At 61.0% G+C, this 112,270-nt stretch carries 111 protein-coding genes, 1 tRNA gene and 1 pseudogene (1 of these 113 running past the window's edge); 56 read left to right on the forward strand and 57 right to left on the reverse strand.

All coding sequences use genetic code 11. The features are described 5' to 3' along the window. Nucleotides 1-1,864: bifunctional diguanylate cyclase/phosphodiesterase (locus tag QN219_RS02230; protein ID WP_283997625.1), on the forward strand; the 1,864-nt coding region annotated here is incomplete at its 5' end. 286 nt (nt 1,865-2,150) lie between these two features. After that, entirely contained in the window at nt 2,151-2,939 is a 789-nt protein-coding gene (locus QN219_RS02235) for a L,D-transpeptidase family protein (RefSeq protein ID WP_283997627.1), read from the forward strand. Between the two features lie 45 nt (nt 2,940-2,984). Here the strand turns inward: QN219_RS02235 and QN219_RS02240 are convergent, their stop codons facing one another. Further along, nucleotides 2,985-3,461, reverse strand: coding sequence for a MarR family transcriptional regulator (locus tag QN219_RS02240; protein WP_283997629.1), 477 nt, complete (start codon nt 3,459-3,461; stop codon nt 2,985-2,987). A gap of 114 nt (nt 3,462-3,575) precedes the next feature. On the opposite strand from QN219_RS02240, the gene QN219_RS02245 reads away from it, so the two are divergent. Further along, the gene (locus tag QN219_RS02245) at nt 3,576-3,998 is read left to right on the forward strand and encodes an organic hydroperoxide resistance protein (protein WP_283997631.1); all 423 of its coding nucleotides are present in this window, start codon (nt 3,576-3,578) and stop codon (nt 3,996-3,998) included. 77 nt (nt 3,999-4,075) lie between these two features. Here the strand turns inward: QN219_RS02245 and QN219_RS02250 are convergent, their stop codons facing one another. Further along, entirely contained in the window at nt 4,076-4,288 is a 213-nt protein-coding gene (locus QN219_RS02250; RefSeq protein WP_283997632.1) for an alkylphosphonate utilization protein, read from the reverse strand. A gap of 89 nt (nt 4,289-4,377) precedes the next feature. Then, entirely contained in the window at nt 4,378-5,940 is a 1,563-nt protein-coding gene (locus QN219_RS02255) for a DUF853 domain-containing protein (RefSeq protein WP_283997634.1), read from the reverse strand. Nucleotides 5,941-6,231: 291 nt separating this feature from the next. Here QN219_RS02255 and QN219_RS02260 point away from each other — a divergent pair, with 291 nt between their 5' ends. Continuing rightward, nucleotides 6,232-6,624 carry a hypothetical protein gene (locus QN219_RS02260; protein WP_280659751.1) on the forward strand — a complete coding sequence of 131 codons (393 nt, stop codon included), beginning with the start codon at nt 6,232-6,234 and terminating at the stop codon, nt 6,622-6,624. A gap of 93 nt (nt 6,625-6,717) precedes the next feature. Here the strand turns inward: QN219_RS02260 and QN219_RS02265 are convergent, their stop codons facing one another. After that, nucleotides 6,718-7,551: an aldo/keto reductase gene (locus tag QN219_RS02265; RefSeq protein WP_283997636.1), complete on the reverse strand. Its 834-nt coding sequence runs from the start codon at nt 7,549-7,551 to the stop codon at nt 6,718-6,720. An 82-nt stretch (nt 7,552-7,633) separates the two neighbouring features. Further along, nucleotides 7,634-8,814 (reverse strand): annotated as a pseudogene (locus QN219_RS02270) (MFS transporter). 156 nt (nt 8,815-8,970) lie between these two features. On the opposite strand from QN219_RS02270, the gene QN219_RS02275 reads away from it, so the two are divergent. Beyond that, nucleotides 8,971-9,864, forward strand: a complete 894-nt coding sequence (locus QN219_RS02275; protein ID WP_283997640.1) for a LysR family transcriptional regulator — start codon at nt 8,971-8,973, stop codon at nt 9,862-9,864. A gap of 47 nt (nt 9,865-9,911) precedes the next feature. On the opposite strand, the gene tam is transcribed toward QN219_RS02275, so the two are convergent. From tam to QN219_RS02295, 4 genes are all read right to left on the reverse strand, one after another. Further along, a complete protein-coding gene (gene tam, locus QN219_RS02280; RefSeq protein WP_283997642.1) occupies nt 9,912-10,685 on the reverse strand; it encodes a trans-aconitate 2-methyltransferase in 774 nt (257 codons plus the stop codon). A gap of 13 nt (nt 10,686-10,698) precedes the next feature. Continuing rightward, nucleotides 10,699-11,361, reverse strand: coding sequence for a haloacid dehalogenase type II (locus tag QN219_RS02285; protein WP_283997643.1), 663 nt, complete (start codon nt 11,359-11,361; stop codon nt 10,699-10,701). Nucleotides 11,362-11,559: 198 nt separating this feature from the next. Then, nucleotides 11,560-12,111: a phosphatase gene (locus QN219_RS02290; protein ID WP_283997644.1), complete on the reverse strand. Its 552-nt coding sequence runs from the start codon at nt 12,109-12,111 to the stop codon at nt 11,560-11,562. A gap of 72 nt (nt 12,112-12,183) precedes the next feature. After that, entirely contained in the window at nt 12,184-13,224 is a 1,041-nt protein-coding gene (locus QN219_RS02295) for a zinc-dependent alcohol dehydrogenase family protein (protein ID WP_283997645.1), read from the reverse strand. A gap of 255 nt (nt 13,225-13,479) precedes the next feature. Here QN219_RS02295 and QN219_RS02300 point away from each other — a divergent pair, with 255 nt between their 5' ends. Then, a complete protein-coding gene (locus tag QN219_RS02300) occupies nt 13,480-14,361 on the forward strand; it encodes a branched-chain amino acid aminotransferase (RefSeq protein ID WP_283997646.1) in 882 nt (293 codons plus the stop codon). Between the two features lie 71 nt (nt 14,362-14,432). On the opposite strand, the gene QN219_RS02305 is transcribed toward QN219_RS02300, so the two are convergent. From QN219_RS02305 to QN219_RS02315, 3 genes are all read right to left on the reverse strand, one after another. Next, complete coding sequence (locus QN219_RS02305; RefSeq protein ID WP_309486522.1) at nt 14,433-14,690, reverse strand: YdeI/OmpD-associated family protein; 258 nt, start codon at nt 14,688-14,690, stop codon at nt 14,433-14,435. Then, nucleotides 14,687-15,103, reverse strand: a complete 417-nt coding sequence (locus QN219_RS02310; RefSeq protein ID WP_283997648.1) for a VOC family protein — start codon at nt 15,101-15,103, stop codon at nt 14,687-14,689. The genes QN219_RS02305 and QN219_RS02310 overlap by 4 nt, the downstream gene beginning before the upstream one ends. Nucleotides 15,104-15,313: 210 nt before the next feature. Then, the gene (locus QN219_RS02315) at nt 15,314-15,640 is read right to left on the reverse strand and encodes a hypothetical protein (protein WP_283997649.1); all 327 of its coding nucleotides are present in this window, start codon (nt 15,638-15,640) and stop codon (nt 15,314-15,316) included. A 219-nt stretch (nt 15,641-15,859) separates the two neighbouring features. On the opposite strand from QN219_RS02315, the gene QN219_RS02320 reads away from it, so the two are divergent. Further along, nucleotides 15,860-16,462: a superoxide dismutase gene (locus QN219_RS02320; RefSeq protein ID WP_173510524.1), complete on the forward strand. Its 603-nt coding sequence runs from the start codon at nt 15,860-15,862 to the stop codon at nt 16,460-16,462. Nucleotides 16,463-16,668: 206 nt separating this feature from the next. Here QN219_RS02320 and QN219_RS02325 read toward each other — a convergent pair whose 3' ends face one another. After that, nucleotides 16,669-17,382, reverse strand: a complete 714-nt coding sequence (locus QN219_RS02325; RefSeq protein ID WP_283997651.1) for a YafY family protein — start codon at nt 17,380-17,382, stop codon at nt 16,669-16,671. A gap of 131 nt (nt 17,383-17,513) precedes the next feature. On the opposite strand from QN219_RS02325, the gene QN219_RS02330 reads away from it, so the two are divergent. From QN219_RS02330 to QN219_RS02340, 3 genes are all read left to right on the forward strand, one after another. Beyond that, a complete protein-coding gene (locus QN219_RS02330; RefSeq protein WP_283997653.1) occupies nt 17,514-18,152 on the forward strand; it encodes a LysE family translocator in 639 nt (212 codons plus the stop codon). A 224-nt stretch (nt 18,153-18,376) separates the two neighbouring features. After that, nucleotides 18,377-18,823, forward strand: a complete 447-nt coding sequence (locus QN219_RS02335) for a cytochrome c (protein WP_283998241.1) — start codon at nt 18,377-18,379, stop codon at nt 18,821-18,823. Nucleotides 18,824-18,907: 84 nt separating this feature from the next. Continuing rightward, a complete protein-coding gene (locus QN219_RS02340; RefSeq protein WP_283997654.1) occupies nt 18,908-19,822 on the forward strand; it encodes a cytochrome c in 915 nt (304 codons plus the stop codon). Between the two features lie 16 nt (nt 19,823-19,838). Here the strand turns inward: QN219_RS02340 and QN219_RS02345 are convergent, their stop codons facing one another. From QN219_RS02345 to QN219_RS02360, 4 genes are all read right to left on the reverse strand, one after another. Continuing rightward, nucleotides 19,839-20,420, reverse strand: a complete 582-nt coding sequence (locus tag QN219_RS02345; protein WP_283997656.1) for a DJ-1/PfpI family protein — start codon at nt 20,418-20,420, stop codon at nt 19,839-19,841. Between the two features lie 12 nt (nt 20,421-20,432). Then, a complete protein-coding gene (locus tag QN219_RS02350) occupies nt 20,433-20,936 on the reverse strand; it encodes a GNAT family N-acetyltransferase (RefSeq protein WP_283997658.1) in 504 nt (167 codons plus the stop codon). Nucleotides 20,937-21,142: 206 nt separating this feature from the next. Further along, a complete protein-coding gene (locus QN219_RS02355) occupies nt 21,143-21,556 on the reverse strand; it encodes a helix-turn-helix domain-containing protein (RefSeq protein WP_283997660.1) in 414 nt (137 codons plus the stop codon). Nucleotides 21,557-21,640: 84 nt separating this feature from the next. Beyond that, on the reverse strand, nt 21,641-22,087 hold the full coding sequence (locus QN219_RS02360; RefSeq protein ID WP_283997662.1) for an alpha/beta hydrolase: 447 nt from the start codon (nt 22,085-22,087) through the stop codon (nt 21,641-21,643). A gap of 128 nt (nt 22,088-22,215) precedes the next feature. Here QN219_RS02360 and bla point away from each other — a divergent pair, with 128 nt between their 5' ends. Then, nucleotides 22,216-23,106 (forward strand): class A beta-lactamase, encoded by an 891-nt coding sequence (gene bla / locus QN219_RS02365; RefSeq protein WP_283997663.1) that lies wholly within the window; start codon nt 22,216-22,218, stop codon nt 23,104-23,106. A gap of 84 nt (nt 23,107-23,190) precedes the next feature. Here bla and QN219_RS02370 read toward each other — a convergent pair whose 3' ends face one another. The 4 genes from QN219_RS02370 to QN219_RS02385 all read right to left on the reverse strand — a co-directional run bounded on the left by QN219_RS02370 (nt 23,191) and on the right by QN219_RS02385 (nt 29,101). Then, entirely contained in the window at nt 23,191-23,652 is a 462-nt protein-coding gene (locus QN219_RS02370; RefSeq protein WP_283997665.1) for a hypothetical protein, read from the reverse strand. Between the two features lie 81 nt (nt 23,653-23,733). Continuing rightward, nucleotides 23,734-26,070: a glucose/quinate/shikimate family membrane-bound PQQ-dependent dehydrogenase gene (locus QN219_RS02375; RefSeq protein ID WP_283997667.1), complete on the reverse strand. Its 2,337-nt coding sequence runs from the start codon at nt 26,068-26,070 to the stop codon at nt 23,734-23,736. 414 nt (nt 26,071-26,484) lie between these two features. After that, complete coding sequence (locus tag QN219_RS02380; protein ID WP_283998243.1) at nt 26,485-27,990, reverse strand: protein adenylyltransferase SelO family protein; 1,506 nt, start codon at nt 27,988-27,990, stop codon at nt 26,485-26,487. A 154-nt stretch (nt 27,991-28,144) separates the two neighbouring features. Next, nucleotides 28,145-29,101, reverse strand: a complete 957-nt coding sequence (locus tag QN219_RS02385) for a homocysteine S-methyltransferase family protein (RefSeq protein WP_283997669.1) — start codon at nt 29,099-29,101, stop codon at nt 28,145-28,147. A gap of 231 nt (nt 29,102-29,332) precedes the next feature. Between QN219_RS02385 and QN219_RS02390 the strand changes: the two genes are divergently transcribed. Next, entirely contained in the window at nt 29,333-29,953 is a 621-nt protein-coding gene (locus QN219_RS02390) for a TetR/AcrR family transcriptional regulator (protein ID WP_283997671.1), read from the forward strand. A 6-nt stretch (nt 29,954-29,959) separates the two neighbouring features. On the opposite strand, the gene QN219_RS02395 is transcribed toward QN219_RS02390, so the two are convergent. The 4 genes from QN219_RS02395 to QN219_RS02410 all read right to left on the reverse strand — a co-directional run bounded on the left by QN219_RS02395 (nt 29,960) and on the right by QN219_RS02410 (nt 34,644). Then, nucleotides 29,960-30,487, reverse strand: coding sequence for a DUF1697 domain-containing protein (locus QN219_RS02395; RefSeq protein ID WP_283997673.1), 528 nt, complete (start codon nt 30,485-30,487; stop codon nt 29,960-29,962). A gap of 18 nt (nt 30,488-30,505) precedes the next feature. Then, the gene (locus QN219_RS02400) at nt 30,506-32,614 is read right to left on the reverse strand and encodes a S9 family peptidase (protein WP_283997675.1); all 2,109 of its coding nucleotides are present in this window, start codon (nt 32,612-32,614) and stop codon (nt 30,506-30,508) included. A gap of 148 nt (nt 32,615-32,762) precedes the next feature. Next, nucleotides 32,763-33,602: an SDR family oxidoreductase gene (locus QN219_RS02405; protein WP_283997676.1), complete on the reverse strand. Its 840-nt coding sequence runs from the start codon at nt 33,600-33,602 to the stop codon at nt 32,763-32,765. Nucleotides 33,603-33,753: 151 nt separating this feature from the next. Next, complete coding sequence (locus QN219_RS02410) at nt 33,754-34,644, reverse strand: VOC family protein (RefSeq protein WP_283997678.1); 891 nt, start codon at nt 34,642-34,644, stop codon at nt 33,754-33,756. 449 nt (nt 34,645-35,093) lie between these two features. Here QN219_RS02410 and QN219_RS02415 point away from each other — a divergent pair, with 449 nt between their 5' ends. The 3 genes from QN219_RS02415 (at nt 35,094) to QN219_RS02425 (ending at nt 37,121) form a co-directional block, all read left to right on the forward strand. Beyond that, a complete protein-coding gene (locus QN219_RS02415; RefSeq protein WP_283975747.1) occupies nt 35,094-35,516 on the forward strand; it encodes a universal stress protein in 423 nt (140 codons plus the stop codon). Nucleotides 35,517-35,570: 54 nt separating this feature from the next. Further along, a complete protein-coding gene (locus QN219_RS02420; protein ID WP_283997680.1) occupies nt 35,571-35,912 on the forward strand; it encodes a TraR/DksA family transcriptional regulator in 342 nt (113 codons plus the stop codon). Nucleotides 35,913-36,458: 546 nt separating this feature from the next. Next, a complete protein-coding gene (locus QN219_RS02425) occupies nt 36,459-37,121 on the forward strand; it encodes a hemolysin III family protein (protein WP_283997682.1) in 663 nt (220 codons plus the stop codon). Between the two features lie 119 nt (nt 37,122-37,240). Here the strand turns inward: QN219_RS02425 and QN219_RS02430 are convergent, their stop codons facing one another. Together QN219_RS02430 and msrB are read right to left on the reverse strand one after the other, a co-directional pair. After that, entirely contained in the window at nt 37,241-37,741 is a 501-nt protein-coding gene (locus QN219_RS02430) for a hypothetical protein (RefSeq protein WP_283997683.1), read from the reverse strand. Nucleotides 37,742-37,896: 155 nt separating this feature from the next. Next, complete coding sequence (msrB, locus tag QN219_RS02435; RefSeq protein ID WP_283997685.1) at nt 37,897-38,307, reverse strand: peptide-methionine (R)-S-oxide reductase MsrB; 411 nt, start codon at nt 38,305-38,307, stop codon at nt 37,897-37,899. 231 nt (nt 38,308-38,538) lie between these two features. Between msrB and QN219_RS02440 the strand changes: the two genes are divergently transcribed. The 8 genes from QN219_RS02440 to mucR all read left to right on the forward strand — a co-directional run bounded on the left by QN219_RS02440 (nt 38,539) and on the right by mucR (nt 45,301). After that, nucleotides 38,539-40,896: a putative monovalent cation/H+ antiporter subunit A gene (locus tag QN219_RS02440; RefSeq protein WP_283998246.1), complete on the forward strand. Its 2,358-nt coding sequence runs from the start codon at nt 38,539-38,541 to the stop codon at nt 40,894-40,896. Next, the gene (locus QN219_RS02445) at nt 40,893-41,312 is read left to right on the forward strand and encodes a Na(+)/H(+) antiporter subunit B (protein WP_283997687.1); all 420 of its coding nucleotides are present in this window, start codon (nt 40,893-40,895) and stop codon (nt 41,310-41,312) included. Before QN219_RS02440 ends, QN219_RS02445 begins: the two co-directional genes overlap by 4 nt. Beyond that, entirely contained in the window at nt 41,312-41,689 is a 378-nt protein-coding gene (locus tag QN219_RS02450) for a Na+/H+ antiporter subunit C (RefSeq protein ID WP_283997688.1), read from the forward strand. Before QN219_RS02445 ends, QN219_RS02450 begins: the two co-directional genes overlap by 1 nt. A gap of 8 nt (nt 41,690-41,697) precedes the next feature. Next, the gene (locus tag QN219_RS02455; RefSeq protein ID WP_283997689.1) at nt 41,698-43,257 is read left to right on the forward strand and encodes a Na+/H+ antiporter subunit D; all 1,560 of its coding nucleotides are present in this window, start codon (nt 41,698-41,700) and stop codon (nt 43,255-43,257) included. Further along, a complete protein-coding gene (locus QN219_RS02460; RefSeq protein ID WP_283997690.1) occupies nt 43,254-43,730 on the forward strand; it encodes a Na+/H+ antiporter subunit E in 477 nt (158 codons plus the stop codon). The genes QN219_RS02455 and QN219_RS02460 overlap by 4 nt, the downstream gene beginning before the upstream one ends. Continuing rightward, nucleotides 43,727-44,104: a cation:proton antiporter gene (locus QN219_RS02465; RefSeq protein ID WP_283998248.1), complete on the forward strand. Its 378-nt coding sequence runs from the start codon at nt 43,727-43,729 to the stop codon at nt 44,102-44,104. Before QN219_RS02460 ends, QN219_RS02465 begins: the two co-directional genes overlap by 4 nt. Beyond that, nucleotides 44,104-44,463, forward strand: a complete 360-nt coding sequence (gene mnhG / locus QN219_RS02470; protein WP_173510498.1) for a monovalent cation/H(+) antiporter subunit G — start codon at nt 44,104-44,106, stop codon at nt 44,461-44,463. Before QN219_RS02465 ends, mnhG begins: the two co-directional genes overlap by 1 nt. Before the next feature lie 406 nt (nt 44,464-44,869). Next, on the forward strand, nt 44,870-45,301 hold the full coding sequence (mucR, locus tag QN219_RS02475) for an exopolysaccharide biosynthesis transcriptional regulator MucR (RefSeq protein ID WP_153442114.1): 432 nt from the start codon (nt 44,870-44,872) through the stop codon (nt 45,299-45,301). Nucleotides 45,302-45,535: 234 nt separating this feature from the next. Here the strand turns inward: mucR and QN219_RS02480 are convergent, their stop codons facing one another. Continuing rightward, nucleotides 45,536-45,958: a SufE family protein gene (locus QN219_RS02480; RefSeq protein ID WP_283997692.1), complete on the reverse strand. Its 423-nt coding sequence runs from the start codon at nt 45,956-45,958 to the stop codon at nt 45,536-45,538. A 357-nt stretch (nt 45,959-46,315) separates the two neighbouring features. After that, on the reverse strand, nt 46,316-46,747 hold the full coding sequence (locus QN219_RS02485) for a DUF5330 domain-containing protein (RefSeq protein WP_283997694.1): 432 nt from the start codon (nt 46,745-46,747) through the stop codon (nt 46,316-46,318). Between the two features lie 629 nt (nt 46,748-47,376). Between QN219_RS02485 and QN219_RS02490 the strand changes: the two genes are divergently transcribed. The 3 genes from QN219_RS02490 to QN219_RS02500 all read left to right on the forward strand — a co-directional run bounded on the left by QN219_RS02490 (nt 47,377) and on the right by QN219_RS02500 (nt 50,286). Then, a complete protein-coding gene (locus QN219_RS02490; protein WP_283998250.1) occupies nt 47,377-48,927 on the forward strand; it encodes a HAMP domain-containing sensor histidine kinase in 1,551 nt (516 codons plus the stop codon). Continuing rightward, nucleotides 48,899-49,834, forward strand: coding sequence for a peptidoglycan-binding domain-containing protein (locus QN219_RS02495; protein ID WP_283997695.1), 936 nt, complete (start codon nt 48,899-48,901; stop codon nt 49,832-49,834). The genes QN219_RS02490 and QN219_RS02495 overlap by 29 nt, the downstream gene beginning before the upstream one ends. A gap of 92 nt (nt 49,835-49,926) precedes the next feature. Further along, nucleotides 49,927-50,286 carry a DUF1491 family protein gene (locus QN219_RS02500; RefSeq protein WP_283997697.1) on the forward strand — a complete coding sequence of 120 codons (360 nt, stop codon included), beginning with the start codon at nt 49,927-49,929 and terminating at the stop codon, nt 50,284-50,286. Nucleotides 50,287-50,316: 30 nt separating this feature from the next. On the opposite strand, the gene QN219_RS02505 is transcribed toward QN219_RS02500, so the two are convergent. Beyond that, on the reverse strand, nt 50,317-51,393 hold the full coding sequence (locus QN219_RS02505) for a DUF2336 domain-containing protein (protein WP_283998252.1): 1,077 nt from the start codon (nt 51,391-51,393) through the stop codon (nt 50,317-50,319). Between the two features lie 270 nt (nt 51,394-51,663). Here QN219_RS02505 and QN219_RS02510 point away from each other — a divergent pair, with 270 nt between their 5' ends. The 3 genes from QN219_RS02510 (at nt 51,664) to QN219_RS02520 (ending at nt 53,314) form a co-directional block, all read left to right on the forward strand. Beyond that, nucleotides 51,664-52,329 (forward strand): SH3 domain-containing protein, encoded by a 666-nt coding sequence (locus tag QN219_RS02510; RefSeq protein WP_283997698.1) that lies wholly within the window; start codon nt 51,664-51,666, stop codon nt 52,327-52,329. Nucleotides 52,330-52,532: 203 nt separating this feature from the next. Then, the gene (locus QN219_RS02515; RefSeq protein WP_283997699.1) at nt 52,533-52,817 is read left to right on the forward strand and encodes a hypothetical protein; all 285 of its coding nucleotides are present in this window, start codon (nt 52,533-52,535) and stop codon (nt 52,815-52,817) included. A gap of 326 nt (nt 52,818-53,143) precedes the next feature. Continuing rightward, complete coding sequence (locus QN219_RS02520; RefSeq protein ID WP_173510491.1) at nt 53,144-53,314, forward strand: hypothetical protein; 171 nt, start codon at nt 53,144-53,146, stop codon at nt 53,312-53,314. 248 nt (nt 53,315-53,562) lie between these two features. On the opposite strand, the gene QN219_RS02525 is transcribed toward QN219_RS02520, so the two are convergent. The 3 genes from QN219_RS02525 to QN219_RS02535 all read right to left on the reverse strand — a co-directional run bounded on the left by QN219_RS02525 (nt 53,563) and on the right by QN219_RS02535 (nt 57,050). Then, complete coding sequence (locus QN219_RS02525; RefSeq protein ID WP_283997701.1) at nt 53,563-54,108, reverse strand: DUF1254 domain-containing protein; 546 nt, start codon at nt 54,106-54,108, stop codon at nt 53,563-53,565. Then, a complete protein-coding gene (locus QN219_RS02530) occupies nt 54,101-54,688 on the reverse strand; it encodes a DUF1214 domain-containing protein (RefSeq protein WP_283997702.1) in 588 nt (195 codons plus the stop codon). The genes QN219_RS02525 and QN219_RS02530 overlap by 8 nt, the downstream gene beginning before the upstream one ends. A gap of 82 nt (nt 54,689-54,770) precedes the next feature. After that, nucleotides 54,771-57,050 (reverse strand): transglycosylase domain-containing protein, encoded by a 2,280-nt coding sequence (locus QN219_RS02535; protein ID WP_283997703.1) that lies wholly within the window; start codon nt 57,048-57,050, stop codon nt 54,771-54,773. A gap of 81 nt (nt 57,051-57,131) precedes the next feature. Here QN219_RS02535 and QN219_RS02540 point away from each other — a divergent pair, with 81 nt between their 5' ends. Continuing rightward, entirely contained in the window at nt 57,132-57,599 is a 468-nt protein-coding gene (locus tag QN219_RS02540; protein WP_173511483.1) for a YcgN family cysteine cluster protein, read from the forward strand. Between the two features lie 101 nt (nt 57,600-57,700). Here QN219_RS02540 and QN219_RS02545 read toward each other — a convergent pair whose 3' ends face one another. Next, nucleotides 57,701-58,036, reverse strand: coding sequence for an MmcQ/YjbR family DNA-binding protein (locus tag QN219_RS02545; protein WP_283997704.1), 336 nt, complete (start codon nt 58,034-58,036; stop codon nt 57,701-57,703). Between the two features lie 929 nt (nt 58,037-58,965). Between QN219_RS02545 and feuN the strand changes: the two genes are divergently transcribed. From feuN to QN219_RS02605, 12 genes are all read left to right on the forward strand, one after another. After that, the gene (feuN, locus tag QN219_RS02550) at nt 58,966-59,217 is read left to right on the forward strand and encodes a two-component system FeuPQ modulator FeuN (protein ID WP_173510485.1); all 252 of its coding nucleotides are present in this window, start codon (nt 58,966-58,968) and stop codon (nt 59,215-59,217) included. A 41-nt stretch (nt 59,218-59,258) separates the two neighbouring features. Beyond that, a complete protein-coding gene (gene feuP, locus QN219_RS02555; RefSeq protein WP_173510484.1) occupies nt 59,259-59,930 on the forward strand; it encodes a two-component system response regulator FeuP in 672 nt (223 codons plus the stop codon). Continuing rightward, nucleotides 59,920-61,305, forward strand: a complete 1,386-nt coding sequence (locus tag QN219_RS02560; RefSeq protein ID WP_283997705.1) for a HAMP domain-containing sensor histidine kinase — start codon at nt 59,920-59,922, stop codon at nt 61,303-61,305. The genes feuP and QN219_RS02560 overlap by 11 nt, the downstream gene beginning before the upstream one ends. A 172-nt stretch (nt 61,306-61,477) precedes the next feature. Then, a complete protein-coding gene (locus tag QN219_RS02565; protein ID WP_283997706.1) occupies nt 61,478-61,924 on the forward strand; it encodes a hypothetical protein in 447 nt (148 codons plus the stop codon). Between the two features lie 150 nt (nt 61,925-62,074). Continuing rightward, nucleotides 62,075-63,220 (forward strand): c-type cytochrome biogenesis protein CcmI, encoded by a 1,146-nt coding sequence (gene ccmI, locus QN219_RS02570; protein WP_283997708.1) that lies wholly within the window; start codon nt 62,075-62,077, stop codon nt 63,218-63,220. After that, nucleotides 63,217-63,669: a cytochrome c maturation protein CcmE gene (gene ccmE, locus QN219_RS02575; RefSeq protein ID WP_283997709.1), complete on the forward strand. Its 453-nt coding sequence runs from the start codon at nt 63,217-63,219 to the stop codon at nt 63,667-63,669. The genes ccmI and ccmE overlap by 4 nt, the downstream gene beginning before the upstream one ends. Further along, entirely contained in the window at nt 63,666-65,654 is a 1,989-nt protein-coding gene (locus QN219_RS02580) for a heme lyase CcmF/NrfE family subunit (RefSeq protein ID WP_283997711.1), read from the forward strand. The genes ccmE and QN219_RS02580 overlap by 4 nt, the downstream gene beginning before the upstream one ends. After that, nucleotides 65,651-66,106, forward strand: a complete 456-nt coding sequence (locus QN219_RS02585) for a cytochrome c-type biogenesis protein CcmH (RefSeq protein ID WP_283997713.1) — start codon at nt 65,651-65,653, stop codon at nt 66,104-66,106. Before QN219_RS02580 ends, QN219_RS02585 begins: the two co-directional genes overlap by 4 nt. Nucleotides 66,107-66,391: 285 nt before the next feature. Continuing rightward, nucleotides 66,392-67,954, forward strand: a complete 1,563-nt coding sequence (locus QN219_RS02590) for a Do family serine endopeptidase (RefSeq protein WP_283997714.1) — start codon at nt 66,392-66,394, stop codon at nt 67,952-67,954. 345 nt (nt 67,955-68,299) lie between these two features. Further along, nucleotides 68,300-68,998 carry a response regulator transcription factor gene (locus tag QN219_RS02595; protein WP_173510476.1) on the forward strand — a complete coding sequence of 233 codons (699 nt, stop codon included), beginning with the start codon at nt 68,300-68,302 and terminating at the stop codon, nt 68,996-68,998. After that, nucleotides 68,995-70,401: a HAMP domain-containing sensor histidine kinase gene (locus QN219_RS02600; protein ID WP_283997715.1), complete on the forward strand. Its 1,407-nt coding sequence runs from the start codon at nt 68,995-68,997 to the stop codon at nt 70,399-70,401. The genes QN219_RS02595 and QN219_RS02600 overlap by 4 nt, the downstream gene beginning before the upstream one ends. A gap of 26 nt (nt 70,402-70,427) precedes the next feature. Then, the gene (locus tag QN219_RS02605) at nt 70,428-73,385 is read left to right on the forward strand and encodes a bifunctional [glutamine synthetase] adenylyltransferase/[glutamine synthetase]-adenylyl-L-tyrosine phosphorylase (RefSeq protein WP_283997717.1); all 2,958 of its coding nucleotides are present in this window, start codon (nt 70,428-70,430) and stop codon (nt 73,383-73,385) included. Between the two features lie 55 nt (nt 73,386-73,440). Here the strand turns inward: QN219_RS02605 and QN219_RS02610 are convergent, their stop codons facing one another. Then, a complete protein-coding gene (locus QN219_RS02610) occupies nt 73,441-75,774 on the reverse strand; it encodes an ATP-binding protein (protein WP_283997718.1) in 2,334 nt (777 codons plus the stop codon). Between the two features lie 454 nt (nt 75,775-76,228). Beyond that, a complete protein-coding gene (gene pepN / locus QN219_RS02615) occupies nt 76,229-78,877 on the reverse strand; it encodes an aminopeptidase N (RefSeq protein WP_283997719.1) in 2,649 nt (882 codons plus the stop codon). Between the two features lie 421 nt (nt 78,878-79,298). Here pepN and QN219_RS02620 point away from each other — a divergent pair, with 421 nt between their 5' ends. Further along, complete coding sequence (locus QN219_RS02620; protein WP_283997721.1) at nt 79,299-80,237, forward strand: DMT family transporter; 939 nt, start codon at nt 79,299-79,301, stop codon at nt 80,235-80,237. An 18-nt stretch (nt 80,238-80,255) separates the two neighbouring features. On the opposite strand, the gene QN219_RS02625 is transcribed toward QN219_RS02620, so the two are convergent. From QN219_RS02625 to QN219_RS02645, 5 genes are all read right to left on the reverse strand, one after another. Beyond that, the gene (locus QN219_RS02625) at nt 80,256-81,548 is read right to left on the reverse strand and encodes an MFS transporter (protein ID WP_283997723.1); all 1,293 of its coding nucleotides are present in this window, start codon (nt 81,546-81,548) and stop codon (nt 80,256-80,258) included. Between the two features lie 186 nt (nt 81,549-81,734). Then, nucleotides 81,735-81,890 carry a hypothetical protein gene (locus QN219_RS02630; protein WP_283997724.1) on the reverse strand — a complete coding sequence of 52 codons (156 nt, stop codon included), beginning with the start codon at nt 81,888-81,890 and terminating at the stop codon, nt 81,735-81,737. A 149-nt stretch (nt 81,891-82,039) separates the two neighbouring features. Next, entirely contained in the window at nt 82,040-82,216 is a 177-nt protein-coding gene (locus QN219_RS02635; RefSeq protein WP_283997725.1) for a hypothetical protein, read from the reverse strand. A 142-nt stretch (nt 82,217-82,358) separates the two neighbouring features. Further along, complete coding sequence (locus QN219_RS02640; protein ID WP_283998255.1) at nt 82,359-83,243, reverse strand: uracil-DNA glycosylase; 885 nt, start codon at nt 83,241-83,243, stop codon at nt 82,359-82,361. A gap of 40 nt (nt 83,244-83,283) precedes the next feature. After that, entirely contained in the window at nt 83,284-84,588 is a 1,305-nt protein-coding gene (locus QN219_RS02645) for an Hsp70 family protein (RefSeq protein ID WP_283997727.1), read from the reverse strand. 325 nt (nt 84,589-84,913) lie between these two features. On the opposite strand from QN219_RS02645, the gene QN219_RS02650 reads away from it, so the two are divergent. The 3 genes from QN219_RS02650 to QN219_RS02660 all read left to right on the forward strand — a co-directional run bounded on the left by QN219_RS02650 (nt 84,914) and on the right by QN219_RS02660 (nt 89,109). Further along, nucleotides 84,914-86,578, forward strand: coding sequence for an electron transfer flavoprotein-ubiquinone oxidoreductase (locus QN219_RS02650; protein ID WP_283997728.1), 1,665 nt, complete (start codon nt 84,914-84,916; stop codon nt 86,576-86,578). A 449-nt stretch (nt 86,579-87,027) separates the two neighbouring features. Then, nucleotides 87,028-88,026, forward strand: a complete 999-nt coding sequence (locus tag QN219_RS02655) for an ABC transporter substrate-binding protein (RefSeq protein WP_283997729.1) — start codon at nt 87,028-87,030, stop codon at nt 88,024-88,026. A 195-nt stretch (nt 88,027-88,221) separates the two neighbouring features. Continuing rightward, entirely contained in the window at nt 88,222-89,109 is an 888-nt protein-coding gene (locus QN219_RS02660) for a proline/glycine betaine ABC transporter permease (protein WP_283997731.1), read from the forward strand. Between the two features lie 46 nt (nt 89,110-89,155). On the opposite strand, the gene QN219_RS02665 is transcribed toward QN219_RS02660, so the two are convergent. Continuing rightward, the gene (locus QN219_RS02665; RefSeq protein WP_283997733.1) at nt 89,156-90,064 is read right to left on the reverse strand and encodes a DMT family transporter; all 909 of its coding nucleotides are present in this window, start codon (nt 90,062-90,064) and stop codon (nt 89,156-89,158) included. A 144-nt stretch (nt 90,065-90,208) separates the two neighbouring features. On the opposite strand from QN219_RS02665, the gene QN219_RS02670 reads away from it, so the two are divergent. After that, nucleotides 90,209-90,679, forward strand: a complete 471-nt coding sequence (locus QN219_RS02670; protein ID WP_173510462.1) for an Lrp/AsnC family transcriptional regulator — start codon at nt 90,209-90,211, stop codon at nt 90,677-90,679. A gap of 63 nt (nt 90,680-90,742) precedes the next feature. Here QN219_RS02670 and QN219_RS02675 read toward each other — a convergent pair whose 3' ends face one another. Further along, nucleotides 90,743-91,756, reverse strand: coding sequence for a zinc-binding alcohol dehydrogenase family protein (locus tag QN219_RS02675; RefSeq protein ID WP_283997734.1), 1,014 nt, complete (start codon nt 91,754-91,756; stop codon nt 90,743-90,745). 102 nt (nt 91,757-91,858) lie between these two features. On the opposite strand from QN219_RS02675, the gene QN219_RS02680 reads away from it, so the two are divergent. Then, a complete protein-coding gene (locus tag QN219_RS02680; RefSeq protein WP_283997736.1) occupies nt 91,859-92,266 on the forward strand; it encodes a helix-turn-helix domain-containing protein in 408 nt (135 codons plus the stop codon). A gap of 81 nt (nt 92,267-92,347) precedes the next feature. After that, the gene (locus QN219_RS02685) at nt 92,348-93,247 is read left to right on the forward strand and encodes a diacylglycerol kinase family lipid kinase (protein WP_283997738.1); all 900 of its coding nucleotides are present in this window, start codon (nt 92,348-92,350) and stop codon (nt 93,245-93,247) included. A gap of 74 nt (nt 93,248-93,321) precedes the next feature. Here QN219_RS02685 and QN219_RS02690 read toward each other — a convergent pair whose 3' ends face one another. Continuing rightward, on the reverse strand, nt 93,322-94,830 hold the full coding sequence (locus tag QN219_RS02690) for a glycosyltransferase family 39 protein (RefSeq protein ID WP_283997740.1): 1,509 nt from the start codon (nt 94,828-94,830) through the stop codon (nt 93,322-93,324). Further along, nucleotides 94,823-95,842 (reverse strand): glycosyltransferase family 2 protein, encoded by a 1,020-nt coding sequence (locus QN219_RS02695; RefSeq protein ID WP_283997742.1) that lies wholly within the window; start codon nt 95,840-95,842, stop codon nt 94,823-94,825. The genes QN219_RS02690 and QN219_RS02695 overlap by 8 nt, the downstream gene beginning before the upstream one ends. A gap of 96 nt (nt 95,843-95,938) precedes the next feature. Here QN219_RS02695 and QN219_RS02700 point away from each other — a divergent pair, with 96 nt between their 5' ends. After that, a complete protein-coding gene (locus tag QN219_RS02700) occupies nt 95,939-96,895 on the forward strand; it encodes a lysylphosphatidylglycerol synthase domain-containing protein (protein ID WP_283997743.1) in 957 nt (318 codons plus the stop codon). A 1-nt stretch (nt 96,896) separates the two neighbouring features. On the opposite strand, the gene QN219_RS02705 is transcribed toward QN219_RS02700, so the two are convergent. The 4 genes from QN219_RS02705 to QN219_RS02720 form a co-directional block, all read right to left on the reverse strand. Continuing rightward, nucleotides 96,897-98,399, reverse strand: a complete 1,503-nt coding sequence (locus QN219_RS02705; RefSeq protein ID WP_283997746.1) for an AMP nucleosidase — start codon at nt 98,397-98,399, stop codon at nt 96,897-96,899. Nucleotides 98,400-98,556: 157 nt separating this feature from the next. After that, nucleotides 98,557-98,919, reverse strand: a complete 363-nt coding sequence (locus QN219_RS02710) for a YnfA family protein (RefSeq protein ID WP_283998256.1) — start codon at nt 98,917-98,919, stop codon at nt 98,557-98,559. Between the two features lie 35 nt (nt 98,920-98,954). Then, nucleotides 98,955-99,125 (reverse strand): hypothetical protein, encoded by a 171-nt coding sequence (locus QN219_RS02715; RefSeq protein ID WP_283997747.1) that lies wholly within the window; start codon nt 99,123-99,125, stop codon nt 98,955-98,957. 75 nt (nt 99,126-99,200) lie between these two features. Beyond that, entirely contained in the window at nt 99,201-99,374 is a 174-nt protein-coding gene (locus QN219_RS02720) for a hypothetical protein (RefSeq protein ID WP_269277003.1), read from the reverse strand. Between the two features lie 277 nt (nt 99,375-99,651). On the opposite strand from QN219_RS02720, the gene QN219_RS02725 reads away from it, so the two are divergent. Next, nucleotides 99,652-100,353: a glutathione S-transferase N-terminal domain-containing protein gene (locus tag QN219_RS02725; protein WP_283997750.1), complete on the forward strand. Its 702-nt coding sequence runs from the start codon at nt 99,652-99,654 to the stop codon at nt 100,351-100,353. 51 nt (nt 100,354-100,404) lie between these two features. On the opposite strand, the gene QN219_RS02730 is transcribed toward QN219_RS02725, so the two are convergent. Then, a complete protein-coding gene (locus tag QN219_RS02730) occupies nt 100,405-100,746 on the reverse strand; it encodes a DUF2147 domain-containing protein (protein WP_283997752.1) in 342 nt (113 codons plus the stop codon). Between the two features lie 605 nt (nt 100,747-101,351). On the opposite strand from QN219_RS02730, the gene QN219_RS02735 reads away from it, so the two are divergent. Continuing rightward, complete coding sequence (locus tag QN219_RS02735) at nt 101,352-101,618, forward strand: sel1 repeat family protein (protein WP_283997754.1); 267 nt, start codon at nt 101,352-101,354, stop codon at nt 101,616-101,618. A gap of 86 nt (nt 101,619-101,704) precedes the next feature. On the opposite strand, the gene QN219_RS02740 is transcribed toward QN219_RS02735, so the two are convergent. The 3 genes from QN219_RS02740 to QN219_RS02750 all read right to left on the reverse strand — a co-directional run bounded on the left by QN219_RS02740 (nt 101,705) and on the right by QN219_RS02750 (nt 103,945). After that, nucleotides 101,705-102,829, reverse strand: coding sequence for a pyridoxal phosphate-dependent aminotransferase (locus tag QN219_RS02740; RefSeq protein WP_283997756.1), 1,125 nt, complete (start codon nt 102,827-102,829; stop codon nt 101,705-101,707). 113 nt (nt 102,830-102,942) lie between these two features. Next, the gene (locus tag QN219_RS02745) at nt 102,943-103,368 is read right to left on the reverse strand and encodes a PilZ domain-containing protein (RefSeq protein WP_283997758.1); all 426 of its coding nucleotides are present in this window, start codon (nt 103,366-103,368) and stop codon (nt 102,943-102,945) included. Between the two features lie 220 nt (nt 103,369-103,588). Beyond that, nucleotides 103,589-103,945 (reverse strand): PilZ domain-containing protein, encoded by a 357-nt coding sequence (locus tag QN219_RS02750; protein WP_283975788.1) that lies wholly within the window; start codon nt 103,943-103,945, stop codon nt 103,589-103,591. 458 nt (nt 103,946-104,403) lie between these two features. Here QN219_RS02750 and QN219_RS02755 point away from each other — a divergent pair. Together QN219_RS02755 and QN219_RS02760 are read left to right on the forward strand one after the other, a co-directional pair. Then, nucleotides 104,404-104,493: transfer RNA gene (locus QN219_RS02755), tRNA-Ser, on the forward strand. 654 nt (nt 104,494-105,147) lie between these two features. Continuing rightward, complete coding sequence (locus QN219_RS02760; protein ID WP_283997760.1) at nt 105,148-106,197, forward strand: porin; 1,050 nt, start codon at nt 105,148-105,150, stop codon at nt 106,195-106,197. Between the two features lie 111 nt (nt 106,198-106,308). Here the strand turns inward: QN219_RS02760 and QN219_RS02765 are convergent, their stop codons facing one another. From QN219_RS02765 to QN219_RS02775, 3 genes are all read right to left on the reverse strand, one after another. Next, nucleotides 106,309-107,190, reverse strand: coding sequence for an alpha/beta fold hydrolase (locus QN219_RS02765; protein ID WP_283997762.1), 882 nt, complete (start codon nt 107,188-107,190; stop codon nt 106,309-106,311). A gap of 288 nt (nt 107,191-107,478) precedes the next feature. Beyond that, nucleotides 107,479-107,958, reverse strand: coding sequence for a BA14K family protein (locus QN219_RS02770; protein WP_283997764.1), 480 nt, complete (start codon nt 107,956-107,958; stop codon nt 107,479-107,481). Between the two features lie 159 nt (nt 107,959-108,117). After that, nucleotides 108,118-110,181, reverse strand: coding sequence for a lytic transglycosylase domain-containing protein (locus QN219_RS02775; RefSeq protein ID WP_283997766.1), 2,064 nt, complete (start codon nt 110,179-110,181; stop codon nt 108,118-108,120). Between the two features lie 292 nt (nt 110,182-110,473). On the opposite strand from QN219_RS02775, the gene dapA reads away from it, so the two are divergent. Next, complete coding sequence (gene dapA, locus QN219_RS02780) at nt 110,474-111,358, forward strand: 4-hydroxy-tetrahydrodipicolinate synthase (RefSeq protein ID WP_283997768.1); 885 nt, start codon at nt 110,474-110,476, stop codon at nt 111,356-111,358. Next, nucleotides 111,358-111,837: an SsrA-binding protein SmpB gene (gene smpB, locus QN219_RS02785; protein ID WP_173510442.1), complete on the forward strand. Its 480-nt coding sequence runs from the start codon at nt 111,358-111,360 to the stop codon at nt 111,835-111,837. The genes dapA and smpB overlap by 1 nt, the downstream gene beginning before the upstream one ends. A gap of 83 nt (nt 111,838-111,920) precedes the next feature. Here smpB and QN219_RS02790 read toward each other — a convergent pair whose 3' ends face one another. Then, nucleotides 111,921-112,270 carry the 3' portion of an NYN domain-containing protein gene (locus tag QN219_RS02790; protein ID WP_173510441.1) on the reverse strand. It continues 229 nt past the right edge of the window, so the window shows 350 of its 579 coding nt (coding positions 230-579); its start codon lies off the right edge, out of view; it ends in the stop codon at nt 111,921-111,923.

The following is a 112,270-nucleotide window of genomic DNA, read 5'->3' on the forward strand; positions in this document are numbered from 1 at the left end:
CGTCGGCATTTCGCGCGATATCACCGACCGAAAAGCGGCAGAACGTTTGCTCGAAGGGCAGGCGCGACTGCTGGAGATGATAGCGAAGAGCGAGCCGCTCGATCAGTTCTTCACCGATCTCATCCTGCTGATCGAGTTGCTGTTGCCTGGCGTCAAGGGTTCCATCCTGCTCCTCTCCGAGGACGGTCGGCATCTTATGCATGGCGCTGCCCCAAGCCTGGACGAGGTATTTTGCGCCACGATCGACGGCGTCGAAATCGGTCCAGCAGTCGGTTCGTGCGGAACGGCGGCGTGGCGCGGTGAACAGGTCATCGTCTCGGACGTGTATTCTGATTCCTTGTGGGCGGGCTATGCAGATCTCGTGAAGCCTCATGGCTTTCGTTCCTGCTGGTCGACGCCGATTCATTCTCACGAAAGCAGGGTGCTTGGGACGTTCGCGCTCTACTCGCAGGAGGTCGGCGTTCCGAGCGAGCAGCAGAAGGAACTGATCGCCATGGCGACGCATCTCGCCGGGATCGCGATCGAACGCAAGCGAGCCGAAGACAGAATAAGCTTCATGGCGCACCACGATGCGCTGACGGGCCTTCCCAATCGCGTTCTGTTCGAGGCGCAGGTGGCGGGTGTGCTCGAGGCAATTCGCGGCCGCGATCAGTGGGCCGTGCTGGCCTTTCTGGATCTCGACAATTTCAAGCTCATCAATGACAGTCTCGGGCATACGGCCGGCGACGACCTGCTGAAGGCTGTTGCCGAACGTATGCGCGCCGCAGTGCGCAAGTCGGACATGGTCGTGCGCGTCGGCGGCGACGAGTTCATTCTTCTCTTGAACGGCCTTCCGACCGAGCGGGACATCGTCTTGTCCCGTCTAGAGGACATCCGGGCGGCCATTGCCGCGCCGGTTCAGCTCAACGGCCGCAGCCTGCAGGTGACCTGCAGCATGGGTGTCGCCTGCTTTCCCAATCAGGGCCGAACAGTCAGCGAATTGCTTGCAAATGCCGACGCGGCGATGTACCGCGCAAAGGAACTCGGTCGCAACAACCTCCAGGTCTTTACCGAAGAGATGGCCGCCAAGGCCCACGAGAAGCTCTTGCGGCACGAGGAACTGCGCGAAGCGATCGCCCGCAGTGAATTCCTCCTGCTTTTTCAGCCGCAGATGAACCTTGTGACCGGTCGTGTCTTCGCCGCAGAGGCGTTGTTGCGCTGGCAGCACCCGGTGCACGGTGTGATGTCGCCCGGTGCCTTCATCCCGCTGGCGGAGGAGACCGGCCTGATCGTGCCGATTGGCGATTGGGTGCTGAAAGCCGCATGCCGTCAGTGCAAGGCCTGGCAGGAAGCCGGTCTGCCGCCGTTGATTGTCAGTGTCAATGTTTCCGCTCGGCAGTTCCTCGAACGCAACTGGGCGGCCCGCGTGGCGGCCGTGCTCGCCGAAACCGGATTGGAGGCAGGTTACCTTGAACTCGAACTGACCGAGAGCCTGATCATGCAGGACGTGCCGGGCGCAATAGCGACAATGCGTGAACTGGAGGCGATCGGCGTACATCTCGCGATCGACGACTTCGGAACCGGCTATTCGAGCCTCAGCGCGCTTAAACGATTCCCCGTGCAACGGCTGAAGATCGACCGCTCCTTTGTCGAGGACATTCCTTCCGATGTCGATGACAAGGCGATCACGTCGGCGATCATCTCGCTTGCGCAGAATCTCGGACTTCGCGTCATCGCCGAAGGCGTTGAAACGGAGGCGCAGGTCGATTTCCTGCGGCAGAGCGGTTGCGATGAGATTCAGGGCTATTTCTTCAGTCCGCCACTGGTCGCCAAGGATTTCGAGGCGCTGCTCCGCCAGTCCGGGCTCCACGCTGAGGGCATCTGAGCTGTGTACCGGTGGTTGCAGAGCGCCGGTGCCATGATTGTGATAGGAAGTTTGCTGACATCAGCTTCGTTCCAGCCGTAGATGCATAGCCCGCCACTCGAGAGGGCGAGGACAAGCATTAACACCGTTCAGTTCGCAACCCGACTTGAGAACCGATCACGATGATTTTGGATTGATTTAATGCGAAATCATCGTGATCTTCCTGACCAGAGCGGAGAGGCGCGAATCGCCGATTGAGGTCGCGCCATCCCCTTCCGCTTGCTGCACTCAAACCCGTTAGAGTTCGATGCCAACGCTGTCCAATTTTTCCCGCCGCCAGTTTCTCCGCACATCCGGACTAGCAGTCGTCTCCGCCGGGCTTGCGAGTTGCACGTCGTCAATGAACACGGACCGCTTTCGGCAACAAACCGCGCCGGTTTTCCGCAATCCCGCGCTGGAGGGACGCTGGATCGATCCACGTACCGGAGCGTTCTTGGAAGGGCCTGTTGACGAGGGGTCGCTGCCGACCGGCCTGCCGCCGCAAGACCCCTACTACTCGGCAATTTACGCTGCGGTAGACGATGGCGGCTACCAGGTTCCGGCGGTGCCTTATCAGGAGATCGACGCTCGATTTTATCGCCAGGAAGTCGATGATCCATTTGGCGAGCAGCCGGGCACGATCGTGGTCGACACCGCCGATCGCTTTCTCTATCTGGTTCAGCCGGGCGGAAGGGCCATGCGTTACGGCGTAGGGCTCGGCCGTGAAGGCTTTGCCTGGTCGGGACGCGGGGTCATTCAGTGGAAGCAGAGGTGGCCGAAATGGACGCCGCCGGGTACGATGATCGAACGCCAGCCAGAGCTCGCGCGCTATTCGGAAAGCGCCGGTGGCATGCCGCCTGGCTTGAACAACCCGCTCGGCTCACGCGCGCTCTATATCTTCCAGAACGGCCAGGACACCTTGTACCGCGTACACGGTACGCCGGAGTGGCAATCTATCGGCAAGGCTGTTTCTTCCGGCTGCGTGCGCATGCTCAACCAGGACGTGATGGACCTCTACGATCGCGTCCGCGGCAAGGCCCCGATCCTCGTCATCTAGGCGCCGGAGCGTCGTCATTCGGTTGAGAGGCGGGCGCGAGCCCGATCAGCTTTCCTGATGGCTACTGCCCAGTCGTTGGGTCAAGCGATGCAGCGCCTCGCGCAACTCGCGGACTTCCTCCAAAGTGCATCCGCTTGCCTTGCCGATCTCGGCGAGGATGCCAAAGGCTTCGGCCTTCAGATCCTGGCCCTTTTCGGTGAGACTGACGATTACCTGTCGCTCGTCGCCGGGATCGCGCAATCGACTTACATAACCCGCCGCCTCCAATCGCTTTAACAAGGGCGAAAGCGTGCCGGAATCGAGCCCCATTTCCTCGCCGATCCGTTTCACCGTCATGCGATCCTGCTGCCATAGAGCGAGCAGGACGAGATACTGCGGATAGGTGAGGCCAAAACGGTCAAGCAGCGGCTTGTAGGTGCGGTTGAAAGCGTGCCCCGCCGAATAGACTGCGAAGCAGAGCTGCTGGCCAAGCGTCAGCGCCTCATCGGGTATTGCCTCAAATTTTGCCGCCTTGGTAGTCATGATTGCATTGTCGCAAATTCAAGGCGGTAATGCAATTTGCAAAATTAATTTGCGCGCAATTTAATTTTACGATATGCAATGACCATCAGCAACGACCACACGAAGGAGACTGCCATGCCTATCCTCTATCGCACCACCGCCTCGGCAACCGGCGGCCGCGCCGGCCAGGCCAAGAGCGCCGACGGTATCCTTGACGTTACTCTCACTGTCCCGAAGGAGCTTGGCGGCGACGGCGCCCGTGGCACCAACCCGGAACAGCTCTTTGCAGCCGGCTATTCCGCCTGCTTCCTCGGCGCGTTGAAATTCGTTGCCGGCAAGGAAAAGGTAAAGCTTCCGGAAGACACGAAAGTGACGGGTACGGTCGGAATCGGCCCGCGTGAAGACGGCACGGGTTTCGGCATTGATGCAGCGCTCGAAATTTCTTCGCCCGGCGTCGACAAGGCCGTGCTCGAGGATCTGGTCCAGAAGGCGCACGTGGTCTGCCCTTACAGCCATGCGACCAAGGGAAATATCGATGTAAAGCTGACGGTGGCTTGAAACGAAACGCGCTTGCAGTTTTCGTCTTGAAGCCCGGGGAGATACTCCGGGCTTCAGATGTAAGACGGCGGGTCGCCTCAAGCCTTCTTGAGGAATTCGGTGCGCAGCACCAGTCCCTTTATCTTTTCGACCCGGCATTCCACTTCGTCCGGATCGCCGGTCAGGCGGATGCCCTTCACCAGCGTGCCACGTTTCAGCGTGGTGGAGGTTCCTTTCACCTTCAGATCCTTGATCAGCGTGACATTGTCGCCGTCCTTGAGGATGGCGCCGTTCGAATCCTTGGCTTCCACAGTCAATCCTTTCTGGGCCGCAGGATGCGGTCTGGGCAATGCGTTGGGAAATCGCGAGCCGGGGGCGCTCGCATCGTTGGCGTGCCGCTCTATCGCTTTAGGCTGCCGAGAATGCCACGCACCAGGGCGCGGCCGACCTGTGTCGCGACCGTGCGGGCAACGGATTTCATCGCCGCCTCGACGATCGTTTCGCGCTGATAGCCGGAGGAGCGCGGCCGTGCCTGCTTGCCGGAGGGCTCCTTTGGCTCGTCGTCGCCGAAACCGGGCAGGGTCCAGCGTCCGCCGCCGGACGTCTCTTCCGCAGACCGTTCCTCCGCTTGCCGCGCGGCTTCGGCCTGCTCGGCGGCTTTCGCCGCGCGTTTAGCTAGCAGCTCGTAAGCCGATTCCCGATCGAAATTCTCGTCATAGAGTCCGCGCACCGGGCTGACATCGATCACCTTTTGCCGTTCGGCCTCCGTCAGCGGACCGAGTCGCGATGCCGGCGGGCGAATCAGGGTCCTTTCGACCATGGACGGCGAGCCCTTGCCTTCGAGCGTCGAAATGAGCGCTTCGCCGGTGCCGAGATTGGTGATCACCTCGGCGCAGTTGAACTCCGGATTGGGGCGGAAGGTATCTGCGGCGGTCTTCACCGCCTTCTGTTCGCGCGGTGAATAGGCGCGCAACGCATGCTGGACACGATTGCCGAGCTGCGCCAGCACCGTTTCCGGAACATCGAGTGGGTTCTGCGTCACGAAGTATACGCCGACGCCCTTGGAACGGATCAGGCGCACCACCTGTTCGACGCGCTCGACGAGCACCTTCGGTGCGTCGTTGAAGAGCAGATGCGCTTCGTCGAAGAAGAACACCAGCTTCGGCTTGTCCGGATCGCCGACTTCCGGCAGTTCCTCGAAAAGTTCGGAGAGGAGCCAAAGCAGGAAGGTCGCGTAGAGCCTCGGGTTCATCATCAGTTTGTCGGCGGCAAGCACCGAGATCGCACCGCGCCCGTCATTGGTGGTCCGCATGATGTCGGTGATCTTCAGCGCCGGTTCGCCGAAGAAATGCTCCGCGCCCTGCTGCTCGAGAATCAGTAGCTCGCGCTGGATCGAACCGACCGACGACTTGGAAATGAAGCCGAACTGGTTGGAAAGCTCGCTTGCATTCTCGCCCATGTAGTTGAGCAGGGCCTGGAGGTCCTTGAGGTCAAGGAGCGGCAGCCCCCCCTCGTCGGCGATCTTGAAGGCGATGTTCAGCACACCTTCCTGAGCGTCGCTGGCGTTCATCAAGCGAGACAGGAGCAGCGGTCCCATCTCGGAGATGGTCGTGCGTACCCTGTGACCCTTCTCGCCGTAGAGGTCCCAGAAGATCACCGGAAATTCCTGGAAGTCGTAAGGTGAAAGGCCAATCTGCTCGGCGCGCTTGACAAGGAAATCCTTCGGTTCGCCCATCGCGCCGATGCCGGAAAGATCGCCCTTGACGTCGGCGCAGAAGACCGGGACGCCGGCACTGGAAAATCCTTCCGCCAGGATCTGCAGCGTCACGGTCTTGCCGGTGCCGGTCGCACCGGTGATCAGCCCGTGGCGGTTGCCGAATTTCAGCTCCAGATATTCGCCCTTGTTGATCGAATCGTCCGGCTTGCGGCTGGTTCCGATATAGAGCTTGCCGTCTTGCAGCATGTGGGCCTGATCTCCGTTTTGCCTATGAAAGCGGGCATTTCGTTGCGCTGCGTCGTCACTGAAATAGCGCTCATTTCTGTTATAGGCGGTGCAATCAGGCGCGGCAACCGTTGCTCGATCGAGTGCGTTGCCAAGGGCGACGGTCCGTGAAACGATACGCTTGGGTGCGCGCCTCCTCTCGACTAGGGTGATGGCCGCAGCCTCGTCATGAGTTGTTCATCGTCGCTTGTTATTTCGGAGGCGATCATTTACCTTGACGTCAACGTCAAAAAAACAATCGAGGAGATTTCCATGAGTGAGCTGGTCACCCGCGTGGCGGAGAATGTCGGTATCGAGCCTGCAACGGCCGAGAAGGCAGTTGGTATGATTCTCGGCTTCCTGCAGCGCGAGGCGGCGGAAGGTCCGGTTGCCAAGATGATCGAAGCGATCCCGGGCGCGCCGGAACTGGTCGCCCAATACAACGGTGAAGGCAGCAACGGCGGCGGTCTGCTCGGTGGTCTGATGTCGGCGATCGGTGGCGGCGGTGTCATGGCGCTCGGCCAGCAGTTGATGAGCCAGGGCCTCGGCATGGGCGAAATCACCTCGCTCGCCAAGGAAACGATCGCTTTCGCCAAGGAAAAGGCCGGCGACGAGGTTGTCGATGAGGTCGTCGCCTCGGTTCCGGGTCTCAGCCAGTTCGTCTGATCGATTCGGCCCCCATAAAACAGCCAGCACCCGCCGGAGTGACCCGACGGGTGCTTTTTATTGTCTGGTCGTAAGCCTCACCGATGCCGTCACCTAGGCCGCTTTGTCCCATTCGGGGGCCAAGCCCGCGGGGCTGACGATCCGGCCGTCGGGACGCGCAAGCTTGCGGATCTCAGCCATTTCCTCCGGTGTCAGTGCGAAATCGAAGATCGCGAAATTTTCCTTGAGCCGGGCCTCCGTCGCCGTCTTCGACAGCGCGACCACATCCTTCTGCTGCACGAGCCAGCGCAAGGCCACTTGTGCCGCCGTCTTGCCGTGGCGCGCGCCGATGTCCCTGAGGAGCGGATCGGAGGGTATCTTGCCGTTGGCCATGGCATAGTAGGCGGTCAGTGACATGCCTAGCCGGCGCGCGGCTTGCAGGACCTTCGTCTGGTCGAGATAGGGGTGATATTCCACCTGATTCGTTGCGATCGGCGCATCGCTCAACAGGACGGCTTCCTCCATCTGGGCGATGTTGAAGTTGCTGACGCCGATATGGCGTACCTTGCCGGCCTTCTGCACTTCGTTGAGCGCGCCGATGCGCTCGGCCATTGGCACGTCGCTGCCCGGCCAGTGGAGGAGGAGAAGATCCACGTAGTCTGTCTTCAGCTTTTTCAGGCTCTCGTCCACGGAGGCGAGGAACGCGTCGTGGCGATAATTGTCGACCCACACCTTCGTCGTCAGAAAAATATCCGCGCGCCGAACGCCCGATTGGTGGATGGCCTCGCCGACTTCGGCCTCGTTGCCGTAGATCTGCGCCGTGTCGACATGGTGGAAGCCGAGCTTGAGCGCTCCCGGCAGGATGCGGAGGACATCGGCGCCTGGCATGCGGAAGGTACCGAAACCGAGGGCGGGAATATTGGCGCCGTTGGAATTGACTGCATGCATGGAAAAGCTCCTTGGTTTGGAGAGGCCCGGCAAGATGCCGGGCGAATTCGACATTCTATACTTGTGGTGGCAGAACGAAGGTTCAAGCCGGCTGCCCGACTGGAACCGCGCGCCGGTCGAGCACGCCGCTCCACAACGTCAGGATCAGGGCGGCGACAACCAGGATCGCTCCGACGAACGGCGTCGAAGCGAGGCCCAGCGGCGAGGAGACCACAAGGCCACCGAGCCAGGCGCCAACCGCAATGCCGAGGTTGAACGCGGCGATGTTGAGGGCCGAGGCGACGTCGACGGCGCCGGGACGGTACTGCTTGGCAAGCTGGACGACGTAGAGCTGCAGTCCGGGCACATTGGCGAAGGAAAGGAAACCGAGCGCCGCCAGCGTGACCAGCGTCAGTGCCGGAGAGGGGGCCGTGAAGGCGAAGAGCACGAGCACGGCTGCCTGGGCGACAAAGAGCCCGATCAGCGCCTTTACCGGATCGCGGTTGGCGATCTTTCCCCCGATAACATTACCGATCGCGATGGCGATGCCATAAAGCACCAGGATGAGGCTGACGCTGCCTTCGGAGAAACCGGTGATTTCCTGCAGGATTGGCGCCAGGAACGTGAAGGCGACGAAGGTGCCGCCATAGCCGAGCGCCGTCATGGCAAAGACGATCAGCAAGCGGCCGGATCCAAGCACACGAACCTGATCGACGAGACGTGCCGCGGCGGCCTTGCTCAGCGTATTCGGCAGCAAGGCTGCGATGCCGATGAAGGCGATGGCGCCGAGCGCGGTGACCGCCCAGAAAGTGGCCCGCCAACCGAAGGTCTGGCCGATATAGGTACCGAGCGGCACGCCGGTGACGATTGCGACCGTCAGCCCCATGAACATCATGGCAATCGCCGAGGCGCGGCGATCTTCGGGCACGAGATCGGCGGCAATTGTCGAGCCGACGGAGAAAAAGACCCCGTGCGCGAACGCCGACAGGACCCGTGCGACGAGCAGTAACTCGTAGGTTGGCGAAAGCGCCGCGGCGGCATTGCCGATGATGAAGAGAGCCATCAGGCCGAGGAGCAGGGGCTTGCGCTCGATCCCACCGGTAAGCGCCGTCAGCACCGGCGCGCCGAAAGTGACGCCGAGGGCATAAACGCTGACGATGAGGCCGGCGAGCGGCAGGGAGATGTGAAGGTCGGAGGCGACCGTCGGAAGGAGGCCGACGATCACGAATTCCGTTGTTCCGATCGCATAGGCCGCGATCGTCAAGGCAAGAGAGCGATGGGCATAAGTAGACCTTCCCGCCCGCACGCGATGCGGGCTGAGTTTTGCGGCCGTGCCGCGGTTTGCTTGATTGATGACCGGGAATATGGATCGATCGGGCTTGCGCGATAATCCGGAGGAATGGATAAATGCCTGTGAACTGAATTCAAAGGTTAAGGCAAATGGACAACCGCGCCGGCGAAATGGAAGTCTTTGTTGCAGCGGCCGAACTGCGCAGCTTTTCCGCCGCCGGTCGGCGGCTCAAACTGTCGCCCTCCGCCGTCAGCAAGCTTGTCTCGCGTATCGAGGACAGGCTCGGGACACGGCTCGTCATGCGCTCCACCCGCATGCTGCAACTGACGCCGGAGGGAGAAATCTACCTTCAGCGCGCGCAGCGCATCCTGGCGGCGATTGCCGAAACGGAACAGGTGGTCGCCGGCGGCGGTCGGGCGCTGCCGCGTGGCCCGCTACGGGTGAACGCGTCTGTCGGCTTCGGCGAGCGCTACATTCTGCCGCTTGCTGCCGAATTCCTCGCGCGTTATCCCGACGTGCAGCTGGATCTCTCCTTGAACGACGGTATCATTGATCTGATCGAGGAACGGACCGACGTCGCCATCCGGTCCGGTCCGATGCGCGATTCCAGCCTGAAGGCACGCAAGTTGCTCGATAGCCGGCAGGTGATTGTTGCCGCACCGCGCTATCTTGAGGCTCATGGCGTACCGCGGACGCCGGATGACCTCGCCCAACACAATTGCTTCACCTTCAATTTCCGCCGGAGCCTCGACGGCTGGCCGTTCCGCGATCCGGGCTCGTCAAATGTGTATGTGCGCCCGGTCACCGGTAATATGCAGGCAAACAGCGGCGCAATCGTTCGCAATCTCTGCCTTTCGGGTCTCGGCCTCGGCCGCGTCGGGCAGTTCCACGTACAGCCGGATATCGATGCGGATCGGTTGGTGCCGGTGCTGGAAGACTACAATCCGGAAGACATGGAACGGGTGCACGCAGTCTACGCCGGGCATGAGCACCTTGCCGCCCGCATCCGCGCTTTCATCGATTTCCTGGTCGAAAATATTTAGGACAGAAAGCGATGTCGCTTGCATTGCGCGAGCGGCGCCAGCGTCATCTACCGGTCCTTGGTTGCGATGATGAAGAAGCGCGGGAAACGCAGAAGAACCCGGCCGTCGGCCATCGGCGGATAGGCCGTTCGGATCTTTTCCGCGTAGGCGGCGAGGTAGTCTGCGCGCCGATCCTCTGGCAGAGCGTCGAGATAAGGCCGCAAGCCGGTGCCCTTCACCCATTCGACGATCGCCTCGGCGCTGGCGAGCTGATGATGATAGATCGTGTGCCAGGCATCGACGCGCACCGCTTTCGCTGCGAGCCGTTCGACATAGGTCGACGGCGGCGGTGGCGGCGCCCGCCGAAGCTTGCGGCCGCCATATGCTTGCGCAAAGAGCGGGGCCTCCGCCGTCTCCTGCATCAGCCTGTGCGTCGGCTCGTCGAGATTATCCGGCATCTGCACGGCAAGCGTTCCGCCGGGCGCAAGCGCCTCGATCAGCCGATCGAAGATCTCGATGTGCTCCGGCAGCCACTGGAACACCGCGTTAGCGAAGAAGAGCGTGGTTTCCGCCGGCGGCACCCAGGTCGCAAGATCGGCCTTCTCGAAGCGCAGAGCCGGAAGCCGCTTGCGCGCGGCGGCCAGCATGTCCTCGTCGCTATCAACGCCGACGACAGCGGAATTCGGAAATCGCTCGAGGATCAACTCGGTCGAGTTGCCCGGCCCGCAGCCGAGGTCGAAGGCCGGACCGGCGGGGAGATCCGGCACCTGCGCCAGGAGGTCGCGCGCAGGCCGTGTCCGCTCGTCCTCGAATTTCACATACTGCGCTGCCGACCAGGCCATGAGGCGACTTTCTTCAGATGCCGAACTGCAGGCTCTCGAGCGAGGGGAGGATGAGTGCAGGACCATAGTCCCTGTATTCGTCCGGCATGTCGGAGCGGTTGATCCAGACGGTGCGGAAGCCGAATTTTGTCGCTCCCGCAATATCCCAGCGGTTCGACGACTGGAAGGAAACCGCGTGCGGATAGAGCCGGTACTGCGTCGTCACCAGGTCATAGACGGCGGGCGCCGTCTTGAACGCCTTGACCGCATCGACCGAGAACACGTCGTCGATCACGATGTCGAGCGCGGCGTTTTTCACCGCCGATGCGAGCATGGCCGGGGACCCGTTGGAAAGAATAGCGATGCGGGCGCCGCGCTCCTTCAGTCCTCTCAGCACGGCCGGCACCTCGGGATAGCAGTCGAGCGTCCAATAGGCGTCGAGCAGCCGTTTCTTGAGTTTCGGATCGGCCGAGGGGAAGCGCTGAAAGGCGTAATCGAGCGATTGCTCGGTCAGCTGCCAGAAGTCGACATAGGCGCCCATCAGCGAGCGCACCCAGGAATATTCAAGCTGTTTGGCCCGCCAGAGTTCGGAAAAGGCCTGGCCATCAGGACCGATTGCTTCGGCATGGCGCCGCACGGCCGCATGCACATCGAAAAGCGTGCCATAGGCATCAAAGACATAGGCCGCCAGAGACATCGAACCCTCCCGTCATGACCATTCAGCGGCGCACAAAGGTCGCTTTATCTCTTTGAATTCACGCAACGTGCTCGCTGAAAATCGGTTCCGATTTCGGGCCCGGTGCGGTAGGCGCAACGCTTCGTCAGTTCTTCCCGGGGATCATGTCAAAACTTTGTGCGGCGCACAATGCCACCATGCATAGCAATAGGAATTTAATTAAGCTTTCCAGACTTTTGCCGGAAAACGCAGCGCCTGTTTCGCAAGTTTCCCCTTGAGCCCGAGAACGGCATCACAGAGCCCGACGACGTGGCGGTTCGGTTTGGCTTCGGGGCGAAGTGCGTGAAGGGCCGCGGCCGCCTCCTCGGGCGCCATGTAGCGGGCTAGAATGCCGAGCGTCAGCGCGGTCGACCTGCCGATGCCCCTAAGGCAGTGGACCAGCAGATGCGCATCCTCGGGCAGCCTGTCAATAAAGGCAAAGGTCGCCTCGACCGCCTCCGCCCGTGCGGCATCCGGTGCGTTCGGATCGGTGGCATCGCCAAAGTAAAGCTCCAGATGCCGCTCGGGCGGCAGTTCGATCATGGAGAGCAGGCGGCTTGCAGGCGCGCGGATCGAGACGAGATGCGTCGGCGCCCAAAGGTGGCGGTTGTGGCGCGCCTCGGTCTGCGAACTGACGATCACGCGGATATGCCAGCCGTTGGGATGCCGGGAATTGCTGCCGAGAACAGGCCGGTAAAGCTCACCTTCGGTGGTTTGAGCCGCAAGCGCCATGACGGGACCCCTCGTTGATTCGTCTTGCTTGCGAAAACCATAACAGCGCGCGGCGACGATCGGAATCCCTGATCAGAACCGCGTAATCACGCTGATGCCGAGATCGGTGGCGCGGTCCATCGTCACCAGCGCCGGCACGGCTTCTTCCAGCGAGATCTCGCGGCCGATCAGTTGCTTTGGGTTCAGTTTGCCGGCGGTGATCATCGAAAGCATCGCGTCATAGCGCCAGGCCTGCATGCCGTGGCTGCCGTAGATTTCAAGCTCGTGGCCGATCACCTGTGCCATCGGGATCTGTGGGGTTGCATGCTCCGCGAGCATCAGGCCGACCTGCACATGCCGCCCGCGCCGGCGCAGGTTCTTGATGGAATTGAAGCAGGTGACCGGCGAACCGAGAGCATCGATCGAGACATGGGCGCCGCCCTTTGTGATTTCCCTTACGGCCTCGGCAACGTCTCCCGTTTCTTTGCCGTTGATTGCTGCCACGGCGCCAAGTTTGCGGGCAAAGGCGAGCTTCTCCTCGGAAATATCGATCGCGATCGGGTTGGCGCCGAGCGCCGTGGCGATCATGATCGCCGAAAGGCCGACGCCGCCGCAGCCGTGCACCGCCACCCACTCACCGCCCCGGACGCGGGCCTGGTCGGCGATCGCCCGGAAGGATGTGGCGAAGCGGCAGCCGAGGCTTGCGGCAGTCGCGAAATCCATGCTCTCCGGCAGGTGCACAAGGTTCTGGTCGGCAAAGTCGATCGCGACGTATTCGGCAAACGAGCCCCAATGGGTAAAGCCCGGCTGGAACTGCGCCTCGCAAACCTGTTGGTTGCCCGAGCGGCATTCCGCGCAACGGCCGCAGCCGGAAACGAACGGAACGGTCACGCGGTCCCCGACCTTGTAGCGCAGGACACCGCGTCCGGCGGCCGCAATGGTTCCCGCGAGCTCGTGGCCGGGCACATGCGGCAGGCGAATGTCCGCGTCGTGTCCCATCCAGCCATGCCAGTCGCTGCGGCAAAGGCCGGTCGCCTCGACGTTGATGACGACGCCGTTTTCAGTCGGCTTCGGATCCGGCAATGCTCTGATCTCCGGCATCTTTTCGAACGCGTCGTAATACATCGCTTTCATGACTGGTCTGGCTCCTTGCTCGTTAGGCTATTTTGGCATGGCGGTTCGGCTCGTTCCACAATGGACGCGATGACATTTTTTGATGTACCCATTCACCCTGATACTGCCTTTTTCGGCTAGAGCTAAATGAGGAAAAAGTGTCCGCTTTTCCGGCCGCGCTTCGCTCTGATCAGCAGGGCCGACCAATATGGCGGTTGGATTGATCCAGCCGAGTAAGTTGCGTGGTCAAACGGACAATAACGAGAGGAGACGCCGATGGCCGTCGATACATCCCCCCGCTCAACCACCTGGACCTATGTCGACGGTGAATGGCTTTCCGGCAATCCTCCGCTGATCGGGCCGACCTCGCACGCGATGTGGCTCGGATCCACGGTTTTCGACGGTGCACGCTGGTTCGACGGCATCGCGCCGGACCTTGATCTGCATTGCCAGCGCGTCAACCGTTCGGCCACATCGCTGGGGCTGAAACCCACGATGTCCGCCGAAGAGATCGAGGCGCTGACCTGGGAGGGCGTGAAGAAGTTCGACGGCAAGACGGCGATCTACGTGAAGCCGATGTATTGGGGCGAGCACGGTTCCTGGAGCGTCGTGGCGGTGGATCCGGAATCGACACGTTTCGCGCTCTGCCTGTTCGAGGCACCGATGGGCAACGCGCATGGCGGCTCATCGTTGACCTTGTCGCCCTTCCGACGGCCGACAATCGAGTGCATGCCGACGGATGCCAAGGCCGGTTGCCTATATCCCAACAATGCCCGCATCCTCAACGAAGCACGCTCGCGCGGCTTCGATAACGCGCTTGTGCGCGACATGCTTGGCAATATCGCCGAGACCGGATCATCCAACATCTTCATGGTGAGGGACGGTGTCGTCTTCACGCCGGCCGCCAACAAGACCTTCCTTGCCGGCATCACCCGCTTCCGCGTGATGGGCCTCTTGCGCGAGGCCGGCTTCGAGGTGGTCGAGATCACGATGACCATCGCCGATTTCGAAGCGGCGGACGAGATATTCACGACCGGTAATTATTCGAAAGTACTGCCGGTTACTCGCCTTGACGACCGCGACCTGCAGGCCGGCCCGGTCGCCGCCAAGGCGCGCGACCTTTACATGGACTGGGCGCATTCGAGCCGCGACGTCTGACGGCACGGCCACCCCCGTATCACCGAGCTCGCAGGGGCGGCATGGGCGGTCTCCGCTCGATAGCGGTGTGGCTATTTCTCGTCGCCCCGATCGCGATAGGGCATGCGCATATAGGCGTCTCCGGCCTGAAGTTCGGCAAGCATCTGGGCGATGCGCTTCTCGCGGGTTTCGCTGCGCTTGGCGCGGGCGATCCAGCCGAGATAGTCGTTGCGCTGATAGGCGGGACGCGCGGCATAGGCAGCCTCGAGCCCGCTGTCACGCAGCCGCGTGGAGATATCATCCGGCATCGGCTGGATCGCGCGTCTGAGGTTCTCCGTACCGGCCGTCACGTATCGGTGCCCAGCGGACGGATGACGACATCGGCGGACGAGCGCGTTGTCGGTCCATGATAGACCGCCTCGATGTTGTTGCCGTCGGGATCGAGGAGAAAGGCTGCGAAATAGCCGGGATGGTAGGGTCGCTCGCCCGGCTCGCCATTGTCTTTCCCGCCGTTCGCAAGACCGGCCTCGTAGAAGCGACGAACCGCATCCAGATCGATCGCCTGGAAGCCGATGTGAACATGGCTGCGATAGCTTTCGGCCTGATCGATGTAGAGTTCGTCGAATGCAATCGCCTGCTCGGTCTCGAAGGTCGGCTGACGGCCGAGAGCGGCGAGAACAGCACGATAGAAACGTTTGCTGGCGGCGAGGTCTCTTGCGCGAAGATGCACATGGTCGAGTAACCGCCCCTGATGGAATTCCATAACGTCCTCCGCTTGCGTGTTCTGTGCATGGACACTGGAAGACATAGGACCCTTGTGCAGGATGTCGATGCGGCTGCCGGCCGGGCGGAAACAAATGCAGCTTCGGGGACGGCTTTCCCCGCGCTTGCACATGCGCAGCCCCAACATCACGAACCCGCCTGCCAATGCCATGTGCGGCGAAAGCGCGGGCCCACACTGTCGGCTTCTGGACTACGGCCTCAATATCGGTTTCACCTGGGCACCGATCTCGCCACCGAGTTCCACGGCCTTGGTCTGCTTGTCGTAGACGCAAATCTGCGTGACAAAGCCATCGCCGGCTTTAGGCTTGCCGGAGATGAGCGCCAGTCCGTAGCTTTCGGTACCAAAAGGATCAACGACCGCGCTGATGTCTTCTAGCGATTCGGCGGCGGCAATGCATTTGGCCGATACGTCTGCGCGGAATTCCTCCCATGCGTCCCCCGAAGATGCATGTGCCGCACCCGCTGCAAGGCTTGCAGCGGCAAAGAGGCTCAGGATTGAGATGGGGTGTATCGGCATCTTGGTTCCTTACACATTTTCCTGGAATGCGCGGGTAGGTAGCACGCCGATCTTGACGAGAATTTGCCAAGGAAAGGGGTTCGCTGGAAACGCAACGAAAGTATTTTGCGTGTGGCAGAGAAATTTTGGCACCGCATCGGTTGCCTCGGTCTATGCCGGTGCCTATGTTCCCGCTCACAGATTTCCTTGACGAAATCCATACCAAGAGGAGATGCCACAATGGCTTTCGAATTGCCGAACCTTCCCTATGACTACGATGCGCTCGCCCCCTATATGTCGCGCGAAACGCTCGAATATCATCACGACAAGCATCACCTCGCTTACGTGACGAACGGCAACAAGCTCGCCGAGGAAGCCGGTCTTTCCGGTCTTTCGCTCGAGGAAGTCGTCAAGAAGTCCTACGGGACCAACCAGCCGCTGTTCAACAATGCCGGCCAGCACTACAACCACATCCATTTCTGGAAGTGGATGAAGAAGGGCGGCGGCGGCACCAGCCTGCCGGGCAAGCTCGACGCGGCCATCAAGTCCGACCTTGGCGGCTACGACAAGTTCCGCGCCGACTTCATCGCCGCCGGCACCGGCCAGTTCGGCTCCGGCTGGGCATGGCTCTCGGTCAAGAACGGCAAGCTCGAAATCTCGAAGACCCCGAACGGCGAAAACCCGCTCGTTCACGGCGCGTCGCCGATCCTCGGTGTCGATGTCTGGGAGCACTCCTACTACATCGATTATCGCAACGCCCGCCCGAAGTATCTGGAGGCGTTCGTCGACAATCTCATCAACTGGGATTACGTGCTCGAAATGTACGAAGCTGCGGCGAAGTAAGCGGCTGTCATTCGTCTCGACAGGCAATTCGGCCCGGCGCTTGCGCCGGGCCTTTTCGTTGCAGACGTTGTGGCCAGCGCCGGCGAGGCTCGGCGATTTGCTCAACCCTAATCTTCTCCGGCATGCGAGGAGGGGCACAGTAGCGGCGGTGCATATTTCCTGACCCCGTGGAAGAAAGTGCCGGCAGGCGGAATGGGGCGCGTCGTCTACGCGTCCTCCGCCTCGAGCGGCCGAGCGGCGTTCGTCTTCCAGCCGGCGATCCACATCTGCCTCAGCCGGTTGCCCTCGTCGTGGAAGAAATCGTCCACCGGTTCGCAGTGCTCCACCCGGTCGGCGCGGAAGTTGCGGATGTCGTGGCGCAGTTCGCACCAGGCGACCATCATCGCGTGCTCCGAATAATAGATCAGCGCCAGCGGGCGGACAGTGCGTTCCGTCGCTCGCCCGAGCTCATCGCGATAATCCAGCGCAAGCTTCTGCTCGTCACGGATCGCGCGGCGAACCATGGCGAGATCAATGGCGGGCGGTGGCGGTGCTATGCTACCCCAGGCGTGCAGTGCCTGAGACTGGAATGCTCGGCGGAGCGGCTCGGGAACGGCGCCCGTGATCTTCTGGTTCACGCGCCGCGCGGCGGCCTTCAGCTCCTCGTCGCCCGTGCGTGCCAGCAGCGCAAGCGCGAGTACGATCGCCTCCGTCTCTTCGATGGAGAACATCAAAGGAGGCAGATCGAAGCCTGGTCTCAAGATATAGCCGATGCCGCGTTCGCCCTCGATCGGCACCCGTATTGCCTGGAGGGCCGCGATATCGCGGTAGATCGAGCGTGGCGTAACCTCCAGCGCTTCGGCAATTTCCGCGGCCGTCACCGGCTTCCTGGCGAGCCGCAGAATCTGGATGATTTCAAAAAGGCGCGATGCCTTACGCACGAAAAAACCTCCGTCGCCGCAAAGGCTCCTGACAATTCCCTGTCAGTTGTAGGGCGGTATAACACGTGTCAACGGATTGAAGAATCTACAATCCGCCCACCCGTCACATGGAAATCTCACGGACAACTGACATGAGCTACACGGAAAACCTCTGGCTTTTCTTCACCCTTCTCTTCGGCATCATCATCGTGCCCGGCATGGACATGGTCTTCGTCCTGGCCAATTCGTTGACCGGCGGACGGGCGTCCGGCCTGTCGGCAACGGCCGGCATCATGGCCGGCGGCGTGCTGCATACGCTCTATGCCGCGCTCGGCGTCAGCGTCGTCCTGCATCTGGTGCCGCAGCTCTTCAACGTGCTGCTTGTCGCCGGTGCCCTTTACATCGCCTGGATCGGTTTCTCGCTTTTACGCAGTTCGATCACGATCGGCGGCATCGAAAAGGCTGTGCACCTGTCGCGCTGGGCGAGCTTTCGCCAGGGCGCGCTAACAAGCCTGATGAACCCCAAGGCCTATCTTTTCATGCTGGCTGTCTATCCGCAGTTCCTGAAGCCGCAATTCGGTCCGGTCTGGTCGCAAGCGGCCGTCATGGCGCTGATGATCGCGTTGACGCAGCTTGCCGTCTATGGCGGGCTGGCCCTTGCCGCCGGGCGCGGCCGTGACCTGCTTGTCGGCAGTCCGGGCGCAACGGTGGCAATCGGACGGGCTGCCGGCGTCGTGCTGGTCATAGTTGCGGTCTTGACCGTATGGCAGGGTTGGGCCGGTGCCCGGTAGGCCGCCGGCGGCAGATCGCTCCCAAGTATTAAAACATGGCTGTCGTGTTCACGCTGTTTTCCGGCACGCGACAGACGGCGGTAATGCGGTTGTTGGAGCCAAATTATGTTGGAATGACAAGGACATCAAAAAAATGTTACTTCCGTCGAAAGACCAAAATGCCATCATGCCCCGCGCCTCAACAGGAAGCCGCAGATGCGGGTTCGAATGACCGGGAGATCATGATGAAGATACGAGCATTTATGCTTGCTGCGGCCCTCGCAGGATTGGGTGTGACTGCCGTCACTGCGGCGGACGAGCCGCAGGCGGTGCGCCAGCAGCTGATGAAGAAGGTAGGGCAGGCTGCCGGTGCGTTGAACGGTATCGCCAAAGGTGAAAAACCCTACGATGCGGAAATCGTAAAGGCATCGCTGACGACGATCAGCGAGACGGTGAAGGTCTTCCCGAATCATTTCCCGGCGGGCTCGGAAACCGGCCTGGAAACCGAAGCCAGCCCGAAGATCTGGGAAAACATGGATGACTTCAAGGCCAAGGCCGCCAAGCTTGGAACCGACGCGAGCACGCTGCTTGCCCAGCTTCCTTCCGACCAGGCCGGTGTTGGCGCCGCCCTCGGCATTCTCGGCAAGGACTGTTCCAGCTGTCATGAGACCTACCGGCTGAAAAAGGACTGAGACGCCGTTCCTTCATTCTGATCGGTTCCGATGCGCCGGCTCTGCCGGCGCATCTGTCTGTCTTTCCAGCATCAGGGAGGCCTGATGGGCCGTCGAACAGCGAAACTGCTATTTGGTCTGGTCGTGCTGGCGCTTGCCGGCGCCGGCGGTTTTTGGTGGCTGACGAAACCGGCGCCGTGGGATGAAGCCCATTGGCAAGGACTTGGCGAACCGGATCTCGCCAATGGCGAGCAGGTCTTCTGGGCCGGCGGCTGCGTCAGTTGCCACGCGGCGCCGGGAGCGAAGGATGACGCCCGGCTCGTGCTTGCTGGCGGTCGGGCGCTGAAGAGTCCCTTCGGTACCTTCAATATTCCGAACATTTCGCCCGATGAAAGCGCCGGCATCGGTGACTGGACGCTTGCGGAGTTCGGCAACGCCATGACGCGCGGCGTCGGAAAAAATGGCGAGCACCTTTATCCATCTTTCCCTTACGGTTCGTATGCGCGCATGACCGCCAAGGATATCAACGATCTCTGGGGATATCTGCAGACGCTGCCGAAAAGCAGCAACGTGGCGCCGCCGCATGACTTGCCGTTCCCTTATAATATCCGCATGGCGCTCGGCGCCTGGAAGCTGCTGTTCTTAACAGACGAGCCGCGCGCCGAGGTGAATACGGCTGACGCGAAGCTCGCCCGCGGGCAGTATCTCGTCGAAGGCCCCGGTCACTGCGGCGAGTGCCACACGCCACGCAACGCGCTCGGCGGGTTCGTGCCGGATAGATGGTTGGCCGGCGCGCCGAATCCCGAAGGGGAAGGTCGTATCCCCGACATCACGCCGGGCTCGAGGAGCGTCGGCAGTTGGAGTGCATCCGACATCGCCTCCTATCTGGAGACCGGTTTCACGCCGGAATTCGACTCGGTCGGCGGTTCGATGGTCGAGGTGCAGCAGAACCTGGCGAAGCTTTCGCCCTCCGACCGCGAGGCTATTGCCGCCTACCTGAAGGCCATCCCGGCGCTTTGAAGGTTCTGGAACGGCACTATCGTGCGGCTTGAACGGCCGCGTGCTCCTTGCCGTAGAGGGAGAGATAGTGGTCAAGCGCTTCGGAGCCGACACCGAGCGCGTGGAAAATCTCGGCAGTAAAGCTGACCGGAGCAGTGCCCGCAGCCGTTACCAGTCGGCCGCTTCGAAGAGCCTGCGGCTGCTCGCGATAGTGCTCGTGGCCGTGATAGCCGGCCACCGCCAAAAGGCTTTCCGCCGAGTTGCCCGTATGGTCCGCCTCGTTGAGAATGCCGCTGGCGGCAAGCGCAAGCGTCGCACCGCAAATCCCCGCGACGACGCGGTCTTCCGCATGGAAGGCGCGGATCGTCGCGGTGAGATTTGGGGCGGCGGCGGTTTCCCAGGTTGAGCCGCCGCAGAGCACAAGCGCGTCGAACTCCGCCGGCGCCAGCGTTTTCGTCGGCAGGTGCGGTGTGATGTGAAGGCCGCCCATCGACGTCACCACGGTGCCGCCGGGCGTGGCGATCAGCACGTCGAGCCCGAGTTCGGTGCGCGCCGTGGCCATCAGCAGCGCGCATTCCCAGTCGGCAAAACCTTCCGTCAGGACGATTGCGAGGCGCATGTGCCCTCCCGTTCAGCCAAGTTTCTGCATATAGCGCATGCCGGTAACAGGTCGAGGTACGAAGCGTTCGGATTCGTAGAATCGATGCGCCTGGAAATTGCCGGTGGCGGCGCTGACCGAAAGATAGTCGCAGCCGGCCATGCGCGCCTTTTCGCGCGCCTTGGCAACGAGGTGGCGGCCGATGCCAGTGCCACGATGACCGGGACGAACGAAAAGGTGATGCAGTTCCATGCCGCGCACGCCTTCGGCTGCTCGATAGGTCGGCACAAGGATGGCGTAGCCGATCAACTGGTTGCCGGCTTCGGCGACAAGCGCGGTGATCCAGGGGGTGCGGCTGAAGAGGTCGCGTTCAAGCCGTTCCAGTGTGAGCGGTGCGGCGTCGCCGTGATGCGCGGCGAGCTCGACGATCATCTCGTGCAGCTCGGGAAGATCGCGCGGTTTGGTACAGCGGATCGTCACCACCGGTGGACGCGCCGATGGCACTGGATGAAGGGAAGGGGTGGCGGTCTGCAACATTCTCGGCTCCTATGGTTCTGCCGCCATCAGGTGCCGTGAAAAACAAAAGCCGCCTGATGGCGGCCTTGTTGAATATGATCAGCAGGCCGCTCCTATCGGAACAGCCAAAAATACACGCGGGAAATGGGTGCGTTCTTGATCATGCGCGTAGATTCGCCATTTCCGCGATTTTGTCAACGTGATTTCTCGCGCCTCCGGATCGGATCTCAGTGGTCGGTCCCGCACATTGAATGGTCGGCCAGCGCCCGGATCACGTAGCAGTCGCCAATCGTATGGTCACCATGGCAGGCGACGATGCGCTCCAGTTCACTTTCCAGCTTCCGTAGTCTGGCGATCTTTTCGCGTACCGAGGCAAGGTGTTCGGTGGCGATGCGGTCCGCCTCGCCGCAAGGGCGTTCCGGATGCCGGCTGAGTGCCAGAAGATCGCGGATCGCCTCGATCGAGAGTCCCAGGTCGCGCGCATGACGGATGAATGCGAGCCGTTCGAGTTCGCGTTTTTCATAACGCCGCTGGTTGCCTTCCGAGCGCTCGGGTGCCTCGAGCAATCCCATCTGTTCATAATAGCGAATGGTCGGGATCTTGACGCCGGTGCGGCGTGAGAGGTCGCCGATCGAATACATGCTGTCGCCTCATATCTATAGTCGCTGGAGTATTTAGATAGGGCGGCGGCATTCTCCCAGCAATAGAGCGGACCTCCCTGCTTCTCAACGTCGCAAAAGAAACTCGAGAAGTGCGTCGTCGAAAGCCGCACTCTCCTCCAGTTGCGGCGTGTGACCGCTCTTTTCGAAAAGACGGATGGTTAGATCGGAGACATCCGCGCGGTATTCGTCCCAAGTGCTCGCGGGTGCAACGAGAAAGTCGAAGCGGCCGAGTGCAAGCATGATCGGCATTTTCAGCCGATCGAGCCCCTGCCTTATGTCGATATCGCGGAAGACCTCGCCCCAGAGATGATCGATGACGAGATTGTTGACCGTGACGTCTTCGCCAGAGCGTCGGGCGTCGAAAGCCGCATCGTCGCTAGCGGATGAGGCGCACGGATCTCGTCCTTCAATTTCAACGCCTTCGCCATAACATTTTCCATGGACGGCCCGCAACCGGATGGCGGAACGATGAAGGCAGTCCCGACAGCTGGGCGAGCACAAGGCCGCCATATTTGCCGCTTAGCGACTTGCTTCGCAACGGCCGCTTGTCGTGGCCGGCTCGGCGGGAATACATATTCACTATCAATAATTTAGAAACGTGCGTGGCGAATGCCGCACGCTCAATACGGAGGAAGAACGTGCCCTTTTTCATCAATCGACGCACCATGCTGGTCGGCTCTGCGATGCTCTATCCGGCGCTCGTTCTGGCGAGCACAGCGCGCGCCGTTGCCGGAACGAACGACGATGTCTCTAAGCAGCTTGGCGAACTCGAAAAGCGTACCGGCGGTCGCCTCGGCGTTGCGGTGCTCGACACGGAAACGAACATCTCCTTCGGCCAGAGAGAAAGCGAGCGCTTTGCCATGTGCTCGACCTTCAAGGCGTTGGCCGCGGCCTGTGTGTTGGCCCGTGTGGATCGAGGGGAAGAAAAGCTCGACCGGCGAATCAAGTTCGGCAAGGACGCACTGGTCCCCTATTCGCCGGTAACGGAGAAGCACGTGGGAGGAGATGGCATGACGGTCGCCGCGCTCTGCGAGGCGGCGATTACGATCAGCGACAACGCCGCAGGCAACCTGCTGCTCGAAAGTTTCGGTGGACCGGCAGGGTTGACGACGTGGCTGCGATCGATCAACGATCAGAAGACGCGGCTTGATCGTACCGAACCCGAACTCAACGAGGCGAAGCGGGGAGACCCACGCGACACGACGACGCCGGCTGCCATGCTTGAAACCCTCGGCGGTCTGACGCTCGGCCCGGTTTTGTCGGAGACCTCCCGCATGCAGTTCATCGACTGGATGGTCGCCAATAAGACCGGCGACGCCCGGCTCCGTGCCGGCATGCCGAAGGATTGGCGTATCGGCGACAAGACCGGGACGAGCGCGACCGGCGCGGCGTCGGACATCGCCGTTGTCTGGCCAAAGGATCGCGGGCCGATCCTGATAACGGCCTACATTGCCGAGGCGAAGGCGCCAGTGAAGGAACTGAATCCCGTCTTCGCCGAAGTCGGAAAGATTGTTGCGGGAATGGTTTGAGCTAACCCTTTGAAGCTACGCAATTCCAGGAAAACCGTTGCACACTTCTCCTGGAATTGCTCTGGCCGACGGCATCCGGGAAAGTCAAGCTTCGGTAGCGTTTTCGACGATGTCCGATGCAGTGTCGCTCGTCTGTTCCTCCATGCCGAGGCTTTCCGCGACGGCCTTGCGGATTTCTTCCTCGATTGCTTCACGCCCCTCGGGCGGCATGGCCCGCAGGCTTTCCTCCGTCAGCCCATGTGCCTCGAGGTACTGCGCCCGGATTTTTTCCGCAAACGACATCTTGGACCATTCAAGGAACTCGTCGGCAACGCTCGAGCCGAACGGCGACTTGCCCTCGGTGATCGAGGAAGCGGCCGTTTCGTCCTCGGCGAGTGACTGCCAGAGTGCGCTTGAAAGCGAGACGGAGGGCGAGGCGGGTGCAATGGTGGGCGGAGAACGACGCTGCGCTCGATCACCGCCGGCTTCGTCGAGCGAGGGAAGGTTGCTTGCGACGGAGCGGCGCTGCGAAAGATAGTAGTTGGAAAGGCTGCTTTCGATTTTCATGGAAATCCCCGGATGTAAAGTTCCGGGGGAGCCTGTCTATGGCGGCTTGCGCGAGCCTTTCGATGCAACCACCCGGCGAGTTCAGGGGAGAGTGTAGGCAATGATGTAGTCGCCCGGTTTGGTGCCGACCGAACCGTGGCCGCCGGCGACCATCAGCACGTATTGTTTATCGCCGACGGTGTAGGTCATTGGCGTCGACTGCCCGCCTGCCGGCAGCCGTGTCTCCCAGAGCTGGCTTCCGGTGGTGACGTCGTAGGCCCTCAGATAATTGTCGACCGCAGCACCCAGGAAGGCGACGCCGCCCTTGGTGATGATCGGTCCGCCGATGCCCGGCACACCTAATTTGAAGGGGATCGGCAGCGGTGTCATGTCATAGACGGTGCCGTTCTTGTGCTTATAGGCGATCTTGCCGGTTCTAAGATCGGCGCCCGCGACATAGCCCCAGGGAGGGGCCTGGCAGGGGATCTGCAGCGGACCGAGGAACGGGCCCATATAGACACCATAGGGCGCACCTTCATTGCGGTTCAGACCCTGCTCGCTGCCCGTTTCGCCCTCCTGCTTCGGCGGGATCTGGTCGCGCGGTACCAGCCGGGACGTGAAGGCGAGGTAGGTCGGCATGCCGAACAGGATCTGCCGCTCCGGGTCGACCGCGACCGAACCCCAGTTGAAGGTGCCGAAATTGCCGGGATAGACCAGCGTTCCTTCAAGCGAAGGCGGTGTATAGCGGCCCTCGTATTTAAGCGACCTGAAGGCTATCCGGCAGGCGAGCTGGTCAAGCATGGTGATGCCCCACATGTCGCGCTCGTCGAGCGGAGCGGGCATGAAGGTAAGGTCGGATACCGGCTGCGTTGGCGCGGTGAAGTCCTCCGGAATTGCGCCGCCAGGTGCGGCGACTTCCTCGACCGGAATGATAGGCTCGCCGCTTCGCCGGTCGAGCACATAGAGGTCGCCCTGCTTGGTCGGCCCGACGAGCGCCGGCACGACCGTCCCATCCTCCTTGGTGATGTCGATGAGCGACGGTTGCGCAGGCACGTCCATGTCCCATAGGTCATGGTGCACCGTCTGGCGTACCCAGCGCATCGCACCGGTGTTGATGTCGAGGGCGACGATCGAGGAGGAATATTTCTCCACGTGCTCGCTTCGCCCCATGCCGAGCTGGTCCGGCACCTGGTTGCCAAGCGGCACATAAATCAGCCCAAGACCTTCGTCGACCGAGGAAACCGACCAGCTGTTCGGCGAATTCGTGGTGTAGAACCGACCGGCTGGCAGGGGCGCCGTCTGGTCGGGGTTGCCGCTGTCCCAGTTCCACAGCAGCGCGCCGCTGTTGATGTCGAAGGCGCGGATGACGCCGGATTGCTCCTGCGTCGAGTAGTTGTCGTTGACGGCACCGCCGACGATAATCTTGCCGGCGACCGCCACCGGCGGCGATGTCGAGTAGTAGTAGCCAGCCGGATTGAACCGCATCCCCTGTTCCAGATGCAGGACGCCATTATCGGCAAAGCTGGTGCAGACCTCGCCGTTTGCGGCGTCGAGCGCAATCAGCCGCGCATCGGAGGTCGGCAGGTAGACGCGCTCGGCGCAGGGGCTGCCGGGAGCGGCCGCCGGATTGGCCCAATAGGTGACACCGCGGCAGGTCTGGTGCTGGCGGTCGGGGTTCATGCCGGAGTTGGAATCGTACTTCCACTTTTCCTGTCCGGTCGCCGCGTCGAGCGCGATCGCCCAGTTGTGCGGCGTGCAGAGGTAGAGCGTGTCCTTCACCTTGAGCGGCGTTACCTGATAGGTGGTCTCGCCGACGTCATCCGGTCGCTTCACGTCGCCCGTCTGGTATTGCCATGCGACTCCGAGATTGGCGACATTTTCCGCGTTGATCTGGTCGAGCGGCGAGTATCGCTGGCCAAAGGGCGTGCGGCCGTACTGGTGCCACTCGCCCGGAGGCACATTTCCGCCGAGATTGGCGTTGGCCACGACCGTGTCGCTCGGCAACTCGCCGCGGATATCGTGCGGATCCCGCGTCATCGCGAATACGGCGACGCCGATGGAAACAAGGCTGGCGACGGCGAGCGGCCACGCCGTAGCGCTGTAGTGCTCGCCTGAGGGACTGACGAAGCCGAGGGGGCGTCGGATCCAGGGAGTAAGCAGCCAGAGGCCCAGCAGGATAATAATGCCGCCGCGAGGGCCGAGTTGCCACCAGTCGAAGCCGACCTCCCAGACGGCCCAGGCGAGAGAACCTACGACGACGAGCGCATAGACCCAGAGAGCAGCGGCCTGCCGGCGGAAAAGCAGAAATGCGGTCAGCAGGAAAGCCAGGCCCGTAAGCAGGTAGTAGGGGCTGCCGCCCAGCATCAGCAGCCTGATTCCTCCGGCACCGATTGCAAGACCGATCAGGGCGAAGAGAACGGCCGTCAGCACGAAGAGCATGTGTTCAAACCCCCGAGTTGAAGTATGGTGCCGAGCGGCACGGCGGGTCTTGCGAGCAGGCCCGGCCGGACCTGGACGACGGCGTTCCCGTGTCCGTGCGCCTGACGCAGTCAACCGTCATCGGACGAACGCCATCTGAAAAGCTAACGCATGGGGCGTGCCTTTCAATGGCTGCACTCCGTGGGGTTGCAAAATACGGACGTCGCAAGGGTTTACTTAACTGCTGCCGGCAAGATCATTTTCGTGTTTCATCGAACCGGTGAAATGATCTGACTCCTTGAAATATCCGGTTCCGAACAGAAAGCCGCTACAGGCCGGATTGCTCGACTGCATGTTCCTCTAGCTCGAAGCAAATCAAAGCGTTGCGGCGATCTTTGCGCGTCTAAAGGGAGACAAGGCGCTGTAGCGTGGCGCTCAGGTACCGCAGAAGGTCTGCAGCACTTCCTCGCCAGCCCGCGGCGGTGCGGCGTAGGCTTCGTGCTCGGGTTGGTCCTCATAGGGTCTGGACGTGACATCGAGCAGTGCTTCGAACAGCGAGAAATCTGCATCCCGTGTGGCCGCGTCTATCGCCTGTTCCACGCGGTGATTGCGAGGAATGAAAGCCGGATTTGCGGCCCGCATCGCAGCGGCGCGCGCGCCGGTGTCGAGTGTTTCGCGGGCCACGCGCCCGCGCCAGTCGTGAAGCCAGGCCGAAACTGCGCCTGGCTTCTCGAAAAGTTCGACGAGCGCCGGATCGGAGCCGTTATCTCCGGCGGATGCCACTAGGCGTCGGAAGACAAGCGAAAAATCGGCATTGCCCTCGTGCATCAGTGTCAGGAGCGATTGAATCAGCTCGATATCGCCATCCTCGTCGGTCGCGAGTCCGATCTTGCGTCGCATGCCGTCGAGCCAATGTTTCTGGAAGATCGAGCCGTATTCGGTAAGCGCATCGTTGGCGAGATTGACCGCCGTGTCGGCGACCGGGTCGAACAACGGCACCAGCGTTTCTGCGAGCCGCGCGAGATTCCACTGGCCGATGCCCGGCTGGTTGGCATAGGCATAGCGGCCAAACTGGTCGATCGAGCTGAACACCTTCTTCGGGTCATAGGCATCCATGAAGGCGCAAGGGCCGAAATCGATCGTCTCGCCGGACACCGTCATGTTGTCGGTGTTCATCACGCCGTGGATGAAACCGACGTGGAGCCAGCGCGCAATCAATGCCGCCTGGCGCGCGGCGACTGCCTTGAACAGGGAGAAATAGGGTTTTTCGCTGTCCTTCAACTCGGGATAATGGCGTTCGATCACGTAGTCGGCCAACGTTTTGACCGATTCCATGTCGCCGCGGGCGGCGAAGAATTGAAACGTCCCCACACGGATATGGCTGGCGGCGACGCGGGTGAAGACAGCACCGGGGAGGATTTGCTCGCGATAAACCGGCTGGCCGGTGATGGTGGCGGCGAGCGCGCGCGTCGTCGGTATGCCGAGCGCGTGCATCGCCTCGCTGATGATATATTCCCGCAGCACCGGACCGAGTGCCGCCCGCCCGTCGCCGCGGCGGGAATAGGGCGTCTGCCCGGATCCCTTGAGCTGGATGTCGCGTCGCTTTCCGCCGCGGTCGATTACTTCGCCAAGCATTATGGCGCGACCGTCGCCGAGTTGCGGGACGAATGTGCCGAACTGGTGTCCGGCATAGGCCATGGCAAGCGGCTCCGCGCCCGGGGGGATCTTGTTGCCCGAAAAGATCGCCGCGCCGTCGCGTTCGAGCGCTTCCGCCTCGAGGCCAAGTTCTTCGGCGAGCTTTCGGTTGAACTTGATCAGCCACGGCTCCGCAACCGGCGTCGGCTCGACACGGGCGTAGAAGTTCGCGGGCAACCGCGCATAGCTGTTGTCGAAGGGGAAGGGGGCCGTCTCGGAGGCCGGTTGCGAGGGCACGTAATTCATCATTCTCTGTCCCGTTGCGCGCGCCGGGCAGTGCCGACGGGTCACTGCTATCGGGACAAGTCTACACGAGCGCCGATAGTTCCGCGAGGCCGAGACTTTATCCACCTGCCCTCCGGTAGGTACCGCCGGAGCGCAGGAACGACGGTTGTCTTCGTCAGGCGCTGAGCGCTGCGCGAGGAAGGCACGCTTCGCATATCGCGGCGATGTGGCGGTGGTCGGTGCCGCAGCAGCCGCCGAGCACACGCAGATGCGGCATGCGGCCGGTCAGCGACCGATAGCGCCGGGCGAGATCTGCCGGATCGCCCGCATCGAGTGTCTCGCTCTCGTCGAGTTCGGCATGGCTCATCATCGAGGCGTTGGCGCGAATGCCGCCGATCCGCTTGACCCAGGACTGGCCCTGCTCGAGCGCGCCATCGAAATGGCTCGGATGCGCGCAGTTGACCATGTAGTAGTGCGGGTAACCGTCGGTCTCCGTGTCCACCGTCTCGATCGCATCCTGGAGCGACTGGCCGGTCACCAGCCGGCCATCGGTTTCGACCGTGAAGGAGATAGCGCAGGGCATGCCATGCCTCCTGGCCGCGCGAGCAATACCAATACCCTCGTCGACATTGTTCAATGTAACGCCTGATACCATATCGGCTTCGCTTGCGGCGAAGGTGGCAATCTGGGCCGCATGGTAGCCTTCCGCCTCGTCGGCGTTCATCCTGCCTGCTTTATAGCCATCGCCGCGCGGTCCGATCACGCCATTGAGGACAATGGGCGCTTGCGGCCGCTCGTATTCGGTGCGCAACCCGGTCAGCAGATCGACGGCATCGCGGTTGGCCGTTGCCAGCGCATCCGCATCGTAGCCGAGCTTCTCTCCCCAGTCGGCACTGGCTCGCCACGTCGCGGTGTCGAGGACGAAGCCGGTATCATGACGTCGGGCAACGTCGAGATATTGCGCGTAATATTGCAGAAGCTTCTGCCGGCCCTCGGCCGACGACAAAAGTACGAAGGAAGCGAAATGTGGAAGCTCGACGCCATCGTGAAAAATCAGCGTCGTCTCCATGCCGCCATCGCTGAGGAATGTGCCTCCGTTTAGCAGCGGCAAGTCGTATCTGTACTTGGCCATGTGTTGCTCCACCCTTTTCCACCCGGTTTCCACGGGGTGTCCCGCGTCGGGGATCGGATGAATTTCTGCCGTTTTATCATCTGCTAAACTAGAGGAGTTGCGGTATACTACTTGCGGAATATCCTGATATCGATGTGAAAACAAATGCTTGCCGTGTTGTTTCGGTTGCGGCGGAGGATGTGATGGGCGTGTTCAGCGCTGAAAACCGTACCGGCGGTACAGGAGCGGATAATGCGGAAGGGTGAGGAAACGCGAACGAGGATCCTCGATATCGCCGAAGCCGCGGTGCTGGCGAAAGGTTTCGGGGCCACTTCGATCGATGAACTGATTGCCGAAGCCGGCATCACCAAGAGCGGTTTCTTCTATCATTTCCGCGACAAGAACGAACTCGCCAAGGCCCTCCTGGAACGCTACATCGAGAACGACGAACGGATCTACGACGAGATCTTCGGTCGGGCGCACGATCTCGCGGACGACCCGCTGCAGGCTTTCCTGCTCGGCCTGAAGCTGCTGTCGGAATTGCTCTCGGACCTGCCGAACGGCCATCCCGGCTGTCTGGTCGCGACCATGTGCACGCAGGAGCGTGCCTTCGACCGCGAGATCCAGGAGATCAACCGGCAGGCGGCGCTGATGTGGCGTCGGCGCTTCGGCGCGATGTTCCGCGATATCATGCGCCACTATCGCCCGCGCGAGGCGCTCGACGCCGACCAGCTGGCCGACATGGTCTCGACTGTGCTGGAAGGCGGCATCGTGCTTTCGAAGGCGTTGAAGGAACCGAGGAGCCTGCCCGACCAGTTGCTGGTCTTCCGCACCTTCGTGCGGCTGCTGTTCCAGCCGATCGCGCAGGCCTGATGGCGTTCAGGCCCGACTATCTTCGAGCTCGGCCGCGAGTTCGGCGAGTTTCCGCACGGTATTGAGATTGCGGGCCGTACCCGGTTTGAGGGCGGGCAATTTGAGCTTTGACTTTCCCGAGCCGTTGGGAAAATGGATATAGATCTCCCTCCCGCTGATCTGTACCTCTTCGCCGTCCGGCGCGACGAGCTTGTCAAGCGCATCGGCCGGCGGCTGCTCAGGCAGGAACGTCACCAGCAGAAAATTCGGCTTGGCGTCCGCGAACGGAGCTTGGTCGACAACCTTTCGCAGTTCGCTGCGGCTGCGCAAGATGACGCCCGGCGCGTTGCCCATTCGTTTCGCCAGAGCATCCTCAAGTCTTTTTTGCACCTCCGTCTCGGAAAGCGCGGAACGAAAGAGCACATTGCCACTCTGCGTATAGGTCTTCACATCGGTAAAGCCGAGGCCCTCGCAGACGACCTTCAGGTCCGCCATCGGAAGCTTGCCGGTCCCGCCGACATTGATCGCCCGCAGCAATGCGACATAGACCGGCATGTTTTTTCCTCCCGGCCGTTACATCTTGGCGGCGACCTTGATGGCGAAGGCGTATTCGAAGGCGATTTCCTCCAGCCGCTGGAAACGCCCGGATGCGCCGGCATGGCCGGCATCCATATTGGTCTTCATCAGGATCGGCGCGGCGCCGGTGGTCTTCTCCCGGAGCTTCGCCACCCACTTTGCCGGCTCCCAATAGGTCACGCGAGGGTCGGTCAGGCCGCCGAGCGCCAGGATCGCCGGATAGGATTTCGCATCCACGTTGTCGTAGGGCGAGTAGCTGGCGATGATGTTGTAGAATTCGGCGCTCTCGATCGGATTGCCCCATTCCGGCCATTCCGGCGGAGTGAGTGGCAGCGTGTCGTCGAGCATGGTGTTCAGAACGTCGACGAAGGGAACGGCGGCAATGATGCCCTTGAACTTCTCCGGCGCCATATTGGCGACCGCTCCCGTCAGCATGCCGCCCGCCGAACCGCCCTCGGCGATGATGTTCGCATAGGACGTGAACTTCTCCTGATTCAAATAGTCAGCGGCAGCGATGAAGTCTTTGAAGGTATTGGTCTTCTTCGCCATCTTGCCGTCTTCGTACCATTGAAAGCCCTTGTCCTTGCCGCCGCGGATATGCGCGATGGCATAAACGAAGCCGCGGTCGACGAGCGAGAGGCAGTTGGTGTTGAAGCCAGCCGGAATGGTGATGCCGTAGGCGCCGTAACCGTAGAGCAGGCAAGGGGCGGAACCGTCGAGCGGCGTATCCTTGCGATAGAGCAGCGTGATCGGTACCTCGACACCATCCCATGATGGCGCGAAGACGCGACGGGTGACGTAATCGTCCGGATTGTGGCCGGAGGGCACTTCCTGGGTCTTCAAGAGCGTGCGTCGACGCGTTGCCATGTCGTAGTCGAAGAGCTGCGACGGTGTCGTCATCGACGAGTAGGAAAAGCGGATGACGTCGGTGTCGTATTCGGCAGCACCGGAGAGCCCCAAGGAATAGGCTTCCTCGGCAAAGGCGATCGCATGCTCCTCGCCGGTCTTGCGGTCGCGGATGACGATTTCCGGTAATCCGTCGCGCCGCTGCAGCCAGACCAGATGGCGGGCATAGGCCATGTGATTGAGGATCAGCGTGCCCGGCCGGTACGGGACGACCTCGCGCCAATTTTGCTTCTGCGGCGCTTCCACGGGCGCTTCCATGATCTTGAAATCCTTGGCGCCGTCGGCGTTGGTGAGAATGTAGAAAACAGCACCGCCTTCCGTCATCGAGTACTCGAGACCGGTTACGCGCTCCGCCACGAGCTGCGGCTCTGCCGTCAGGTCCTTGGTCGTGAGCAGTCGGTACTCGCTGGTCTCGTGGTCATGAATATCGATGTAGATGAAGTCGTCGAGCAGCGACCCGCCGACCGACATGAAGAAGCCGGGGTCCTTTTCCTCATAGACGAGCCGGTCGTCCTTCTGGGGTGTGCCGATGACGTGGTGAAAGATCTTCGACGGCCGATGGTTCTCGTCGAGCACGGTGTAGAAGAAGCTCTTGCCGTCCGGTGCCCATGCGCCGCCGCCGCCCGTATTCTCGATCACATCGGGCAGATCCTCGCCGGTCGAAAGATCGCGCACTTTCAGCGTGAAATATTCCGACCCCTTGTCGTCATAGCCCCAGACGCCGCGGGAATGGTCGCTTGAATGGTCGATGCCGGCGAGGCGGAAATAGGCGTTGCCTTCGGCTTCCTTGTCGCCGTCGAGCAGCACGTGGCGGATCGTCTCGTCCCTGGTGTTGCCGTCGCGCGGGATGCGGAAATAACGCGGCTGTTCGCCGCCGGTCACGTAAAAGGTACCGTAAGCGAAAGCGCCGTCCTTCATCGGAACGGAAGAATCGTCCTCCTTGATGCGGCCGCGCATCTCGGCAAACAGGGTTTTCTGCAATTCCTTGGTGTCCGCCATGGCGGCGCTCATGTAGGCGTTTTCCGCCTCGAGATGTCTGCGGATCTCCGGATCGAGGATCGAAGGGTCCCTGAACATGGCCTGCCAATTGTCCGCGCGGAGCCAGGCATAGTCATCGGTCCGGGTAATGCCGTGACGTGTATCGGTAACCGGTTTCTTCGGAGCGACAGGGGCAGCGGGCAGATTGTTGAAAGCGGACAAGGCGTGTCTCCGATTTGTTCGGTGGGAGATCATGAGATAGAGAGCGCCATCGCACCGATCAAGCGGAAAGACCGGAGCCCGTTTGTTCAATCAATGCTTCTCTGGCGGCGGATGCGAGCTGACGAGATGGTGTTGTGCCTTGCGGATTTCACGCCGTCAGCGCTGTGATATTGTCCTTTGCATAAGTCTCGAGCGAACGCGGCGCCTTGCCGGTCAGGGTCTCGACGCCATTGCTGAGCGCGGCCATCCGCCCCTCGCGCACCGGCCGGAATAGTTCGGCAAGGAGATGGGCGTAGGTCGCGGAAATGCCTGCTTCGGTTAGCAGACCGATGAAGATCGCGTCATCGACCGGTGTGTACGCGATGGTCCTGCCGATGGCGCGAGAAAGTATCGCCGCCGCTTCCGCATAGCTCAAGGCCTCGGGACCGGTGAGATCGAAGGCCTGTCCGTTGAACGCATCGCTCGTGAGCGTGCATGCAATGCTCTCGGCGATGTCGCGCGTGTCGATGAAACTCGTCTTCCCGTCTGCCGCCGGCACCGCAATCACGCCGCGGCGGATGCCGGCGAGCCAGTAGCTGTGGAAGTTGTCGGCGAACCAATTGGGCCGGACGATGACGAATGGCGCGCAGGTCTCTTCGAGGAACAGCTCCACCGTCCGGTAGGAATTGCTGCCGCCGGTGTCGACGCCGAGCATGGTCATCAGCACGATCTTGATACCGCGCGCGGCCGCCGCTTGGATGATCGGCGTCAGCAGCCTGACGGGGTCGAGACACCCGGTCGGCGTGATAACGAAGATGCGATCGACCCCCTTGAGCGCGCAGCCATAGGTCGAAGCATCGAGATAGTCGAAAGCAACTGCGTCGACACCCGGTATCGAAACTGATTTGCGGCATGCAGCCTTGGTGCGCTCGCCCCTGGCGATAAGCGTCCGTATCACTTTGCTGCCAACGGTGCCGGTGGCGCCAAGAACCAGAATTTTCCCCGGCATTCTCGCCTCCGTTCCCTGAGATCAGGTTTATTACGGAAACCAAATAGAAGGCGGAATGTTGCCAAATAGGAGAACTTTCCTGCTCGAACGCGCCGGTTCGCCGCCAGGAAGGCACGCTGGCGCGACCGCTGCAGGGCTCGGCGACTGCTTGTCAGGTGGAGAGTTTGAGGCCGATGCCCCACGGATCGACGAGACTGTGGACGTCGCCTTGCCTGGTTACCGTCATTTCCAGCTCGTCCAGCTTGGTCAGCGCCGTTGCGAGCTTCGCGGCATCGCTGAAGCGGATCGTATAATCCGCCAGGCCCGTCATGTTGTGCTGGCGTTTGGAAGCGCCTCGAGAATTCCAGATGTTGGCCGCAACATGATGATGATACTTGCCCGAAGCAAAGAAGCTCGCTCCCGGGTAGCGCGCCATCAGATCCAGTCCGAGCGCGTCCCGAAAAAACGCGTCCGCCTGGGGAATGTCGGAAACCTGCAGATGGATATGGCCGATCGTCGTCCCTTCGGCGAGACTGTTCCAATCGCCTTTCGGCGCCTCGTCGTAAAGGGCCTGCAGGTCAAGCGGCAGCGTGCTCATCGCTACCATGCCGTCCGGCTGGTAGTTCCATTCGCTGCGGGAGCGGTCACGGTAGATCTCGATGCCGTTGCCTTCCGGGTCGGCGAGATAGATCGCCTCGCTGACCAGGTGGTCGGATGCACCCTGTGGGCGGATGTTGTTGCGCGCCGCATGAGCAAGCCAGTGGCCGAGTTCGCGCCGATCGGGAACGAGAAAAGCTGTGTGGAACAGGCCCGGCGCGTTGCGCGGTGCTCTTGCCGCGTCCCCTTCGGTCGTCAGCGTCAGCAGAGGCCGGCCGGCGACGCCAAGCGTCTCGCCCTTGGCACCGGTTTCGATCGGCGTCAGGCCCATAATCCTCTGGTACCAAGCGGATACCATCGGCAGATCCTGCACGACGAGATGGGACTGGTCGACATAGGCCGGCATCGCGACGGCATGGTCCGCGGGCATGCTCTGTGTCGAGCGCGAACGGGTTGAATCTTGCATTGCAATAGCCTTTCAGGCCGAACCGGCGCCCCGTTGGCCGCCGATCGCAGTTTCTTGAAACTTGCCGTTAATATGGGCTCGTGACCGCGTTCAGGAAAGCTATTATATTACTTGATGTTGTGTTCGATGAGCGTTGACAGCCATGACCACCGCGCTACCTGATCTTTCAGTGATGCTAATACGACGGTGGCGGCCGATTTGATTTCAATCAATGCTGGAACATCGCCTCCGCGCAATTTCATGTTGGCGCGGGACGGGGGAAGTGAAGACCGGTTTTACCCTCGACCCGTGCTTGCTGCGTGTTCCTCGATCGGAGCTCGATTCAAGGACAAAAGCATGCAGCTATTCAAGGTGCTACGGCGATCTTTGCGCGTCTAATGAGACGCGCGACGCTGTAGGGGCTGGCCTCGCCGCACGGCGACCGGGGAACGCAAGAGAAGGAGTGCAGCATGTACAAGAAAATCATCGTTCCGATCGCCATGGATCAGCTGGAGCACGGCGAATCCGTCCTCGGCATCGCAGAGAAGCTGATCGACGACGAGGGGGAAATCGTCCTGCTCAACGTCGTAGAGGACCTGAATGCCTATGCACAAGGATATATGATCGTCGATTTTCCGCTCGAGATGATCGAGGAATCGCGCAGGCATGCGGTCAAGACATTGGAAGCATTGAAGGCCAAGCACGGGATCAAGGGGCGCATCGAAATCCGCACCGGCGGAGCGGCCGGCACGATCAACGCTCTTGCGAAGGAAGAGAACGCGGACCTCGTGATTATTGCTTCGCACCGGCCGGGTTTGATTGACTACTTTATCGGCTCGACCGCCAGTCGTGTCGTTAGCCATTGCCCATGCGCGGTTCTCGTCGACCGCTAAAAATGAACAAGAAGGCGGCGTTATCGAACCACGCCGCGACCAAGGAGCCCTGCAATGGATCAGTACGCGCTTGAAGACTTTCGCGAACAGCTTCTCCGCCGCAAACGCGAACTTTATGGTCGGCTGGTGAAGATCGAGGAGGACCTCGATCAACCAATGAATGCCGACGTGCCCGATCGTGTCACCGAACGAGAAGGCGACGAGGTATTGGAGGGCCTCGGCCTCGCGGGCCAGGGTGAAATTCGCGCCATCGACGCTGCCCTGGACCGAATTGAGTCCGGAACGTACGGCACCTGTGTGCGCTGTGGCGAACAGATTTCACCGGAACGATTGCACGCGGTGCCGCACGCACCGCTCTGCCAGACCTGCGCCGCGGAAGTAGCACGCGCAAGGTAAGCTGGATCAATGCATTTTCGTCGGCGCGGCGGCTCTCGGTATCCTTGACCCCTGAAGCGTTCGACCGTCGATGGCCAGCGTTGCTGTCCATACGGCGTAGTCACGGTGATGGGTCGCGATCATAACGATCGAGATTGGGCACTCCGCGGGCTGCCTTCAATTGCTTGCTTCGAGGAGCACCCCGGGCTGCAGCAACCACGTCCGTTTTGCAGGACGTTAGCCGGCTGTTGTAATAGGTTGCAAAAATTGATCCTTTCGCAGTCCCGGCGGCTCTTTTCGGCGGCCGTTTGCTGTGGCACGTTAAACGGGTAAAACACGTGCCTGCGCGGACCGAACACCAGCCGCCGATGGGGAAATCGGGATTGATTTCCGGTTGGTGCGCGGACCTGTTGCATGTTTCCTGAGTCGGAGCCGATTCAAGGGCGAAAACATGCAGCAATTCAAAGTGCTACAGCGACCTTTGCGCGTCTGATGAGACGCACGGCGCCGTAGGAACGAGCGGGCCCTTTGTGCGTCGAAGGATGCAGCGTCGAGGGGAGGGATCGCGTGGAGATCAACGGCGTCAAGTGGACCTATGACCGGTCCGAGTTGATTGCGGATGGCATCGTTCACGGCATCGGTCTTGCTGCAGCGCTCTGCGGTGTCACGGCGCTGATTTTCTATGCAACGCTTTGGAGTACGTCCGGTCAGCTCGCGGCAGCCTGGATTTACGGCATCGGGCTGGTTACCACCCTCTCGGTTTCCTTTCTTTACAATCTCTTCCCGATTTGCCGGATGAAATGGCTTCTGCGTCGGTTCGATCATTCCTCGATCTTCGTCTTGATCGCGGCAACCTATACGCCGTTTCTCCAGCGCGGCTGGGACAACCCGTTCCTTTTCAAGATGCTGATCGGCATCTGGGCTATTGCCATCCTGGGGGTGGTGATGAAGTGCCTCTTCGCCGGACGCTTCGACCGGCTTGCAATCCTGCTCTACCTTGCGATGGGCTGGAGCGGCGTGCTTGCCGCGCGGTCGCTTCAGTCCATGCTGACGGCGACAACGCTGGTGTTGATCCTGATCGGCGGCATCATCTACTCGGCGGGAGTTATCTTCCACGTCTGGGAACGCCTGCGATTCCAGAACGCAATATGGCACGGCTTCGTCGTCGCTGGCTCGGCAGTGCACTATTCGGCGGTCGTAACCTGTTTCAACGGCACCACGATATCCTGATTTCTCTCGTGCCGAGGAACTGTATGTTTCCTTGAATCGGAACCGATTTGAGGATAAAAACAGCAGTATTCAAAGTGCTGCAGCGGCCATTGTGCGTCTCAAGAGACACGGTGCTTTACTCATTCCGGCGCAAGCTGACAGCCGTCGGACGGCCTGAGTGCCTCGGCCATGCGCGAGATGATGCCATCGAAACTCGTCAGCGGATTCTTGCGATATTGCAGCCGGAAATACGCGGCACTGCCGTCGCATAGGGCGATCGCGCGGGCATAGAAGACTTCGCCGTTGCGGGCACCGGAGAAGCTGGCCCAGGCGGGCGTAACGCGTGAGAACAGCATTCTCCAGTCGTTCTGCGTCTCAAGGCTGATGTGGTCGGCAACATCGGTCTCGAAATCACCGTCCGGCGGATGACTTCCGAAGACGGCAAGCGTCGCTCCATTGTCGTCCGCGTGGAAGCTTGCGCCGTCTCCATCATCGGCAGCTCCTTGGCGCATCTCGAAACCCGGCGGGATGTCGACCGTATAGCCGAAGCGAGGATTGGCATAGGGATGCCAATCGTCCTCCGCGGCTGCAGGGAGCGCGAGCCCCGAAAGGAGGGCGAAGGCGAAGAAAGCACGGCGCATGCGGGCATCCTTTCGGCTTGCTTCGATCTGCCGCTCCTCGTAGCCCGGCCCCCGAAGCCCTTGCTGTTTCTGCTGGAACAGCCGGAGCGCCGCGCGTTCAACACAACGCGAAAAGCAAGCGCTCACGCTTATGGCACCGCTTCCGCCTCGCGCTGTCAATCCTCTTCGAAAGTCATCGCCGTGCCATTGAGACAATAACGCAGGCCTGTCGGCGGAGGGCCGTCGGGGAAGACATGGCCGAGATGGGCATCGCACTGCGCGCAGCGGATTTCAGTTCGCACCATGAAATGCGATCGATCGACATATTCTCTAATCGCCTGGTCGTCGATCGGCGCGAAATAGCTCGGCCAGCCGCAGCCGGAGTCGAACTTCGTATCCGACCGGAAAAGCGGGCGGCCGCAACAGACGCATTTATACGTGCCGATCTTCTTGTTCGTGAGAAAGGTAAAGGGGCGTTCGGTGCCGTGTTCGCGGGTGATGCGATACTGTTCCGGCGTCAATAGTGCCCGCCATTCCTCTTTTGTCCTCTTCACTTCGCAGAAGCGGCATCGGCCGTCGATCTCCATTCGGTCGCGGCGATTATATAGGATTCCGACGGCGCGCCCGCAAACAGCGTTTGCCTGGATGGCGGTAGGCCGGCACACTCGATTGGCCAAGATTTGCCTGCACTTTGCATTGTATTACTGTCGCGCAACTACGATTCGTGCCGATTCACTCTTGAGGCGGAACAGGCCTTCTTTTATGTCCGGCGACAGTTTGAACGGATGGTCAAAACGACAAAGGAGCTTGCCAAGACGATGGATGTCGCGGCCCTGACATTTCTGGCCCTCAGTCTCCCCTTCGTCGCGGCGCTCGTGGCGCCGGTCCTGACCCGATTTTTGGGGCACAATGCCGCCTGGCTCCTGGCTCTCGTACCTGTTGCGACCTTCGTGCACTTCCTCGGCTTCGCTCCGGAAATCGCCGCCGGCGAAGTAGTCACTGGCGGCTATGCCTGGATCCCTTCCTTCAATGTCAGCTTCTCGTGGCTGATCGATGGCCTGTCGCTCACGTTCGCACTTTTGATTTCCGGCATCGGCACGCTGATCGTGCTCTATTCGGGCGGTTATCTCAAAGGTCATCCGCATCAGGGTCGGTTCCTTTCGTTCATCCTGATGTTCATGGGCTCCATGCAGGGTCTCGTCCTTTCGGACAGCTTCCTGATGCTCTTCGTCTTCTGGGAACTGACGTCGATTACGTCCTTCCTGCTGATCGGCTTCGATCATGGCCGCGAGGCCGCACGCCGTGCGGCGCTGCAGGCGTTGGTCGTCACGGGGGGAGGCGGCCTGTCGCTGCTCGCCGGCCTTCTCATCCTGTGGAACGTGAGTGGCATCACCCAGTTCTCGTTGCTTCTTTCCTTCGGTACGGAGTTGAGGGAGAGCCCGTTCTATCTGGCGGCACTTCTTCTCGTGCTGGGCGGAGCCTTCACCAAGTCTGCGCAGTTTCCGTTCCATTTCTGGCTGCCAAATGCCATGGAGGCGCCGACGCCGGTTTCTGCCTACCTTCATTCGGCGACGATGGTTAAGGCGGGCGTCTACCTGCTGATGCGGCTCAATCCGGTGCTCGGGGATACGCCTGAATGGCAGTTCCTGCTGCCACTGTTTGGGGCTGCGACGCTCGTGAGCGGTGCAGCGCTGGCAGTGCGCCAAACGGACCTCAAGCTGATGCTTGCCTATACGACGATGGCCTCGCTCGGACTTCTGGTTTTGCTGACGGGCCTCGGTTCGCCGCACGCGGTCGAAGCGGCCGCGCTCTATCTCGTAGCGCACGCGCTGTTCAAGGGCGCCTTGTTCATGGTTGCGGGCATCATCGACCACGAGACGGGCTCGCGCGATCTGACAAGGCTTGGCGGCCTGCGCTCGGCGATGCCGCTGACCTTCGCGGTCGCCCTTGCCGCCGCGCTTTCGATGGGCGGCTTGCCGCCCTTTTTCGGCTTCATCGCAAAGGAGGAAATCTACGAAGCCCTATCGAGTTTCGATCGGCGCTCGATGGTTTTTGCGGGGCTTACTGTTCTCGGCAACGCCCTGATGTTTGCGGTTGCCTTCGCGATAGCCTTGAAACCGTTCCTCGGGCCAAAGGTGGAGACGCCGAGGCATGCTCACGAGGCGCCGGTCCTCCTCTGGCTCGGTCCGGCGATCCTGGCACTGAAGGGTCTGTCGTTTGCGCTGATGTCCGGCCTCGCCCATCGGGTGATTTCTTCGCCGATGTCTTCCGCCATTGCCGGCGAACCGCGAACGGTGGTGGTCTCGCTTGTGCCGCATATCGGCGTGCCGCTGATCCTTTCGGCTGTCACGCTGCTCATCGGTATCGTCTTCTATCTCAATCTCGATCGTCTCCGCGCGGTCATGGCGCTCATCCTCGCGGACATCGGCTGGGGACCCGATCGGGGTTTCGACCAGTTCATCCGCGGGCTTTTGCGGTTCGCCGTCGCCATCACTCGCCGGCTGCAGAGCGGCAGGCTCGATGTCTACATGACCGTCGTCTTCCTGCTGATCGCGGTCGTCCTTCTCGCAACTCCCGTCCGCTATGGCGAACTGCCGCGCGCGCCGTTCTTTGCCGCGGACGTTCCAGCCCATGAGCTTGCGATCATGGCCATTGCTGTCGCGGGCCTCTTTGCCGTGGTGCTGGCGGCCGATCGACTGACGGCGATCGTCTCGCTCGGCATTCAGGGTTTTGCGGTCGCCGTTATCTTCTTGCTCTATGGGGCGCCGGACCTTTCCTTCACCCAGTTCATGATCGAGACACTGTCGGTGGTAGTGCTGGCGCTGGTGATGACCCGGCTCAGGCTTTCGCCTTCGGATCATCGACCACTGCGCCAGAAGCTTCCCGATTCGATGATAGCGCTCGCCTGTGGGCTCGGTTTTGGCCTTTTCCTGCTTCGGGCCACGGGGGCGCCTTTTGATGCGACGCTGACCGATTTCTACAATCTCTATTCGAAATCGATCGCGCATGGGGCCAATGTCGTCAACGTCATCATCGTCGATTTCCGCGGCACAGACACGCTCGGTGAAATTGCCGTAGTGATGATCACCGGCCTTGCCATCCTCTCGCTGGTAAGGCTGAGGGCGGGCTCGCTCAAGCGTGGCGCCGATCGATCGGCTGCGGAGGAGCGCGTATGAAATCGGTTATTTTCCGCACGGTGGCGCCGTTCCTGACCAGCCTGATGATGCTGTTCTCGATTTTTGTCCTGTTGCGGGGCCACAACGAACCGGGCGGCGGGTTCATCGGCGGATTGATCGCCGTCTCGGCGCTCGCGATCTACGGCATCGCCCACGGCGTCGAGACCGTAAGACGGGCGATCTATTTCCATCCGATGGCGATCGCCGGCGCGGGGCTCTTTGCCGCGACTGTCGCCGGCCTGATTTCGATCATTGCGCGCGTACCCTTCATGACCGGCCTGTGGATCTATCCGTCCCTCTTTGGTGTCGAGATCCCGCTCTCGACCGTCATGCTGTTCGATACCGGCGTTTATCTCGTAGTGGTCGGGGCGATCAGCTCGGTCGCGCTCTCGCTTGAAGAACGGGGAGGCGAGTGATGGAAGCCTGGTTTGCCTTGCTCGTCGGGATCTTTTTCACCGTCGCGGTGTACCTGATGCTGTCGAAGTTCATCATCCGCGTGCTCCTTGGCGTGGCGGTCCTCGGCAACGCCGTCAACCTGCTGATCTTCACCGGTGGCCGGCTGACGCGCGATGTCCCGCCGGTCATTACTGCCGGTGCCGATGCGCTTGGCGGCCCTGCGGCCAATGCGTTGCCGCAGGCGCTGATCCTGACCGCGATCGTCATTTCCTTTTCCTTCTTCGCCTTCCTGCTGGTTCTCGCCTGGCGCGCCTATGAGGATCTCTCGACCGACAACACGGACGAGATGCGTGTGGCGGAACCGGTGAAGGAACCGATGCCGCCGCTTGGATATTGATCGATCTCATGGCTGTCCCGACCTCATCATCCGTCGATCTTTCCGCCGCACTCGTTCTCGGACCGGCGACTGTCGCCGATTGGCTGGTGATCCTGCCGGTTGCCTGGTGCTTCGCCGTCGGTGCGTTGCTGGTCATGCTGCGCCGCGCGCTCAACCTCCACCCGATCATCGCGATCGCCGGGCTTGCGGGACTTGTGCTGATCGATGGCCTCCTGCTTGGGCATGTGGCGACGGCCGGGCCGGTGACCATGGTGATGGGCCGATGGTTGCCGCCCTTCGGCATCGCCTTCACGGTCGATCTGACGGGAGCGCTCTTCGCTCTGGTCGCCGCGATCGTCGCGCTCGCCGGCGGAATCTTCTCGCTCGCCGATATCAACGACAGTGGTCGGCGTTATGGCTTCTATCCATTTTTGATGTTGCTGATGGCGGGGGTTTCCGGCGCCTTCCTGACAGGGGACGTGTTCAATCTCTACGTCTGGTTCGAGGTTCTGCTGATCTCGTCCTTCGGTCTTCTGGTTCTCGGTTCGGAGCCCGAGCAGATCGATGGCACGGTGAAGTATGGCTTCCTGAATCTCGTGGCAACGACGCTGTTCCTGGTTGCGACGGGATATCTTTATGCCGTGTTCGGGACGCTGAACATGGCCGACATCGCGCGCAAGGCGCAAGGACTCCGAGGCAGCGCGCCGCTGATGACGCTGACGGCGCTCTATGTGCTGGCCTTCGGCATGAAAGCCGCGGCTTTTCCCGTGAATTTCTGGTTGCCTGCCTCCTACCATACGCCGCGTGTCGTCGTGTCGGCGCTTTTTGCCGGCCTGCTCACCAAGGTCGGTATTTACGCGCTGATCCGTGTGATGGTCATGCTTTTCCCGGTGGAAAGAGAAGAGTTGAGCTTCGTCATGGCGCTTGCCGGAGCATTGACGATGATCGTCGGCGTAATCGGCGCTCTGGCGCAGACCGACTTCCGCCGCATCCTCGGCTATCTCGTCGTATCAGGAATCGGATCGATGCTGGCGGGGATCGCCATTGGTGGCCCTGGCGGCATCGGCGGCGCGATCTTCTACGCACTGCATTCGATGCTGGTGATGACGGGCCTCTACTTCGCCGCCGGGATCGCCGCGCGGCTCGGCGGGGGCTCTTCCATAGCGACCCTGTCGGGCCTCTATCGCAAGAACGTGGGATTTGCCGCGCTGACCTTGATGTTGTGCTTCGCCGTTTCCGGGCTGCCACCCTTTTCCGGCTTCTGGCCGAAGGTCATGCTCGTCAAGGCGGCGCTTGACATCGGTGCCTGGTGGCTTGCAGCGGTGCTCCTTCTCGCCGGTTTCTGCACGCTGATTGCGACCGGCCGGCTGTTCCTGCTCGCCTACTGGCGTGACGAAGCCGGTCCGGTTGTCGACGCTGTGCGGCTGCCCTCGACCTTGTTAGCGCCGCTTGCCGCACTCTCCCTTCTCACGCTCGGGATCGGCCTCTATCCGGAGCCGCTGCTGGCGACGATCCAGAGTGCCGCCGCCGGGCTTGCGGAGCCCTCGGCCTATCTGAATTCGGTCTTTCCCGCGGGAGGCCTGCAATGAAGTTTCTTGCGATCAACCTGATCTTTACCATCGTTTGGGGCGCCATCAGCTCGAGCTTCACCCCCGCAAATCTCATACTCGGCTTTCTGGCCGGCGCGCTGTCGCTCGCGCTCATCCGCCGTGAGTTGCAGCCTGTCACCTATCCGATAAGACCTCTGCGGGTGCTGCTCCTCATGCTGCTCTTCTTCAAGGAGCTTGCCGTTTCCGCTACCAAGGTCGCCATTCTCGTCATGCAGCGGAAGATGGCGCTGAAGCCCGGCATCTTCGCCTATCCGCTGATGCTAAAAAGCGATTTCGAGATCACCCTGCTCGCCAATCTCATCACTCTGACGCCGGGAACCCTTTCGGTCGATGTTTCCGACGATCGCAAGACCCTTTACGTCCACGCGCTTGATTGCGCCGACCCCGGCGCTCTTCGGCAGGACATCGCGCGTGGCTTCGAGCGCCGTATCCGGGAGGCCTTCGGATGGTGACGCCCGATGCTGTGCTTTCCGTAGCGATCGACTTCGCGCTGGTGCTCCTGTCCATCGCGCTGCTGATGACGGTGTTGCGCATCGTTCGGGGGCCCACCTTGCCGGACCGCGTTCTCGGGCTCGATATGCTCGTGGCGATCGCGATCGGCTTCATCGCAGTGATCGCCATCAAGACTGGCTTCAGCCTCTACATCGACATCGCCATCGCCTTGGGTCTGGTCGGCTTTCTCGCGACCGTCGCCTTTGCCCGCTTCGTTCTGGCGCGCGGACTCGCGCCGGAACAGGCCGCCGAGGACGCGTCGGCCAAGAAGGGACCCGCGAAGCGCGGCAAGGCCGTCCAGGCGCCGCGCCGCAAACGCCGAGGAGCACGTTGATGGAAGCGCAAGTCAATGCCGCAGTCGCTCTCGTCGTCGCGCTGATCGTCGTCGTCGGTGCCGCCTTCTCTCTGCTGGCGGCATTGGGGATCGTTCGGTTTCCTGATCTCTACACGCGCATGCATGCGGCGTCGAAGGCGGGCACCATCGGTTCCGGCCTGCTGCTCCTTGCCGCTGGGTTGCATTCTCTTGACGGCGCGATTTTCGTGCGTGCGCTTGCGGGCTTTGTGTTCTTCATCCTGACGGCGCCGATCTCCGCCCATCTCTTGGCCAAAGCCGCGCACCAGGCGGGTTACAGACTGACGAAACTGTCGGTAATAGATCAGCTTCCGCAAAAGGAAGAGGCGCGGCGGCTTTGATCGGCGTCGTTGCTGTGTCTGTATTTCAGAACAATACCACGCGCGGTGACAATTTTAGCAGTTCGGAATAAAGTTGCTGCGGTACCATAAAATTATGTTTGGACTTTTCGACGATCAGTGTTAATGCAGTAAATGCAAAGTGTCGTCGTGGAAAATACTTTGAACTGAAATTCCAGCTTGAGTTGTGAATATTATCCGTTGCTTTGAGGTGTCGGTTGTCTGGATGCCTTGGTGACGGGTTTCGCTATCTCAATTCGAGCCTTGATGTTGCGGCAGAACATTGGTCCTCGCCGTGCAGTTATCGGTCAATTCCAAGGCAGCCGGCGCTGTTCGGCGGCATTTTCGCGAATTCCTCCCTCTGAAACATTGTTTCAGATTTGTTGCTGGATTCCGATAGGAGAAAAAAATGATAGAAACCACGCCCGGCGCGAGCCATGAACTCCTGGTTGAGTTGACGGCGGAAATCGTTGCCGCCTATGTAAGCAATCACGTGGTTCCGGTTGCCGAGCTTCCGACGCTCATAGCCGATGTTCATTCGGCGCTCAACAACACGACGGCTCCTGCTCCGGTGGTGGTTCCGGTCGAGAAGCCGAAGCCTGCCGTTTCTGTGCGCAAGTCGGTTCAGGATGATCAGATCACCTGCCTCGAATGCGGCGGCACGTTCAAGTCGCTGAAGCGCCATCTGATGACCCATCACAATCTTTCGCCGGAAGAGTATCGCGAAAAATGGGATCTGCCCGCGGACTACCCGATGGTTGCACCCGCCTATGCGGAAGCCCGTTCGCGCCTCGCGAAGGAGATGGGCCTCGGACAGCGTCGCAAGCGCCGCGGCAAGTGAATCCCTGTTACAGCGCCGCGCGCCGAATTGGACACGCAAAGGTCGCTGTAGCATTTTGAATTGCTGCATGATTTTTAAGGAATCATGCCGTGGAACAATTCCAGGAAGCGTAATCGTTTTCCGTCCGGAATTGCGCATTGACGAGCGTGCTGGATTTCATCTCGGGGAAAGGGTCGGGCTGCACGAGCCCGGCCTTTTTCGTTACGGGCTCTGACTGAGTGACACCGAGCGGTCTCAGGCTGCGAGCCGGACTTCCGCCTCGCTCTTGATTCGCCGGACCATCGAACGCAGGCCATTGGCGCGCTGCGCCGACAGATGTTCGATAAGGCCGATCTTGCCGAAGACCTCGAGGGCGTCGAGCTTGGCGATTTCGGAGGCACGTTTGCCAGAGTAGATGGCGAGAGCGATCGCCACGAGACCTCGGACGATATGGGCGTCGGATTCCCCTTCAAAGGTGAGGACGGGGTTCCCCGGATCACCGGCCGTGTGCGTCACAAGCCACACCTGGCTCGCACAGCCCTGCACCTTGTTCTCGCTCGTCCGCAGCGCCTCCGGCATCTCCGGCAGGCTCTTGCCCAGCTCGATTACGTAGCGGTAGCGGTCCTCCCACTCGTCGAGGAAGGAAAAGTCGTCGATGATCTGGTCAAGTGAAGTCATGGTCCGTCCGATTCTCGGCACCTTTTCGCGGCCGGCTGTCGCCGCGCGAGAGTCGCGCCTTGCTTGATCCCGTGCCCTCCGGGTCATCGGGGTCTCTTTCACCCCTTCATATAGGAGATGCAGGGGGCAAAGAGAACATCCAATAGCATTTCGGGCGTGAACATCGCCATTTGCAGCGATGGGAAGCGCAGCGCTGATAAGCGGCCGGGACGGCGCGCCGCACGACGTCGGGACTCACGACTTCGTCCCATTCCGTTCATAAAGAAACGCCGCGAAGGATGAACCCCTCGCGGCGGCCGAAACGGGACGGCTAATCAGGCAGTTGGAACTTCACGGTATACGGCTGTCGAAGCGCTGTTACTGGGCTCGGGCGGCGTCGGGATCGAGACGCTTCTCCGGAACCGGCGTGCGCTTGAAGGTCGGCGCACCCTCGATCGCTTCTTCATGCAAATTGTCCGCGGGGGCGACCGTTCCCGTCATGATCTTGGCGTCGGGCGCGCCGGAACCGGTCTCCGCGAACTGTGTGTCGAGGAATTCGTAGGCGATTCGCGCGCCCTCACGGGCACGGTGGCCGAGCGCAACGAAAGTCTCGGCGCCTTTCTCGCAGACGTCGGGCTTCTGGACGCAGATGGCGCTGATATATTGGAACGCCTGGTTGGCCGCGGAGAAGGTGTCGCCGATCTCCACCTTCGGTCCGTGCTGCAGCTTCTCCGTGCTCGAGGGATCGAGGAACGGCAGGAGGACGAGAACCAGAGAAAACCAGAATGCTGCCTTGACGAGAAACCACATGTTCTGCCCATCCTTTGTTCGGCTGCCGCAGTTTCCGGTCTTTTAGCCGGTTTGGCTTGTCGGCAGTCCCGGACGCAAAGTATCTACACGCGCCCGCTTGCATCTGCTCACGTTCGGAACCATCACGCGTCCGGCTCCTCCGTGTGTTGACACAGACTTTAGAGTGGGAATCACAAGGGCGCTTTTCCAAAATTAGTGGAATTTGTCTCGAATTTTAATGAAATGCGCGATTCCGGTACCGAAGACTGCATTTACATCAAATTTTAGCGAATGCCGTTAAGGTCCGTGGCAAGGCTCGCGGCATCGACCGCCCGTGGCGCGGGCGATGGGCCTTCGATGCTCCGCCCAAATTGTTAACAGGAACCGGAAAATCTACGGAAATCCGTCGCTTACGCCTCGTTAACCACAAGGAACGAAGCTCACCGGAATTGCTCCAAAACAGGATTTTTCGCTCTTTTGGCGACCGCTCGCCGGTGGCCGGTTTATTCTTTCATTAAGTCGGGGATGCGAGATTCGGACCATCACGAGACAGCCCGGCCAAACCTCCTGCGAAAGCGTAACAGGCGTTCCGGATCGGCTCGAAAGAAACAACAAAGGTGGCAGGGCAAAGCGTGAGTGTATTGCGTGACATGGCTGGCAGATGGGCATCCCGCGTGGATGAAGCTGCCGCCGCGTGGCTGCCGCACCGTGACTTCAGGCGTCTACGTGCGGTCGCGGCCGTCTCTCTGACGGCTCTGCCGGTCGTGCCGCTGGCGCTGATGGTTGTGCTGCCGGTTTCCGCCGCCTTGCCGGTGGGAACCGCGCTCTGGGCTTCGGCATCGCTGTTGGCCTCGGCCGCTGCCATTGCGGGGGACCCCTCGTTGGAGTCATATGCTGGTGGACAGCCCAAGATCACCATGGCGCCTGCCGATCTTTCAGCGGCTTACGATCTCTTCTCCGGTCTCGTCACGGTTCATGACCTGCGCGGCAACGTCCTCTCCGTTCACGGTCGCGATGCTGCTGAGTATCTGACTCTGATGCGCGATCCTTGCGGTCGCGGGTTCATCGAGCAGATCCACGTCTCCGATCGGATTACCTTTCTGCGCGCAATCGATGCGCTGCGCCAGAATGGCGAGAGGTCGGCGGTCGATATCCGCCTTGAGAGGCTGTCGGCGCCCGCCGAGGGAGCACAGTTTGTGCACATGCGTTGTGAGATGACACCGGCTCGGGACGCCGAGGACCGGCTGACGGCTATCGTCGTCCAATCCCGGGACGTCTCCGAGGAGGCCCGGCTACGGGAGGAGGCGGCCGCCAAGGCAGCGTATGCCGAGTCGGCAAATGATGCGAAGACTCGTTTTCTCGCGGCTGTCAGCCACGAGTTACGCACTCCGCTCAACGCCATCCTCGGCTTTTCGGATGTTCTCGCCGGCGAATATTTCGGGAAGCTGGAGAACGACAGGCAGCGCGAATATGTCTCGCTAATCCACAAGTCCGGCGCCCACCTCCTGTCCGTCGTCAACACGATGCTTGACATGAGCAAGATAGAGGCCGGCCGCTACGAGCTTATTCCGGAGCCCTTCCGCGTGGCCGATGCCGTTGCCGCTTGCGAGGCGATGCTTTCCCATCAGGCGCGCGAAAAGGGCGTAAGGCTAGCAAGCCGCGTCACCCGTGCGGTTGGCGAAATCAATGCCGATCAACGCGCGTTTCAGCAGATATTGATCAACCTCGTCGGCAACGCGATTAAGTTTACCGATCAGGGGGGACTGGTCACCATCGACGCCGAAAGCGAGGGTGCCATGCTGAAGCTCACCGTGAGCGACACGGGGATAGGCATTGCCGAAGACAAACTGCAGATGCTCGGCCAACCTTTCGTCCAGATTCAGAACGACTATACGCGCCGTTATGAGGGTACTGGGCTCGGATTGTCTTTGGTGAAGGGATTAGTCACACTGCACGGGGGCAATGTTTCGATCCGCAGTTCCGAAGGCGAGGGGACGGTCATCGTCATTTCGATCCCGCGTGACGGATCCGGCATTGCGAACGGCGAACAGGAGCAAACGAGCATTCCCGTCACGGTGGAATTCCCGCCGCGGCTTAAAGAGCGCGGCGAAGGGACGACGCGTGTGCGGGATATCGGTCTTCAAGGCGAGGGAATGAACAAGGACCGGGGACATGGCTCCGCGCAAGCGCAAACAGCCTGAGCGGAAAAGGGCGGCGCACACTCGACCGGGTCTCGCGTTGCGCGGCCTGGCCGCTGGTGCTCGCGGGCTTGCGTTTGCCGGCAGAATGATGGCGCGCCACCCTGTTGGCGCTGGCGGATCGGCTGCCTTCATCGTCGTCTTCAGCTTCGTTGCGGCGAACGCCATGTGGTATCAGCATGGCGCGCACCCGTCGCCGCTCCTGCGCACCCGCGTCCCGCTGGTCGGCCCTGAAGTTGCCGAGCGTCTGGCGGCTGCCAATGGTGAGCCGGTCGAGCCGCGCAACGTAACGACCTTCGTCATCGAACGTGAAGGCGCGGCAGCTGCTCAGGGCGAACCGACCGAACGGCAGCGCGGGCAGGTGGAAACGGCGTCGCCCGCGCATGCGTCCGCCTCGACCCTTACCGCAGACATTCAGAGAGAGTTGGCGCGCCTCGGTCTTTATGAGGGAGCGCCGGATGGGCGGAGCGGCCCGAAGACGTCAGCCGCGATCCTTCGCTTTGAAAAGCAGGCCGGGCGCATGCAAACCGGCGAAGCGAGCAGCGATCTACTGCAGGCGCTGCGTGCGGCGGACAATTCGGGGCGCGCTGTCGTCACTCCTGCCGATCGTCCTTATTCGGATCCCAAGACCGCGCCCGCCGAGGTCGATCCCGTCGCTGTGGCGATCCGTACCGCCGAAGAGGACAAGACGCTCCTTCCTCGGGCCGAGATTCCTGTCTCGAGCGAACTGGTGGTGAACATTCAGAAGGGGCTCAGCAATCTTGCCTATGCCGACATCGTGGTCGATGGCGTTGCTGGCGACCAAACGCGCGCTGCCATCCGGCATTTCGAGAAGCACTATCGCCTGCCGCAGACGGGTGAACCCAATGCGAAGGTTCTCAAGAAGCTCAAGGAAATCGGCGCCCTTTGAACCGCACCGACGTCTAAACTGGTGACTTTTATCGGCTGGCGGCGATTTGCCGGCCAATTGCATGCGGGTGATCTCGCGTGTATCAGCCTTGAATGCGCCTGAAATCCGATATCTTCGTATCCTCCCTGCTGCGCCGCGTCTTTGCGCTCGGTGGCTATGCCGCCGTGCTGCGCAAGGGCGCGCAAGAGGCGGGTGCAATCTTTATCCGTCAGCGCTCGCGGCTTGGGCTGGAGAGCCTCTACGCGCCCGCGCCGCAGAACTTCTTCGAGGAGGAAGCCAATCCGGGCCGCAAGTTCGAAATGCGGCTGCAGAATACCGATGCGGAACGCGTCGACAGTGCGCTTTCCTCGGAGATCCGCTTCGATCCTGATTGCTGGATTGTAGAGATCGAACTGGACGATTGCGATGGGCTGTTCGAGATCGTGGCCAACGACGTCGATCCCCGGCGATAACGCCGCCGCCTGTCAGTAGAGTTCCATGACTTACCCTATGCCGAAGCCTCTCACGGGCTGGGCCGTGCTGCGATGGCCGATGGCCGGGCGAGCGTCCTGCTGACGAGGATCGGAGACACGGTTGTCGGCGAGATGGGCCTCATGGCGCACCCGCTCGGCGCCGCCATGACCATCCGCACGCAGCCAGGACTCCACCCGTTCGATGCTGGCTTTCCTCGCAACGGTCCCAATCAAGGCTGTAGCGCGAGTGCCGCCACCGAGCCTGTCGGAAAGATCGGGATAGAGCGCCTCGAGGAGAGCACCCATTTCACCGGCGGGGAAGTCGAGCGCAGAAAGCGCTGCGGCGAGCTGCTGGCCGGAAACGTCCAAGAGGATCCGCTCGGCAAGCGCGCGGCTCGACTGCAGTGCGTCGGCGAGAGCATTCGCGAAGAGAACCGCTTCGCCGTTGCGGGCAAATCGCGTGAGCAACGCCTGATGGAGTTCGTCGATCGGGCGAATGAGCGACGTGCCCTCCCGCGGTTCAGCCCGCACCAATGCCTTGATTTCCTCGCGCAGCTTGTCTTCGCGGGCGATGCGATCGGAGGGGGAGCTCTCCTCGGCCGGCGCCGATGCAACTGCGGCGTTTGTTTCCGACTGATTCGCTCCCGTGCCGGACTGGGCGCTCGGATGCCCGGCCTGATGATGCTCGACCAGGGCATCGACTACCGAGGGCGAGAGACTTTCCCGGCGCGCGATTGCGCCGGCATGGGCCGGTCCTTGCCGGCGGATGATGGAAATCAGCACCCGATCGGAAATTGCCTTGGACCGGGTCAGGAAGGTAGCCGCGATGGAAATCGGCATGCTGCCGATCAGCAGGGCGACAGGCTCGGGCACATGCGCACACTGTGAAAGCGCGGCGGCCGCCTGACGACGGGCCTCGTTGCTGGAGGCAAGGAACAACGGTTCGAACAACTCGGCAAACTGCTTCATGTCCGACTTGCGCGGGATGCGAAGGCTCTCGAAGCCGGTGACGGTCGCCATCAGCACGACGTCCTTCAGTCGCCCCGTCTGCGGCCTTTCCAACTCACGAAACCGGTTCGTCACAATTGATCCTTGCACGCAAAACACGATCGCCATCGCCGATGGCCCGGAACGGCACACGTCATTCAAAATAGATCTAAAACGTTAGCGTAGCATTAACTATGGACGTTGGGGCTTTATTCAGGCTTGCGGCGCTGTGGTGGCGACGCGGAATTTTGCTCGATCCACAGAGGTGGCATTCCGGGGCCGCGTTCAGCCTTAAAAACTCCACATGCTCTTCTATTTGATCCGCAGATCGGTGAAGGGCTGGTGCCCGCCGAAGGGGCCGAAGGTTGGCCTCGTATGGGAGATAGATCTGTGAAAAATGCGTTTTTTCGGGCGGCGGCTGTTTGTGCGCTCTTCCTCGTCCCCGCGGTTGCCCAAGCTGCGGGAGGCTTTGCCACCGCCAACGTCAACATGCGATCCGGGCCGAGCACACGCTATCCGGCCGTGACCGTCATCCCCGCCGGCGAATCGGTGGAAATCCACGGCTGCCTGGCGGACCTACCCTGGTGCGATGTTTCGTTCTACGGCGGGCGTGGGTGGGTTGCCGGCCGATATGTGCAGGCCGTCTACCGCAGCAACAGGGTTTATCTGGAGCCGGAATACTATCGTCCCCTCGGGATCCCTACGGTCGTCTTTCAATTCGATCGCTATTGGGATCGCAATTACCGGGGCCGCGACTTCTATCGTGACCGTGATCGCTGGCGCCGTGGTGCCGATTGGACCGAGGAAAGGGACCGGCGAGACTGGCAGCGGCAGCGTGCGTGGGATCGTCGCGAGTGGGAACGCGGGCAGGTGAGCGAGGAGCGCCGGGAATGGGACCGTGATCGCGACGATGCGCAATGGGACGACGGGTTCGATGCGAATTATCGAGGCGTCCGCAGGCGCGAGGGCGAGCGCCAACTGCGCGACGCCGGACGCGATGAAATCAGAAGGGTTCCGGAGTGTGAGTTCAACGACGTCTCGTGTGAGAACGACTGAGGTGCGCAGCCCTCCTGGCGATCGCGGGCGCGGCCGGAGGTCGGAGCGCGACATGCTGATAGAGAGAAGGTCTGACACGATTTGAAGGGGCGGGGCGGAAATTGCCGCCCCGCCCTTTTTGTTCGCTCTATTTGCGTTGCCCCGGGCGGGAACCAAATCCAGTTTCGGCGCGTTGACATCGCGCGAAGATAAGGAGCGACGAAATGGCGGAGAAGAAGTTGGCAGCCGTCGGGGCGGAAGCGGATGCTGAAGCGCGCACTGCGGTTGCGCAGGCGGAATTGGAGGCGCAGATCGCAGACCTCAGAACCGAGATTGCTCGGCTGTCGGAGTCGGTTTCGGCAATCGGCACCGGTGCCAGGGCGGTCGTGCAGGGAGAAGCAGAGTTGATGACGGAGCGCGTGCGGGAACGCGTCCGCGAGGAACCGATCTCGACCCTGCTGACGGTCGCGGGCGTTGCCTTCCTGTTCGGAGTGCTCGCAAGGCGCTGACCACAATTCCCAGACATACCTGTATGCAAGTCGACTATCGGCACGGGCACGTGTGCCGTCACAGGAATAGAGCACCGAAAAGGGGCGGAGCACGATGAGTTTAAGATAGTGTTAACTAGGCTATGGCTCAATCGGGATGGACCGGCTATCATCGGTTTGGCATCTGATATGAACCGAAACAACGTCCGGGTAACCGGAAGAAGGAGCAGATGAGAAGGGCGCGTCTGTCCAGGGAACTCAGCCTTTGGAAAATGCGTCAGCCCCACGGCGGGCAGGGTGAAATCGGTACGGTAGTTCATCCGTCTCATGGAAATACGGAGACGAGCATGGCAGACGTAATCAGAATGCAGGATCGCAAGGTCCAAAGGCCGCGAAGGCCGCCTGTGAAGTCGGGCAGCGCCACTGTGCTGTTGTTTACAGGTATCCGCTACGAGCGTCTCGACGGTCGCGGACCACAGCCTAACGCACCGGCAGGACGGCGGATCAAGAAGCAGTAGTTCATTGCGGCGTGCGGCATTGCCGCCCGCGCGGGTGCAGCCGCGTGAGCAAAGTCGTCACCTCAAAACCCGGTATGCCGGGCACCTCCACCAAACTTTGAGACCAGACCGCGATCCGAAAAGCCTCGGGTCGAGGCCGGACGCTCTGGCTTTGCGGAGCTCGTTTGCTTTCATTGAACAGTGAGATGACCTAACGCATTGAAAATACGTAATTGTGGACAGAAAACCGTTACATACTTTTCCTGGCCCTAGCGCCGGAACGGCTCGCAGCTCGACTCTGTCAGAAAATTGTGTACCTGTTCCTCGAAGCTCTCGAGCGGGGCCAGGGCTCGCAGAACAGCATAGCCTTCGTCGTCCTTCATCTCGATCATGATAGATTGAGCCAGCGTCTCCGGCGGCGACTTGCGCAATTCGACAAGCTGGATAGGTGTGGCGACGACCAGATCGAGACTGCCGTTGACAGCGGTATGATCGTTCATGCTGAACACCTCGTTCGAGCTGCTGTCGAAGACCGAGAGCGACCAGAACGGCACCGCGCCGCGGGCGATGAAACGCGCCGGCGCCTCCGCAATCGAAAAGCTGCAGACGGCAGTCCGCAGATAGGGATCACTGTTGTCGAGCCCGGTTACCCCCGGCTCCGCCGTCAGTGGAAAGAAACTGTCCATCTCGAGGAGGCCGAGCACGCGCGTATAGGCGTCCCGGCCGGTGAATTGCGGCAGGGCGAGCACGATCACGATATGCAGCAGCGCCGCACCAAACAGCCCGACGAGAACGGCGAACAGCGTGCTACGCATTTTCACATCCCGTCTTGACGATCTTCGGCATCGCAAGATCGATCAACCCGGACGAGCCGGCCGTCGGTGTATCGAGCAGCGTCAACACGAGTTTAAAACTGCCGCGGTGGCGGATCGCGAGCCAATTTCCCGGGTGAGCGACCGGCGAAGCGTGAACGACGAAACTGCTGTCTTCAGCGCGCAGCACAGTCCAGGAGTTTACTGCCGAAGGCAGATCCGGGCCGGGTTGCAAGGTTGCCCCTTCGGACGTCGTCGCATAGAGGCTCCAGAAACGGGCAGGCGGCGTGATGCCCGAGATATCGTAAGAGCAGTTGGCCGACAGGCGGGCGCCGCTGTCGTCGGTTGCAGCAGTGAAGATAAGCCCTTCTGCGCCGCCAAAGAGCAGCTCGCCGGCCCGGGCGCGGTGCGCCTTTGCGTAGGGGTCCGCCGAGGCGGTCTGCGCCTCGGGGAATGCGACCCAGGGACCGATTGCAATCGAACCGAAGCCGACGGTCGCCTTCAGCGCCCAGACAGCCGAGGTGATCCCGCCGCCAAAGGCGACGATCAGAGCAAGAGCGACAAGGAGGGGGATGCGAAACAAGGAGCGGCTCTATTCTCGTTTGCCTGGCAATTTGCGAAAGCATGATCTTCATTCGTCAAGGAACGAATTTGTAGCCGCAAAGTCAATGGTTTGTGGCATTCGTCGTGATGCGGTTCGGAGGATTGTCCATTGGCGTCTCAAGGACTGCGACCCTGCGGGAGCTCTTCTCGGGCGCTTTGAGCGGGGAGGCTTTTTCGAACGTCGCGCCGATCGCTTTCAATAGCCTGGTCACCTCGGCGGAGAGAGAGCGAGGGCGAACAAGCGGCGGAAGTGCATTTTCATCGGGCTTGGCATCCGCCACCGCTTCCGGCTCCTTGGCCGCGTCGGGAAGCGGGTTGTCGATGCCGGGTATCGCGCGATGCTCGATGCCCTGTTCGGCATAATCCATCAGCCGTTTGAAGGTCATGGCCGGCAGGGAGCCGCCTGTCATCTCGTTGGTCGACGTATAGTCGTCATTGCCGAACCAGACAGCGGTCGTGTAGTCGCCGGTGAAACCGATGAACCAGGCATCGCGATAGGCCTGCGTGGTCCCGGTTTTTCCGCCGGTGACGATGCCGTTGTCGAGGGCCGCCCGCCGTGCGGTGCCCATCACTGGAATCTGGGTGAGAATACGATTCATCGACGAGATCGCTTGCTCGCTCAAGACCCGTCGCGCCGGCGGTGCATCACGGCCGAAATCATAAAGAATGTCGCCGTCATAGTTGAGAATCTGGCTGATGCCGTGACGTCGCGACTGCAGGCCGCCCGCAGGAAAGACAGCGTAGGCGGTCGCCTGGTCGAGCACGGTCACTTCCGAGGTGCCGAGCGGCATCGTCTTGTCGGTGCGGATAGGTGTTTCGACACCCATCCTCTTCGCGGTGGCGGCGATGATCTCGGTGCCGAGCTTGTCCTTGGCCAGGCGGACAGGCACGGTGTTGATTGATCTCGCGAGCGCGTTCATCAAGGTGATCCGGCCGGCATACTTGCGGGCGTAGTTCTGCGGCGACCAGCCGCGCCACGTGATTGGCGCGTCGACGACCACCGTCTCCGGCGTCATCCCCTTTTCCATCGCCGCGGCGTAGGTATAGACCTTGAAGGAGGAGCCCGGCTGCCGCAGTGCCCGGGTTGCGCGATTGAACTGGCTTTCGCCATAGTCGCGGCCGCCGACCATGGCACGTACGGCACCGCCGTTTTCCACCATGACGAGGGCGCCCTGCTTCACATTGTAGCTTTCGCCATACTGCCGAAGACTCGACTCGACCGAATCCTCGGCTGCGTGTTGCAGACCCATGTCGATCGTCGTGCGCACGATAAGCGAGTGCTGCGCGAATGGCGCGGCAATACGCTGCACTTCGTCAAAAGCCCAGTCGAGGAAGAAGTCGGGAGCCTTCACCTGGGCGCGGTCGACCACCGTTGCAGGCGTGAGGCGGGCGGCAATCACCTGGCCCTCGGTCATCAGGCCGCCCTGGACCATGTTGGTGAGAACCTCGTTGGCGCGGCCGCGTGCTGCCGGCAGGTTCACATGCGGCGCATAGCGGGCCGGCGCCTTGAAGAGACCGGCAAGCATCGCGGATTCGGCGAGATTGACATCGGTGATTGCCTTGCCGAAATAGAACTGCGCGGCCGCCGCTGCTCCGAAAGTGCCGCCGCCCATATAGGCGCGGTCGAGGTAGAGGCGCAGAATTTCCTTCTTTGAAAGGTTGCATTCCAGCCAGACGGCGAGGAAGGCCTCCTTGATCTTGCGCTCGATCGTGCGTTCGTTCGACAGGAACAGGTTCTTGGCAAGCTGCTGGGTAAGTGTCGAGCCGCCCTGGACCACGCCGCCTGCCCGGGCGTTCTCGGTCATGGCTCGTGCCAGGCCGAGAAAATCGATGCCCCAATGATCGAAGAAACGCCGATCCTCGGTGGCGAGAACGGCCTTGATAAGATGATCCGGCAGTTCGTCGATCGGAACAGAGTCCTCATGGATGATGCCGCGGTGGCCGATCTCACTGCCGTAGCGGTCGAGGAAGGTAACGGCAAAGTCGCTTTGGGCGCGCCAATTGCCTTTGGTTTCCTCGAAAGCCGGCAAGGCCAAGGCCAGCATCAGCACGGAACCCGCCGTCCCCCACGTCGCCGTTTCGCCGAGCACTTCGAAAAGTGCCCTTTTCCAGCCGCGCATGCGAAAGCGCCGGAAGAAGATGGTCGTTTCTTCCCACCATTCGGCCAGCCGGAATCCGGCATTCCACACCGTCGAGTCGATCCAGGAATCGATTCTGAGAAAGATGTGTCGCCTCTTCGGCCGGTTGTCCTCTTTCCTCGGTTCCTGCACGGCGTTCTTGTCCCGAAGGTTGACTGCCCCACAACGATATTTGCACGGGGCGAATTTCCAATCTACTTGCATATCGCGCTGCCGGCCTTAAAAAACCGGCAATTTTCTGTAAATGTTCCATGTCGGCATGGGAACAGACGAAAGTGTGACATGATGGGCGAAATGCCTTTCTGGAAAACCAAAAGCCTTGAAGAAATGAGCAATGCCGAGTGGGAAAGCCTCTGCGACGGCTGTGGGCTCTGTTGTCTGAACAAGCTCGAGGATTGGGATACGGGCGAGATCGCCTGGACGTCGATTCGGTGTACGCTGCTCGACGGGGGAAGCTGTCGTTGCAAGGATTACGACAACCGGCAGGCGACCGTACCGGATTGCATCCAGCTGACACCGAAGGTTGTGCATGAGATCTCATGGCTGCCGCCGACCTGCGCCTATCGACTGATCGGCGAGGGGAGGGATCTCTACTGGTGGCATCCGCTCGTTTCCGGCGACCCGGAAACCGTACATGCGGCAGGAATATCCGTACGCGGGCGCACTGTCGCGGAAGACGGCATCGATGTTGAAGATTACGAAGACTACCTGGTTACATGGCCGCTGGAAGTGGGACTGGAAACCGCCCGCTGAAGAAACTCGCGATGACGGTGTTCCGTCCGGAATTGATTAGTTTCAAAGAGTTGGCGCCAAGAGTTGTTACTCAGGCGGAGGCGGCGCAGAATGCGGTCCTATCAAATGCCGCCGTTTTTCTTCACGAGGCTCTTCGGTGCGACGTTGCGCCACGCGGTTTCCATGGACTGCCGGATAAGCTCCTCGTCAGCGTCGACGAAATAGAACGACGTCCACCCGCGCTCTCCCCAGCCGCCCGGGACCGCGGCGCAAACTCCGGGCTCCATTTCCAATAACATGCGCTGCTGATCGGGCGTGAACTTGAAGACCGCGCGACCCGCCTCCGGCAGGGACATGAAAATCCGCTTGCCCACGCGAAAATCCCGCGTTCCGAAATGGGCATTCTCTTGCGTTCCCGGCAGACTGAGCGCCAGCTTTTCGATCTCTTCGGTCAGCATGGTGGAAGAGTAGCATGGAATTGCGGATTGACAAAAAGGCCGCGACGGCTCTGTTGTCGATGCCAGGAAGCGTTCGGCCGCCGTTTTTCAAAGGTGGCACCGCTGGACGAACGGCATTCGCCTCAGCGGTGCAGGGCATCATTCTGCAGGCGGAACGGGCTTTGGTGCAGGTTCGCCAACCGTGCGCATCTCGCGCCACTCGTTCTCGAAGCGATCGAGAAGCGATTGCGGAATCCTGGATTGCGGTGGTGCGGGCTGTTTGTTCGCGAACGTCTGCATCCGTTTCTCCTGGTTCGTGACGGTTCAAGGATGCAAAACCATTTCACATCATAAATGCGATGTAAATCAGTGGTTTAAATCATTTAAACGATTGAAAAATCTTTAAATCGATTAATCTCCGGCTGATCCACAAATTTGTCCTGGCAGCCTTCGGTGAAGAATCGCCGCGTTAAAGCTGGCGTGGGCACGGGAAAATGACGTTTTTCAGGTCCACGACCATGACGCGGATTCACGTTCGCATTCGCTGACGCAACTTCTGAAAGATTGGACTCAATTCGTGAAAAAACTTTCGTAAGCGACTCAGAAGAATCGCGAATCCACGACTGCTAAAGCGCAGTGTTCCTGCCCTTTCGAATGAGGGGGGCACGGTTCAGTCGCGATTCATGTTGCTGCCGTGTGCTTTGCGCGTCCGACAGGACGCGCGGCGCTGTAACATTCGCCCGGCAGGCCTTAAAAAACACTGAGTGCGACAATCGGCGAAAGCGGCCCCGGTCACGCCGGGCAATCTTTCGTGGCCGGAGGAATCGCTGCAATCTATGGTCGTTTTTCTGGTGTATGCTGCACGGCCTCAGCATCCGACATTCATTTGCCATTCAGCCTGTATCGGTTAATGATTTTGCCATGATGCTTCCCAAGTCGAAAGTGCGTTCATGTCTTCACCAGTGATCATAGCCGCGCTTGCCGCAGGTCTCGCGGGCTTCTCGCCGCCCGTCATCAACATGCCTTCGGCTGTTGTCCGCGCGGCTGGCGATTGCAGCGCTGCCGCCGCGCAAGTGGTTGCCGAGACGGGTGGAGAGCTGCTCTCCGCCCAGCCGACATCCGACGGTCAGTGCGTGATCACGGTGCTCATCCCGGGTAACGGTGGGCGGCCGAAGAAGGTAACGGTGAAAGTGCCGATGTAGGCTGCTTGCGGGTGACCTACGAGCAAGGGAAATGAACGCAGATGCGCATTCTGATAGTCGAGGACGACGCCAACCTGAACAGGCAGCTGGCCGACGCATTGAAAGAAGCCGGCTACGTCGTCGATCAGGCCTTCGACGGTGAAGAGGGCCACTATCTTGGCGATGCAGAACCTTATGATGCGGTGATCCTCGATATCGGTCTGCCGGAAATGGACGGCATCACTGTCCTCGAAAAATGGCGCGGCGACGGCAAGACCATGCCGGTCCTGATCCTGACTGCTCGCGACCGCTGGAGCGACAAGGTGGCCGGTATCGACGCCGGCGCCGATGACTATGTCGCCAAGCCCTTCCATGTGGAGGAAGTTCTTGCCCGCATCCGGGCATTGATCCGTCGTGCCGCGGGACATGCGAGTTCCGAGATCGTCTGCGGGCCGGTGAGGCTCGATACCAAGGGCTCCAAGGCGACCGTCCGTGGCGTGCCGCTGAAGCTCACGTCGCACGAATTCCGTCTGCTTTCGTACCTGATGCACCACATGGGGCAGGTGGTATCGCGCACGGAGCTGGTCGAGCACATGTACGATCAGGATTTCGACCGGGATTCCAACACGATCGAAGTGTTCATCGGGCGATTGCGCAAGAAGATCGGCAACGACCTGATCGAAACGGTTCGCGGTCTCGGATATCGCATGCAAGCGCCCGGCAATGGCAATTAGATCGCTCACGGCCCGCGTTCTGGCGGTTTCGACCGTTTGGGCCGTTGTCGCCCTCGTTGTGATCGGAGTGGTTATCTCCGCCCTGTACAGACAGGGGTCGGAGCGCGGTTTTCAGGATCTGTTGCGCGCGCAACTTTACAACGTCATCAACTCGATTTCCGTCAACGAGAAGGCCGTTCTGGCCGGAAGTCCGCAACTCGGCGACCTGCGTTTCTCCCAGCCGCAAACAGGGTGGTACTGGATTGTCGAGCCGATCGGCGAATTTGACACGCCGCCGCTCTTGTCGACGTCACTCGGCTCCGCCAAACTGCCGATCGCCAGTGTCGACGAGGTTCCCTTCGATATCCGCTACGAGCGCTTCTATACAACCAAGGATCCGTTCGGAAACGAGGTCGAGGTGGCCGAAACCGAAGTCGTGCTCGACATTCAGGGGCATGCCGCCCGCTTCCGCGTCGCGGGCAATCGCGACGTGCTGGAAGCGGATATCGATCGCTTCACCCGCAACCTCACCATCGCGCTGTCGATCTTCGGTCTCGGCGGCCTTGGCGTCAACGCGCTGACCATTCTGTTCGGCCTCAAGCCTCTCGACCAGGTGCGCCGGTCGCTCGAAAAGATCCGGGCGGGCGAGAGCGAGCGCCTGGACGGCGCGTTCCCGCGCGAGATCCAGCCGCTTGCCAACGAGGTTAACGCTCTGATCGACAGCAATCGCCGCATCATCGAGCGGGCGCGCATGCAGGTTGGCAACCTTGCCCATTCCCTTAAGACGCCGATCGCCGTGCTGCTCAACGAAGCGCGCGTGCTGGAGGTGCCTCATGGGGATCTGGTGAAGACGCAGGTGGATGCAATGCAGACCCAGGTGCAAACCTACCTCAGCCGCGCGCGCATCGCCGCGCAACGGGGCTCGATCCTCGCACGGACAGAGGCCCAGCCCGCGCTTGAACGGCTTGTCCGGGTGATGCGACGGCTCAATCCGGAAAAGCAGTTCAGCCTGTCGATCAGTCCGCAGGGATTGATTTTGGCGATGGAGCAGCAGGACGTCGAGGAAACCGTCGGCAATCTGCTCGAAAACGCCGCGCGGCATGCACGCGATCAGGTCTGGTTGAGCGTCCACCCCGCTCCCGAGGACGTACGCGGCAAGGATCAGGGCCGGCACTGGATCGTGCTCGACGTCGATGACGATGGTCCCGGGCTCGACCCGGACCAGATCGCTTTGGCAATGAAGCGTGGCAAGAGGCTTGATGAAAGCAAGCCAGGCACGGGGCTTGGACTTTCGATCGTCAGCGAGATTGTCGGGGAATATCAGGGCACGATCGAACTTTCGCGACGCGCCGAAGGCGGCTTGCGCGCCCAGCTCGTTTTGCCGGCTGCGGTTTAGTGGCCACACCGGGGCTGAAAATGCCGATGCCTTTAGAGGGTATGGTTGCCTGATGCGCCGGGGAGTGCAAAAAGAAAATCGACGAGGGTGCCACCTGTCCGTCGCCGGATGTTCGGACGGCGGAAAGGGCGTTGAGTTGAGTTGTCGGGGGATCATGAGGAACCACGCAGTAATGACACGAACCTTTGTCGCCAGCGGTAGGATCGCCGTCATCGCGTCGGCCGTCGCACTGGCCGGTTGCGGCACTGCGTCTAATGGCCAGCGTGGCGCCGTCTCGGGCCTTGCTGCGACAGCAACGCGAGGTGCGTCGTCGACGTCCTATATCGCCGCTCTGCAGGGTGGCGTCATCGCGCGCCTCGATGGTATCGACCTCGGCAAATCCGATCGGCAGAGGGCGCTAGAGGCCGAGTACCGAGCGCTGGAGGCCGCACCGGGCGGCCAGCCCGTCGTCTGGGAAGGACGCGGCGTCAGCGGTTCCGTCGTTGCCGCGGCACCCTATCAGGTCGGTTCACAGAATTGCCGCCAATACAGCCACACCGTGACTGTCAAGGGGCAGCAGACGACGGCACGCGGCGCGGCATGCCGTAATCCTAATGGCAGCTGGACGCCGCTGACCTGAGCCAGCGGTGTCATCCGGGCAGGATCGCGGCGTCTTCGACCTGCCAAATCAGTCAAATACGCGAGGGCACCTTGCGGCGAAACGCCTCAAATCTCCGTCATTGCCCGTTTTCGAGTTGGAATGACACGGGGCTCATAGTATTTCCCCTGCATGTTGTTCTGGATCCTCGTCGCTATTGTGACAGCGGCAGTCGCTGTCGTGCTCGTTCTCCCCTTGATGCGGGCAACGGCGCCGCTTTCGTCTCCCCACAGCCATGACATCGAGGTCTATCGCGATCAACTCGAGGAAGTGACGCGAGATCAGAAGTCTGGCCTGATCACCAGTGAGAACGCAGAACTCGCCAGGGCCGAGATCGCGCGCCGGCTGCTTGCCGCCAGCGCCGCCGATGCTCCCACCCAGGAGAGCGGCCCTAAACGTCTGCACTCGAACCGCCTTGCGCATCTGTTCGTTCTTCTCTGTCTTCCCGCCGTTGGGCTTTGTCTCTATCTCGTGACCGGCAGCCCGGGCGTGCCGGCGCAGCCGCTTGCGGCCAGGCTTGCCAATCCCGGTGATGACATCAACATCCTGATTGCAAGGGCCGAGAACCATCTCGCGGTCAACCCGGACGATGGCAAGGGCTGGGACCTGCTGGCGCCGATCTACATGCGCAGCAGCCGGGTCGATGACGCCGTTGCCGCCTACGATCACGCGATCCGCCTGCTCGGACCGACTCCCGCCAGACTCGGCGGCTATGCGGAGGCGTTGATCGTGCAGTCCGGTGGCCTGGTGACGGCCGATGCGCAGGAGGCCCTGAAGAAGTCGCTTGCCCTCGATCCGAATGACCCGCGCTCGGAATTTTACTTGGCTCTCGGCCTCAAGCAGGAAGGTAAGCAGCAGGATGCGCTCGCCGCATTCCGCAAGCTTGCCGGCAATTCTCCCGTCGATGCGCCCTGGTTGCCGCTGGTGAACCAGCATATCGCGGAGCTGTCCGCCGGTCAGGCACCTGCCGGCAACACGATGCCTGCAAACCCGACGTCAGAGGATATGGCGGCGGCCGCGCAAATGGACGCCGGCGATCGCCAGGCCATGATCCGCAGCATGGTGGACAGCCTGGCGAGCAAACTGAAGGAAAATCCCGCAAACTTCGAAGGATGGATGCGCCTGATCCGTTCCCACGTTGTGCTTGATCAAAGAGACAAGGCACGCGACGCTCTACAGCAAGGGCTGAAGGCCTTCCCGGCGACTGGTGAACAGGGGAGGCAATTGCTGGCTCTCGGCCGCGAACTCCAAATCGACGCGGGCGGAGAAGAGAAATGACACGCAAGCAGAAACGACTGGCGATCATCGGCGGTGGCGTCAGCTTCTTGATTGCCGCCGCATTCCTGGTCATGTTCGCCTTCAGCCAGACGGTCGCCTACTTCTATGTTCCGGGCGATCTCGAAAAGGCGAGCCTTGCGCCTGGGACGCGTATCCGTCTGGGAGGTCTCGTTGAAACCGGATCGCTCAAGCGTGGCGAGGGTAAGACGGTCACCTTCAATGTGACCGACACGCTGGGAACGGTGCCGGTAACCTATACTGGCATCCTGCCGGACCTTTTCCGCGAGGGACAGGGCGTCGTGGCCGAAGGCGCTTTCGTTGCAGATAGCCCGATCTTTGTCGCGGATACGGTGCTCGCCAAGCACGATGAGACGTATATGCCGAAGGATGTTGCAGACCGCCTGAAGGCCCAGGGCGTCGCGCTCAGCGGCAAGGAAAACATTCAATGATCATCGAACTCGGACATTATGCACTGGTGCTGGCGCTCGCGACCGCGCTCATCCAGGCAATGCTGCCGATCGTTGGAGCGCGGCGTGGCGACCGAGCGCTGATGGAACTCGCATCGAGTGCTGCACTCGTCTGCGCCTTGCTCGTTGCCTTTTCTTTCGCGGTGCTGACTTTCGCCTACGTGACCTCCGATTTCTCGGTGCGGAACGTCTGGGAGAATTCGCATTCCCTGAAGCCCTTGATCTACAAGATCTCCGGCGTGTGGGGCAACCACGAGGGGTCGATGCTGCTCTGGCTGCTGATCCTCGTCTTCTTTTCAGCCCTCGTGGCGGTTTTCGGCCGCAACCTGCCGGAAACGTTGAAGGCGACCGTGCTCGCCGTACAGGCCTGGATCGCGGCGGCCTTTGCGCTCTTCGTCCTGCTGACGTCCAACCCCTTCGCCCGCCTCATTCCGGCGCCGGGAGAGGGTAAGGACCTGAATCCGGTACTTCAGGACGTCGGCCTCGCCATACATCCGCCCTTGCTCTATCTCGGCTATGTCGGCTTTTCCGTCTGTTTTTCCTTTGCGATCGCGGCGCTGATCGAAGGTCGCATCGATGCGGCATGGGCGCGCTGGGTACGGCCATGGACCCTTGCCGCCTGGACCTTCCTCACCGCCGGCATCGCCATGGGCTCCTACTGGGCCTACTACGAGCTCGGCTGGGGCGGTTGGTGGTTCTGGGACCCGGTTGAAAACGCTTCCTTCATGCCGTGGCTTGCGGGCACGGCGCTCTTGCATTCGGCACTGGTGATGGAGAAGCGTGAGGCGCTGAAGATCTGGACCGTTCTGCTGGCGATCATGACCTTTTCGCTGTCGCTGCTCGGTACCTTCCTCGTCCGCTCGGGTGTGCTCACGTCGGTCCATGCCTTCGCGACCGACCCGACGCGCGGAATATTCATTCTCGCCATTCTCGTCCTCTTTATCGGCGGCGCATTTTCGCTCTTTGCATTCCGGGCATCCCGCCTCAAATCCGGTGGACTCTTTGCGCCGATCTCGCGCGAAGGTGCACTCGTTCTCAACAACCTCATCCTGACGACGGCGACCGCGACTGTGCTCACCGGCACGCTCTATCCCCTGGTGCTCGAGGCGCTGACGGGAGACAAGATCTCGGTGGGTGCACCGTTCTTCAACATGACCTTCGGTCTGTTGATGCTGCCGCTGCTCTTTGCAGTTCCCTTCGGCCCGTTGCTTGCCTGGAAACGCGGTGATCTCACGGGTGTCGCGCAGCGTTTGTTCGTTGCTGCTGCGGTGGGAATTCTTGCCGGCGCGGCCTATTATTACGCCATGAACGGCGGCCCTGTACTCGCCCTCTTCGGCATCGCGCTCGGCGCTTATCTGATCGTTGGCGCGCTTACTGATCTGATCCTGCGTTCGGGTATCGGCAAAGTGGCGGCCAACGTTGCCTGGAAGCGGCTTTCGGGCCTGCCGCGCTCTGCTTTCGGGACCGCGCTTGCCCATGCGGGGCTCGGCGTCACGCTGATCGGCATCGTCGCCGTCACCGCCTTCGAGACCGAGACAGTCGTCGAGATGAAGCCGGGAATGATGGTGGACGCCGGCGGCTACGCCCTGCGGTTTGACGGCATGCGCCAGGGTCGCGGACCGAACTACACCGAGGAAACCGGCCATTTCACGGTCAGCCGGGGTGGTGTCGTGGTCACCGAAATCTGGTCGTCGAAGCGGCTTTATACGGCACGCCGGATGCCGACGACGGAGGCGGGAATTCGGACCTTCGGCCTCAGCCAGCTCTATGTTTCCCTCGGCGATCCGATGACCGGTGGCGGGATCGTCGTGCGCATCTGGTGGAAACCGTTGATTCTGTGCATATGGGGCGGGGCGCTGATCATGATGGCTGGCGGCATCGTTTCCTTAAGCGACCGACGCTTGCGGGTCGGCGCGCCGGCGCGCGCCAGGAGGGCCCCGCGGATTGCATTGGGAGCCGCCGAATGATCCGTCTGCTTCTCGCGCTCTGTCTTTGCCTCTCTTCCTTGGCGCCCACCTTCGCGGTCAATCCGGACGAAGTGCTTGCCGACCCGGCGCTCGAGGCGCGCGCACGGGCAATCTCGGCGAAGCTCCGCTGCATGGTCTGCCAGAACCAGTCGATCGACGACTCCAATGCCGAACTCGCCAAGGATCTGCGGGTGCTGGTGCGCGAGCGGCTGGCGAATGGCGACACGGACGAAGCCGTGATTGCCTATGTCGTTTCCCGCTACGGCGATTTCGTCCTGTTGAAGCCGCGTTTCGAGGCGAAAACCCTGATCCTCTGGGGCATGCCGGTCATCCTGCTTCTTTGCGGAGGCGCTGCCCTTGTCGTGGCTGCGCGCCGCCGCAGCGCCACGACGCCCGGCGCGCCGCTTTCCGACGAGGAAAAGGAAAAGCTGGACAAGCTCCTGAGATCCTAGAATCTCGGATCCATGTCGACGTAGCGCGGTAATTTCAAGACGTTAACGGATGTGCATGGGCTGATCAGTCGTCCTTCCGCTTCCGCGTGAACATTACCAAAAATTCATCTGCCGGACAGAACTCAGTAAGGTCCCATCCGTTACACCTTTCATCATCGGCTGTTGCTCCAGTCACAGCCAGACGAGCGGTTCCAGACGCCGATACGTTCGGAACGAGCTCGTGGTCAAGGTTTCGAAGCCTTCCGCCGATTGGCGGGGCTTCATGGTAGAGAGAAGGCAAAACGAATGTCCAAGATCAAAACTCTGCGTCCATCCCTGAAGACGGTCCTGAAGACCTCCACGGTCGCCGGTCTCGCGGCGGTCCTGCTGACCAGCGGTCTGCCGGCTGAGATTTCGCAGACCTTCGCCGAAGCTGTGAAGACGGAAGCTCCAGCGGTCCCGAGCTTCGCTAACGTCGTCGATGCGGTTTCGCCGGCGGTCGTTTCCGTGCGCGTCCAGTCGCGCGCGAACACTTCCGACGACGAGGCCGGCAACTTCAGCTTCGACTTCGGCGGTCGCGGCTTCGAGGATCTGCCCGACGATCATCCGCTGAAGCGATTCTTCCGTGAATTCGGCGGCCCGCGTGGCGATGGCGGCGATGACCGTGCAGACCGTCGTCGCGGTCCGCGCGCCGAGGGTCGCCTCCGTCCGCGCGCCCAAGGCTCCGGCTTCTTCATCACCGAAGATGGCTATCTCGTCACGAACAACCACGTCGTTTCCGATGGCTCCGCCTTCACGGTCATCCTGAATGACGGCACGGAGCTCGATGCCAAGCTGGTCGGTAAGGACAGCCGCACCGATCTCGCGGTGCTCAAGGTCGACGACCAGCGGAAGTTCACCTATGTGACCTTTGCGGACGACAGCAGGGTGCGTGTAGGCGATTGGGTCGTCGCCGTCGGTAACCCCTTCGGCCTCGGTGGAACGGTGACGGCCGGCATCGTCTCGGCTCGCGGCCGCGACATCGGCTCGGGTCCCTATGACGACTACCTGCAGGTCGATGCAGCCGTGAACCGCGGCAACTCCGGTGGTCCGACGTTCAATCTTTCGGGTGAGGTCGTCGGCATCAACACCGCGATCCTGGCCCCGGCAGGCGGCAATGTCGGCATCGCCTTCGCGATCCCCGCATCGGTTGCCAAGGACGTCGTCGACGATCTCATGAGGGACGGCACCGTCTCACGCGGTTGGCTGGGCGTACAGATCCAGCCGGTAAACAAGGATATCGCTGATTCCCTTGGCCTTTCCGAGGCAAGTGGCGCTCTGGTCGTAGAACCGCAGGCCGGTTCTCCGGGAGAAAAGGCCGGGATCAAGAAGGGCGATGTGGTGACGGCACTGAACGGCGAGCCGATCAAGGATCCGCGCGATCTGGCCCGCAAGGTTGCGGCGCTGCGTCCGGGCTCTTCTGCCGAGCTGACTTTGTGGCGCGATGGCAAGTCGCAAAGCGTCAAGCTCGAAATCGGCAACCTGCCGAGCGACACCAGCGACGCCACGCAGCCGAAGGACGAGCAGTCCGAGCAGCAGGGACCGACCGCAAGCGATGAAGCGCTTGCCGCTCTCGGTGTGACGGTGACGCCTTCCGAGGACGGCACGGGCGTGACGATCGCTTCGGTTGATCCGGATTCGGACGCTGGCGACCGTGGCCTCAAGGAAGGTGAGAAGATCGTCTCGGTCAACAATCAGGACGTGAAGTCGGCGGACGACATCCTCAAGGTGATCAACAACGCCAAGAAGGATGGGCGGACCAAGGCGCTGTTCCAGATCGAGACCCAGGAAGGCAGCCGGTTCGTCGCGCTTCCGATCGACCAGGGCTGAGGCCGCGGCCATTGAAAGATTGAAGCGGGACGACCGGAAAGTGGGACGCGGTTTCCATGGGGCGTCCGCTTCGATTCATTCCGATTGAGACGGTGATTTGATCGGCACAGCCTAAAATCACCATGATCCGAAGGCGCCGCGACATTCAAGTGATTTCGCGGCGCCTGTCGTTCCGGACCAAGGCGATGGTGTTACGGTGCTGCTGCATGATTCCTCGAATCCGACGTATGGACAAAATCATGCAGCAATTCAAAGCACTGCAGCAATTGTTGCGCGTCGGATCGGACGCCCGGCGCTTTAGGTTCTGGAACTGAAACCGGTTGAGACAGACAGGGATCCGGGACTATGGTCACGCGCATGAAGATTCTGATCGTTGAAGATGACCTTGAGGCCGCTGCCTATCTGGCAAAGGCGTTTCGCGAGGCCGGCATCGTTTCCGACCATGCCAGCGATGGCGAAAGCGGTCTGTTCATGGCAAGCGAGAATGCTTATGACGTGCTCGTGGTTGATCGGATGCTGCCGCGCCGCGACGGCTTGTCGTTGATCAGCGAATTGAGGCGCCGTGATATCCATACGCCCGTGCTCATTCTCTCGGCGCTCGGCCAAGTGGACGATCGCGTCACTGGCCTGCGCGCCGGCGGCGACGACTATCTCCCAAAGCCCTACGCCTTCAACGAGCTTCTGGCGCGTGTCGAGGTGCTCGGCCGCCGCAAGGGGGCGCCCGAACAGGATATGGTCTATCGCGTCGGCGACCTCGAACTCGACCGGCTCGCCCATTCGGTTCGGCGGCAGGGCAAGGAAATCCCGTTGCAACCGCGCGAATTCCGACTGCTCGAATACCTCATGAAGAATGCGGGTCAGGTCGTGACCAGGACGATGCTGCTTGAAAACGTGTGGGATTACCATTTCGACCCGCAAACCAACGTCATTGACGTGCATGTCTCGCGCCTGCGCTCGAAAATCGAAAAGGACTTCGACACGCCGTTGCTACGGACGGTGCGTGGTGCCGGCTACATGATCAAGGACGACCGGACCGAGACATGAGCAAGCTCAGGGTTCTGTTAAGGACGACAGCGGTCCGGCTCTCCGCACTTTATCTTGTTCTCTTTTCCCTCTGTGCGATCTTTCTCGTCTTTTACGTGACAGGCATGTCTGAACGCCTGCTGCAGCAGCAGACGCGCGCCGCCATTACGACCGAAGTGAGCCAGATCGAAGCCGTCTACGAGCGCGCCGGCATGAGCGGCCTGCTTCGCTCGCTCGAACGGCGGGCGCGTCAGCCGGGTGCCAATCTCTATGTCATCGCCGGTCCGAGCGGGGAAATCCTCGCGGGCAACGTCGCCGGCCTACAGCCGGGCCTGCTTGACGACGAAGGCTGGAAATCTGAGCCGTTCCGCTACCGTCGTTTCACCGACGAAAGCCGCGAGGAAACTCACGTGGCGCTCGCCCAGGTTCTGCTGCTCGACAATGGCTTGAGGATTCTCGTCGGTCACGACCTCCAGGAACCGGAAAAGTTCCGTATGCTCGTGCGCCAGGCGTTGGTGGTCGCGCTTGGGGTGATGGGGCTCGGCGCGCTCATCATATGGTTCGTCATCGGTCGCAACGCCTTGAAGCGCATCGATCGCATGTCCGAGGCCAGCACGAAGATCATGGCGGGCGACCTTTCGCAGCGGCTACCGACGAGCGGGTCGGGAGACGAATTCGACCGGCTTTCGGAATCGCTCAACGCGATGCTCGGGCGGATCGAGAAGCTCGACGAGGGGCTGAGACAGGTTTCCGACAACATCGCCCACGACCTGAAGACGCCGTTGACGCGTCTGCGCAACAAGGCCGAAGCGGCACTCTCCGGCAAGGAGGACGGAAGCCAAACGGGCGCTCTGGAGGAAATCATTGCCGAGTCGGATCAGTTGATCCGCACGTTCAATGCACTGCTGATGATTTCCCGTGTCGAGGCGGGTTCCGCCGCCGCCGAAATGAGCGACGTCGATCTGTCCCGGATCGTTGCCGATTGCGTCGAGCTTTACGAACCGGCGGCCGAGGACAAGGCATTGAAGGTCGAGGCGGATATCCTCCCGGGCGTCGTGATCTCTGGAAATCGCGAACTGATCGGCCAGGCACTCGGAAACCTGATGGACAATGCGATCAAATATGCCGAGGGATCGACCAATCCGTTGATCCGGGTGGCAATGACGAAGAGCGGAAACGAGGCGGTGGTGACCGTCGCCGATCATGGGCCCGGCATCCCGGAAGACATGTACCGCGAGGTGCTGAAGCGTTTTGTCCGCCTGGATGAAAGCCGCTCGAAACCGGGGACGGGCCTCGGCCTGTCCCTTGTCGAGGCAGTGATGGAGATGCATCGCGGATCGCTCACGCTTACTGCGACCGAACCGGACCACAAAGATGGCAAGGGACTGACTGTCCGCATGGTTTTCCCGGCTCGTGCGACCTGATAGACCGAGATTGGGAGGAAGTGTCGATGCTGAAAGCAGATGAGCGGCGTCTGTCGGATATCGAGGTGGTTTCAATCCGTCCGACGAGCCAGGCGGATGCGAAGGCCGCTCTGTCCGTTTTGAAGGACGTGGCCAAAGGGCACGCTCGCATCGCGGATCTGCTGGCCTCGAGCACACCGACCAAGGACTTTGTCGTCTCGGCCCTCGCGCTCTCGCCATTTCTGAGGGATACGACAGGCAGCAATCCAGCAATCCTCGAGAATCTGCTCACCACGCCTTTGTGCGAGTTTCTCAAGCGCCGGATCGAGGCGGCCCGGTCCGCATGGCGGCCCAAGTTGGAAGCGGCCGCACTGCCCGACGCGGAGGTGATGTCCAGGCTGCGAAAGGCAAAAAGGGAAATTGCCTTTGCCGTCGCCTTGGCGGATCTATCCCGGCTCTTCGACGGCCGGGAAACGACGCTTTGGCTGAGCGATTTCGCCGCTGCCGCGGTCGCGGCCGCGGTCGATCACCTGCTCCTTGGCGCGCATGAAGGCGGCAAGCTCAGGTTGAAGGATCCGTCGGCGCCGAGCATCGGTTCCGGGGTCGTCGCTCTCGGGATGGGCAAACTCGGTGCTTGCGAACTCAACTATTCCTCCGACATCGACCTCGTCATCTTCTACGATCCGCAGTCCGGCATCATCATCGACCGCGACGACGCGTCCGATGTTTTCGCGCGTCTGCTCAGGCGTCTGATCCGTATCCTGCAGGAACGGACCGGCGACGGTTATGTCTTTCGCACGGACCTGCGTCTGCGCCCCGATCCGGGTTCGACTCCGCTTGCGATCCCGATCGAGGCAGCGATGCTCTATTACGAGAGCAGGGGACAGAACTGGGAGCGCGCCGCCTTCATCAAGGCGCGGCCGGTGGCTGGCGACCTGGAGGCTGGCGAGCGTTTCCTGAAGGAGCTGACGCCCTTCGTTTTCCGCAAGTACCTCGACTACGCGGCAATCGCCGACATTCATTCGATCAAACGGCAGATCCACGCGCACAAGGGACATGGCGAAATCGCCGTGAAGGGACACAATATCAAGCTCGGTCGCGGCGGCATCCGCGAGATCGAGTTTTTCGTCCAGACGCAGCAACTGATCGCCGGCGGTCGCATGCCAGAGCTTAGGCTGCGCGCAACGGAGCCGATGTTGCGCGCGCTCGTGAAGGCAGGATGGATCGATCAGTCGACCGCCGACGAGCTTATCGATGCCTACTGGTTCCTGCGCGACGTCGAGCACCGGATCCAGATGGTGCGCGATGAACAGACGCACGTCCTGCCGGAGGCGGAGGCAGAGCTTAAGCGGATCGCCTACATGCTCGGCTTCGAGGAGACCACCTCCTTTTCTGCGGAGCTTTCCCGCGTGCTGCGCACGGTCGAGCGGCGCTATGCGCAGCTTTTCGAGCAGGAAGCAAAGCTCTCGACCGAGACCGGAAATCTGGTCTTCACCGGACAACGGGACGATCCCGACACGCTCGAGACCTTGAAGAAGCTTGGCTTTCAACGCCCGTCCGATATAGCCCGGACAATTCGCACCTGGCACTACGGGCGCTATCGAGCGACGCAGTCGGTTGAGGCGCGCGAGCGTCTGACCGAGCTGACGCCAGAACTGTTGCGGGTATTCGGCGAGAGCCGTCGCGCGGACGAAGCGCTGCTTCGCTTTGACCATTTCATCTCGGGACTGCCCGCCGGCATCCAGCTCTTCTCGTTGCTTGGCAACAATCCGAGACTCCTGTCGCTGATCGTCAACATCATGTCATCGGCGCCGCGGCTGGCGGACATCATCGCCGCCAGACCCCATGTTTTCGACGGCATGCTGGACCCGGGCCTGCTCGCAGAACTGCCGACACGGGAATATCTGGCACCGAGGATCGCAAATTTCGTTGCCGGTGGCCGTCATTACGAGGACGTGTTGGACCGGCTGCGTATCATCGCTGCCGAACAGCGTTTTCTGATCGGCATTAGGCTTTTGACCGGCGCCATTTCCGGCATCCAGGCGGGGCGCGCCTTCACCGATCTTGCTGACCTCATCATCGCTGCGGCGCTCGACGCGGTGCTGGAGGAAGTTCGCTCGGCGCATGGACGCTTTCCGGGCGGTCGAGTCGCTATCGTTGGCATGGGCAAGCTCGGCAGCCACGAACTGACGGCGGGCTCCGATGTCGATCTCATCTTGCTCTATGACTACGATGACGACGCGGCGCAGTCCGATGGCCCCAAGCCGTTAGACCCCGTGCGCTATTTCACCCGGGTCACGCAGCGGCTGATCGCGGCGCTCTCGGCGCCGACTGCCGAAGGTATTCTCTACGATGTCGACATGCGACTGCGACCGTCCGGCAACAAGGGGCCCGTCGCGACGCGCATCACCGCCTTTGCCAAATATCAGCGCGCGGAAGCGTGGACCTGGGAACATCTGGCGCTCACACGCGCGCGATGCATCTGCGGTGATGAAAGTCTGATCGGCGAGGCGGAAGCGATTTTCCGAGAGGTCCTTTCTGAGAAGCGCAAAATCGAGAAGGTCCGCAAGGACGTCGAGGAGATGCGCGACCTGATCGACAAGGAGAAGCCGCCGAACGCCATCTGGGATTTCAAGCTCATCCCCGGCGGTCTGGTCGATATCGAGTTCATCGCGCAATATCTTGCCCTGATTGCTCCGGCAAAGGGAGTGACGCCGCCACCGGCAGGAACGCATACCCTTGAGGCGTTGAAGAGCCTGGGCGCGTCCATGATGAATGCCAACGATCTGGACGTGGCCGTCGACGCGCTGACGCTTTTTACCGAAGTCTCGCAGATCGTGCGCCTGTGCATCGACGGGGACTTCGATCCGAAAGATGCTCCCGCTGGCCTGGTCGATCTCGTTTGCGGGGCGGGGGACTACCCGGATCTAAAGCATCTCGAGGCGGATATTCGAAGCCTCTCCAAGGCGGTCCGCGGGATCTTCCAAGCCATTGTTACCGAGTGACCTGCGAGGTCGGCGGTCGCGCGATTGAGGCCTGGGCAATTTCCCGGAGGGTTGCTTAGCCGCCGACGCGGTCGGGGATGCGGACGGATATGATCGTGCCGACATTTTCGGTGGAGTGGATCTTCATCGTGCCGCCGTGAAGGCGCGTCAGCGAGCGCGAAATTGCGAGACCGAGACCAGAACCGCCCTTGCTTTTGGCATATTGGCTCTGCACCTGCTCGAATGGCTGGCCGATCTTCTGCAGCGCGTCCTTCGGGATGCCTATACCCGAATCGGCGATCGTCAGGGTCACGGCCCCGGTGACCTTGCGCGCCCTGAGCGAGATGCGGCCTCCTTCATTGGTGAATTTGACCGCGTTCGACAGGAGGTTCAGCAGCACCTGCTTCATCGCGCGGCGATCGGCGACCATGGTGAGACCCGAGGAAATCTGCTGGACGACGCGGATATTCTTCTGCTCGGCTGGAATGGTGGTGAAGCGGAGCGTCTCTTCGATCAGCGGCGCGAGGTCGATCTTCTCCCGCGTGATGCGCATGTGCCCGGCTTCGATCTTCGACATGTCGAGAATGTCGTTGATGACGTTGAGCAGATGTTTGCCGCTTTCATGGATATCGCGCGAATACTCGTGGTATTTCTCGGACCCGAGCGGACCGAACATCTGGTTCTGCAGGATCTCCGAAAACCCGAGGATAGCGTTCAGCGGCGTGCGCAGTTCGTGCGACATGTTCGCCAGAAACTCGGACTTGGCGCGGTTTGCGGCTTCTGCGCGCTCCTTCTCCGCCTGATAGTTGGAATTGGCGACGGACAGTTCGGCTTTCTGCTGCTCCAGCGTGATGCGTGATGCCGAAAGGTCGCCGATCGTCGCCATGAGCCGACGCTCGGATTCGCGCAGGCGCACCTGGTGGCGCTTGAGCAGCGTGATGTCGGTGCCGACCGAAACCAGACCGCCATCGCGGGTGCGGCGCTCGTTGATCTGGAGCCATCGCTCGTCGGCGAGTTGCACTTCGCTCGTCTGCGAATGGTTGCTGCGATCCGGATCGGCGACCCGGCGCTCGACGACCGGCCGTGCCGCCGCGGCGTGCACAACTGTCCGCTCCGTGCCGGGCACGAGCACATGGTCCGGCAATTGATAGGCCTGCTGGTAGTGGGTGTTGCACATGACCAGGCGGTCGTGCTTGTCCCAGAGCACGAAAGCCTCCGACGTACACTCGATGGCGTCGGCGAGACGCTGGTCCGCTTCCGCATAGCGCTGCGCAAGCCGGTGTTGCTCGGTGACATCCATGGCGATGCCGATCAGGTGCGTACGGCCGGAGACTGTGCGAATGACTTGCGCGCGCGCGCGGAGCCATACGTAATGGCCGTCGGCATGGCGCATGCGGAATACCTGGTCGATCTGGCGTGCGTTGTCCCGGGCGATCGCTCGCGCCACGCTGTAAATGCCCCGGTCCTCCGGATGCATCAGCCGCGCGGCATCGCCGAAGGACAGCACACTGCTGTCCCCCGGCATCCCCAGCATTTCGTACATCGACCGCGACCAGAACAGGCGCCGGTTGGCGAGATCGAAATCCCACAGGCCGCAGCGACCGCGCGAGAGCGCCGTTTCGACACGCAGGTTCGACTCCGCGAAAACAGCGTCAGCATCGCGCGCTCGCTTTGCCTGAATGTAGTAGGCATAGAGGACGACGAGCAGTATGGCCGATATGCCTGCAAACAGGGTGACGTTGAGCGAGACGTCGTCGCGCCAGGCCGTTTCGAGCTGTGCAATCGGCCTCGCCGCCAGAATGACGCCGGCGGCGTCCGGGAGCTGCACCAAGGCGACAAGATGATCGACGTCGCCGACCGGCGTCTTCACCACGCTTGATCCTTCCCCGTAATACTGCAGCGTCGCGAGGTCCGGAGCGATCGAGGCCAGCGTGCGCCCGATGAAGTGAACGCCGTCCGCCGTGCTTGCGAATATCCGGCCGTCCTTGCGAACCGTCAGCAGAAACATGCCACTGTCGAGAGTGCCTGCCGGAAGATATTCGCCAAGCCGCTGTTCGGCTTCCCACCGCAGACCGCCGTCGAACACCGTCGCGCCGTCGGCTTGGAAGGCTGCAGCGGCCGCGGCCGCTGCGAGACTGACGGCCTGGCGGGAACTGCCCTCCATACGGGCATGCTCGCCCATGATGCCCGACATGCGGGAAATGGCCACGATGACAAGGAAAGCAATGATCAGGACGGGAATGGAGCGCTTGAGAATAGGTTCGGCGCTCGCGAGCCGCTGAGATGCGGGCTCGGCAAACAGCTTTGCCTGCTCGATGAACTCCCGCTCCAGGCTGGAAAGGCCCGGAAACTTGAGTCGCAACCGCCCGTCGGCTGCGCTTCCCCGTCGCGCGTCCGCCATCTTTCCCAATCTTGTCATCCTCGAAAGCGCCTCGCATTCGCAATGAATGTGCCGAAGACGCCTGATCGTCTAAATCTGAGACATGAGCCGCTCCAACATTCGGCTGGAGAATGGTTGTCTCAGTGATTCGGTGCGCCGCTCGCCCGAATCTGACTCAATGAATCACAGGGCGATTCGCCTTGTCCAGAGGGGACGGTAAAGATTTCTTAACCAATTCTCATCGTTGGGAAATCATAGGCCGGATGGCGCCTTCATGTGTCCTTAAATCGGAGCCGGTTTAAGGACAAAAACATGCAGCAATTCAAAGTGCTACATCGACCTTTTGTGCGTCTGAGAAGACGCGCGGCGCCGTAGGTGCGACGGCCCCTCCAAGCGAGATGCGCTTCAATTATTGGAATCGTTCACTGCGGCCTTGGCGTGATTCGAGCCGAAGCCGCAGCGATTCGCGATGGCGGGAGGCCTGTCAGGCCTTCAGCATGCGGTCGACGATATCGCTAACGTCCGCGGAAAGGTTTGATGCGCCGGCGATCTCGTTCAGCGCGTTGCGGGCATGATCGGCCCGGACATTTTCCAGCGAGCGCCATGAACGCATCGAGGTCAGAATGCGCGCCGCGAGCTGCGGATTGCGCGGATCGATGTCGAGAATTTGCCGGGCGAGGAAGCGATAGCCTTCACCGTCGGCCCGATTGAACCCCGTGGGGTTGGAGAAGGCGAAGGTTCCGACGAGCGAGCGCACACGGTTCGGATTATTTCCGTTGAAAAGCGGGTCGGACATCAGCGTCTTGACGCGATCGAGGGTCTCGGGGCCGGGAATCGTCGCCTGGATTGCGAACCATTTGTCGATGACGAGGGCGTTGTCCGCAAAGCGTTGCTTGAAGCTGGTGAGTGCTTCGGTCGTTTCCTTCGTGTCCGGGAAGCGATGCGCAAGCAACGTCAGCGCGACGCTGAGGTCGGTCATGTTGTTGGCGCCACGGAACGCCTCCGCCGCCTTCTCCGGTCCCTTGTCACCATAGACGAGGAAGGTAAGGGCGCTGTTGCGCAGCGCCCGCCGACCGGCACTGGTGGCATCCGGGCTGAATGGGCCGGGCGACGCCATTTCGTCCGTCAGTCGGATAAACGTATCCCGCCCGGCTGCGGCGACACTGGCGAGGATCTGCTGACGGCCGGCGTGAATGGCATCCGGATCGTTGTTGCTGCCGATTTCCCGGGCGATATCGGATTCGCTCGGCAGCGCGAGCGCCTGCGAGCGGAACGCCGGTTCCAGCCGATCATCCGCGGCCGCGGCAATCAGACCATCCAGGAGAGCGCCGTCGCAGGTGACCGGTTGACCGCTGCGTGCCTGCGCCGTTGCCGCAACCAGATTGTCGAGCGCGATGGCATTCAGTGCCTGCCAGCGGGCGAAAAGGTCGATCTCGTGGCGCGCGATCAGCGCGCGGTCCTCTGCGCTTTGTTCCATGTGGAGGTTGATCGGCGCCGAAAAACCGCGGTTCAAGGACGGGACGGGGCGGGAAGGAATGCCGGAGAAGACAACTGTCTGCCTGCGTTCGGTCAGGTGGACGACATCGTCCGTGATGTCGGCGCCGGAAACCTTTGCAGCTTTCGCTTCGTTGCCATCCTCCAGCAAGAGCCCGAGCCGCAGCGGAATATGCATCGGCTCCTTGGTGCTCTGCCCCGGAGTGGGAGGCACGGTCTGCTCCAGCGAAAGCGAAAAGGTCTGCTTTTCCGCATCGTAGGAACCCGAAGCGGTGACCAGCGGTGTCCCCGCCTGATGATACCAGAGCGAGAATTGCGTGAGGTCGCGTCCACTGGCGTCCTCGAAGCAGGCGATGAAATCCTCGATCGTCACCGCTTGGCCGTCATGGCGGTCGAAGTAGACGTCCATCCCCTTCTTGAACAGATCGCGCCCGAGGATGGTGGCGATCATCCGCGTCACCTCGGAGCCCTTCTCATAGACGGTCGTGGTATAGAAGTTGTTGATTTCACGATACGTCGTCGGGCGTACCGGATGGGCGAGCGGACCGGCATCCTCGGGGAATTGCTCCGACTTCAGGTGGCGCACCTCGGCGATGCGCTTGACGGCGCGGGAACGCATGTCCGCGGAAAATTCGTGGTCACGGTAGACGGTCAGACCTTCCTTGAGGCAGAGCTGGAACCAGTCGCGGCAGGTGATGCGGTTGCCCGTCCAGTTATGGAAATACTCGTGCGCGATGATCGCTTCGATGTTGGCGTAGTCCGCGTCCGTTGCTGTCTCCGGGTCCGCGAGTACGTACTTGTCGTTGAAGACGTTGAGTCCCTTGTTCTCCATGGCGCCCATGTTGAAGTCGGAGACCGCGACGATCATGAAGATGTCGAGATCGTATTCGCGGCCGAAAACCTCCTCATCCCACTTCATCGAGCGCTTGAGCGCGTCCATGGCGTAGGAAGCGCGGGCTTCCTTGCCATGCTCGACATAGATCCTGAGCGCGACAGTGCGGCCCGAGACGGTCGTGAACGTGTCTTCCACGACACCGAGGTCGCCGGCGACCAGCGCGAAAAGATAGCTCGGCTTCGGGTGTGGATCGTACCAGGCAGCAAAATGACGACCGTCGCCTATTTCCGCGCCGCCGAGATAGTTGCCGTTCGACAGCAGAAGCGGTGATGTTGCCTTGTCGGCGATGATGTTGACCGTATAAACGGCAAGCACATCCGGGCGGTCCGGGAAGTAAGTGATGCGGCGGAACCCCTCCGCCTCGCACTGGGTGCAATAGACGTTGTTGGTGCGGTAGAGGCCCATCAGCTTGGTGTTGGTCTCAGGCGAGAGCAAAGTCGTTACCGTGATCTCGAAGGGGGCCGTTTCCGGGAGACCGCGGATCGTCAGCGTATCGTCGGTGGCCTCGTAGAGCGCTGGCGGTATGTCCACCTGGTCGAGCAGCAGGCCGGTCATGCGCAGTTCGTCGCCGTCCAGGACCAGAGGCGCCGCCGGGCTTACCCCTTCGCGCCGGTGGAAAATGAGGCGCGCTTCGACCTTCGTTTCCTTGGGGTCGAGCTCGAAAGTCAGGTCCACTCTCTCAAGGACGAACTCGGTCGGCCGGTAGTCTTCCAGACGAATGGTCTGGCCAGTATTTGTCCGCATGATCAGTCTCGCTTGCGCCTTCCTTGTACATTCGATTTGTAGAGGGCGCCTGTGATGGTGAAAAGCCCAAGGGGCGAAAAGCAAAGCCTTGCCACATGATTGTGATGCCGGTGGCCGCACTCCGGCGGAAAAGACCTTGCTTCCGGTATTCTTCCCGCTCCCCTATCGATCAGTGATTTACAGAAGCGTCACTAACAAGAACTAAATCGGCAAGGATTTTTTCGCGCTTGCTAAAAATCTCGGCATGCTGCGGATTCGATAGCGAATGCATCAAGAAAAAATGCTTTCCATCAAGAAATTTGATCCTTATTCCGATACGGCGCCGCTAGAGTAAGCGCGACCTTCCTGCGGCTTTTCCGCCGCGTCTTTCTCGGCTGACATCCTTCCTGCATTGGCCGGCAGCGTTTGAAAAGTGCGTTCGATGGATGCGGACATCCTAAGCCCGATGAAGGGAATCCTGCTCAAGGTTCTTTCGGTCGTCATCTTCGTTTGTATGTCCACTTGCATCAAGGCTGCGGGCAGCGACATCGCCACCGGCCAAATCACCTTCTACCGTTCCGCCTTTGCGATGGTGCCCATCCTGGGCTTCTTGGCGCTTCGCGGCCAGTTGCGCGATGCGTTCAGAACCAAGGACATCACCGGACATTTAGCGCGCGGCTTCGTCGGCATTCTCTCGATGAGTTGCGGGTTCTACGGGCTCGTTCATCTGCCGCTGCCGGAGGCGATTGCGATCGGCTACGCCATGCCGCTGCTCGCTGTGATCTTCGCAGCCGTCTTTCTCCGGGAGACCGTGCGGCTTTACCGGTGGTCCGCGGTCGTGATCGGGCTCATGGGCGTGCTGATCATCACCTGGCCGCGGCTGACGCTGCTGCGCAATGGAGAATTCGGCTCATCCGAGGCGCTTGGTGCGGTCGGCGTATTACTTTCTGCGACGCTTGGGGCGATCGCGATGGTGCTCGTGCGCAAACTGGTAAAGACCGAGCGAACGCACACGATCGTGCTTTATTTCTCCCTCTCGGCCTCGGTGTTTTCGCTTGCGACGTTGCCCTTCGGCTGGGCAGCAATGTCCTGGGCGTCTTTCCTGCTGCTGATGGTCGCTGGCTTCTGCGGAGGCGTCGCGCAGATCCTGCTGACGCAGAGCTACCGTCATGCCGACATGTCGACGATCGCCCCGTTCGAGTACACATCGATCGTGCTGGGCATTGCCATCGGCTATTTTTTCTTCGGCGATATACCGACGGAAACCATGTTGGCGGGCACGGCGATCGTTGTCAGCGCGGGCATCTTCATCATCTTTCGCGAGCACCAGTTGGGATTGGAGCGCAGAGGCGCCCGCAAGCATGTGACGCCGCAAGGCTGACGATCGCTCGCCAGACCCTTATTCCGGGCGCCTCTCCCACAAAGGAACGGTATCGTCGCTGATGAGCGCATCGGCATCTGCCTGCTGGGCGATCGGGCTCGTCACGTCTGGACCGGGCGTCGGCATAACGGTGGTCGCCTGGAAATCGGTCTTGGCGACGAGCCCCTGGTGTTGCTCGCGCCTCAGAATGCGCCAGGCCGCGTAGCCACCGTAGAGCGCGAAGTAGACGGCAAGGACGATGAACAACGCTGCAGGACCGAAGCGGTCCATCACGGGACCGACCATTAGCGGTCCAACGATGGTGCCGATGCCGTAGGTGATCATCAGGCCCGACGAGATCTCGACATATTCGTTCGGGCGGGCGAGATCGTTGGCATGCGCGACATTGAGCGCATAGATCGGGAAGAGCACGCTGCCGATGCAGGCGGCCATGAGATAGAGCATCGCCGGGCTGCTGCCGATCGAAACCGACATGGCGAGGCAGGAGATGACGCCGACAATGCCGCAGGCGACCATGACGACGCGGCGGTCCATTCGGTCCGAAGCGCGGCCGATCGGTATCTGCATGATCGCGCTTCCGGCGAGCAGTGATGCAAGGAGGGTCGCGCCCTCCGCCGTAGAAAGCCCGATCCTCTGGGTGAAAACGCCGCCAAGATTAAGCCAGGCACCGGAAAGCGCGCCGGCGAGAACGCCACCGACGACGGCGACCGGCGAGCGGCGGAATAGACCTGGAATGTTGAACGTCGCTTGCGCCGGCGGCGCCGGCATGGGTGAGGAGGAAAGTGCGGTCGGCAGCAGCGCCAGCGAAAACAGCACGCCGCAGAGAATAAACAGCGAGGTGTTGGTCGGGTCGCCGAGGGGCACCAGGTATTGGCCGCCGATGGTGCCGACCATGGTCGTGATGAGGTAGAGCGAGAAGAGCAGGCCGCGGTTTTCGTTCGTCACACGCTCGTTGAGCCAACTCTCGATGACGAGATAGCTTCCGGAAATGGCAAAGCCGGAGATCGCCCGGAAGAAGATCCAGGCGCGCCAGTCGACGAAAAGCCCGCACATCAGGATGGCAATGGAGAGCAGCGTGATCAGCGCGGTAAAGACGCGGACATGTCCGACGCGCAGCACGAATTTCGGTGTGACGATGCAGGAGAGCGTGAAGCCGAGCGTATAGCCGGTGGCAAAGATCGAAACAGTGAGGGTGGACCAGCTTTCTGCCACGGAGCGCACGGGAATGACATAGCTTTGCAGCCCGAAGGCCACCATCATCAGCAAGGTGGACAGCATAAGGCTGAAAACGGAAGAGAGGCTGGCCAGCATCGGCGCTCCTGGACGTTGCCGGTGTCGTCTTCAGCCTTGGCGGAGACTCGTCCGGGATACGGGGAAGGAGCAGTAGATCGAGTCCTCGTCAGCTCACTCCGCGGATCGGAATGAGAGTGGCTCTATCGAAATTTCTGGACGCTGTCGATTGCGACAGTCTTTGGCGAAAAGGCGCAGAAAGCCGGATTAGTTCGGCAGCAGCGGGCTGACGGCGACCCTGTGAGCACGCCGTGGATCTTTGATCGTGCTCAGACGGCTGTATTCGCGCGAGGCGCGCACGGCGGTGCCGATATCGGAGATCGTGTCGAGCAGGCCCCGAATGCTGTCGAGCGGCGTGGACATGATCTTATACCTTTCCGAACATTATGGCGGGGCTGCTTGTTTTCTTTGAAGCGTAGCCGATTCAAGGATGAAACACGCAGCAAAGTGCTACGGCGACCTCTGCGCGTCCGATAAGACGCGCGGCGCTGTAGTGTGCTCCCGCGCAGCCATCAGCGCTGGATGAATTCGGCGAAGATTTGTGCCGGGCGCGTGGTGCGGGAAAGGCCGATTGCGGTCATCTGCTCGTTGGCTGCCGTGCCGAAATTATTGAACGGCGTCCGCAGCGCCGCGCCGGCATGGCGGAGCGTCTCAAAGCTGCTGTGGATCGGACGAAAGCGGGCAGTCATGGTTCATTTCCTTTTCCATTCCTCCCGTTCGCTCATATTGCGATGCAGCATCGATTTTGCAATGCATTAAAATGCGGCGCTGGCATGCGCAATTCGCATGGCTTTTTTCACGATCTGTTCATGAATTGAGCGCTGAGTCTGCTTAGCCGCTCAATCTGGCCCTGAAGGCCAGCAGATCCTGCCAGGCAAACCGCTTGTTGACTGGCGCCGTCACGAGATCCTGGGGATGCAGCGTAGCCAGCGACGGGACGCGGTGGCCACCGGCGGAAACTTCGCGCCATTCCCCCCGCAACTGATGGATCGTATCGCCGCCGCCGAAGAAGAAGCGAGCGGTGAAGTTCCCGAGAAGCAACAACTGCCTGGGTTCCGCAAGCGCAATCTGCCGCTCGATGAAGGGGCGGCAGATGTCTGCCTCCCGCGCGGTCGGCACGCGATTCCCGGGCGGCCGCCACGGTACGACATTTGTCAGCAGCACATCTTGCTTCGCGAGACCGATCCCGGAAAGCATGAGCTCGAGCATTTCGCCGAGCTTGCCGGCGAATGGTTGGCCATCCCGGTCGTCGTCCGGATAGGGCATCGGTCCGACGATCATGATGCCGGAAGCGGGGTTGCCTTCGGCGAAGACGAGATTGCGGGCGCTGTTCTTCAGGTTGCAGTAATTGAAGGACTCAACAGCCGTCCGCAGTTCGGGCAGCGAGCGCGCGGATTCCGCGGCGAACCTGGCCTCCTTGACGGCCTGCTCGTCGGGGACTGCGACAGGCGGAGGGGAGGCTGCCGGCGCGGCCGGTGCAGCATTGCGGGACTGAGTGGGTGTCGCTGGTTGTGGTCCTGCACTTTGTTTTTGCCCGGTGCCTGTCGGAGCGAGTTGAGGTGCGCCACGCGCCTCCGCGCGCCTCGCCTTCATCGCCTCGAATTCGGCGAACCGGTCGACGGCTTCGTCTTCCAGCAACCATTCGACGCCCGCGTCCGCATGGAAGGCGAGAAGGGCGGCAAGCTCCGAAGGGGAAAGGTCGTTGGCCGGGATCATGGCGCGAATGTAGCAGATCGGCGGAAGCGGTCCAGCGGCATCAGGCAGCTTCTGCCGTCCAGGTCTCAATGTCCTGCCGTTCGCCGATCAACGCAAGCCCGTGCGCGATCGAGAGGAGTTCGCCGCCGCTTTCGATCTTTGACCGGTCGAAGCGGTTGTCGAATATCCGTCTTACCGCCGGTACGAAGGACGTGCCGCCGGTCAGGAATACCTTGTCGATCGCTGCCGGTGCTGTCGCCGTTTTTTGAAGTACGTCGCCGAGCGCCTGTTCGATGCGGGAAAGATCGGGCGCGATCCAGGTCTCGAAGTCGGTGCGCCGAACCGTCCTACGCGCCCGCTCGCCGAGCGGCGCAAAGAAGAACTCTGTTTCCTCCTCCTGCGACAACCGCATTTTGGTGGCTGAAACCGCCTGGTAGAGCGGATAGCCCTCATCATGTTCGATCAGGTCCACAAAGGCCTCGAGCTTTTCCGGTTCAAGGCTCGCCCGGACAAGCTTCTTGAGTTCGGAAAAGTCCTTCAGCGTCTTGAAGATCGAGAGCTGGTTCCAGCGGCCGAAATTGGCATAGTAGCTCGACGGCACTTCAAGCAGCTTGTCGAAGCTTTTGAACAGACTCCCCTTTCCGATGAGCGGCGAGACGATATTGTCGATGATGCGGAAGTCGAAATGATCGCCGGCGATACCGACGCCGCCATGCCCGACCGGCGTTGCCGTCAGCCGCCCGCCCTCGCTCTCGAAGCGGATGATCGAGTAGTCGGTCGTTCCGCCGCCGAAATCGGCTACCAGCACCGTCGCATCCCTGTCGAGGGTTCGCGCAAAATAGAAGGCAGCCGCGACCGGTTCGTAGACATAGTGGATTTCCGGAAAGTCGAAGCGTGCGAGGGCACGATTGTAACGCTCGAGAGCCAGTTTTTCGTCGGGATTGGCGCCGGCAAACTGCACCGGGCGCCCGACGACGATGCGCTTCAACTCGCCGCTCCAGTCGCTGCTCCAGTCGCTGCCCGCATAATCCCTCAACCGCGCGAGGAACGCGTACATGAGGTCTTCGAAGTCGTGCCGTTTGGCGAAGACCATCGTCCCTTGGAAGAGCGAACTCGCTGCGAACGTCTTTATCGACTGGAGGAATCGGCATTCGCCGGGGTTGTCGATGAACTCGCGGATTGCCGCCTGTCCCGCTTCGATTTGTAAGCGTCCGCGGTCTGCGCCCTTGAGGAACGAAAGTGCCGTTCGCGTGGTGTCGGATCTGCCCGCCGGACTGTCGACGACGACGGAGCGTGTCGAGGCGTCCTGTGAAAGTGCCAGCACGGAATTGGTCGTGCCGAAATCGAGGCCGAGGGCCGATGCCATGACGTTCTCCGTATTTAAACCAATTCCAGGAAGATGGGTGCAACGGTTATCCGTCCGGAATTGCGTCACTCTCAGGGAAGGGCGGGCCTCCTCGCATGCGGAGGTCATAAAAGCAAGCTGTATCGATCACCGGAATTGCGCCGCATGTTTACGTTTACGTACAAGTAATATAAGGCACGTGTGGTAAACTCATGAAGTTATGCGCAAATGCGGAGATAGTCTGTCGCATCTCGGCTCGACAATCCTGACCGCATTTGCCATGACGGGATGATTTGGCTGGGAACAGAGAACCGGCGCAAGACCGGCGAGACTGGAGAGCAAAAGAATGACCGAGCGACAGGAACTGCCGGAACGCGAGAGCATGGAATTCGACGTGGTGATCGTCGGCGCCGGTCCGGCCGGGCTAGCCGCGGCGATCCGGCTGAAGCAGGTCAATCCGGAGCTCTCGGTCGTGGTGCTGGAAAAGGGCGCCGAGGTCGGCGCGCATATCCTTTCCGGCGCGGTCGTCGATCCTGTTGGTATCGACCGGCTGCTGCCCGGCTGGCGCGACGAGCCAGATCATCCGTTCAAGACCGAGGTCACCGACGATCATTTCCTGTTCCTCGGTCCCGCCGGCTCGGTCCGCCTGCCGAATTTTCTGATGCCGCCGCTGATGAACAATCATGGCAACTATGTCGTCTCGCTCGGCAATGTCTGTCGCTGGCTGGCGACGCATGCGGAGGCGCTTGGCGTCGAGATCTATCCGGGCTTTGCCGCAACCGAGGTGCTCTACAACGACGAGGGCGCGGTGATCGGAGTTGCCACCGGCGACATGGGCATCGAACGCTCCGGCGCGCCGGGCCCGAACTTTGCCCGCGGCATGGCGCTGCTTGGCAAATACACGCTGATCGGCGAGGGCGTGCGCGGCTCGCTGGCCAAGCAGCTGATCGCCAAATACAGGCTCGACGAAGGCCGCGACGTGCCGAAATTCGGCATCGGCTTGAAAGAACTCTGGGAGGTCAAGCCGGAAAACCATAAACCCGGCCTGGTGCAGCACTCCTTCGGCTGGCCGCTCGACATGAAGACCGGCGGCGGCTCCTTCCTCTATCACCTCGAGGACAACCTCGTCGCCGTCGGCTTCGTCGTCCACCTCAATTACAAGAACCCCTATCTGCATCCGTTCGAGGAGTTCCAGCGCTTCAAGACCCATCCGGCGATCCGCGGCACCTTCGAGGGCGGCAAACGCCTCTCCTACGGCGCCCGCGCCATCACCGAGGGCGGCTACCAGTCGGTGCCGAAGCTCTCCTTCCCCGGCGGCGCGCTGATCGGCTGTTCGGCCGGCTTCGTCAACGTGCCGCGCATCAAGGGCAGCCACAATGCGGTGCTGTCGGGCATACTGGCGGCGGAGAAACTCGCCGAGGCGATCGCCATCGGCCGCGCCAATGACGAGCCTGTCGAGATCGAACGCGGCTGGCGCGACAGCGCCATCGGCCAGGACCTGAAGCGGGTGCGGAACGTCAAGCCGCTGTGGTCGAAGTTCGGCACCGCGATCGGCGTCGCGCTCGGCGGCCTCGACATGTGGACCAACCAGCTGCTCGGCGTCTCCTTCTTCGGCACGTTGAAACATGGCAAGAGCGATGCGCAATCGCTGGAGCCGGCCGCCCGGCACCGGAATATCGACTATCCGAAGCCGGACGGCGTCTTGACCTTCGATCGCCTCTCCTCGGTGTTCCTGTCGAACACCAATCACGAGGAGGACCAGCCGATCCATCTTCAGGTCAAGGACCCCGAACTGCAGAAGCGCTCGGAATACGACGTCTTTGCCGGCCCGTCGGCGCGCTACTGTCCGGCCGCCGTCTACGAATGGGTGGAGAAGGACGGCCAGCCGACCTTCGTCATCAACGCCCAGAACTGCGTCCACTGCAAGACATGCGACATCAAGGACCCGAACCAGAACATCAACTGGGTGCCGCCGCAGGGCGGCGAAGGCCCGGTCTATCCGAACATGTAACGTTCGAGAGGCGAGCCGCGCGAAACCCCGTCGGGCAAGACCGGCAGCCAGTCTTTCGACATGTGAGATAGCGCCGGCCGGTAGCGCCGGCATTCGCCGGTTCAGATGGCCTGGCGCTGAGACGTCCAGGCCGACGTCGCCTCCGCAGTTGATTCTTGCCTTTTGATAGAGGCGGCACGATTGCGGTTGCCGGGGCTCGAAACCCATCAATTTTTTGTGTGTCCGGGAAGTGAGTCAGCGCACTGGCTGACGCAAATGGAAAAGCGTTTGCCGGAAAGACTGAGTAGCAATGATGGGGGCGTCGATCCGAATAGGCATTGACGGCCGTCGTAAGCTGTTGCTTCCAATCCTCTCGGATTGGGGCAGGGGCCTTGTTCCGTTCGCTGCCGGCCGTTGCGGTGAGGTTGGCAGTTCGCCCTGGGTACACCGCCAAACAGAGGGAACTGAAAATGAAAAAATTCCTTGCAACGACATGTCTTGCTGCCGGCCTTCTCGGTCTTGGCAGCGCGGCGTCGGCGGCAGAATGCGGCGACGTGACGATCGCCAATATGAACTGGCAGAGCGCCGAAGTGCTGGCGAACGTGGACAAGTTCATCCTGACCGAGGGCTATGGCTGCAGCGCCGATCTCGTGGTCGGTGACACGGTGCCGACGATTACCTCGATGATCGAGAAGGGTGAGCCGGATGTTGCGCCCGAAGGCTGGGTCGACCTGCTGCCGGATGTCGTCAATCGTGGCCTTCAGGAAGGTAAGCTCGTCGGCGCGGCGGTTGCGCTTTCCGATGGCGGCGTCCAAGGCTGGTGGATCCCCAAATACATCGTCGACGCTCATCCGGACATCAAGACGATTGACGATGTCCTGAAGCACAAGGAGCTCTTCCCCGATCCCGAGGATCCGAGCAAGGGCGCAGTTTTCAACGGCCCACAAGGCTGGGGCGGCACCGTGGTGACGACACAGCTTTACAAGGCGTATGGCGCCGAGGCTGCCGGTTTCACGCTGGTCGACCCGGGCTCCGCAGCGGGTCTCGATGGCTCGATTGCCAAGGCTTACGAACGCAAGGAAGGTTGGGTCGGCTATTACTGGGCACCGACGGCGCTTCTCGGCAAATATGAAATGGTCAAGCTCGACCATGGCGTTCCGGCGGATCCGGCCGAGTGGAAGCGCTGCAACACGGTTGCCGATTGCCCGGATCCGAAGAAGAACGATTGGCCGAAGGACAAGGTCCAGACGCTGGTGACCAAGGCCTTCGCCGATCGCGCTGGCCCGGCAATGGACTATCTCAAGACCCGCGCCTGGCCGAACGATACCGTCAACAAGCTGATGGCCTGGATGACGGACAACCAGGCGAGCGGCGAAGAAGGCGCGAAGCATTTCCTCGAGGAGAACCCGGACATCTGGACCAAGTGGGTTTCTCCGGAAGTTGCCGAGAAGGTCAAGGCTGCCCTCTGATCGACTCCCTTGAACGAACGGCGCGCGCAAGGCGCGCCGTTTTTCGTTTCAGGATGCGCATGATTTCGTTCACCGCATGTCGGTTTGAGAATAAGATCGTGCGGCCTCATTGGTTACAGCGCATTGTGCGTAAGGTCGGCGGCGCCCAAGAAAAATAACGATGTGCCGCCCTAACGGTTGCGAAGGGGAATGAAGATGGAATGGCTGACCAAATTTCCGACTATGAATGACGATAGCCTTCGGGAACTGAAGAAGGTGATCGATGAAGGCTTCCGCGCATTCACGCGCACCTATGGCGATGCCATCGAGTCCTTTTTCGATCCGCTGCAGTTCTTCCTGATCTATGCCGAGCGTTTCATGACGCGAACGCCCTGGCCGATCATCCTGATCCTGGTCGCGCTGATCGCCTGGCTCGCCAGCCGCAATTGGAAGATCGTGGCCGGTTGCGTGGGCACGCTTCTTGCCATCGGCTATTTCGACATGTGGGACGACACGATGAAGACGATCTCGATGATCTTCGTCTGTACCGTCCTGTCGATTGCGGTCGGCATACCGATCGGCATCATAATGTCGCGCTCGGATCGCTTTCAGAACATCGTCAATCCGGTGCTTGACGTCATGCAGACGATGCCAAGCTTCGTCTATCTCATCCCCGTGGTTATGCTGCTCGGCATCGGCAAGGTTCCGGGCCTGATAGCCGTCGTCATTTACGCCATCCCGCCGATGATCCGTCTTACCAATCTCGGTATAAGGCTTGTCGACAAGGATGTGCTTGAGGCGGCGGACGCCTTCGGTTCGTCGAGCTGGCAGAAGCTCAAGAACGTACAGATGCCGCTTGCCTTGCCGACGATCATGGCCGGAATCAATCAGACGATCATGATGGCGCTCGCCATGGTCGTGATTGCCTCGATGATCGGCGTTCAAGGGCTGGGCCAGCCGGTGTTGAAGGCGATCGCAAACCAGTATTTCACGCTCGGTATCTTCAACGGTCTCGCTATTGTCGGCATCGCAATCATCTTCGATCGCGTCAGCCAGGCCTATGGCCATCGCCTGCAGAGACATCGCGAGATCGTTCACGGCTGACAGAGAACGGCCCGGACCCAAAACTTCCGGGCCGTTCTATGCAATCTCAAGCCTGCCTATGGGAGAGAATGCCGGTCGAGAGTGCAACGCCACCCGAGGTGATGACCGCGGCCACGGCCTCGAACGAACCGATCGATTCGCCAAGCAATGCTGCACCGCCGAACATGGCAAGCACGGGCGTCAAGGCGGTGAAGGCGGCCGCTTGCGTGCCGCCCAGACGACGGACCGCAAAGCCATAGGCAACAGTTGCCGCGAGGCCCGAAAGAATCCCCTGACTCAAGACCTGGAGGCCGATCTCGCCGAGCGGAACGTGCGTAAGCGTGCTGCCGAAGACCGATGCCAAGGCGAGATGGATCAGAAACGACCAGACGGCAATCAGGGCGCTGCCTTCGACGGCGCTAAGACCCGAGCGCCGGAACGCGTGGGTATAGATTGCCCAAAGCGTCGCGGCGGCGGGCAGCAGCACATAGCCCGTCCAGGCGGATGGATCCGATCCGCCGAGACTGCGGCCAAGCAGGATTGCGACGCCGACGACGATCGCAGAAAAGCCGATTATGCGCATGCGGTCGGGGCGTTCCTGGAAAAACAAGATGCCGATCAACGCCGCGGCGAGCGGCATCGAGCCGCCGAGCAGAATGCCGACGGATGAAGCAGGCGTTGCGTGGATGGCGAAGGCGGCCACCTGGAAAAACACGGCGCCCGAACCCGCGACCATCAGAACGAGAAGGGAAAGCGGCAACGCTTTGGGCAAGAGCCCCGTCTTCAGCCAGACCGGGGCGAGTACAAGCGCCGGTATTCCGTAGCGAATGAGCCCGAGGTCGATCGTCCCGATTGCCGTCGCGGCGGTGTGCCGCGTGGCCAGAATCCAGGTCGCCCAAATCATCACGGTGATGAATGCGCCGGCATAGCCGGCGGCGGGTGCGGCGGAGCCGCGATCGAGAGTGAGCGCAACCATTTTCATGTTCCTTCCCGAAGGGTTTGCGAAAGAGGATCGGGAAAAAACTAGCGCCGAGTGCGGGGGTATGTCCTTGCTATCTGTGCCTCACAACCCGTATGATCGGCAACAATCTGCCAATCCACCGTCATTGTGTTCATGAGTATGCCAAAACTGGATAAATTCGACATCGCCATCCTGAAGATTCTCCAGGAGGATGCGCGAGCGACCAATGTCGAGATTGCGGAACGGGTCAACCTGTCGCCGTCACCCTGTCTGAGGCGCATTCGCAATCTCGAAAAATCCGGTGTCCTGCGCGGTTATCGCGCCGACATCGATCGCAAGGAGGTCGGCCTTGGCCTTACGGTTTTCGTCGAGATCAAGGTTGGCCATCACAGCCAGGAGAACGCACGCCGCCAGCAGGAATCGCTGCTCGCCATTCCCGAGGTGGTCTCGTGCTTTCTGATTTCCGGCAATGCCGATTTCCTGGCGGAGGTCGTGGTCGAGGATCTCTCGGCCTATGAGAAGCTCTTGACTGAAACCTTGCTGGCATTGCCGGGCGTGACAGATATCCGATCGAATTTCGCTATCCGCTCCATCAAGACGGGCGGTCCGCTGAAGCTGCCGTCGTTGTAGCGAAGGATTTCCCGCGGCACTCACTGCCGCGGGAAGGCTGCGCGCCCCTTTCGAAACGTCTGCTTAAAACCCTTCCAGAACGAGCTTGCCGCGCGTGCGGCCGGTCTCGATCGCTTGATGCGCCTTCCTGAGCGTGGCCGCGTTGATGGGACCCAGCGTTTCCGTCAAGGTCGTGCGGATCTTGCCGCCGTCGACCAGTTCTGCGACGCGGTTGAGCAGTTTGTGCTGCTCGATCATGTCTGGCGTTTTGAACATCGGACGGGCAAACATCATCTCCCAGTGCGTCGATACCGCTTTGCGCTTGAACGGCATGACATCGAGCGCAGGAAGATCATCGATCAGGGCGAAGCGGCCCTGCGGTGCAATCAGCTTGGCGATCTCGCTGATATGCTTGTCGGTGTTGGTGGTCGAGAAGACGAAGGCAGGCGCGCCAAGCGCCAACTGCTCGATCTCGGCGGCAAGCGGGCGACCGTGGTCGAGTACCTGATGGGCGCCGAGCTTCAACACCCAATCGCGGGTTTCGGGTCGAGAGGCGGTTGCGATCACGGTGAGGTTCGTCAACGCGCGCAACAATTGGATGGCAATCGATCCGACGCCGCCGGCGCCGCCGATTATCAGCACGGCATTGGCAGCCCCCGGCACCGGATCACTGACCTTCAAACGATCGAACAGCGTTTCCCAGGCCGTGATCGCGGTCAGCGGCAGCGCGGCGGCCTCGGCAAAGCCGAGCGACTTCGGCTTTCGGCCGACGATGCGCTCGTCCACCAGATGAAACTCGGCATTGGTGCCTGGCCGGTCGAGTGCGCCGGCGTAGAATACTTCGTCGCCCACTTGGAACAGTGTGACTTTCGGGCCGACGGCCTTGACCACGCCGGCGGCGTCCCAACCGAGAACCTTCGGTTGGTTCGACTCCGGCTGAACGCCGGCGCGCACTTTCGTGTCGACGGGATTGACGGAGACCGCCTTGATCTCGACCAGAAGATCGCGATCTTCCGGTGAGGGCACAGGCAGATCGACGTCGATCAGGGCGGTTTCGGCGGTGATGGCTTGCGGTATCCTGTAGGCGACGGCACGCATCGAATGCTCCTTTGCAGAATTGAACAGGAGCTACATGAGCATTATAGTCGCTGAGCACAAGAATGCACAAATTTGGCCCATAGTGTCGAAAAGGATACTGTTATGTCCAGGCCGCGCGCAAAACTGACGAACACATTCCCGGGTTGCCCGGTGGAGTCGACGCTGAGCTTCATCGATGGCAAATGGAAAGGGGTCATCCTCTATCATCTGATGCTCGAGGGCACGTTGCGCTTCAACGAGTTGCGGCGGAGATTGCCAAGCGTGACGCAGCGGATGCTGACAAAGCAGTTGCGCGAACTGGAGGAGGCGGGACTTCTGTCACGCACTGTTTTTCCGGTCGTCCCCCCGCGCGTCGACTACGCCTTGACGCCCAGGGGAGAAAGCTTGAGGCCCGTTATCATGGCGCTGAAAGCCTGGGGCGATGAAAATGTTTCTTGCGACGGCGATCGTATGACACTGAAACCGCTCGAGAACCGGTCGGCTTCACGAGCCAAATTCGAGGACGCCTGACTGGGCCCTCTGGAAACCCTCCTCATCGCGCTTATCTGTGACCTACATGTTTGATCGAGGCCCGGGAGAAAACGACGTTTCATGAAAGTCAAAGCCATCTTCAATCGAGATGGGGGAACATTCCGCACGACGGATATGGAGGCCTACGGACGGCGGGTGGAAGAGGTCTTTCGCGGTGCCGGACATCAGATCGAAGTCGTCGCCGTCGGGGCCGGTGACATGCGCGATATGCTGGAAAGAACCTGCCGCCGCGACGATCTCGATGCGATTGTCGCCGGCGGCGGAGACGGTACGATTTCGGCGGCTGCCGGCGTCGCGTGGAAAAACCGCATGCCGCTCGGTGTCATCCCGGCTGGGACGATGAACCTTTTCGCGCGCTCGTTGAAACTGCCGCTCGATATCTGGAAGGCGCCGGAGGTCCTTGCTCATGGCAGGATCATCGATGGCGACATCGGCAGCGCGGACGGCCGCGCCTTCGTTCATCAGTTTTCGATGGGCTTGCATGCCCGTCTGGTACGCTTTCGCGAATCCTACCGTTTCGCCTCAAGGCTCGGAAAGATCGGCGCAAGCACACGCGCGGCGATCGGCGTGATCTTCAACCCCCCGGATTTTGAGATCGAGTTCGATGCCGACGGTCACCGGGAGCGCCGGCATGTTTCGGCCATTTCGGTCTCGAACAATCACTTCGGCCATGCCACATTGATGTACGCGGATGACGTGACGAGCGGGCATCTAGGCTTCTACACGGCGCCGCCGCTGAAACCGGCCGGGGTGGCGAAACTTGCCTTCGATATCCTGCGCGGAAAGTTCCGCGCGAGCCCCTTGATCACCGAGATGAGCGCCATCGCTGTCGATCTGCACTTCCCGAAGGTGGACAGAAAGATCAATTGCGTCATTGACGGCGAGCTTCTGCCGATGGGACGTGACGTGGCGCTGCGCATCCATCCCGGCGAACTGAAGCTGCTGGTCGGCAATCAGTAGACGCAGCCGCCTTGAAAGGACGCAGTTTCGGACGGAAAGCCGTTGCATACTTTCCTGGAGTTGCTCCGGCAGGGTTATTGACCGGCGACGGTGCCTTGTTCCCCGATCCAGATGTAGCTGAAACCGTATCGCTGCGAATCGCGACCGTAGAGATAGGGTAGGGTTACCGAACGTGGTGTCATTCCTGTCTCCGGGACGTTGAAAGCCTTCAAGGCCACTTTCAGAAGCTCCGGAACCGGCTGTGCCTGGGCCTCGCCGTCGCGCCAGACCACCAGAATTGGTCGTTTGGCCATATCGGCTGCAGGCACATTCGAAAGATGGGGAATGGCAACCAGCGCATCGCGCAATTGTGTGCGGATGTTGCCTGCCAGCTGCTTGTCGCCCGTCAGAACGAGCGTTGGCTCTTTGCCTTCGCTCTGCGCGATGGCTTCGACAAATGCTCCGTAAGGAATGTTCAGCCTCGAATAATCTCCGTACCAAGGCCGCACGATGACCCGGGCCGAGACGACCGCGAGCGCGCCGACGGCGATGATCCCGACCAGCAGGAAGAATCGGCCGAGATGGCCCGACAAATCGATCTTCGCCGCCTCGATCTTGAGACAGAGATAGAGCGGAAGCAGGACGAGAAAAAGGACAAGCCATTTCTCGCGAACATGCGTCGCCGCTACACCTAGAACGATCAGCAGAACGGCAAAGAGGCACAGCAAAATCATGCGTCCGACGACCCGGGTCCACTGGCTTTCGGCCCGCCAGATCAGCCGGATCTTGGCGCGAAAGACAAGTCCAAAGAGGAGCAGCGTGACGATGCTGCCGCCGATGATCGCCGAGCCGAGAGCCAGGACACCGTGGGCCGCCTGCAGGAGCCGCCCCTCAACCTCGCGTTCCTTCATCTCGTTCAACGTACCGCTCGATGCGGAATCGAGATTCTGAAGCACCCAGTAGCCATGCGGCAGGACGATGAGACAGGCAACCACAATGGCCGCCAGCGTCCGCCATTCGAAGATGCGGGCGCGCAGTTCGCGCTCGGGGAGCACGGCAATGATCGCGGCGACCGGCACCAGGACGAAATTATACTTCGAGATCACGCCGATGCCGACGGCGGCCCCGGTGAGCAGATAGGAAAGGAGGCTCGGTCGCGTGAGTGTCCGCAGGAAGCCGTAAAGGAACAGCGATACGGCGAAAAGCGCGGCGACCGTGTGCGAAAGATCACGCTGCGCCAGCAAGAAAACCGGCGGCAACGTCAGCACACCGAGCATCGCGATCGCTGAAAGCCGCCGATCGGCAAGAACAAGGCGTGCTGCGAGGCCATAAAAGAGGCAGCAAAGGAACAGCAGCCCGTTCTTGAGGATCGTCATGGTCGCAAGCGACGTGCCGAGCAGTTGGCCCAAGCCGTATTGCAGCCAGTTGTAGAATGGAGGCTGCGGTCCGTAACCCAGTTGCAGGAACTGCGACACAAACGCCTGTTCCGCCTCATCGATCTCAAGGGAGTTGGAAACGGCAAGGCGCAGTAGAACGCACAGCAGGAAATAACCCGAAACGGCAAAGAAGACCGCGTCCGAGCGTCGATTGACGGTGTCAAGCATCGGCTTGTTCCTGCTCGAAGACCTGGCGCACGATGTAGCTTGTCGTCTCGTCGTCGCGGAAATAGGCGCGGGCCATCATCTCCGACAGTATGCCCGTGGTGATGAGCTGGATCGACGACAGGAACAGCATCACACCAACCATCAGCATCGGGCGTGTGCCGATGTCGTTGCCGAGGATGAATTTGTCGACGGCCAGATAAAAGAGGATAAGTGCGCTCAAACCGCCGGTCGCAAGCCCGATGGATCCGAAAAAATGGCCGGGGCGCGCCTTGTAGCGCATGAAGAAGAGCACGGCCAAAAGGTCGAGGATGACGCGGAAAGTGCGTGAGATGCCGTATTTCGATGCGCCGAAATGGCGGGCATGATGGGTGACTGGCATCTCGCCGATCCGACTGCTGGGCACGACGCCGGCGACCCATGCAGGGATGAAGCGGTGCATCTCGCCCATCAGCTTGACTTGCTTGATGATCGAGGCGCGATAGACCTTCAGGCTGCACCCGTAGTCGTGGAGCTTGACGCCGGTGATCTTGCCGATCAGCCGGTTGGCGCACCAAGAGGGAATTTTCCTGAGCAGCAGGCCGTCCCGGCGGTTCTTTCTCCACCCGACGAGCAGGTCCAGTTGGCGTTCCTCGATCGCCACGACCATGTACGGAATGTCTGCGGGATCATTCTGCAGGTCGCCGTCGAGTGTCGCGATCAATCGTCCCGAGGCCGCATCGATACCGGCCTGCATGGCGGCAGTCTGACCGAAATTCTTCTGCAGTTCTATGATCTTCAGCCTCAGGTCCGGGCGGAAGAGTTCGGCGCGGGCATTCCGAAGCGTGCGGTCGGTGCTGCCGTCATCCACAAGGATCAGTTCCCACGGCTTGCTGAAGCCGGCCATTGCGTTGTGAATGCGTGTGACGAGCGGCCCGACGCTGTCCTCTTCGTTGAACACGGGGACGACGACGGACAGCTCGATGGCCTCCAATTTATCGGCAAGAGCCGCCATGGGTTCTTCAGTGTGGTTCAAGGATGATCTCCGGCGTACTGTCGCAGGTTTTCTTGCACAGTTAACGGTGATAACCAACGTCGAATTGCGTGGTTCAGCACAGGAAATCGGCATCGAATGAATTCGGACTGGCAGTTCAGTCAGCGATCGTGGCTCGCACGCAACCGCATGGTGCTGATTTCCGTAGTCGCGATCGCGGCCTACGCGATCTTCGTTGAATGGGTCTGGGGCTGGTCGACCCTGATGCGCCAGTGGGCCGAGATTGGCATCGGGGCCGTGCTTGCCGCGCTCGTCCTACTGATCTCCACCTATTTCATCCGCTGCTACCGCATCTATGATTATTTCCAGGGGCATACCGCAGGCCGGTTCCTGCCTTTGTTTCGCGTTACACAGGTCCACAACCTGCTCAACATCATGTTGCCGTTTCGAGCAGGCGAAACGAGCTTTCCTCTGCTGATGCGCTCCGAATTCGGCGTGCCACTCGTGCACGGCACATCGGCGCTGCTCGTCATGCGGCTGCTCGATCTGCATGCGTTGCTGACGGTTGCCACCATCGGCCTCGTGATCGAGAGGAGCGATGCGTCGATCGGCTGGCTCGTCTGGATGCTCGCATTCTTTTCGCCGCTCGCATTCTTTCTGCTGAAGGGAAGGGTTCTTGCGCTTGCGCGGCGTTTGGCGCGGGGGAAGTTTGCGATCGTGCTGGATGAAGTGGAGGCAGGCCTCCCGGACAACATGCCAGGATTTCTGCGTGCATGGACGATGACCATTCTGAACTGGGCCGTCAAGGTCGTGGTTCTCGCCTGGGTGCTTGCCATCATGGGCGTGGCGCCGCTTGCTGCCAGCTTCGGCGGTGCTCTTGGCGGCGAGCTCTCCTCCGTGCTGCCGGTTCATGCGCCGGCGGGTGTTGGAACCTACCCGGCGGCGATTGCGGCCGGAGCGATTTCCTTCGGAGCGCCTGGCGGTCGCGGCTCACTTGAACTGCTCGGCCGAGCCAGCGTCAATGCACATCTGCTCGTCATCGTCTCGGCAGTCGCCGGCACGATGCTGTCGCTCCTGCTGCGGCGGAAAGCGTGATCTACTGGAACGAGGTCTCGTAGAAGCTTCGGAGCTTGCGCGAATGCAGTTTCTCCGGCGGCATGGCCGCGAGCTTCTGCAAGGCTAGGATGCCGATCTTCAGATGCTGGCTGATCTGCGTCCGGTAAAACGCGCTCGCCATGCCGGGCAGCTTCAATTCGCCGTGCAGCGGCTTGTCCGACACGCAAAGCAGCGTGCCGTAAGGCACGCGGAAGCGGAAGCCGTTGGCCGCGATCGTTGCCGACTCCATGTCGAGCGCGATTGCGCGCGCCTGAGAGAGGCGCTTGACGGGGCCGCGCTGGTCGCGCAGTTCCCAGTTTCGGTTGTCAATCGTCGCGACCGTGCCCGTGCGCATGATCTGCTTGAGATCATAACCCTTGTAGCCGGTCATCTCGGCAACGGCGTCCTGCAACGCAACCTGCACTTCCGCGAGCGCCGGCAGCGGGATCCAGACCGGCAGATCGTCATCGAGCACGTGATCCTCGCGCATATAGGCATGTGCCAGCACATAGTCGCCGAGGCGCTGGCTGTTTCTGAGGCCGGCGCAATGACCGAGCATCAGCCAGACATGCGGGCGCAGCACCGCGATGTGGTCCGTGATCGTCTTGGCGTTGGACGGGCCGACGCCGATGTTGACCAAGCTGATGCCGCCATGGCCCTTTTTTTTCAGATGATAAGCCGGCATCTGCGGCAGACGTCCGAGGGTATAGTCGGCATCCGGCTTGTCGGCACCCGCCGGGGTTACGATATTGCCGGGCTCGACGAAGGCGGTGTACCCATTGCCGCCTTCTGCCATCTGCTGCCGGGCCCAGGCGCAGAACTCGTCGACATAAAACTGGTAGTTCGTGAAGAGCACGAAATTCTGGAAATGCGCGGGACTGGTCGCCGTGTAGTGGCTGAGCCGGGCCAGCGAATAATCGATGCGCTGCGCCGTGAACGGAGCAAGCGGCGACGGTTCGCCGGGGCCCGGCTCGTAGGAACCATTGGCGATCTCGTCGTCGGTCGTCGTGAGGTCCGGCGCGTCGAACAGATCGCGTAGCGGGATGTCAATGGTCTCGGCGGCCGAGGCCTCGACATGAGCGGCCTCGCCGAAGGCGAAATGCAACGGTATCGGTGTCGCCGATTCGGATACGGTGACACCCACACCATGATTGCGCATCAGGTGCCCGAGCTGTTCCTTCAGGTAGTGGCGGAAGAGTTTGGGTCGGGTGATCGTCGTCGTGTAGACCCCGGGCGCACTGACGTAGCCGAAGGAAAGCCTGGAATCGACGTGGCCGAAGCTGCTCGTCTCGATGCTGACTTGCGGATAGCAGGCACGGAAACGCGTGAGCGGCGCATCGCTCTTTCCAAGCCCTTCGAACGCCTCGCGGAGGAAGCGGGTGTTGCGTTCGTAGAGAGCCTCCAGGCAATCGACGGCCTCGGCCGGATGCTCGAAGAGTTGCGGCTCGATTGGTTCAGGGGTTGCGATGGAGAGAACGGAGTTTGAAGAGATTCGTTTGTTCATGTCGCATTATAGGCTGCGGCTCCTGACAAGCAAACGACAAGATTGCAGGGCAATGCGGAAAAACATGCGCGATTTCCCTTGGCCTCCCTCCAACTATCTGGAATCAAAGGCGCTCGGAGCGGCCCAACTCTGCCTTTCGCATCTTTCGCTTGCACGCTCAGCGCGGGCCTGCGAGGATGATCGCGCTGCCGGCGACCGCTAGCGCGACGCCGGTCACGTCCCAGCGATCCGGGCGCACACCCTCGGCCAGCCAGAGCCAGGCGAGCGAAGCGGCGATATAGACGCCGCCATAGGCGGCATAGGCGCGGCCCGCGGCAGCCGCATCGATCATCGTCAAGAGCCAGGCAAAAGGCGCGAGCGACCCCATGCCGGGCATAAGCCACCAGATGGATTTGCCGAGCTTGAGCCACGCCCAGAAGGCAAAGCATCCGGCGATTTTGGCAAGTGCCGCCGCGAGATAGATTGCGAATGATGGCGTGGTTTTCCGAAGCCGTTCATCGGGAAGGGATCGGAATTTCAGTCCAGGTGCAAGAGGGAGCGGTCGCGAGCTTGCTGTCAGCTCATGGCTTGACGCTGGAGCGTCACGAAAAGGACGAGGCCGGCACCGTTTCCGATGCCGAGGCCTGCGGCCTTGGTGTAAGCGACCGCCCCGATCGGCGCCATCAGCAGGCTCGTGAGCAACAGGACCCGGAGCGAGAGAATAGCGGAAGTGGCGAGAGCAGCCATTTTCGGTTCCTTTGGAGCAATTTCACGAAAAGTGAATAGCGGTTTTCCGCCCGGAATTGCGTGAGCTTCAGGGGTCTAGAGCTTGGCCTGGCAATATTGTGCCGTGTGGGCGGTGCAGTCGGTCAGCGAGCCGAGATAGGTGCTTTGACGGCGGCGCTGCGTATCGGCACTGACCGCGGCAGCGAGCGTCATCGCGAAGACAACCATCAGCAGACTGATGATGGTGAGGCGCCGAGCGAGAATATCCATGGTTCTGTCCGTTGGCTGGAGGCACGTTGAAATCGATAATGGCCTTTTTGCACAACCAAACTGAATTTATGCTGAGATGTCCGTTCATCTCCGGTTCATCTTCGCAAGCTGCCCTAATGCATATCTCCTCAGATCGCAGTGAATTTAGCGAGACATGCAGCACTTCAGACATGCCACAGCGACCTTTGCGCGTCTGAAAAGACGCACGGCGCTGTAGTCTTGCCGGCGGCAGCAGGCATGCCTACCTCTCTACTCTTGCAACCTCAGGAGAAACAGGATGACTGCTCCGATCGAGCTTTATTACTGGCCGACCCCAAACGGCTGGAAGATCACGATCATGCTGGAGGAACTCGGCGTTCCTTACGTGGTTAAATACGTCAATATCGGGCGAGGCGAGCAGTTCGCTCCGGATTTCCTGAAGATCGCACCCAACAATCGAATGCCGGCGATCATCGATCCCGATGGTCCGGGCGGCCAGCCGATATCGGTGTTCGAGTCGGGGGCGATCCTGCAATATCTCGGGCGCAAATACGGCAAGTTTTATCCTGCCGACGAACGGGCCCGCGTCGAAGTCGATCAATGGCTCTTCTGGCAGATGGGCGGCCTAGGCCCCATGGCGGGACAGACCCATCATTTCCGCCAATATGCTCCGGAGAAGATCGAATACGCTATCAACCGCTATACCAACGAGGCAAACCGTCTCTATGGCGTGATGAACAAGCGTCTTGCCGATAGGCCGTTCCTCGCCGGCGATTATTCCATCGCGGACATGGCCTGCATCGGCTGGGTGATCCCGCACGAGAACCAGGGGCAGGACTTGAATGATTTCCCGAATCTGAAGCGCTGGTTCGAGGCGGTGCTTGCGCGGCCGGCTGTCCAGAAGGCGATCGAAGTGGGCAAGGAGGAGCGCGCCCGCCAGCAGAGCCTGGCCGAGGATCAGGAAGCGCAGAAGATCTTGTTTGGGCAGCGCGCCCGTTGAGATGAAGAGGGGCAACCACGATGAGCGGTGCCCCTCATGATCTCGACGTTGTTACAGACGCGTCCAGGTCTGCGATTTGCAAAGCACCTTCAGCACACAGCCTTTCATCTTCAGCGAATTGCCGTTGACTGCACCCGAGCCGCTATAGGTCTTGTCATTTTCCGGATCGGTGATTTCGCCGCTATAGCTGCCGTCGGTTCCGGTGAGATTGCCGATGCGTTTGCCCGCGTGCTTTCCGGTTTTCAAGGTAACGCAATATGCGCCGCCGCACGGTACGATTTCGGCGGTGGCGCCGCTTGCAGTCTTCCAGTTGCCGACGATCGGTTCTGCGGCAATGGCCGAGCAGGCGGTGCCGAAGGCAACGGCCGCTGCGATGAGCAATGTGCGAATCATTCAATTCCTCCGATAAGAAAAGCGGCCGGTATTGTAGCGTGTACCGGCCCAACCTGAACGCCTCATAACGAGCGGTCTCCCACCGCCGGGCGAAACGTAGCTTACGCGTACGTAAAGGTAAATATCCGCAGCGTCGCTGGAATTGTATTTTGTCGCGTGCCGGAGAGCCGCGGAAAATCGGCGAAGGTCGCTGGTTCGGATGGTTGATGCTGTTTTTGTGGTTAGCGTTTGGTTGAAATCCGCAGTTGAATATTTCGTAAATTTTGAAGCAAATCCACGCTGTTCCAGGCGATCCGATGCTTAATGAAAGCTCAAGTTTACCAACCGTTTGAACTTTGTTTGCGTCAAATTAAGCATGCATTTTAAGCGAGCTTTGAAGGCCGTGCGGCATACTTCAATCCATAAGACGAGCGGAGAAAACAACCCGCCGAACCGCCGAAAGCGACACTGCAAAAGACGGTGCGTTTTTCGGAAGGCCCGCAAAGAGGCACGACTGAACAGGGACAAAACAAGTGCTGATTTGGAGCAAGGTCCGCCCCAAGGGCGGGCCGCTTCAGCCGGATCAATCAGGCAAGACATCAATCAGGCAAGACAGGGACAAGACAATGGCACGCTTTGACATGCAGCTCGCTTCGGATGCCGCAATGGGTGGTGAAAACCAAGCGGACGTATTTTGTGAAATGGGCCTGGCCTATGCGACGGGCCGTGGACGGCCGGTCGATCTCGTTGCCGCCCACAAGTGGCTGAACATTGCCGCCATCAAGGGCTCGGACCGCGCCGCGGACCTGCGCGCCGACCTGGCGGCAACGATGAGCAAAACCGATTTAGCCTACGCATTGCGTGCGGCTCGCGAATGGATGACGGTACATTGATGAACGCGCAGGCCGCGCTTCTTTCCCGGCCGCGCAGAGACTTTGCGGGGACAACCGGTTGGCCTCCTTGCTCGATCAGTTGAGCGCTAGGTGCTCGCTGCCAGGCTCCCGAGAACGTCGGGCAGGGCAGCCTCGAGCAGGTTCATTTCAGCTTCGGGTCCGGTGCTGACCCGGATGCAGCGATTGAGCGGGGCAACACCCGGCATGCGGATGAAAACACCGTGATCACTCATCAGGCGGTCGACGATCGCTCGCGCATGGGTCGCGTCGCGTCCGCAATCGATGGCCACGAAATTGGTGGCCGATGGCAATGGTGTAAGCCCGTTGTCGCGCGCTATGGCAGAGATTCGATCGCGTGACGCCGTTATTCTCGCAATGACTTGCCTGAGGTAGTGCTGGTCGGCGAGGGCAGCAATCGCTGCGGCGACGCCGACACGATTCATTCCGAAATGATTGCGGATCTTGTCGAATGCCGCGGCCGTGCCGGGCGTCGCAAGCGCGTAGCCGACGCGCGATCCAGCAAGGCCATAGGCCTTGGAAAAGGTGCGCGTGCGTACGACGTTTGGCTTGTCGATCAAGCTGCCGATCGTCGGTATCGATTCCGGCGGCGCCGTTTCGCTATAGGCCTCGTCGAGGATGAGCAGCGTCGTTTCCGGCAGGGCACTTGCGAATTCGACGATTCGATCGGCCGGCCACCAGCTCCCCATCGGGTTGTCCGGGTTGGCGAAGTAGACGAGCGGTGCGTTCTCGCGCTTCACGGCGGCGAGCAAGCCGTCGAGATCCTCCCTATCGTCGACATAAGGAACTGTGACCAGACGCCCGCCGTGCCCGGCGACATGATAATTGAATGTCGGATAGGCTCCGAACGACGTCACCACCGGCATGCCGGGTTCGATGACAAGGCGGACGATCTGGCCGAGCAGTCCGTCTATGCCTTCGCCGATCGCAATGTTGGCGGGAGAGGTTCCCAGGTGGCCGGCGAGTGCCTGCTTCAAATCGTAGTTCTCAGGGTCGGCATATTTCCAGGTCTCGCCGGCCGCTTGCTGCATGGCGAGCAGCACCGAATTTGCCGGACCGAATCCACTTTCATTGGCCCCGATGCGTGCCGCGATCGTCCGGCCGCGCTGACGTTCGATCGCTTCGGGCCCAACGAAGGGAATGGTTGCTGGCAAAGACTGGATAAGCGGCGTGAGGCGTGAGAATGCGGACATGCGAGAAGCTGAACCCCGTTCGAACAAAACGCCGCGGAACTTACCGCATATGTGCGGGAATCGGAATCGATTTTGCGGAAAAGATCGTTCTGCCTGCACCTCGGGCTTGGGGGTCACTCGACGAAGCCCCAGTTGACGGATGCAGGACGACGGGAAACCGACGCCAGGTCGGATTGAGTATTTCTGTTCTGACCGGTGAAAAACTCGCCGCGCACGATTTCGTGCAGGAATGCCTCGTCGATCGCCTTGATGAATTGCACGCCGATGCGCTCTCCCTTGCGGTAGACTTCGGCGCATCCGATGCGAAATTTCGTCCCGACAATATGGAGATAATAGTGCTGCGATAGCCCGATCGTCGTGCTCACGGAAAAGCTCGCTCCGCCGCGCGAGATGTCGATCATTTTGCAGGCGCGTATGGAGACGCCGCCGAGCGCCGGCCGCACCGACATCAGCGTGCCGGCCTGGCCGATCGAAAAGCGCTCGTATCGACGCTCGTAGAGCAGCGAGGGCGCGAGCGAATACATGGTCGACTGCAGCATGCGTCATACTCCGGAAGCCCCGCATGAAGCGGCGATTGCGTTTCCACGAAGCCCGGACAAGTCATTTGCCGGTGCCTCCCACTGCCTGCAGAAGGCAGGAAGGCTTCTCAACAGTTTCCAGCGGGAAACTTGCAATCCCTTGAAGGCAATCGATAAGAATCTAATGAGCTTGCTTATTTGAGTGTCGCCGCGAGTTCCCGACGGGAACGTCGCGTGGCGCTTAGAGGCCGCCGCTGGAAAATTGCAAGCGGATCAGCCGGCGCAGAAAGTCTTGGGCAAGCAGCATATTGAAGCGCACGCCAAGCTCCGTGCCGCTGCGATGGACCTCGGCGCAGCCGATCTCCTCTTTGAAGCCGTCGATTTCCAGGAAGAAGTGCTTCGGCAGCATGATTGCTGCATTGAAGTCGAGCATCGCACCACCAATCGAGATATGCCGAAGCAGGCATTGATATTTGGTCTTCGCCTTCAGTTGCTTGCCGATGACGAGGATGCGGCATGGACGCTCGATGAAATAATGCTGGTACACCGCCGCGGCTTGACCGGGCTTTGCCAGCGCGACATGCATGATCATCGACATCGCAGCCTCCGAAAATGCCGATTCTTCCATCCACCACGCGATTGCGGTCGGCCTCCGCCGGAATAACCGCTCGAGAGCGTGGCGGCTATTTTCCGCGGACGGCCTTGCTTCGGCCTTGCGAAGGCGGCGCTATTTGCGAGAGCTTCGGACTTTCGCGAAGCCGGACGTTGTCTCACCGGCAAAAGTAATGTTTCCCGCAGGAGCTACGACCCGCGATAGCCGGCGCCCGGATCTTCCGAACACGGATGCACGCGCCAGTATATGAGATCGGTCGCTGCCTCGAAGGTGTTGGGGCCTGTTCCCGAGGCGCAGCCCGACGAAGCTGCCCACGGCGCGTGTTCATGCGTCCTGACAAAGCGTCGACCAATGCGCTGCCAAGGATGAAAATCGTGTGATTTCCTGAAATCTGACAAAAAAATCTTGCAATGATGACGCGGTGACACTAGTCAGGCGCTAACGGAGAGGTGGCCGAGTGGTCGAAGGCGCTCCCCTGCTAAGGGAGTATACCGGAAACGGTATCGAGGGTTCGAATCCCTTCTTCTCCGCCATCTTATCGTCCGCCTATAGCGGCTCGCGGATTTTTCATCTCGACAAGGACTCTTTGCAAGGCGCTTAGTCTGCGCGCACGCAAACGCTCCGCCCTTCCAGTCTTTCTTTTCATCGTTCACCTGTCGCGGCAAGCCGTCCGGTTCCCTGAAGAATCGGCGAGGTCCTTAGGCTCAATAGATTCGCGAATCTAGCTTGTTGATTCTCCTGTGAATCGGCGAAAAAGCTCTCGCAGGCATTTCGCGTAGCGGCTCTTGGGCGACATCTTGTTTGTGAGAAGACCGGGAGGCGGAACCGCTGATGCCCGGTTTTGCCCCCCTTTTTGGCTATTTTCTGCCCCTTTCTGAGACAGACGGCTCGCTCCGCCTTCATGGTAACCCCCTGTGGCAAAAGGATTTTCTTAACACTTTGTTAATTCTCTCGGGTCGTCTGAGGCGATTTTGTGTCGTTTCAGCAACAGGGATCAGGGAAGGGCAGCGCAAAGGAGGTGATCTGGTAAGTTGGTCGTTGCGTGCCCCACCCGGTTTTGTATTTTCAACTCCGGAAGCAAGGGCGGTTGATCGTCCGACTTCTTGAACGTTGGGGATGGGGCAGGGAACGCTGTCCTTCAGCAAAGAAACCCAGACCCGTTTGAAACTTTTGACTGGAGGTCAGAAATGAACATCAAGAGCCTTCTTCTCGGCTCCGCTGCTGCTCTCGCAGCAGTATCCGGCGCGCAGGCAGCCGACGCTATCGTCGCCGCCGAGCCGGAGCCCATGGAATACGTTCGCGTCTGCGACGCTTTCGGCACGGGCTACTTCTACATCCCGGGCACGGAAACCTGCCTCAAGATCGGCGGCTTCATCCGCGTTCAGGGCTCGTTCGGTCGTGACGAGGTAACCAGCCGTTTTAATGCTAACGAAGACGGCGACCCCGCTACCCGGGCTACCTCGGACTGGGATGTCTTCTCCCGTGCTTACATCTCGTTCGATGCCAAGAGCGACACCGAGTACGGCACGCTCACCGGCTTCTTCGCTGCTGAGTTCAACGCCGATAACGACACCGACTCTGGCGACAGCGACTTCATCGACGTCGATGAAGCCTACATCCAGCTCGGCGGCTTCAAGGCCGGCTTCTTCTACAGCTGGTGGGATAAGGGCCTGAACGGTGAAACCGATACGCTCGGCAACTTCACCGAATTCAACTCGCTCGCCTATCTCTATGATGGCGGCACGTTCCAGGCCGGTATCTCGGTCGATGAACTCGAAGGCACGAGCACCAAGGACAACGGCGTTGGCGTTGCCGGCATCGTTTCCGCCACGCTCGGCGGCGTAAGCTTCGACCTGCTCGGCGGCTTCGACACCGAACTCGAAGAAGGTGCGATCCGCGCTCTGCTTTCCGCAGATCTCGGCCCGGGCGTCTTCCAGCTCGCTGGTATCTGGGCATCCGACCCGAACGCATACTGGGCTGAATCCGAGTGGACGGTTGCTGCTTCGTATCGCTTCAATGCAACCGACAAGTTCGCAATCACCCCCGGCGCCCAGTACTTTGGTAGCCTGAATGACGGTAATTTCGGCTTCGGTGACGACGATGCATGGCGCGTTGGTGTAACGGCTGACTATCAGGTCACCGAAGGCCTCGCTACCCGTCTGTCGGTTCAGTACCAGGATGAAGACAACGGCGACGACGAAGTATTCGGCTTCCTCCGCCTGCAGCGTGACTTCTAATCTGGCCTGACCTCGGTCAGTTAGGGAAAGCCCGGCTCCCGAGCCGGGCTTTTCCATTTTTAAGGGCCTGTTGCGGGGAGAGTGTTTCCGCTCTGCCGTCCGCGAGCTGGTCTACCGTCGAACAAAAGCCGCTATAGCCTGTCTCGGGCCATCGAGATGCAGAAGCGGTGCATGGCCCTGTCCCATCGCTGTCACTGTCACCAAGTCTGGATGACGATGCTTCATTTCCTCGACTGTGACCTCTGACAGCAGGCTGGAGTGCTCGCCACGAACGACCATCATCGGCAATCCGGCGAGCGCATCGAATTGCGGCCAAAGTTCCGGCAATGACGTGTCGGCTGTGAGCGCCTGCAGTTGCGCCGCGATCGCCGGATCGAAGTCGGCGATCGGGAGGCCGCCTTCGTCGCGATAGATCGCCTTCGCCATCCCGTGCCAATCGTCCTCACGAAGGATCGGGAAATCTGCCCCATGTATGGATTGCAGATAGCGAGGTGCCGCAAGCCAGCTTGCCGGCCCGTTCGCTGCGTTGAGGTAGTCCCGGATTCGAAGCAGTCCCTCGATTTCAATGACCGGGCCGATGTCGTTGAGAATGACGGCTGCGATCAAGGTAGGGGCCAGGCCAACGAGGTGATGCAGGATCAGGCCACCGCGCGATGTGCCGATGAAAATTGCCTTCTCGACACCGAAATGCGCGCAGGCGGCGATGAGATCCAAGGTTTCTATGGCGACAGTGTAACGGCGTTTGTCGTCGTCGCGCTCCGAACGACCGCGCCCACGGGAATCAAGAGAGATGACGAAATGTCCGCCTCCCGGCGGGGAGGCGAGAAAGCCCGCGAGCTCGTGGAAGTCGCGGCTGTTGCGTGTCAGACCGGGCAAACAGACGACGGGAACCTTTGTACCACCTGACGATGCTGCGAGGCCGTAGGACCTGGCATAAAGCTGCAAGCCATCCTGTCCTCGAAAGAGATGTTCCCGAAATTCACTCCGGTCCATGATGGACTCCATTCGGTCGCGGGGAGTGAATCGTAGCTTCTATATGTGCGACGGCAAGCCGGCAAAGGGACTTTATCAAACCGGAAGATTGTCACTTTAGGGCCGGATCGTCCCGCGCAGCTGCGCGTCACTTCCCGCGCAATTACATGCTGCCGGAGAACCCGGAATTGGCACAATTCGTGCAGAGGTGTGTAACGGTTTTCCGCACGGAGCTGCGCAGTTTCAAAGAGTTAGATCATTCACCGCTTCAATGAAACAGTGAAATGACCTGTTGCTGCGGTGAGGTGCCTAGCTGTAGGGCGAATAGCACTGGCGACGGGGACCGCCATACGGCTGATAGGTGTTATCCCAGGACCGATAGGACCGATAGCGCGCATAGCACCACTCAGTATGGGCACTGCCGCCGGAATATCTCGGCCGCTGGCTCAGCACGCCACCGACGATCGCGCCGGTCGCCAAGCCCCCAATGAACGCGCCGAAATCATTGTCATCGTCGCGATAGTAGCGGCGGTAGCGGTCACGATAGCGATCGCGATAGAAACTGCGGCGGTAGTCACGATAGCCGCGCCGAGACTCACGATAATCGCGCCGGCACGAAGGCAAGCGGCACACACCCTTAGCATGCTCGCCGCGCTCGTAAGAGAACTGCACCTGCTGGATGTCCGTGGCTTGCGGCTTTGCCGCCGGAACGATTGGAAATGCCTCTGCGGGGGGAACGCTGCTTATCGCCGTCGCCAGCGACAGGGCGACAATTGCTAACGTCTTCATTGGCTTTACCATTTCCTTTCAGACAAACGCATCCCTTCTGGAAGAAAATGGTTGGGACCGCATTTTGTGCCATGTTCCGGCGGCGGATCACGACCATTTGATCGCGCCTCCGCCGGGGACCAGACTGGGATCGAGCAAGGGTGCCGAAGTCGATTGAACTTAAGGCAATTTCCGTCCCATTCTCAAATCCGTGACGATGTCGGCGGCCTCTCGCAACCGGGACTTGTAGACCTGATAGTTCTCCATGACCCGCTGGACATAGTTACGCGTTTCCTGGAAGGGAATGCGTTCGATCCAGTCCACCACATCATCGATTGGCTTACCGCGGGGGTCGCCATAACGGTCGAGCCATTCCGGCACACGGCGCGGGCCGGCATTATAGGCGATGAACGTCAGAATGTAGGAACCGCCAAAACTGTTGATTTGCTCGCCGAGATAGTGCGCCCCAAGGGTGGCATTGTAGCCTGCATCGGTCGTCAGGCGGTCCTTGGAATAGGCAAGGCCGAATCGGCTTGCGACGCCCTTGGCGGTACCCGGCAGAAGCTGCAGCAGTCCGAGGGCATTGGCGGCCGAGACGGCGGCCGGATTGAAAGCGCTTTCCTGGCGGGCAATCGCATAGGCAAGCGCCTTGCCGGTACCGGTGATATCGGCGCTGGACGGGATCACTCCGATCGGAAAGGCAAGTGCGGCGACATCGACGCCTCGGGCGAAAGCAATCTTGCCGACTTGCAGCGACAGCTGGTGATTGCCTGTTTCTTCCGCCCGCGCAGCAAGCATCGCGAGTTCGCCGGGGCTGGTCAGTTCCTCGGCCAGCGACCGGTAAAGGCTGTCCGCACGCCAGCCGTGGCCGGCCGCTTCCAGGCGCGAGATGGCCCTGACGGCCTCGCGACGTTCGAACCGGACGCGATCCTCCGGCGTGGGCGAGGGGTAGCTTACGTCAAGCATCGAGCGGCCGAGCCGCGCGGCCGCGAGTTGGCCATAGAATGTGCCGTGATAGCGCGCCGCTTTGGCAAAATGCTCCTTCGGATCGCCAGGGCCGCCCGCTTCGGCGGCGCGTCCGAGCCAGTACCAGGCACGCGAGGCTGAGATCGGCCGGGTCGATGTTTCCAGAATCTTCCGGAAATGGCCTGCCGCAGTTGCCGGGTCCTCCAGGCCGCGAAGCGCGTACCAGCCGGCGTGAAACTCCGCGTCGACGATGTCCGTCGCTTCGGTTGCCGCATGGTTGGCGGCAACGCGGTAAGCGCCATGGAAATCACCTTCGTCGAGCAGGCCGCGGCTGACAATGCGCTGCTCCGTCCACCATTCGCCCGGGTCGACGAGGGCTTCGCTGTCCTTCGGCATTTGCGCCAGAAGCCCGGCTGCTTCCTGGTATTTATCCTGCTTGCGCAGATGCTCGATGCGCACAAACAGAAAGGCGGGGCTATCGCGCCACGACGGGTCGACCGCCTTGATCAGCGCCGCCGCGTTCTCGCTGCCGCGGATAACCGCGGTCCAGGCGCGATAAAGCGATTGCGCCTTGCCGAGGTCGCTGAAACGCCCCGCCTGCTCGACGCGAGCGCGATAGAGCAGCAGTTCCATGCGCCGCCTGTGGTCGGCGGTGGTCAGGAGATCGGAGAATTCCGAGAGGATTTTTGTTTCCGCGTCCTTGTCGAGCGCGTCTTTCAGCCAGATAGCGCGCAGATGATTGGCCGCCGCCGCGTTTTGCCCTTGAGCCACGAGCGCCCGGGCAAGAATGATTGTCCCCTCCGCCGTTTCCGGCCGGGTCGCGCCGAAGGCAGCCATCACATCCGCGGCAGGCGGGTTTTCGCGATAGAGCGCCCGTTCCGAATGCGCCCGCAGCGATTTCAAGCCGGGCCAGCCTTGAAGTTCCCGTTGTGCTTCGGCGATCTCGTAGGATGGAACGCCCTTCTGACCTGAAACGGCGATGGCCCAGGTGAGGATGTGGCGCTCGAGCGTTCCCGAGGGCATGCCGTCGCGAACCGCGATTGCTTTGGCGGGCTCGCGATTGGAAAGCGCGTCGAGGCCTTTCTTTAAATCTGCGCCGATCGGCGCTACGGCCGCGGATATTGCGGCCGTAATATCCACAACGCGTCCCGTCTTGCTGGGGGAATCAGACCTGTTTGCCGGTACCGCTGTCCGGCGGGTCTCGTTGGCGGGAGCCGAAGAAGCGAGCACCGCGGCGCCGACCATGACGGCGACAGGCAGAAAGAGTGGTCTGCGCATCAAGAGCCCCCGTGTTCCCCTTCGTTCTCCGCCGGACCGCCTGCCGAAAAGTTAGCGGCATTTGCCGATGACCGCAAATCGTAGGTGCGGTGTTTTCATGAGGCCCGCTCGGGTATTGGCTCCGACCGCCGCAGTGCCTTAGAGCTATCGTTTGAGTGAAAACCGACATGAAATGCGTCTTCACGACGCTTGCCGCGACCACTTCACATGATTATGGTGCGGCAGTTTTTTAACCGTCGATTGCGGCCAAAGCGTGAGAGTTGGTGCTCCTTGCGGCCGCCAGGAGTTGTGCATGTTCAAGGGTTCCATTCCCGCACTCGTAACACCGTTCACCGCCACCGGATCGGTGGATGCGGATAGTTTCGTCGCGCATGTGGAATGGCAGATAAAAGAAGGCAGCCATGGGCTGGTGCCGGTGGGCACGACCGGGGAATCGCCGACCTTGTCCCATGACGAGCACAAGAAGGTTGTCGAACTCTGCGTGGAATCAGCGGCGAGGCGCGTGCCCGTGATTGCCGGTGCCGGCTCGAACAACACGACCGAAGCAATCGAGCTTGCGCAGCATGCCGAAAAGGCCGGCGCCGACGCCATTCTGGTCGTGACACCCTATTACAACAAGCCGACGCAGAAGGGCCTCTTTGCCCACTACGCTGCGATCGCCGAAAGCGTGAAGCTGCCGATCGTAATCTACAATATTCCCGGTCGCTCGGTCGTCGACATGAGCGTCGAGACCATGGCTGCGCTGGCAAGGGCTTATCCGACGATTGTCGGCGTCAAGGATGCGACCGGCAAGATCGAGCGCGTCTCCGAGCAACGCATGACCTGCGGCAAGGAGTTCGTGCAGCTTTCGGGTGAGGACGCGACCGCCCTTGGCTTCAACGCGCATGGCGGGGTCGGCTGCATTTCCGTCACCGCCAATGTCGCGCCGCGCCTTTGCGCCGAATTCCAGGAAGCGACACTTGCCGGTGAATTCGCAAAGGCGCTGGAGTATCAGGACAAATTGATGCCGCTCCATAAGGCTATCTTCATGGAGCCCGGCCTTTGCGGCGCCAAATATGCGCTTCATCGTCTCGGGCGGATGAGCCGCGCCGTTCGTTCGCCGCTGCTGGCGACACTCGAGCCGGGCACGGAGGAAGCGATCGATGCGGCGCTCCGGCATGCGGGATTGTTGAACTGATGGCCCCCAAAGGCAGCGAGCGCACGGTCAAGAAAGTCGTGGCGGAGAACCGCAAGGCCCGCTTCAACTACGAGATCATCGATACCTACGAGGCCGGTCTTGTGCTGACCGGGACGGAGGTAAAGTCGTTGCGCGAAGGAAAGGCCAATATCTCGGAATCCTACGCGACCGACGAAGGCGGCGAAATCTGGCTGATCAATTCCTATCTACCGGAATATTTGCAGGCGAACCGTTTCAACCACGAAACCCGTCGGCGTCGCAAACTGCTGTTGTCGAAGCGGGAGGTGAACCGGCTGCAGGGCGCCGTCAACCGTGAAGGCATGTCACTGATTCCCTTGCGGATCTATTTCAACGACCGCGGTCGGGCGAAGCTGGAGCTTGCCCTGGGCAAGGGCAAAAAGCTGCACGACAAGCGTGAGACCTCCAAGGAACGCGACTGGAATCGGCAGAAGAACCGCTTGCTCAAGGAGCGCGGCTGATTAAAGAGCGCGTCTGATCTGGAACTGCGGCTGATCCGGCCGGGTGAGGGGCGCTCGCGTGGCCCCTGCATGGGCTCCAATTCTTAAAGTTCGACGTCGTCTGCGACGGGCTCGACCGGACGCGGTGTGCGTTCCGAGGGCTCACGGCCGATCTCGCCTCTGAGTGTAACGAGATCGATGAAGTGATCCGCCTGGCGTCGCAGATCGTCGGCTATCATCGGCGGTTGGGTCGACATGGTCGAGACCACGGAAACCTTGCGGCCCTTGCGCTGCAGCGCTTCGACCAGCGTGGTGAAGTCGCCGTCACCCGAGAAGATGACGAGATGATCGACCGTCTCGGACTGCTCCATAGCATCGATCGCCAGCTCGATATCCATGTTGCCCTTGATCTTGCGTCGCCCGAGCGAGTCGGTGAATTCCTTGGCCGGCTTGG

This window comes from Sinorhizobium sp. 8-89, assembly GCF_030124325.1.
GTDB lineage: Bacteria > Pseudomonadota > Alphaproteobacteria > Rhizobiales > Rhizobiaceae > Sinorhizobium.

Coding starts and splice junctions, on each gene's coding strand:
- QN219_RS02295 (WP_283997645.1), bottom strand. CDS start 13,224: ATGAAAGCGATGTATTACGACGCGTTCGAAAAGATGCCGGAGATCAGA.
- QN219_RS02730 (WP_283997752.1), bottom strand. CDS start 100,746: ATGATTCGCACATTGCTCATCGCAGCGGCCGTTGCCTTCGGCACCGCC.
- QN219_RS02375 (WP_283997667.1), bottom strand. CDS start 26,070: ATGCTCTTCGTGCTGACGGCCGTTCTCTTCGCCCTGATCGGTCTTGCA.
- QN219_RS02725 (WP_283997750.1), top strand. CDS start 99,652: ATGACTGCTCCGATCGAGCTTTATTACTGGCCGACCCCAAACGGCTGG.
- QN219_RS02690 (WP_283997740.1), bottom strand. CDS start 94,830: ATGCTTGACACCGTCAATCGACGCTCGGACGCGGTCTTCTTTGCCGTT.
- mucR (WP_153442114.1), top strand. CDS start 44,870: ATGATAGAAACCACGCCCGGCGCGAGCCATGAACTCCTGGTTGAGTTG.
- QN219_RS02705 (WP_283997746.1), bottom strand. CDS start 98,399: ATGAACAAACGAATCTCTTCAAACTCCGTTCTCTCCATCGCAACCCCT.
- QN219_RS02655 (WP_283997729.1), top strand. CDS start 87,028: ATGAAAAAATTCCTTGCAACGACATGTCTTGCTGCCGGCCTTCTCGGT.
- dapA (WP_283997768.1), top strand. CDS start 110,474: ATGTTCAAGGGTTCCATTCCCGCACTCGTAACACCGTTCACCGCCACC.
- QN219_RS02450 (WP_283997688.1), top strand. CDS start 41,312: ATGGAAGCCTGGTTTGCCTTGCTCGTCGGGATCTTTTTCACCGTCGCG.
- mnhG (WP_173510498.1), top strand. CDS start 44,104: ATGGAAGCGCAAGTCAATGCCGCAGTCGCTCTCGTCGTCGCGCTGATC.
- pepN (WP_283997719.1), bottom strand. CDS start 78,877: ATGCGGACAAATACTGGCCAGACCATTCGTCTGGAAGACTACCGGCCG.
- QN219_RS02770 (WP_283997764.1), bottom strand. CDS start 107,958: ATGAAGACGTTAGCAATTGTCGCCCTGTCGCTGGCGACGGCGATAAGC.
- QN219_RS02560 (WP_283997705.1), top strand. CDS start 59,920: ATGGCAATTAGATCGCTCACGGCCCGCGTTCTGGCGGTTTCGACCGTT.
- QN219_RS02515 (WP_283997699.1), top strand. CDS start 52,533: ATGGCGGAGAAGAAGTTGGCAGCCGTCGGGGCGGAAGCGGATGCTGAA.
- QN219_RS02315 (WP_283997649.1), bottom strand. CDS start 15,640: ATGCCGATACACCCCATCTCAATCCTGAGCCTCTTTGCCGCTGCAAGC.
- QN219_RS02415 (WP_283975747.1), top strand. CDS start 35,094: ATGTACAAGAAAATCATCGTTCCGATCGCCATGGATCAGCTGGAGCAC.
- QN219_RS02420 (WP_283997680.1), top strand. CDS start 35,571: ATGGATCAGTACGCGCTTGAAGACTTTCGCGAACAGCTTCTCCGCCGC.
- QN219_RS02645 (WP_283997727.1), bottom strand. CDS start 84,588: ATGGCATCGGCCCTCGGCCTCGATTTCGGCACGACCAATTCCGTGCTG.
- QN219_RS02685 (WP_283997738.1), top strand. CDS start 92,348: ATGAAAGTCAAAGCCATCTTCAATCGAGATGGGGGAACATTCCGCACG.
- QN219_RS02260 (WP_280659751.1), top strand. CDS start 6,232: ATGAGTGAGCTGGTCACCCGCGTGGCGGAGAATGTCGGTATCGAGCCT.
- QN219_RS02660 (WP_283997731.1), top strand. CDS start 88,222: ATGGAATGGCTGACCAAATTTCCGACTATGAATGACGATAGCCTTCGG.
- QN219_RS02320 (WP_173510524.1), top strand. CDS start 15,860: ATGGCTTTCGAATTGCCGAACCTTCCCTATGACTACGATGCGCTCGCC.
- QN219_RS02680 (WP_283997736.1), top strand. CDS start 91,859: ATGTCCAGGCCGCGCGCAAAACTGACGAACACATTCCCGGGTTGCCCG.
- QN219_RS02535 (WP_283997703.1), bottom strand. CDS start 57,050: ATGCAAGTAGATTGGAAATTCGCCCCGTGCAAATATCGTTGTGGGGCA.
- feuP (WP_173510484.1), top strand. CDS start 59,259: ATGCGCATTCTGATAGTCGAGGACGACGCCAACCTGAACAGGCAGCTG.
- QN219_RS02700 (WP_283997743.1), top strand. CDS start 95,939: ATGAATTCGGACTGGCAGTTCAGTCAGCGATCGTGGCTCGCACGCAAC.
- QN219_RS02715 (WP_283997747.1), bottom strand. CDS start 99,125: ATGGCTGCTCTCGCCACTTCCGCTATTCTCTCGCTCCGGGTCCTGTTG.
- QN219_RS02455 (WP_283997689.1), top strand. CDS start 41,698: ATGGCTGTCCCGACCTCATCATCCGTCGATCTTTCCGCCGCACTCGTT.
- QN219_RS02385 (WP_283997669.1), bottom strand. CDS start 29,101: ATGGCCAAGTACAGATACGACTTGCCGCTGCTAAACGGAGGCACATTC.
- QN219_RS02580 (WP_283997711.1), top strand. CDS start 63,666: ATGATCATCGAACTCGGACATTATGCACTGGTGCTGGCGCTCGCGACC.
- QN219_RS02310 (WP_283997648.1), bottom strand. CDS start 15,103: ATGGAATTCCATCAGGGGCGGTTACTCGACCATGTGCATCTTCGCGCA.
- ccmI (WP_283997708.1), top strand. CDS start 62,075: ATGTTGTTCTGGATCCTCGTCGCTATTGTGACAGCGGCAGTCGCTGTC.
- QN219_RS02370 (WP_283997665.1), bottom strand. CDS start 23,652: ATGAAAATCGAAAGCAGCCTTTCCAACTACTATCTTTCGCAGCGCCGC.
- QN219_RS02605 (WP_283997717.1), top strand. CDS start 70,428: ATGCTGAAAGCAGATGAGCGGCGTCTGTCGGATATCGAGGTGGTTTCA.
- smpB (WP_173510442.1), top strand. CDS start 111,358: ATGGCCCCCAAAGGCAGCGAGCGCACGGTCAAGAAAGTCGTGGCGGAG.
- QN219_RS02430 (WP_283997683.1), bottom strand. CDS start 37,741: ATGCGCCGTGCTTTCTTCGCCTTCGCCCTCCTTTCGGGGCTCGCGCTC.
- QN219_RS02625 (WP_283997723.1), bottom strand. CDS start 81,548: ATGCTGGCCAGCCTCTCTTCCGTTTTCAGCCTTATGCTGTCCACCTTG.
- QN219_RS02545 (WP_283997704.1), bottom strand. CDS start 58,036: ATGCTGACCGAAGAGATCGAAAAGCTGGCGCTCAGTCTGCCGGGAACG.
- QN219_RS02285 (WP_283997643.1), bottom strand. CDS start 11,361: ATGTCTCTGGCGGCCTATGTCTTTGATGCCTATGGCACGCTTTTCGAT.
- QN219_RS02245 (WP_283997631.1), top strand. CDS start 3,576: ATGCCTATCCTCTATCGCACCACCGCCTCGGCAACCGGCGGCCGCGCC.
- QN219_RS02480 (WP_283997692.1), bottom strand. CDS start 45,958: ATGACTTCACTTGACCAGATCATCGACGACTTTTCCTTCCTCGACGAG.
- QN219_RS02760 (WP_283997760.1), top strand. CDS start 105,148: ATGAACATCAAGAGCCTTCTTCTCGGCTCCGCTGCTGCTCTCGCAGCA.
- QN219_RS02740 (WP_283997756.1), bottom strand. CDS start 102,829: ATGTCCGCATTCTCACGCCTCACGCCGCTTATCCAGTCTTTGCCAGCA.
- QN219_RS02340 (WP_283997654.1), top strand. CDS start 18,908: ATGGGCCGTCGAACAGCGAAACTGCTATTTGGTCTGGTCGTGCTGGCG.
- QN219_RS02330 (WP_283997653.1), top strand. CDS start 17,514: ATGAGCTACACGGAAAACCTCTGGCTTTTCTTCACCCTTCTCTTCGGC.
- QN219_RS02440 (WP_283998246.1), top strand. CDS start 38,539: ATGGATGTCGCGGCCCTGACATTTCTGGCCCTCAGTCTCCCCTTCGTC.
- QN219_RS02775 (WP_283997766.1), bottom strand. CDS start 110,181: ATGCGCAGACCACTCTTTCTGCCTGTCGCCGTCATGGTCGGCGCCGCG.
- QN219_RS02350 (WP_283997658.1), bottom strand. CDS start 20,936: ATGTTGCAGACCGCCACCCCTTCCCTTCATCCAGTGCCATCGGCGCGT.
- QN219_RS02405 (WP_283997676.1), bottom strand. CDS start 33,602: ATGCCGGGGAAAATTCTGGTTCTTGGCGCCACCGGCACCGTTGGCAGC.
- QN219_RS02670 (WP_173510462.1), top strand. CDS start 90,209: ATGCCAAAACTGGATAAATTCGACATCGCCATCCTGAAGATTCTCCAG.
- QN219_RS02335 (WP_283998241.1), top strand. CDS start 18,377: ATGAAGATACGAGCATTTATGCTTGCTGCGGCCCTCGCAGGATTGGGT.
- QN219_RS02255 (WP_283997634.1), bottom strand. CDS start 5,940: ATGCTGCAAGACGGCAAGCTCTATATCGGAACCAGCCGCAAGCCGGAC.
- QN219_RS02390 (WP_283997671.1), top strand. CDS start 29,333: ATGCGGAAGGGTGAGGAAACGCGAACGAGGATCCTCGATATCGCCGAA.
- QN219_RS02540 (WP_173511483.1), top strand. CDS start 57,132: ATGGGCGAAATGCCTTTCTGGAAAACCAAAAGCCTTGAAGAAATGAGC.
- QN219_RS02235 (WP_283997627.1), top strand. CDS start 2,151: ATGCCAACGCTGTCCAATTTTTCCCGCCGCCAGTTTCTCCGCACATCC.
- QN219_RS02355 (WP_283997660.1), bottom strand. CDS start 21,556: ATGTATTCGATCGGCGACCTCTCACGCCGCACCGGCGTCAAGATCCCG.
- QN219_RS02410 (WP_283997678.1), bottom strand. CDS start 34,644: ATGCAAGATTCAACCCGTTCGCGCTCGACACAGAGCATGCCCGCGGAC.
- msrB (WP_283997685.1), bottom strand. CDS start 38,307: ATGGAGATCGACGGCCGATGCCGCTTCTGCGAAGTGAAGAGGACAAAA.
- QN219_RS02635 (WP_283997725.1), bottom strand. CDS start 82,216: ATGACTGCCCGCTTTCGTCCGATCCACAGCAGCTTTGAGACGCTCCGC.
- QN219_RS02395 (WP_283997673.1), bottom strand. CDS start 30,487: ATGCCGGTCTATGTCGCATTGCTGCGGGCGATCAATGTCGGCGGGACC.
- QN219_RS02720 (WP_269277003.1), bottom strand. CDS start 99,374: ATGGATATTCTCGCTCGGCGCCTCACCATCATCAGTCTGCTGATGGTT.
- QN219_RS02360 (WP_283997662.1), bottom strand. CDS start 22,087: ATGGCGGCCTTGTGCTCGCCCAGCTGTCGGGACTGCCTTCATCGTTCC.
- QN219_RS02595 (WP_173510476.1), top strand. CDS start 68,300: ATGGTCACGCGCATGAAGATTCTGATCGTTGAAGATGACCTTGAGGCC.
- QN219_RS02380 (WP_283998243.1), bottom strand. CDS start 27,990: ATGAATTACGTGCCCTCGCAACCGGCCTCCGAGACGGCCCCCTTCCCC.
- tam (WP_283997642.1), bottom strand. CDS start 10,685: ATGGCCTGGTCGGCAGCGCAGTATGTGAAATTCGAGGACGAGCGGACA.
- QN219_RS02600 (WP_283997715.1), top strand. CDS start 68,995: ATGAGCAAGCTCAGGGTTCTGTTAAGGACGACAGCGGTCCGGCTCTCC.
- QN219_RS02735 (WP_283997754.1), top strand. CDS start 101,352: ATGGCACGCTTTGACATGCAGCTCGCTTCGGATGCCGCAATGGGTGGT.
- QN219_RS02585 (WP_283997713.1), top strand. CDS start 65,651: ATGATCCGTCTGCTTCTCGCGCTCTGTCTTTGCCTCTCTTCCTTGGCG.
- QN219_RS02525 (WP_283997701.1), bottom strand. CDS start 54,108: ATGCGTAGCACGCTGTTCGCCGTTCTCGTCGGGCTGTTTGGTGCGGCG.
- QN219_RS02500 (WP_283997697.1), top strand. CDS start 49,927: ATGCGCCTGAAATCCGATATCTTCGTATCCTCCCTGCTGCGCCGCGTC.
- QN219_RS02520 (WP_173510491.1), top strand. CDS start 53,144: ATGGCAGACGTAATCAGAATGCAGGATCGCAAGGTCCAAAGGCCGCGA.
- QN219_RS02630 (WP_283997724.1), bottom strand. CDS start 81,890: ATGTCCACGCCGCTCGACAGCATTCGGGGCCTGCTCGACACGATCTCC.
- QN219_RS02490 (WP_283998250.1), top strand. CDS start 47,377: ATGGCTGGCAGATGGGCATCCCGCGTGGATGAAGCTGCCGCCGCGTGG.
- QN219_RS02460 (WP_283997690.1), top strand. CDS start 43,254: ATGAAGTTTCTTGCGATCAACCTGATCTTTACCATCGTTTGGGGCGCC.
- QN219_RS02620 (WP_283997721.1), top strand. CDS start 79,299: ATGGATGCGGACATCCTAAGCCCGATGAAGGGAATCCTGCTCAAGGTT.
- QN219_RS02265 (WP_283997636.1), bottom strand. CDS start 7,551: ATGCATGCAGTCAATTCCAACGGCGCCAATATTCCCGCCCTCGGTTTC.
- QN219_RS02290 (WP_283997644.1), bottom strand. CDS start 12,111: ATGGCGCTTGCGGCTCAAACCACCGAAGGTGAGCTTTACCGGCCTGTT.
- QN219_RS02750 (WP_283975788.1), bottom strand. CDS start 103,945: ATGTCGATGATCATGCATGTCGCGCTGGCAAAGCCCGGTCAAGCCGCG.
- QN219_RS02445 (WP_283997687.1), top strand. CDS start 40,893: ATGAAATCGGTTATTTTCCGCACGGTGGCGCCGTTCCTGACCAGCCTG.
- QN219_RS02675 (WP_283997734.1), bottom strand. CDS start 91,756: ATGCGTGCCGTCGCCTACAGGATACCGCAAGCCATCACCGCCGAAACC.
- QN219_RS02240 (WP_283997629.1), bottom strand. CDS start 3,461: ATGACTACCAAGGCGGCAAAATTTGAGGCAATACCCGATGAGGCGCTG.
- ccmE (WP_283997709.1), top strand. CDS start 63,217: ATGACACGCAAGCAGAAACGACTGGCGATCATCGGCGGTGGCGTCAGC.
- QN219_RS02485 (WP_283997694.1), bottom strand. CDS start 46,747: ATGTGGTTTCTCGTCAAGGCAGCATTCTGGTTTTCTCTGGTTCTCGTC.
- QN219_RS02565 (WP_283997706.1), top strand. CDS start 61,478: ATGACACGAACCTTTGTCGCCAGCGGTAGGATCGCCGTCATCGCGTCG.
- QN219_RS02765 (WP_283997762.1), bottom strand. CDS start 107,190: ATGGACCGGAGTGAATTTCGGGAACATCTCTTTCGAGGACAGGATGGC.
- QN219_RS02650 (WP_283997728.1), top strand. CDS start 84,914: ATGACCGAGCGACAGGAACTGCCGGAACGCGAGAGCATGGAATTCGAC.
- QN219_RS02745 (WP_283997758.1), bottom strand. CDS start 103,368: ATGCTGCAGTCGACCATGTATTCGCTCGCGCCCTCGCTGCTCTACGAG.
- QN219_RS02495 (WP_283997695.1), top strand. CDS start 48,899: ATGGCTCCGCGCAAGCGCAAACAGCCTGAGCGGAAAAGGGCGGCGCAC.
- QN219_RS02345 (WP_283997656.1), bottom strand. CDS start 20,420: ATGCGCCTCGCAATCGTCCTGACGGAAGGTTTTGCCGACTGGGAATGC.
- QN219_RS02300 (WP_283997646.1), top strand. CDS start 13,480: ATGGCCGTCGATACATCCCCCCGCTCAACCACCTGGACCTATGTCGAC.
- QN219_RS02275 (WP_283997640.1), top strand. CDS start 8,971: ATGGACAACCGCGCCGGCGAAATGGAAGTCTTTGTTGCAGCGGCCGAA.
- QN219_RS02640 (WP_283998255.1), bottom strand. CDS start 83,243: ATGATCCCGGCCAACGACCTTTCCCCTTCGGAGCTTGCCGCCCTTCTC.
- QN219_RS02590 (WP_283997714.1), top strand. CDS start 66,392: ATGTCCAAGATCAAAACTCTGCGTCCATCCCTGAAGACGGTCCTGAAG.
- feuN (WP_173510485.1), top strand. CDS start 58,966: ATGTCTTCACCAGTGATCATAGCCGCGCTTGCCGCAGGTCTCGCGGGC.
- QN219_RS02665 (WP_283997733.1), bottom strand. CDS start 90,064: ATGGTTGCGCTCACTCTCGATCGCGGCTCCGCCGCACCCGCCGCCGGC.